At 57.0% G+C, this 113,552-nt stretch carries 107 protein-coding genes, 1 other RNA gene, 1 pseudogene and 1 other annotated feature (1 of these 110 only partly in view); of the genes and pseudogenes, 64 read left to right on the forward strand and 45 right to left on the reverse strand.

The window, feature by feature from the left end; all coding sequences use genetic code 11:
• A protein-coding gene (adrA, locus tag RTM13_RS06520) for a diguanylate cyclase AdrA (RefSeq protein ID WP_312211608.1) crosses the window boundary here: on the forward strand, window positions 1-311 show its 3' portion. The gene continues 805 nt to the left of window position 1, outside the view; the window shows 311 of its 1,116 coding nt (coding positions 806-1,116); its start codon lies off the left edge, out of view; its stop codon occupies window positions 309-311.
• A gap of 70 nt (window positions 312-381) precedes the next feature.
• Here the strand turns inward: adrA and proC are convergent, their stop codons facing one another.
• Complete coding sequence (gene proC, locus RTM13_RS06525) at window positions 382-1,191, reverse strand: pyrroline-5-carboxylate reductase (protein WP_312211118.1); 810 nt, start codon at window positions 1,189-1,191, stop codon at window positions 382-384.
• A 76-nt stretch (window positions 1,192-1,267) separates the two neighbouring features.
• Between proC and RTM13_RS06530 the strand changes: the two genes are divergently transcribed.
• The 5 genes from RTM13_RS06530 to ppnP all read left to right on the forward strand — a co-directional run bounded on the left by RTM13_RS06530 (window position 1,268) and on the right by ppnP (window position 3,865).
• Window positions 1,268-1,747 (forward strand): YaiI/YqxD family protein, encoded by a 480-nt coding sequence (locus RTM13_RS06530; RefSeq protein WP_312211119.1) that lies wholly within the window; start codon window positions 1,268-1,270, stop codon window positions 1,745-1,747.
• A 171-nt stretch (window positions 1,748-1,918) separates the two neighbouring features.
• On the forward strand, window positions 1,919-2,443 hold the full coding sequence (gene aroL / locus RTM13_RS06535; RefSeq protein WP_312211121.1) for a shikimate kinase AroL: 525 nt from the start codon (window positions 1,919-1,921) through the stop codon (window positions 2,441-2,443).
• A 57-nt stretch (window positions 2,444-2,500) separates the two neighbouring features.
• Window positions 2,501-2,692, forward strand: coding sequence for a protein YaiA (gene yaiA, locus RTM13_RS06540; protein ID WP_312211123.1), 192 nt, complete (start codon window positions 2,501-2,503; stop codon window positions 2,690-2,692).
• Window positions 2,693-2,830: 138 nt separating this feature from the next.
• Entirely contained in the window at window positions 2,831-3,508 is a 678-nt protein-coding gene (locus tag RTM13_RS06545) for an AroM family protein (protein ID WP_312211124.1), read from the forward strand.
• 72 nt (window positions 3,509-3,580) lie between these two features.
• The gene (gene ppnP, locus RTM13_RS06550; RefSeq protein ID WP_268108926.1) at window positions 3,581-3,865 is read left to right on the forward strand and encodes a pyrimidine/purine nucleoside phosphorylase; all 285 of its coding nucleotides are present in this window, start codon (window positions 3,581-3,583) and stop codon (window positions 3,863-3,865) included.
• 45 nt (window positions 3,866-3,910) lie between these two features.
• On the opposite strand, the gene rdgC is transcribed toward ppnP, so the two are convergent.
• Window positions 3,911-4,822: a recombination-associated protein RdgC gene (gene rdgC, locus RTM13_RS06555; RefSeq protein ID WP_312211125.1), complete on the reverse strand. Its 912-nt coding sequence runs from the start codon at window positions 4,820-4,822 to the stop codon at window positions 3,911-3,913.
• Window positions 4,823-4,946: 124 nt separating this feature from the next.
• On the opposite strand from rdgC, the gene mak reads away from it, so the two are divergent.
• Window positions 4,947-5,858, forward strand: coding sequence for a fructokinase (gene mak, locus RTM13_RS06560; protein WP_312211126.1), 912 nt, complete (start codon window positions 4,947-4,949; stop codon window positions 5,856-5,858).
• A gap of 56 nt (window positions 5,859-5,914) precedes the next feature.
• Here the strand turns inward: mak and sbcC are convergent, their stop codons facing one another.
• The gene (gene sbcC / locus RTM13_RS06565) at window positions 5,915-9,052 is read right to left on the reverse strand and encodes an exonuclease subunit SbcC (protein ID WP_312211127.1); all 3,138 of its coding nucleotides are present in this window, start codon (window positions 9,050-9,052) and stop codon (window positions 5,915-5,917) included.
• Entirely contained in the window at window positions 9,049-10,251 is a 1,203-nt protein-coding gene (gene sbcD, locus RTM13_RS06570; protein ID WP_312211128.1) for an exonuclease subunit SbcD, read from the reverse strand. Before sbcD ends, sbcC begins: the two co-directional genes overlap by 4 nt.
• A 190-nt stretch (window positions 10,252-10,441) precedes the next feature.
• Here sbcD and phoB point away from each other — a divergent pair, with 190 nt between their 5' ends.
• The 5 genes from phoB (at window position 10,442) to malZ (ending at window position 17,479) form a co-directional block, all read left to right on the forward strand.
• Window positions 10,442-11,131: a phosphate response regulator transcription factor PhoB gene (gene phoB / locus RTM13_RS06575; protein WP_312211129.1), complete on the forward strand. Its 690-nt coding sequence runs from the start codon at window positions 10,442-10,444 to the stop codon at window positions 11,129-11,131.
• Between the two features lie 21 nt (window positions 11,132-11,152).
• Window positions 11,153-12,454, forward strand: a complete 1,302-nt coding sequence (gene phoR / locus RTM13_RS06580) for a phosphate regulon sensor histidine kinase PhoR (protein ID WP_312211130.1) — start codon at window positions 11,153-11,155, stop codon at window positions 12,452-12,454.
• 401 nt (window positions 12,455-12,855) lie between these two features.
• Complete coding sequence (brnQ, locus tag RTM13_RS06585; protein WP_312211131.1) at window positions 12,856-14,175, forward strand: branched-chain amino acid transporter carrier protein BrnQ; 1,320 nt, start codon at window positions 12,856-12,858, stop codon at window positions 14,173-14,175.
• A 72-nt stretch (window positions 14,176-14,247) separates the two neighbouring features.
• Complete coding sequence (gene proY, locus RTM13_RS06590; protein WP_312211132.1) at window positions 14,248-15,606, forward strand: proline-specific permease ProY; 1,359 nt, start codon at window positions 14,248-14,250, stop codon at window positions 15,604-15,606.
• A 55-nt stretch (window positions 15,607-15,661) separates the two neighbouring features.
• Window positions 15,662-17,479: a maltodextrin glucosidase gene (gene malZ, locus RTM13_RS06595; RefSeq protein ID WP_312211133.1), complete on the forward strand. Its 1,818-nt coding sequence runs from the start codon at window positions 15,662-15,664 to the stop codon at window positions 17,477-17,479.
• Window positions 17,480-17,573: 94 nt separating this feature from the next.
• On the opposite strand, the gene RTM13_RS06600 is transcribed toward malZ, so the two are convergent.
• Complete coding sequence (locus tag RTM13_RS06600) at window positions 17,574-18,176, reverse strand: peroxiredoxin C (protein WP_312211135.1); 603 nt, start codon at window positions 18,174-18,176, stop codon at window positions 17,574-17,576.
• Between the two features lie 76 nt (window positions 18,177-18,252).
• A complete protein-coding gene (gene acpH / locus RTM13_RS06605) occupies window positions 18,253-18,834 on the reverse strand; it encodes an ACP phosphodiesterase (RefSeq protein ID WP_312211137.1) in 582 nt (193 codons plus the stop codon).
• 93 nt (window positions 18,835-18,927) lie between these two features.
• Here acpH and queA point away from each other — a divergent pair, with 93 nt between their 5' ends.
• From queA to secF, 5 genes are read left to right on the forward strand one after another with little or no spacing between them, the layout of a single operon-like run.
• Window positions 18,928-19,998 (forward strand): tRNA preQ1(34) S-adenosylmethionine ribosyltransferase-isomerase QueA, encoded by a 1,071-nt coding sequence (gene queA, locus RTM13_RS06610; RefSeq protein ID WP_312211138.1) that lies wholly within the window; start codon window positions 18,928-18,930, stop codon window positions 19,996-19,998.
• A 53-nt stretch (window positions 19,999-20,051) separates the two neighbouring features.
• Window positions 20,052-21,179 (forward strand): tRNA guanosine(34) transglycosylase Tgt, encoded by a 1,128-nt coding sequence (gene tgt / locus RTM13_RS06615; protein ID WP_312211140.1) that lies wholly within the window; start codon window positions 20,052-20,054, stop codon window positions 21,177-21,179.
• 22 nt (window positions 21,180-21,201) lie between these two features.
• Window positions 21,202-21,534 (forward strand): preprotein translocase subunit YajC, encoded by a 333-nt coding sequence (gene yajC / locus RTM13_RS06620; RefSeq protein ID WP_012904809.1) that lies wholly within the window; start codon window positions 21,202-21,204, stop codon window positions 21,532-21,534.
• Between the two features lie 27 nt (window positions 21,535-21,561).
• Entirely contained in the window at window positions 21,562-23,409 is a 1,848-nt protein-coding gene (secD, locus tag RTM13_RS06625; protein ID WP_268108912.1) for a protein translocase subunit SecD, read from the forward strand.
• Between the two features lie 10 nt (window positions 23,410-23,419).
• The gene (gene secF, locus RTM13_RS06630; RefSeq protein WP_312211144.1) at window positions 23,420-24,391 is read left to right on the forward strand and encodes a protein translocase subunit SecF; all 972 of its coding nucleotides are present in this window, start codon (window positions 23,420-23,422) and stop codon (window positions 24,389-24,391) included.
• Window positions 24,392-24,505: 114 nt separating this feature from the next.
• On the opposite strand, the gene RTM13_RS06635 is transcribed toward secF, so the two are convergent.
• Window positions 24,506-25,390, reverse strand: a complete 885-nt coding sequence (locus RTM13_RS06635) for a nucleoside-specific channel-forming protein Tsx (protein WP_312211146.1) — start codon at window positions 25,388-25,390, stop codon at window positions 24,506-24,508.
• 294 nt (window positions 25,391-25,684) lie between these two features.
• Window positions 25,685-26,227, reverse strand: a complete 543-nt coding sequence (locus tag RTM13_RS06640) for a DUF3251 domain-containing protein (protein ID WP_312211148.1) — start codon at window positions 26,225-26,227, stop codon at window positions 25,685-25,687.
• 154 nt (window positions 26,228-26,381) lie between these two features.
• On the opposite strand from RTM13_RS06640, the gene nrdR reads away from it, so the two are divergent.
• The 6 genes from nrdR (at window position 26,382) to pgpA (ending at window position 30,495) form a co-directional block, all read left to right on the forward strand.
• Window positions 26,382-26,831, forward strand: coding sequence for a transcriptional regulator NrdR (nrdR, locus tag RTM13_RS06645; protein ID WP_103821628.1), 450 nt, complete (start codon window positions 26,382-26,384; stop codon window positions 26,829-26,831).
• A 4-nt stretch (window positions 26,832-26,835) separates the two neighbouring features.
• On the forward strand, window positions 26,836-27,951 hold the full coding sequence (gene ribD / locus RTM13_RS06650; protein WP_312211150.1) for a bifunctional diaminohydroxyphosphoribosylaminopyrimidine deaminase/5-amino-6-(5-phosphoribosylamino)uracil reductase RibD: 1,116 nt from the start codon (window positions 26,836-26,838) through the stop codon (window positions 27,949-27,951).
• A gap of 88 nt (window positions 27,952-28,039) precedes the next feature.
• On the forward strand, window positions 28,040-28,510 hold the full coding sequence (gene ribE, locus RTM13_RS06655) for a 6,7-dimethyl-8-ribityllumazine synthase (protein ID WP_042391577.1): 471 nt from the start codon (window positions 28,040-28,042) through the stop codon (window positions 28,508-28,510).
• 19 nt (window positions 28,511-28,529) lie between these two features.
• Window positions 28,530-28,949 (forward strand): transcription antitermination factor NusB, encoded by a 420-nt coding sequence (nusB, locus tag RTM13_RS06660; protein WP_042391578.1) that lies wholly within the window; start codon window positions 28,530-28,532, stop codon window positions 28,947-28,949.
• A gap of 75 nt (window positions 28,950-29,024) precedes the next feature.
• Window positions 29,025-30,002 carry a thiamine-phosphate kinase gene (thiL, locus tag RTM13_RS06665; RefSeq protein ID WP_312211152.1) on the forward strand — a complete coding sequence of 326 codons (978 nt, stop codon included), beginning with the start codon at window positions 29,025-29,027 and terminating at the stop codon, window positions 30,000-30,002.
• A complete protein-coding gene (gene pgpA / locus RTM13_RS06670; RefSeq protein WP_103821631.1) occupies window positions 29,980-30,495 on the forward strand; it encodes a phosphatidylglycerophosphatase A in 516 nt (171 codons plus the stop codon). Before thiL ends, pgpA begins: the two co-directional genes overlap by 23 nt.
• Window positions 30,496-30,561: 66 nt before the next feature.
• On the opposite strand, the gene RTM13_RS06675 is transcribed toward pgpA, so the two are convergent.
• The 4 genes from RTM13_RS06675 to xseB form a co-directional block, all read right to left on the reverse strand.
• Complete coding sequence (locus RTM13_RS06675; protein ID WP_312211156.1) at window positions 30,562-31,536, reverse strand: aldo/keto reductase; 975 nt, start codon at window positions 31,534-31,536, stop codon at window positions 30,562-30,564.
• Between the two features lie 61 nt (window positions 31,537-31,597).
• On the reverse strand, window positions 31,598-33,460 hold the full coding sequence (gene dxs / locus RTM13_RS06680; RefSeq protein ID WP_312211158.1) for a 1-deoxy-D-xylulose-5-phosphate synthase: 1,863 nt from the start codon (window positions 33,458-33,460) through the stop codon (window positions 31,598-31,600).
• A 17-nt stretch (window positions 33,461-33,477) separates the two neighbouring features.
• The gene (ispA, locus tag RTM13_RS06685) at window positions 33,478-34,377 is read right to left on the reverse strand and encodes a (2E,6E)-farnesyl diphosphate synthase (protein WP_312211160.1); all 900 of its coding nucleotides are present in this window, start codon (window positions 34,375-34,377) and stop codon (window positions 33,478-33,480) included.
• A gap of 1 nt (window position 34,378) precedes the next feature.
• On the reverse strand, window positions 34,379-34,621 hold the full coding sequence (xseB, locus tag RTM13_RS06690) for an exodeoxyribonuclease VII small subunit (RefSeq protein WP_042391585.1): 243 nt from the start codon (window positions 34,619-34,621) through the stop codon (window positions 34,379-34,381).
• Window positions 34,622-34,825: 204 nt separating this feature from the next.
• Here xseB and thiI point away from each other — a divergent pair, with 204 nt between their 5' ends.
• The gene (gene thiI, locus RTM13_RS06695; RefSeq protein ID WP_312211162.1) at window positions 34,826-36,274 is read left to right on the forward strand and encodes a tRNA uracil 4-sulfurtransferase ThiI; all 1,449 of its coding nucleotides are present in this window, start codon (window positions 34,826-34,828) and stop codon (window positions 36,272-36,274) included.
• Window positions 36,275-36,363: 89 nt separating this feature from the next.
• Here the strand turns inward: thiI and yajL are convergent, their stop codons facing one another.
• Both yajL and panE read right to left on the reverse strand, forming a co-directional pair.
• Window positions 36,364-36,957 carry a protein deglycase YajL gene (gene yajL, locus RTM13_RS06700; RefSeq protein ID WP_312211164.1) on the reverse strand — a complete coding sequence of 198 codons (594 nt, stop codon included), beginning with the start codon at window positions 36,955-36,957 and terminating at the stop codon, window positions 36,364-36,366.
• A complete protein-coding gene (gene panE, locus RTM13_RS06705) occupies window positions 36,920-37,831 on the reverse strand; it encodes a 2-dehydropantoate 2-reductase (protein ID WP_312211165.1) in 912 nt (303 codons plus the stop codon). The genes yajL and panE overlap by 38 nt, the downstream gene beginning before the upstream one ends.
• 125 nt (window positions 37,832-37,956) lie before the next feature.
• Between panE and RTM13_RS06710 the strand changes: the two genes are divergently transcribed.
• Window positions 37,957-38,448, forward strand: coding sequence for a YajQ family cyclic di-GMP-binding protein (locus RTM13_RS06710; protein WP_312211167.1), 492 nt, complete (start codon window positions 37,957-37,959; stop codon window positions 38,446-38,448).
• Between the two features lie 88 nt (window positions 38,449-38,536).
• Here RTM13_RS06710 and RTM13_RS06715 read toward each other — a convergent pair whose 3' ends face one another.
• The 8 genes from RTM13_RS06715 to RTM13_RS06750 all read right to left on the reverse strand — a co-directional run bounded on the left by RTM13_RS06715 (window position 38,537) and on the right by RTM13_RS06750 (window position 47,414).
• Window positions 38,537-39,898, reverse strand: coding sequence for an MFS transporter (locus RTM13_RS06715; RefSeq protein ID WP_312211169.1), 1,362 nt, complete (start codon window positions 39,896-39,898; stop codon window positions 38,537-38,539).
• Window positions 39,899-40,058: 160 nt separating this feature from the next.
• Entirely contained in the window at window positions 40,059-40,949 is an 891-nt protein-coding gene (gene cyoE, locus RTM13_RS06720) for a heme o synthase (protein WP_103821551.1), read from the reverse strand.
• 11 nt (window positions 40,950-40,960) lie between these two features.
• Entirely contained in the window at window positions 40,961-41,290 is a 330-nt protein-coding gene (locus tag RTM13_RS06725; RefSeq protein WP_312211171.1) for a cytochrome o ubiquinol oxidase subunit IV, read from the reverse strand.
• Window positions 41,290-41,907 (reverse strand): cytochrome o ubiquinol oxidase subunit III, encoded by a 618-nt coding sequence (locus RTM13_RS06730; RefSeq protein WP_312211172.1) that lies wholly within the window; start codon window positions 41,905-41,907, stop codon window positions 41,290-41,292. Before RTM13_RS06730 ends, RTM13_RS06725 begins: the two co-directional genes overlap by 1 nt.
• Window positions 41,897-43,888, reverse strand: a complete 1,992-nt coding sequence (gene cyoB / locus RTM13_RS06735) for a cytochrome o ubiquinol oxidase subunit I (protein ID WP_312211174.1) — start codon at window positions 43,886-43,888, stop codon at window positions 41,897-41,899. Before cyoB ends, RTM13_RS06730 begins: the two co-directional genes overlap by 11 nt.
• Window positions 43,889-43,907: 19 nt before the next feature.
• Window positions 43,908-44,855, reverse strand: coding sequence for a cytochrome o ubiquinol oxidase subunit II (cyoA, locus tag RTM13_RS06740; RefSeq protein ID WP_312211176.1), 948 nt, complete (start codon window positions 44,853-44,855; stop codon window positions 43,908-43,910).
• A gap of 458 nt (window positions 44,856-45,313) precedes the next feature.
• A complete protein-coding gene (gene ampG, locus RTM13_RS06745; protein WP_312211178.1) occupies window positions 45,314-46,792 on the reverse strand; it encodes a muropeptide MFS transporter AmpG in 1,479 nt (492 codons plus the stop codon).
• A 43-nt stretch (window positions 46,793-46,835) separates the two neighbouring features.
• Entirely contained in the window at window positions 46,836-47,414 is a 579-nt protein-coding gene (locus RTM13_RS06750; RefSeq protein ID WP_042391597.1) for a lipoprotein, read from the reverse strand.
• A gap of 304 nt (window positions 47,415-47,718) precedes the next feature.
• Here RTM13_RS06750 and bolA point away from each other — a divergent pair, with 304 nt between their 5' ends.
• The 9 genes from bolA to RTM13_RS06795 all read left to right on the forward strand — a co-directional run bounded on the left by bolA (window position 47,719) and on the right by RTM13_RS06795 (window position 58,129).
• Window positions 47,719-48,036 (forward strand): transcriptional regulator BolA, encoded by a 318-nt coding sequence (gene bolA, locus RTM13_RS06755; RefSeq protein WP_042391598.1) that lies wholly within the window; start codon window positions 47,719-47,721, stop codon window positions 48,034-48,036.
• A gap of 349 nt (window positions 48,037-48,385) precedes the next feature.
• The gene (gene tig, locus RTM13_RS06760) at window positions 48,386-49,684 is read left to right on the forward strand and encodes a trigger factor (RefSeq protein WP_312211181.1); all 1,299 of its coding nucleotides are present in this window, start codon (window positions 48,386-48,388) and stop codon (window positions 49,682-49,684) included.
• A 285-nt stretch (window positions 49,685-49,969) separates the two neighbouring features.
• On the forward strand, window positions 49,970-50,593 hold the full coding sequence (gene clpP, locus RTM13_RS06765; RefSeq protein WP_042391600.1) for an ATP-dependent Clp endopeptidase proteolytic subunit ClpP: 624 nt from the start codon (window positions 49,970-49,972) through the stop codon (window positions 50,591-50,593).
• Between the two features lie 125 nt (window positions 50,594-50,718).
• Window positions 50,719-51,993 carry an ATP-dependent protease ATP-binding subunit ClpX gene (clpX, locus tag RTM13_RS06770; protein ID WP_042391601.1) on the forward strand — a complete coding sequence of 425 codons (1,275 nt, stop codon included), beginning with the start codon at window positions 50,719-50,721 and terminating at the stop codon, window positions 51,991-51,993.
• A 185-nt stretch (window positions 51,994-52,178) separates the two neighbouring features.
• Window positions 52,179-54,533, forward strand: a complete 2,355-nt coding sequence (lon, locus tag RTM13_RS06775; protein WP_312211183.1) for an endopeptidase La — start codon at window positions 52,179-52,181, stop codon at window positions 54,531-54,533.
• Window positions 54,534-54,743: 210 nt separating this feature from the next.
• Window positions 54,744-55,016, forward strand: coding sequence for a nucleoid-associated protein HU-beta (hupB, locus tag RTM13_RS06780; RefSeq protein ID WP_312211184.1), 273 nt, complete (start codon window positions 54,744-54,746; stop codon window positions 55,014-55,016).
• Window positions 55,017-55,219: 203 nt separating this feature from the next.
• The gene (gene ppiD / locus RTM13_RS06785) at window positions 55,220-57,094 is read left to right on the forward strand and encodes a peptidylprolyl isomerase (RefSeq protein ID WP_312211185.1); all 1,875 of its coding nucleotides are present in this window, start codon (window positions 55,220-55,222) and stop codon (window positions 57,092-57,094) included.
• Between the two features lie 150 nt (window positions 57,095-57,244).
• Window positions 57,245-57,631 (forward strand): helix-hairpin-helix domain-containing protein, encoded by a 387-nt coding sequence (locus RTM13_RS06790; RefSeq protein WP_312211187.1) that lies wholly within the window; start codon window positions 57,245-57,247, stop codon window positions 57,629-57,631.
• Between the two features lie 99 nt (window positions 57,632-57,730).
• Complete coding sequence (locus tag RTM13_RS06795) at window positions 57,731-58,129, forward strand: YbgC/FadM family acyl-CoA thioesterase (protein WP_312211188.1); 399 nt, start codon at window positions 57,731-57,733, stop codon at window positions 58,127-58,129.
• 97 nt (window positions 58,130-58,226) lie between these two features.
• On the opposite strand, the gene queC is transcribed toward RTM13_RS06795, so the two are convergent.
• Both queC and RTM13_RS06805 read right to left on the reverse strand, forming a co-directional pair.
• Window positions 58,227-58,922: a 7-cyano-7-deazaguanine synthase QueC gene (gene queC, locus RTM13_RS06800; RefSeq protein WP_312211190.1), complete on the reverse strand. Its 696-nt coding sequence runs from the start codon at window positions 58,920-58,922 to the stop codon at window positions 58,227-58,229.
• A gap of 77 nt (window positions 58,923-58,999) precedes the next feature.
• Window positions 59,000-60,046, reverse strand: a complete 1,047-nt coding sequence (locus tag RTM13_RS06805) for a PLP-dependent cysteine synthase family protein (protein ID WP_312211192.1) — start codon at window positions 60,044-60,046, stop codon at window positions 59,000-59,002.
• A gap of 117 nt (window positions 60,047-60,163) precedes the next feature.
• Between RTM13_RS06805 and RTM13_RS06810 the strand changes: the two genes are divergently transcribed.
• The 5 genes from RTM13_RS06810 to amtB all read left to right on the forward strand — a co-directional run bounded on the left by RTM13_RS06810 (window position 60,164) and on the right by amtB (window position 66,121).
• Window positions 60,164-60,622, forward strand: coding sequence for an Lrp/AsnC family transcriptional regulator (locus RTM13_RS06810; protein ID WP_042391610.1), 459 nt, complete (start codon window positions 60,164-60,166; stop codon window positions 60,620-60,622).
• Window positions 60,623-60,675: 53 nt separating this feature from the next.
• The gene (locus tag RTM13_RS06815) at window positions 60,676-62,439 is read left to right on the forward strand and encodes a SmdA family multidrug ABC transporter permease/ATP-binding protein (protein ID WP_312211195.1); all 1,764 of its coding nucleotides are present in this window, start codon (window positions 60,676-60,678) and stop codon (window positions 62,437-62,439) included.
• Window positions 62,432-64,210, forward strand: coding sequence for a SmdB family multidrug efflux ABC transporter permease/ATP-binding protein (locus RTM13_RS06820; protein WP_312211197.1), 1,779 nt, complete (start codon window positions 62,432-62,434; stop codon window positions 64,208-64,210). The genes RTM13_RS06815 and RTM13_RS06820 overlap by 8 nt, the downstream gene beginning before the upstream one ends.
• 254 nt (window positions 64,211-64,464) lie before the next feature.
• A complete protein-coding gene (gene glnK / locus RTM13_RS06825; protein WP_002891893.1) occupies window positions 64,465-64,803 on the forward strand; it encodes a P-II family nitrogen regulator in 339 nt (112 codons plus the stop codon).
• A gap of 31 nt (window positions 64,804-64,834) precedes the next feature.
• The gene (gene amtB, locus RTM13_RS06830) at window positions 64,835-66,121 is read left to right on the forward strand and encodes an ammonium transporter AmtB (RefSeq protein WP_312211199.1); all 1,287 of its coding nucleotides are present in this window, start codon (window positions 64,835-64,837) and stop codon (window positions 66,119-66,121) included.
• 49 nt (window positions 66,122-66,170) lie between these two features.
• Here the strand turns inward: amtB and tesB are convergent, their stop codons facing one another.
• Window positions 66,171-67,034 (reverse strand): acyl-CoA thioesterase II, encoded by an 864-nt coding sequence (tesB, locus tag RTM13_RS06835; protein WP_312211200.1) that lies wholly within the window; start codon window positions 67,032-67,034, stop codon window positions 66,171-66,173.
• 221 nt (window positions 67,035-67,255) lie between these two features.
• On the opposite strand from tesB, the gene RTM13_RS06840 reads away from it, so the two are divergent.
• The gene (locus RTM13_RS06840) at window positions 67,256-67,825 is read left to right on the forward strand and encodes a YbaY family lipoprotein (RefSeq protein WP_312211202.1); all 570 of its coding nucleotides are present in this window, start codon (window positions 67,256-67,258) and stop codon (window positions 67,823-67,825) included.
• Between the two features lie 30 nt (window positions 67,826-67,855).
• Here the strand turns inward: RTM13_RS06840 and RTM13_RS06845 are convergent, their stop codons facing one another.
• Window positions 67,856-68,167 (reverse strand): MGMT family protein, encoded by a 312-nt coding sequence (locus tag RTM13_RS06845; RefSeq protein ID WP_312211204.1) that lies wholly within the window; start codon window positions 68,165-68,167, stop codon window positions 67,856-67,858.
• A 165-nt stretch (window positions 68,168-68,332) separates the two neighbouring features.
• Here RTM13_RS06845 and ffs point away from each other — a divergent pair.
• The 3 genes from ffs to RTM13_RS06860 all read left to right on the forward strand — a co-directional run bounded on the left by ffs (window position 68,333) and on the right by RTM13_RS06860 (window position 69,146).
• An RNA gene (gene ffs / locus RTM13_RS06850) (signal recognition particle sRNA small type) lies at window positions 68,333-68,429 on the forward strand.
• Window positions 68,430-68,688: 259 nt separating this feature from the next.
• The gene (locus RTM13_RS06855; protein ID WP_312211206.1) at window positions 68,689-68,937 is read left to right on the forward strand and encodes a hypothetical protein; all 249 of its coding nucleotides are present in this window, start codon (window positions 68,689-68,691) and stop codon (window positions 68,935-68,937) included.
• Window positions 68,934-69,146, forward strand: a complete 213-nt coding sequence (locus RTM13_RS06860) for a hypothetical protein (protein ID WP_238083401.1) — start codon at window positions 68,934-68,936, stop codon at window positions 69,144-69,146. Before RTM13_RS06855 ends, RTM13_RS06860 begins: the two co-directional genes overlap by 4 nt.
• Window positions 69,147-69,180: 34 nt before the next feature.
• Here the strand turns inward: RTM13_RS06860 and RTM13_RS06865 are convergent, their stop codons facing one another.
• Window positions 69,181-70,608, reverse strand: coding sequence for a PLP-dependent aminotransferase family protein (locus RTM13_RS06865; RefSeq protein WP_312211207.1), 1,428 nt, complete (start codon window positions 70,606-70,608; stop codon window positions 69,181-69,183).
• Window positions 70,609-70,695: 87 nt separating this feature from the next.
• On the opposite strand from RTM13_RS06865, the gene RTM13_RS06870 reads away from it, so the two are divergent.
• From RTM13_RS06870 to RTM13_RS06880, 3 genes are all read left to right on the forward strand, one after another.
• Window positions 70,696-71,310 (forward strand): hypothetical protein, encoded by a 615-nt coding sequence (locus tag RTM13_RS06870; protein ID WP_312211208.1) that lies wholly within the window; start codon window positions 70,696-70,698, stop codon window positions 71,308-71,310.
• A 74-nt stretch (window positions 71,311-71,384) separates the two neighbouring features.
• A complete protein-coding gene (locus tag RTM13_RS06875; protein ID WP_312211209.1) occupies window positions 71,385-72,371 on the forward strand; it encodes a LacI family DNA-binding transcriptional regulator in 987 nt (328 codons plus the stop codon).
• A 117-nt stretch (window positions 72,372-72,488) separates the two neighbouring features.
• On the forward strand, window positions 72,489-75,563 hold the full coding sequence (locus RTM13_RS06880; RefSeq protein ID WP_312211210.1) for a beta-galactosidase: 3,075 nt from the start codon (window positions 72,489-72,491) through the stop codon (window positions 75,561-75,563).
• Here RTM13_RS06880 and RTM13_RS06885 read toward each other — a convergent pair.
• The 12 genes from RTM13_RS06885 to acrA form a co-directional block, all read right to left on the reverse strand.
• Complete coding sequence (locus tag RTM13_RS06885) at window positions 75,544-77,124, reverse strand: EAL domain-containing protein (protein ID WP_312211609.1); 1,581 nt, start codon at window positions 77,122-77,124, stop codon at window positions 75,544-75,546. The two genes, RTM13_RS06880 and RTM13_RS06885, sit on opposite strands and share 20 nt — an antisense overlap.
• 144 nt (window positions 77,125-77,268) lie before the next feature.
• Window positions 77,269-77,928: a methionine ABC transporter permease gene (locus RTM13_RS06890; protein WP_312211610.1), complete on the reverse strand. Its 660-nt coding sequence runs from the start codon at window positions 77,926-77,928 to the stop codon at window positions 77,269-77,271.
• A complete protein-coding gene (locus tag RTM13_RS06895; RefSeq protein WP_312211211.1) occupies window positions 77,925-78,713 on the reverse strand; it encodes an ATP-binding cassette domain-containing protein in 789 nt (262 codons plus the stop codon). Before RTM13_RS06895 ends, RTM13_RS06890 begins: the two co-directional genes overlap by 4 nt.
• Window positions 78,710-79,516 (reverse strand): MetQ/NlpA family ABC transporter substrate-binding protein, encoded by an 807-nt coding sequence (locus tag RTM13_RS06900; RefSeq protein WP_312211611.1) that lies wholly within the window; start codon window positions 79,514-79,516, stop codon window positions 78,710-78,712. The genes RTM13_RS06895 and RTM13_RS06900 overlap by 4 nt, the downstream gene beginning before the upstream one ends.
• A 35-nt stretch (window positions 79,517-79,551) precedes the next feature.
• The gene (locus RTM13_RS06905) at window positions 79,552-80,580 is read right to left on the reverse strand and encodes an isopenicillin N synthase family oxygenase (RefSeq protein ID WP_312211213.1); all 1,029 of its coding nucleotides are present in this window, start codon (window positions 80,578-80,580) and stop codon (window positions 79,552-79,554) included.
• A gap of 664 nt (window positions 80,581-81,244) precedes the next feature.
• Window positions 81,245-81,946, reverse strand: coding sequence for a GNAT family protein (locus RTM13_RS06910; RefSeq protein ID WP_312211214.1), 702 nt, complete (start codon window positions 81,944-81,946; stop codon window positions 81,245-81,247).
• Window positions 81,943-82,437 (reverse strand): YlaC family protein, encoded by a 495-nt coding sequence (locus tag RTM13_RS06915; protein WP_312211215.1) that lies wholly within the window; start codon window positions 82,435-82,437, stop codon window positions 81,943-81,945. The genes RTM13_RS06910 and RTM13_RS06915 overlap by 4 nt, the downstream gene beginning before the upstream one ends.
• A 103-nt stretch (window positions 82,438-82,540) precedes the next feature.
• On the reverse strand, window positions 82,541-83,107 hold the full coding sequence (maa, locus tag RTM13_RS06920; RefSeq protein ID WP_312211216.1) for a maltose O-acetyltransferase: 567 nt from the start codon (window positions 83,105-83,107) through the stop codon (window positions 82,541-82,543).
• 181 nt (window positions 83,108-83,288) lie between these two features.
• A complete protein-coding gene (locus RTM13_RS06925; RefSeq protein ID WP_042391642.1) occupies window positions 83,289-83,507 on the reverse strand; it encodes an HHA domain-containing protein in 219 nt (72 codons plus the stop codon).
• Window positions 83,508-83,534: 27 nt separating this feature from the next.
• Complete coding sequence (tomB, locus tag RTM13_RS06930) at window positions 83,535-83,909, reverse strand: Hha toxicity modulator TomB (protein ID WP_042391644.1); 375 nt, start codon at window positions 83,907-83,909, stop codon at window positions 83,535-83,537.
• A gap of 435 nt (window positions 83,910-84,344) precedes the next feature.
• On the reverse strand, window positions 84,345-87,494 hold the full coding sequence (acrB, locus tag RTM13_RS06935; RefSeq protein ID WP_312211218.1) for a multidrug efflux RND transporter permease subunit AcrB: 3,150 nt from the start codon (window positions 87,492-87,494) through the stop codon (window positions 84,345-84,347).
• Between the two features lie 22 nt (window positions 87,495-87,516).
• Window positions 87,517-88,722: a multidrug efflux RND transporter periplasmic adaptor subunit AcrA gene (gene acrA / locus RTM13_RS06940; protein ID WP_312211219.1), complete on the reverse strand. Its 1,206-nt coding sequence runs from the start codon at window positions 88,720-88,722 to the stop codon at window positions 87,517-87,519.
• Window positions 88,723-88,864: 142 nt separating this feature from the next.
• Here acrA and acrR point away from each other — a divergent pair, with 142 nt between their 5' ends.
• Entirely contained in the window at window positions 88,865-89,518 is a 654-nt protein-coding gene (gene acrR, locus RTM13_RS06945) for a multidrug efflux transporter transcriptional repressor AcrR (protein WP_312211221.1), read from the forward strand.
• A gap of 133 nt (window positions 89,519-89,651) precedes the next feature.
• Window positions 89,652-93,002, forward strand: a complete 3,351-nt coding sequence (mscK, locus tag RTM13_RS06950) for a mechanosensitive channel MscK (RefSeq protein WP_312211223.1) — start codon at window positions 89,652-89,654, stop codon at window positions 93,000-93,002.
• Window positions 93,003-93,009: 7 nt separating this feature from the next.
• Here the strand turns inward: mscK and rsmS are convergent, their stop codons facing one another.
• Complete coding sequence (gene rsmS, locus RTM13_RS06955; RefSeq protein ID WP_312211225.1) at window positions 93,010-93,168, reverse strand: pleiotropic regulatory protein RsmS; 159 nt, start codon at window positions 93,166-93,168, stop codon at window positions 93,010-93,012.
• An 18-nt stretch (window positions 93,169-93,186) separates the two neighbouring features.
• The gene (priC, locus tag RTM13_RS06960) at window positions 93,187-93,714 is read right to left on the reverse strand and encodes a primosomal replication protein N'' (protein WP_312211227.1); all 528 of its coding nucleotides are present in this window, start codon (window positions 93,712-93,714) and stop codon (window positions 93,187-93,189) included.
• Between the two features lie 66 nt (window positions 93,715-93,780).
• On the opposite strand from priC, the gene RTM13_RS06965 reads away from it, so the two are divergent.
• From RTM13_RS06965 to RTM13_RS07030, 14 genes and pseudogenes are all read left to right on the forward strand, one after another.
• Window positions 93,781-94,170, forward strand: a complete 390-nt coding sequence (locus RTM13_RS06965) for a DUF454 family protein (RefSeq protein ID WP_312211229.1) — start codon at window positions 93,781-93,783, stop codon at window positions 94,168-94,170.
• Window positions 94,171-94,318: 148 nt separating this feature from the next.
• Entirely contained in the window at window positions 94,319-94,870 is a 552-nt protein-coding gene (gene apt, locus RTM13_RS06970) for an adenine phosphoribosyltransferase (RefSeq protein ID WP_103821514.1), read from the forward strand.
• Window positions 94,871-94,964: 94 nt separating this feature from the next.
• The gene (gene dnaX, locus RTM13_RS06975; RefSeq protein WP_312211230.1) at window positions 94,965-96,896 is read left to right on the forward strand and encodes a DNA polymerase III subunit gamma/tau; all 1,932 of its coding nucleotides are present in this window, start codon (window positions 94,965-94,967) and stop codon (window positions 96,894-96,896) included.
• Window positions 96,226-96,293: a sequence feature (DnaX frameshifting element), on the forward strand. It overlaps the preceding gene by 68 nt.
• A gap of 53 nt (window positions 96,897-96,949) precedes the next feature.
• Window positions 96,950-97,282, forward strand: coding sequence for a YbaB/EbfC family nucleoid-associated protein (locus tag RTM13_RS06980; RefSeq protein WP_042391656.1), 333 nt, complete (start codon window positions 96,950-96,952; stop codon window positions 97,280-97,282).
• A gap of 219 nt (window positions 97,283-97,501) precedes the next feature.
• Window positions 97,502-97,663 (forward strand): annotated as a pseudogene (locus RTM13_RS06985) (transcriptional regulator); the annotation flags it as partial.
• Between the two features lie 82 nt (window positions 97,664-97,745).
• Entirely contained in the window at window positions 97,746-98,354 is a 609-nt protein-coding gene (recR, locus tag RTM13_RS06990) for a recombination mediator RecR (RefSeq protein ID WP_312211232.1), read from the forward strand.
• A gap of 97 nt (window positions 98,355-98,451) precedes the next feature.
• Window positions 98,452-100,326 carry a molecular chaperone HtpG gene (htpG, locus tag RTM13_RS06995; protein WP_312211234.1) on the forward strand — a complete coding sequence of 625 codons (1,875 nt, stop codon included), beginning with the start codon at window positions 98,452-98,454 and terminating at the stop codon, window positions 100,324-100,326.
• A 201-nt stretch (window positions 100,327-100,527) separates the two neighbouring features.
• Window positions 100,528-101,172 (forward strand): adenylate kinase, encoded by a 645-nt coding sequence (gene adk / locus RTM13_RS07000; RefSeq protein WP_312211235.1) that lies wholly within the window; start codon window positions 100,528-100,530, stop codon window positions 101,170-101,172.
• Between the two features lie 165 nt (window positions 101,173-101,337).
• Window positions 101,338-102,300 (forward strand): ferrochelatase, encoded by a 963-nt coding sequence (gene hemH, locus RTM13_RS07005; protein ID WP_312211237.1) that lies wholly within the window; start codon window positions 101,338-101,340, stop codon window positions 102,298-102,300.
• Window positions 102,301-102,364: 64 nt separating this feature from the next.
• Complete coding sequence (locus RTM13_RS07010) at window positions 102,365-103,669, forward strand: inosine/guanosine kinase (RefSeq protein ID WP_312211238.1); 1,305 nt, start codon at window positions 102,365-102,367, stop codon at window positions 103,667-103,669.
• Window positions 103,670-104,060: 391 nt separating this feature from the next.
• Window positions 104,061-104,411 (forward strand): multidrug/spermidine efflux SMR transporter subunit MdtJ, encoded by a 351-nt coding sequence (gene mdtJ, locus RTM13_RS07015; protein WP_409456029.1) that lies wholly within the window; start codon window positions 104,061-104,063, stop codon window positions 104,409-104,411.
• Window positions 104,398-104,727 carry a multidrug/spermidine efflux SMR transporter subunit MdtI gene (gene mdtI / locus RTM13_RS07020; RefSeq protein ID WP_312211239.1) on the forward strand — a complete coding sequence of 110 codons (330 nt, stop codon included), beginning with the start codon at window positions 104,398-104,400 and terminating at the stop codon, window positions 104,725-104,727. Before mdtJ ends, mdtI begins: the two co-directional genes overlap by 14 nt.
• A gap of 130 nt (window positions 104,728-104,857) precedes the next feature.
• Complete coding sequence (locus tag RTM13_RS07025; RefSeq protein ID WP_312211241.1) at window positions 104,858-105,841, forward strand: DUF1852 domain-containing protein; 984 nt, start codon at window positions 104,858-104,860, stop codon at window positions 105,839-105,841.
• A 27-nt stretch (window positions 105,842-105,868) separates the two neighbouring features.
• Window positions 105,869-106,900 (forward strand): methionine synthase, encoded by a 1,032-nt coding sequence (locus RTM13_RS07030; RefSeq protein ID WP_312211243.1) that lies wholly within the window; start codon window positions 105,869-105,871, stop codon window positions 106,898-106,900.
• Between the two features lie 42 nt (window positions 106,901-106,942).
• On the opposite strand, the gene RTM13_RS07035 is transcribed toward RTM13_RS07030, so the two are convergent.
• On the reverse strand, window positions 106,943-107,224 hold the full coding sequence (locus RTM13_RS07035; RefSeq protein ID WP_312211245.1) for a biofilm development regulator YmgB/AriR family protein: 282 nt from the start codon (window positions 107,222-107,224) through the stop codon (window positions 106,943-106,945).
• 387 nt (window positions 107,225-107,611) lie between these two features.
• On the opposite strand from RTM13_RS07035, the gene RTM13_RS07040 reads away from it, so the two are divergent.
• Together RTM13_RS07040 and RTM13_RS07045 are read left to right on the forward strand one after the other, a co-directional pair.
• Window positions 107,612-108,502 (forward strand): alpha/beta hydrolase, encoded by an 891-nt coding sequence (locus tag RTM13_RS07040; protein ID WP_312211247.1) that lies wholly within the window; start codon window positions 107,612-107,614, stop codon window positions 108,500-108,502.
• Window positions 108,503-108,606: 104 nt separating this feature from the next.
• Window positions 108,607-109,176 carry a DUF4142 domain-containing protein gene (locus RTM13_RS07045; protein ID WP_312211249.1) on the forward strand — a complete coding sequence of 190 codons (570 nt, stop codon included), beginning with the start codon at window positions 108,607-108,609 and terminating at the stop codon, window positions 109,174-109,176.
• 137 nt (window positions 109,177-109,313) lie between these two features.
• On the opposite strand, the gene mmuM is transcribed toward RTM13_RS07045, so the two are convergent.
• From mmuM to ybaL, 3 genes are all read right to left on the reverse strand, one after another.
• Entirely contained in the window at window positions 109,314-110,246 is a 933-nt protein-coding gene (gene mmuM / locus RTM13_RS07050; protein WP_312211251.1) for a homocysteine S-methyltransferase, read from the reverse strand.
• On the reverse strand, window positions 110,233-111,633 hold the full coding sequence (gene mmuP / locus RTM13_RS07055; protein ID WP_312211252.1) for an S-methylmethionine permease: 1,401 nt from the start codon (window positions 111,631-111,633) through the stop codon (window positions 110,233-110,235). Before mmuP ends, mmuM begins: the two co-directional genes overlap by 14 nt.
• Before the next feature lie 181 nt (window positions 111,634-111,814).
• Entirely contained in the window at window positions 111,815-113,491 is a 1,677-nt protein-coding gene (gene ybaL / locus RTM13_RS07060) for a YbaL family putative K(+) efflux transporter (RefSeq protein WP_312211254.1), read from the reverse strand.
• Window positions 113,492-113,552 lie beyond the last annotated feature (61 nt).

Below are 113,552 nucleotides of genomic sequence, written 5' to 3' on the forward strand. Positions count from 1 at the left end.
TCGCCATTAGCCGCCATCTACAGCTGACCCTGCGCGGGAGTGATATTATTGGGCGCTTTGGCGGCGACGAGTTTGCGGTAATCATGAGCGGTACGCCGGTCGACAGCGCGCTTGCGGCGATGAGCCGGGTCCACGATACCCTGGGGGAGATCCGGTTACCCTGCGCGCCGCATCTGACGCTGCAAATCAGCGTGGGTCTCGCGCCGCTTACCCCAGGCACGGAGCACTATCGCGACTGGCTTAAGGCCGCTGATATGGCGCTCTATAAGGCAAAAAAAGGCGGCCGCAACCGCACGGAGGTGGCCGCCTGAGTTCTGCCATTACATACCGCACCGTGCCCAACGTAGGCCGGGCAAACGCAGAGCCGCCCGGCGTAGGCACTCAAAGCTTGCTCAGCGCGTCAGATTTCTCCATGCACTTGCTCATGGCTTCAATCACCGCGGCGCGGAACCCGCGCTCTTCCAGCACCCGCACCGCCTCAATGGTGGTGCCGCCCGGTGAGCAGACCATATCTTTCAGCTCGCCGGGGTGTTTACCGGTCTCCAGCACCATCTTCGCCGATCCCATTACCGCCTGAGCAGCAAACTTGTAGGCCTGCGCGCGCGGCATACCGCCCAGCACGGCAGCGTCAGCCATCGCTTCGATAAACATAAAGACATAGGCTGGGGCGGAGCCGCTGACGCCTACTACCGGGTGGATCATCGATTCAGCCACCACTTCCGCCTCGCCAAAGCTGCGGAAAATAGCCAGCACCTCGGCAACGTCTTCCGGCGTCACCAGCGCGTTCGGGGTGACGGAGGTCATGCCCGCATTCACCAGCGCCGGGGTGTTAGGCATGGTGCGCACGATTTTGCGATCGTGGCCGAGGGCGCGCGCCAGCTGATCCAAGGTGACGCCTGCGGCAATCGACACCACCAGCGTATCTTTGTTCAGGCTGGAGGTAATTTCGCTCAGCGTTTTGATCATCACGTTGGGCTTCACCGCGCCAAACACGATATCGGCGATCTGCGCGACTTCCTGCGCGCTCTGCGCCGGGTTAATGCCGTACTGGCTGCTAAGGGCCGCCACCTTCTCCGGCGTCGGGGTATAGACCCAAACCTGCTCTGGCTGCACCTGGCCGCTGGCAATCATCCCGCCCAGAATGGCCTGACCCATATTGCCGCAGCCGATAAATCCGATCTTTTTCTCCATCACCTTTTCCCTGAATGTGTGATTAATGGGGGAGTTATAGCTTATCATAGCGAACATAAACTATTCAGGAGCAGCTATGGCAATTTGGGTGGATGCGGATGCGTGTCCGAATGTAATTAAAGAGATCCTGTTTCGCGCAGCCGAACGTACGCAGACGCCGCTGACGCTGGTGGCGAACCAGACCCTGCGCGTACCGCCTTCAAAGTTCATTCGCTCCCTACGGGTGCCGGCGGGTTTTGACGTGGCCGATAACGAAATTGTGCGCCTGTGCGAACCGGGCGATCTGGTGATCACCGCTGATATTCCGCTGGCGGCAGAGGTGTTAGGGAAGGGGGCGGCGGCGCTTAACCCACGGGGAGAGCGCTATAGCGAGGCGACCATCCGCGAAAAACTGACGATGCGCGATTTTATGGATACCCTGCGCGCCAGCGGGGTGCAAACCGGCGGGCCGGATAGCCTCTCTCAACGCGATCGCCAGCTCTTTGCTGCCGAGCTGGACAAATGGCTGCTGGCGCGATCGCGGCAGGACTTGTCAACGGGACGCCCTTTAAAGTAAGGTGGCGCGACAGATGCCATTTTATCTTTACACGCTGTAACAGGCCATTCATCGCAGTGTCATTATAAATTCGTAACGTTTTATTTACGACTTTTTCGTACTAGTGTAATAGTATTGGCGCTTCAACTATTCGTGTTCCGCAGATCGCGGTACAAGGGAGAACACCAGGTCATGACGTTACCCATCTTTTTAATTGGCGCTCGCGGTTGTGGAAAATCCACCATCGGTGTTGAGCTGGCTCAGGTGCGAGACTGCCGGTTTATTGATACCGACTATGCGCTGCAGGAGCAGGCGCAGATGACCATTGCGGCGATCGTTGAAAAAGAGGGCTGGCCCGGTTTTCGCGCCCGTGAAACGGCAACGCTACAAGCCGTCTCTGCGCCCTCGACGGTCATTGCCACCGGCGGCGGTATCATTCTCAGCGAGGTTAACCGCCGCTTTATGCGTGAGACGGGCGTCGTCATCTATCTTTGCGCCCCCGTTGCGGTGCTGGCCGAGCGGCTGACGGCATTCCCTGAAGAGGCACAGCGTCCGACCCTCACCGGCAGGCCGATAAGCGAAGAGGTGAGCGAGGTGCTGGCCCAGCGCGATGCGCTCTACCGCGAGGCGGCGCACCACATAGTGGATGCAGCGCAGGCACCTGAGAAGGTAGTTGCTGATATTCAGGCGGCGCTGCTGCTCGCCCGGGCGAGCTGATCGCAGATCGTGACCTTTGGCTATACTCATAGCTCTACCAATAAAAAAGGAAGCGCTATGCCTACAAGACCGCCTTACCCGCGAGAAGCCCGCATTGTTACCGTCGAGAAGGGAGGCCAGCAGGAGACTGTGACCTGGTATCAGCTGCGTGCTGACCACCCGGAGCCCGATTCGCTGATTAGCGAGCACCAGACCGAGCAGGAAGCGCTGGATGCTAAACGGCGCTATGAGGATCCTGATAAAACGTAATGTATTTTCTCCCGCTTCATAAATTCAGACAGCCTTTAGGAAGCGGGAGGTTGAAGGTTACAGAATTGTTATGAGAGCATAGGTCAGTATCATAATTATAAGAACCGAAAACCGACGTAGAGAAAGGCGGAAACAAAGATGAGTGCAACCCTGGCTATCCTCACCGTGGGTGTGGTGCCTGTCGATGCTGTGATGCCGCTCCTGACCGAGCACATCGACGAGCAGCAGATCACCCAAATAAGTTTGCTGGGGAAAATGGATCCTCAGGATGTTTACGAGGATTATGCCATTGAGCCGGGGGAGAGGCCTGTCCATGCGTTGTTGAACAATGGCGAAGTGGCTCAGGTTTCACGTAAGAAAATAGAGCGCGATTTGCAGGCCGTTATCAGCGTCATCGATAAGCAGAATTACGACGTTATTTTACTGATGAGCACCGAGCACTTTATCGGTCTCTCCGCCCGTAACGCAATTTTACTTGAGCCGCAGCGCATCATTCCGCCGCTGGTCTCTTCAATTGTTGATGGCCACCAGGTTGGCGTCATTGTTCCGCTGGCCGGGCTGATCCCAGGACAGGAAGAGAAGTGGCAGATATTGGAACACGCTCCCTACTATGAAGTTGCCTGCACCCTGCACGGTAGCGACAGCGAGCTGCTCGCCGCTGGACGGGCCTTAATTGCCAAAGGCGCTGATGTATTAATGCTGGACTGCCTTGGCTATCACCAAAAACACCGCGACCTGCTGCAAAAAGCGCTGGACGTGCCAGTACTGCTCTCTAACGTGCTAGTCGCCCGTCTGGCATCAGAGCTGCTGTTATAGCAATTTCGCGTGACAGAGAGGAAGGCTGGCCCCTATAGTGATTTTCCATACACTTATTTATAAGGGCCACCTATGCTTCAGAGTAACGAATACTTTTCCGGTAAAGTGAAATCCATTGGTTTTACCAGCAGCAGCACCGGCCGCGCCAGCGTAGGCGTGATGGCCGAGGGTGAGTACACGTTTGGTACGGCCCAGCCGGAAGAGATGACGGTGGTGAGCGGCGCGCTGAACGTACTGCTGCCCGGCGAAACCGAATGGAAAACCTACTCTGCTGGTGAGGTGTTCAACGTGCCGGGCCACAGCGAATTTCATCTGCAGGTGGCTGAAGATAGCGCCTACCTCTGCCGCTACCTGTAACGCATTCTGCCTGTCCCCTGCACCGAGGGGACAGTGCCTGTTGTCTTAGCGCTGCGCTTCGCCGCCAAGGCCTTCTACCAGACTCTGCACCAGCGCTGCCAGCTCGCCGGTCATCAGAATAAAGTCCGCGTCAAAACGCTGGGCGAAATCATCCCGGTCGATGTCCTCATTCTGGTCGCGCAGCTCATCAGCAAATTTCAGCCGCTTGATTGAGCCGTCATCGCACATCACAAACTGGATACGCTGCTGCCAGTCGAGGGCCAGCTTGGTGATTAGCTTGCCTGCTTCAATGTGTACCGCGATCTCATCGCTCACCAGATCCTGCTTTTTACAGCGGATCACGCCGCCATCTTCGAGGATCGCCTTCAGCTCGGCCTCGTCCTGGATCTGGAAGCCCTGCGCCGCGCTTCCGCTGCGCACCCACTCGGTCAGGGTCAGTTCGATAGGGTTCTCAAGCGTCAGCGGTACTACCGGCAGCGAACCGAGGCTTTTACGCAGCAGGGCCAGCGTATCTTCCGCCTTCTTGGCGCTGGCGCAGTCGACCATAATCAGGCCGTTAACGGTATCGATCCACATCATGGTCTGGCTGAAGCGGCTAAAGGCGCGCGGCAGCAGAGAGTGGAGCACCTCATCCTTCAGGGAATCCTTTTCGGTCTTCTTCAGCTTGCGGCCCTGATCGGCTTCCAGCTTGGCGATCTTTGATTCCAGCGTCTGTTTGACGACCGATGACGGCAGGATCTTCTCTTCTTTCCGGGCGCAAATGATGATTTGGCCGTTGTTGGTGTGGGTCAAAGCATCACTGTGTGAACCCATCGGCGGAACCCAACCGGTTTTTGCCATATCCTGGCTACCGCAAGGGGTAAATGAGAGCGCGGATAACTGTTTTTCCATCTCCTCTGCACGCAGCGCAATATCGCGGCTGAGACGGTAAACCATTAAATTTTTGAACCACAGCATGATATTTTCCACAGCCTTGTCGTTAAATGCAGCGGGCATGATAGCGAATTGTCTTGCCGCTTGCATTGCTAATCCCCCGGCGGGGTTCTACTCTCTTGATATTGCTAAAAATAAGGAGATCGCTGTGCGTATAGGTATTGATTTGGGCGGTACCAAAACAGAGGTGATTGCGCTCGGCGACAGGGGGGAACAGCTGTTCCGTCACCGCCTGCCCACGCCGCGTGACGACTATCAGCAGACCATCGAAACCATCGCCACGCTGGTCGACATGGCGGAGAAAGAGACCGGCCAGCAGGGCACGGTGGGGATGGGTATTCCCGGCTCAATCTCGCCCTATACCGGGGTGGTCAAGAACGCCAACTCCACCTGGCTGAACGGCCAGCCGTTTGATAAAGACCTGAGCAAACGCCTGGGCCGTGAAGTGCGTCTGGCTAACGATGCCAACTGCCTGGCGGTCTCGGAGGCTATCGACGGCGCGGCGGCCGGGGCGCAGACCGTTTTCGCGGTGATTATCGGTACCGGCTGCGGGGCGGGGATCGCCTTTAACGGTCATGCCCATTCAGGTGGCAACGGCACGGCGGGAGAGTGGGGACATAATCCACTGCCGTGGATGGACGAGGATGAGCTGCGCTACCGGGAGGAGGTGCCGTGCTACTGCGGTAAGCAGGGGTGCATTGAGACCTTTATCTCCGGGACCGGTTTTGCCCGTGATTTTCATCGCCTGAGCGGCCAGCCGCTGAAGGGCAACGAGATTATTCGCCTGGTGGGCGAGCAAGATGCCGTGGCTGAACTGGCGCTGAGTCGCTACGAGCTGCGGCTGGCGAAGTCGCTGGCGCACGTGGTGAATATTCTCGATCCGGATGTGATCGTCCTCGGCGGCGGCATGAGCAACGTTGACCGACTCTATAAAACCGTGCCGCAGCTGATCAAAAACTGGGTGTTTGGCGGCGAGTGCGAAACGCCGATCCGCAAGGCGGTACACGGTGACTCCAGCGGCGTCCGTGGCGCGGCGTGGCTCTGGCCGCTGGAGAAGTAGCTCCCAGACGAGGGTATGTTTCGTAGGCCGGGTAAGCGTAGCGCCACCCGGCATATTCACGACACAGCAAATTTGCCGTCGAGCTTGCTGTAGCCCAGGCCATTGATCTTCCTGACCTTGATCTGCACCGGGATCCGCTCCTTCATCGCCTCGACGTGGCTGATCACGCCGATGGTCTTGCCGCTGGCGTTGAGCGCGTCGAGAGCGTCGAGGGCGGTATCCAGCGTTTCGCTGTCCAGCGTGCCGAACCCTTCGTCAAGGAACAGCGAGTCGATACGGGTTTTGTGGCTCACCAGATCCGAGAGCGCCAGCGCCAGTGCAAGGCTAACGAGGAAGCTCTCCCCACCGGAGAGGGTGCGCGTATCGCGTACCGCATCCGCCTGCCAGGTATCCACCACCTCCAGCTCCAGCGCCTCGCTCGCTTTTCGCTTCAGCAGATAGCGACCGTGTAGGCGAGTAAGCTGATTGTTTGCCAGCCAGACCAGATTATCCAGCGTCAGTCCCTGAGCGAACTTACGGAACTTATCCCCCTCTTTGGAGCCAATCAGCCCGTTGAGGTAGCCCCAGTCCGCCAGCTGGCGGGTGGCCTCCTCAATCTCCTGCAAAAGCGCCTGCTGGCGCTGGCGGCTCTCGGCGTCCTGTTTGAGTTGCTGGCGGATCTCCCCCTGCCGGGTGGTGTTCTCGCGCAGTTGCTGCGCCAGAGCGCTTAGCGCGGCTCGGGTTCCTTCGATGTTGGCCTTATCGCTCAGTCCGGCAGGCAGCTGGGCCTGATGGGTAGCCAACGCGGCCTGGGCCTGGGTCAGCAGGACCTGGCTCTGCTGTAGCCTGCTCTCAAGCGACTGCTGAAGCTGCTCAAGACGCTGACGTTCACCCTCGTCAAGCAGCGCGGCCAAAAACGCCTGCCGATCGGCAAAGGGACTCTGCGCCAGCTCGGCGTCAAACTGCGCCTGCTGCTGCGCCACGCGCCCGGCCTCCAGAGCCAGCTGCTGCTGTAGGGTTTGCACCTGGCCGTAGAGAGAGACGCAGTCGTGATGCACCTGCTGCCAGCCCTCAAGGCTGACGGGGTCTCCTTCGGCCGCGGCGTCAGCAGGAAGCGTCTCCAGCAGAGGCTGGAGCTGGGCCGCGCGTTCCTGTAACGTCGTGGCATGGGTCTGGCTCTGCTGCCACTGGCGAGACTCCTCTTCGCGAGCGGCAAACCAGGCTGACTCTTCCTCGCCTGCGGGCAGGGTCAGTCCGAGCTGGGCCAGACTCGCCGCCAGCGTCTGGCGGCGGGTATCAATGGCCTGCTGGGCGTGTGCCGCCTGCTGCTGTAGCTCGTTAAGCTGCTCCTCCAGCGACAGCCGCTGGCTGAACCGGTAGAGCTGCTGCTCGCGAGCCTCCTCAGCCTGCAACCAACCGCTGACGTCATCCTCAGGGGATAGCGTCATATTGAGCGCGGCGCACAGCTCGCGCCACTGCTGACGCAGGTTCAGATCGTTTTGTGCTTCGGCCTCGGCAGCAAGGCGATCCCTCTCGCTCTGCTTCACCAGCGCATCAAGCTGGCCGCGGAGGGCTGCGCCGCTCTCTGCCAGCTGTTTGACCTCACGCTCCAGGGCATCGCGCCGGGCCTGGTTAGCATCCACGGTCATTGCCTGATACTGCGCCACCGCCGGGTGGGCTGTCGATCCGCAGAGCGGGCAGGGCTCACCGGCCCGCAGGCGCTCGCGCTCGGCCTCCAGGCCTTTGATCCGCTCTTCCAGCGCGCAAATCGTTTTTATCTCGGCCAGGAGCGCATTCTTCTCTTTATACGCCTGACGGCGCTGGGTCAGGGTCTGATTGAGGTGAGTCTGCTCAGCCTCGCTCTCGGCCAACGTCTTTTGCAGCTGTTTAATACGCTGCTGGAGAGGAGCAAAGCTGGCATGCAGCACGTGCAGGCGCTGGCGCAGCGGGCGCTGTTGGGCTAGATCCGTTATCGCCTGCTGCAACACCTCGGCGCTTAGATCCAGCGCGGGAGCGTTCAACGCCGTCAGCTGCTGCTGAAGCTTCTCCCGGCGTGCGCTGAGCGTCAGGGCGTGCTTTCTCTCCTCAGCCTGCTGAGCAAAGTTGGCCCGCCAGCCGGTCAGCTCGCTCTGCCACAGCCGCCAGCGATCGTGGGCGGTAAGCCAGTCGGCCAGCGTTTTCTGCTCCTGCTGGAGCGTACCCATCTGCGCGTCGGCGGCGGCGCGGATGCGGCTACGTTTGTTCAGCTGCTGTTGTAAGCGAGTATTCACTTCCTCTGCCTGACGCTGGGTCTGGCCGTGGGTGCGGATATGCTCCTGCAAACCCTGCCACACCGGCCGCAGCAGCAGAGCGGGGCGGGCCTGCTCCAGCGCGGCCAGCTGCGGGCGGGCGTTCTCCAGCGCCTGCTGGGCGGTATTAAGCGCGGTCTGTGCCCGGCCAGTTTCGGCATTAAGCTCCTCGCCACGCGTCAGCCAGTGGAGCTGGGTCTGCTCGCGCTGCTGGGCGGCGACCAGCGTCTGCTCCTGGTCAGTAAGCACCTGCAAACTTTCATTTAGCGTCTGGGCCTGCTCTGCGCTCAGCAGCTGAATGCCTTCGGCCTGGGCCTGGCGCTGCTCCAGCGCACTGCGCGCCGCCTTGTGCTTTTCAAACACCATCGCCGAGATCTGGCCGTAGATCTCGGTGCCGGTCAGCTCCTCCAGCAGTTCGGCCCGCTCTTTCGGTTTGGCATTGAGAAAGGCGGCAAACTGCCCCTGGGAGAGCAGCATCGAGCGGGTAAAGCGGCCGTAGTCGAGCCCGGTGAGGGTGGCAGTCAGCTCCAGCTTATCCTTCACCTTATCGGCGAGAATTTTGCCGTCGGCGCAGAGCGCCAGCTCCACGCGGGGTACCTGGAGATTGCCCCCGGCCTGGTTGCGGGCGCGGTTCTGGCTCCAGAAGGCGCGGTAGGCAATGCCTTTTACCTCAAACTCCACCTCCGCCAGACACTCGGCGGTGTCGCGGGTCATCAGATCGTTCTGCGACTGCGAGACGTTGCTCAGCCGCGGTGTCTCGTGGTAGAGGGCCAGGCAGATGGCATCCAGCAGGGTCGTTTTTCCCGCCCCAGTAGGGCCGGTAATGGCGAACAGGCCGTTGCTGGCAAATGGCTCGGCGGTAAAGTCGATCTTCCACTCCCCCTTCAGGGAGTTGATATTCTTCAGGCGCAGGGTAAGAATTTTCATGCGTCCTGCTCCTGAGTCAGCTCTTCCACGGTGGCGCTAAAGAGGGTGCGGACCCGCTGGCCCTGCGCCTCGTCCGGCTCCTCCAGCGCCAGGCGGCGCTCGAATACCTCCTCCACGCGCAGCTCGCTGAGGGTTTCCCGCAGCTCGCCCGCCATCATCCGCTGGCGCTGCTCGCGGCTGCGGCGCACCAGCAGCACCTCGACCGGCAGATCCTCGGTCATCGCCTGGATACGGCGCTGCATGTCCGTCAGCCAGTCGTCGGTGGTGATTTCAATATCGAGCCACACCGGCGGCGAGGCGGGGGCGTCGCGCCACTGCTCAAGCTGCTGGCCAATGGCAGCGAGATCGCCTTTGATCACCGCCAGCTGCTGGGTAACCGGCACGGTCAGGGGGGTAATGTCTGCCAGCCTGCCGTCGGCGAAGGTGACCAGGTTAACGCTTTTCGCCTTGCCGGTTTCATCGAAGCTGAGGGCGATGGGCGAGCCGCAGTAGCGGATATGCTGCTGGCCGCCAATCACCTGTGGACGGTGAATGTGCCCGAGGGCGATGTAATCCACAGGCGGAAAGTTTTGCGCCGGGAAGGCGTCCAGGGTACCAATATAGATGTCGCGCACCGCGTCGCTTTTGCTGGCCCCGACGGTGGTCAGGTGGCCGCTGGCGATAATCGGCAGTGCGGCGTCGCCGCGCAGAGCGCAGGCCTGCTGGTACTGCTGCTGGTAGTAGTCGGTGATGGCCGCCAGCAGATGTTGCTGCTTTTCGCTGCCGGAGAGCCCCGCCTGGCTGGTAACGATGTCGCGCGGGCGTAAAAACGGCACCGGGCAGAAGACCGCTCCGGGCGAGCCGTCGCGTTGGTTAAGAATGAACGGCGCGCAGCCTGCCGCGGCTACCACGGTGGTGTGCAGAAAGGCGAGGATCTCCCGCGACTCGTTCAGGGTCGCAACCGAGTCGTGGTTACCCGCCAGCACCACCAGGTGGCAGCCGGCCTGCTGGAGCTGAACCACGAAGCGGTAGTAAAGCTCGCGGGCGTAGCTGGGGGGCGAGCCGGTATCAAAGATGTCACCCGCGACGATAATCGCATCGACCTGCTGGGCCTGTGCCGTCGCCAGCAGCCAGTCAAGAAAGGCAGCGTGTTCAGCGGCCCGGCTTTTGCTGTAGAAGTTTTGGCCGAGGTGCCAGTCAGAGGTATGAAGGATGCGCATATTCGTTCCATGGCAAAAAAGCGTAAGGCGGATTATAAACGTTTAGGCACAGCGGGAAAGCGGCGATCGTCTTCCAGGTGTCATCTGCAATTTTTCAGATTCATAATGCCTTCACGCTTTTCATAAATCTGTCATAAATCTGACGCATAATGCGACGCAACATATTGATTACAACTATATAGGGCAAACCATGGCGAGACGTATTCTGGTCGTAGAGGATGAGGCCCCCATTCGGGAGATGGTCTGCTTCGTGCTCGAGCAAAACGGCTTTCAGCCTGTTGAAGCGGAAGATTATGACAGTGCGGTGAACCAGCTCAACGAGCCGTGGCCCGATCTTATCCTGCTCGACTGGATGCTGCCCGGCGGCTCCGGCATTCAATTTATCAAACACTTAAAACGTGAAACCCTGACCCGGGATATTCCTGTTATGATGCTCACCGCGCGCGGTGAAGAGGAAGATCGCGTCCGTGGCCTGGAGACCGGGGCAGATGATTATATCACCAAACCCTTCTCGCCGAAGGAGCTGGTGGCGCGTATCAAAGCCGTAATGCGCCGTATCTCGCCGATGGCGGTAGAAGAGGTGATTGAGATGCAGGGCCTGAGCCTCGATCCCACCTCCCACCGGGTGATGACCGGCGAAAACCCGCTCGACATGGGGCCGACGGAGTTTAAGCTCCTGCACTTCTTTATGACTCACCCGGAGCGCGTCTACAGCCGTGAGCAGCTGCTGAACCACGTCTGGGGAACCAACGTCTATGTTGAAGACCGCACGGTGGACGTGCATATTCGCCGCCTGCGCAAAGCGCTGGAGCTGAGCGGCCATGACCGCATGGTGCAGACCGTTCGCGGCACGGGTTACCGTTTTTCGACCCGCTTCTAACCATTGAATGGAGTGTGACGCGTGCTGGAACGGCTGTCATGGAAAAGGCTGGTCTTAGAGCTGTTTTTAAGCTGTATTCCGGCTCTGGTGCTCGGAGCAATGTTTGGCTATCTGCCGTGGTTTCTGCTGGCCTCGGTCACCGGCTTACTGATCTGGCACTTCTGGAACTTACTCCAGCTCTCCTGGTGGCTGTGGGTAGACCGCAGCATGACCCCACCTCCGGGGCATGGCAGTTGGGAGCCGCTACTCTACGGCCTGCACCAGATGCAGCTGCGCAACAAAAAGCGCCGTCGCGAGCTGGGCAGCCTGATCAAACGCTTTCGCAGCGGCGCAGAGTCGCTGCCGGATGCGGTGGTGCTTACCACCGAAGAGGGGGTGATCTTCTGGTGCAACGGCCTTGCCCAGCAGCTGCTTGGGCTACGCTGGCCGGACGATAACGGCCAGAATATCCTCAACCTGCTGCGCTACCCCGAATTCACCCAGTATCTTAAGCAACAAGCTTTTTCTAAACCGCTCAACCTGGTGCTGAATAACGGGCGTCATCTGGAGATCCGCGTGATGCCCTACAGCGAACAGCAATTGCTAATGGTAGCGCGCGACGTGACCCAGATGCACCAGCTGGAAGGGGCGCGGCGCAACTTCTTCGCCAACGTTAGCCACGAGCTGCGCACCCCGTTGACGGTATTGCAGGGCTACCTGGAGATGATGCAGGAGCAGACCCTGGCCGGCGCGACGCGTGAGAAGGCGCTGCACACCATGCGTGAGCAGACCTCCCGTATGGAGGGCTTAGTGAAGCAGCTGCTGACGCTGTCAAAAATTGAGGCCTCGCCGATTCAGGTGCTTGATGAAATCATCGACGTACCGATGATGCTGCGGGTAGTCGAGCGGGAGGCGCTGACCCTGAGTCAGCAGAAGCACACTCTTGAGTTTCATGTCGACAATTCTCTGAAGGTATTGGGCAGCGATGAGCAGATGCGCAGCGCTATCTCTAACCTGGTCTATAACGCGGTGAACCATACCCCGGCCGGGACGCATATTACGGTGAACTGGCAGCGGGTAGAGGGTGGCGCAGAGTTTAGCGTTGAGGATAACGGCCCGGGCATTACCGCCGAGCACATCCCACGTCTGACCGAGCGTTTCTACCGCGTCGATAAGGCGCGATCCCGCCAGACCGGCGGCAGCGGGCTGGGGCTGGCAATCGTTAAGCATGCGGTCAACCACCACGACAGCCGACTGGAGATCGCCAGCGAGCCAGGCAAAGGCACCCGATTTAGCTTCACGCTGCCGGAAAGATTGGTTGCCAAAGCCGCACAGTCCGCATAACGCTGTCAGTATTCCTTTCCACAGGCCGCCAAAAGCGGCCTGTTAGCTTTGCACCTTTCAGCACAGCACCTCTTTTTCTGCGGTTGCTGCTTTTTTGTTCGCATGATTAGCCATGTGTTTTTCTTATAATTAGCGTTTTATGCTGGTTATTCACTTCGGTCTACGATAACCATCTGGTTTTGCGATCCCATCTTGCCTTTAAACGTTATAAGCGTTTAAATTGCGCCCCTGTCGATGACAGACAGGCTGGATTTGCGTGGTAAATCGAAAAACTATTCTTCGCCACGCCCGGTGGGAAGCATATCCCGCTGGAATCTAATGATATTACCGCTGTATTGTCCCGTAGGGACTGGCGAAAAAGTCAACACGTTCAACACCACATCCACAGGCAGTTAATACATATGACCCATCGTTTAAAACCACGAGATATTGTTGCTCTGGGCTTTATGACATTCGCGCTGTTCGTCGGCGCGGGTAACATCATTTTTCCGCCAATGGTCGGTTTGCAGGCGGGTGAACACGTCTGGACGGCGGCCTTTGGTTTTCTGATCACCGCGGTTGGTCTGCCGGTGCTAACGGTTATCGCCCTGGCGAAAGTGGGTGGTGGTGTGGATAGCCTCAGCACCCCGATTGGCAAAGTGGCTGGCGTGCTGCTGGCGACCGTTTGCTATCTGGCCGTAGGCCCGCTGTTCGCGACCCCGCGTACCGCTACCGTCTCGTTCGAAGTGGGGATTGCCCCGCTGACCGGCGACGGCGCGATGCCGCTGTTTATCTACAGCCTGGTCTACTTTGCGATTGTTATTCTGGTCTCGCTCTATCCGGGCAAGCTGCTGGATACGGTAGGTAACTTCCTTGCACCGATGAAGATCGTCGCGCTGGTGGTGCTCTCGGTTGCCGCTATTGTCTGGCCGGCTGGCCCGATCAGCCATGCGATGGAGGCCTACGAGCACGCCTCGTTCTCCAACGGCTTCGTGAACGGCTACCTGACTATGGATACCCTGGGTGCGATGGTGTTCGGTATCGTGATCGTCAACGCGGCACGCTCTCGCGGCGTGAGCGATGCACGTCTGCTGACCCGTTATACCGTGCTGGCTGGCGTGATGGCGGGCGTAGGCCTGACGCTGCTCTACCTGGCGCTGTTCCGCCTCGGCTCCGACAGCGCTTCGCTGGTCGATCAGTCGGCAAACGGCGCGGCTATCCTGCACGCCTACGTTCAGCACACCTTCGGCGGCGCGGGCAGCATGATGCTGGCAGTGCTGATCTTCCTGGCGTGCCTGGTCACCGCTGTCGGCCTGACCTGTGCTTGCGCCGAGTTCTTTGCCCAGTACGTGCCGCTCTCTTACCGCACGCTGGTGTTTATTCTCGGTGGCTTCTCGATGGTGGTTTCTAACCTCGGCCTGAGCCATCTTATTCAGCTCTCTATCCCGGTGCTGACGGCGATCTATCCGCCTTGTATCGCACTGGTTGTATTAAGCTTTACCCGCAACTGGTGGCATAATTCCTCCCGCGTCATTGCGCCAGCCATGTTTATTAGCCTGGTCTTCGGCGTAATGGACGGCATTAAAGCGTCGGCGTTTGGTGGCATCTTACCGGCCTGGACGACGCGTCTGCCGCTGGCGGAGCAGGGTCTGGCATGGTTGATGCCGACCGTAGTAATGGCGGTACTGGCAATCTGCTGGGATCGCGCGGCGGGACGTCAGGAGACCTCCAGCGCACATTAATTTACGGTTGCGTCTTTAACCACGGGGCTTACAATCCCGTGGTTTTTTTATTTTTAAACGGCAGTGGAAACGATGGAAAGTACGAACAAGCTAAAGCGGGGATTAAGCACCCGGCACATCCGCTTTATGGCGCTAGGCTCGGCGATTGGTACCGGGCTGTTTTATGGATCGGCTGATGCCATCAAGATGGCGGGTCCCAGCGTGCTGCTGGCCTATATTATTGGCGGCGCGGCGGCATATATTATTATGCGCGCCCTCGGTGAGATGTCGGTGCATAACCCGTCCGCCAGTTCGTTTTCGCGCTACGCCCAGGAGAACCTCGGGCCGCTGGCGGGCTATATCACCGGCTGGACCTACTGCTTCGAAATTCTGATCGTCGCCATCGCCGACGTCACCGCCTTCGGTATCTATATGGGCGTCTGGTTCCCGACGGTGCCGCACTGGATCTGGGTTCTCAGCGTGGTGATGATCATCTGCGCCGTCAACCTGATGAGCGTTCGGGTCTTTGGCGAGCTGGAGTTCTGGTTCTCGTTTTTCAAAGTGGCCACCATCATCATCATGATTGCCGCCGGTTTCGGTATCATTATCTGGGGCATCGGCAACGGCGGGCAGCCCACCGGCATCCACAACCTGTGGAGCAACGGGGGCTTCTTCAGTAACGGCTGGCTCGGCACGGTGATGGCCCTGCAGATGGTGATGTTTGCCTATGGCGGCATTGAGATCATCGGCATCACCGCCGGTGAAGCCAAAGATCCAGAGAAGTCGATTCCGCGCGCCATCAACTCCGTTCCGCTGCGTATCCTGGTGTTCTATGTGGGCACCCTGTTTGTCATCATGTCGATCTACCCGTGGAACCAGGTCGGCACCCAGGGCAGTCCGTTCGTGCTGACCTTCCAGCATTTGGGGATCACCTTTGCCGCCAGCATCCTGAACTTTGTGGTGCTGACCGCCTCGCTTTCGGCGATCAACAGCGACGTGTTTGGCGTCGGGCGTATGCTGCACGGCATGGCGGAGCAGGGCAGCGCCCCGAAAATGTTCGCTAAAACCTCCCGCCGCGGCATCCCGTGGGTGACGGTGCTGGTGATGACCGTGGCGCTGCTGTTTGCCGCCTGGCTGAACTACATCATGCCGGAGAATATCTTCCTGGTGATCGCCTCGCTGGCAACCTTCGCCACGGTCTGGGTATGGATTATGATCCTGCTGTCGCAGATCGCTTTCCGCCGTCGTCTGTCGCCGGAAGAGATCAAAGCGCTGAAGTTCAAGGTGCCGGGCGGGGTCGCGACGACCATGGTCGGCGTGCTGTTCCTGGCCTTTATCATCGCCCTGATTGGCTACCATCCCGAGACCCGCATCTCGCTCTACGTGGGCTTTGCATGGATTGCCCTGTTGCTGGTGGGCTGGATGTTTAAACGTCGAAAAGCAGTGGCGTAAACCAGCGCACATCGCATACTGTTCTCTGGCAGGATCAACCTAAAGGAGAGCAGTTATGCTGAATGCCTGGCATCTTCCGGTCGCGCCGTTTGTAAAACAGAACAAAGACAAGCTGCAGGTTGTCCTGTGGCTGACCGGAGACGCGCTGCCGCTGCGGGTGACCCTGCGAGCGGAAAATGACAACGAAGAGACTTCGATCCGCATGCATCCGCTGCGCAGTGCGCCCAAGCCTGGCGTCACGGCCTGGCGGGCAGAGATCGACTTAGCCAGCGGTCAGCCGCGCCGCCGCTATAGCTTCAAGCTGCTGTGGGACGACCGCCAGATCTGGTTTACCCCGCAGGGCTTTAGCCGCTTTCCACCTGCCCGGCTGGAGCAGTTTGCCATCGACGCGCCGGATAGCGGGCCGCAGTGGGTGGCCGATCAGGTCTTCTATCAGATCCTTACCGACCGCTTTGCCCGCAGCCTGCCGCGCGAGTCCAGTCAGGATAACCTCTACTATCACCACGCCGCCGGGCAGAACATTGAGCTACGCGACTGGGATGAGCCGGTTACCGCCCACGGCGGCGGCTCGACCTTCTACGGCGGAGATCTCGACGGCATCAGTGAAAAGCTGCCGTACCTGAAAAAGCTGGGCGTCACGGCGCTCTACCTGAACCCGGTCTTTACCGCCCCCAGCGTGCATAAATACGATACCGAAGACTACCGTCACGTTGACCCGCAGTTCGGCGGCGATGGCGCACTGCTGCGCCTGCGGGAGAATACCCGTCGGGAAGGATTCCGCCTGCTGCTGGACGGCGTCTTCAACCACAGCGGCGACTCTCACGCCTGGTTTGACCGCCACAATCGCGGCACTACCGGGGCGTGCCATAATCCTACCTCGCCCTGGCGGTCGTGGTACAGCTTCTCCGCCGACGGGCGGGCGCTGGACTGGCTGGGCTACCCGAGCCTGCCGAAGCTGGACTATCAGGATCCCTCTCTGGTGGAAGAGATCTACCGGGGCGAGGACAGCATCGTGCGCCACTGGCTGAAAGCGCCGTGGAGCATGGATGGCTGGCGGCTCGACGTAGTGCATATGCTGGGGGAGGCAGGCGGGGCGCGCAATAACCTCCTGCACGTCACCGGCATCAGCCAGGCGGCAAAAGAGACCAATCCAGACGCCTACATTGTCGGAGAGCACTTTGGCGACGCCCGCCAGTGGTTGCAAGCCGATGCCGAAGACGCGGCTATGAACTACCGCGGCTTTACCTTGCCGCTGTGGGGTTTTCTGGCCAACACCGATATCTCCTACGATCCGCAGCAGCTTGATGCCCAGACCTGCGCGGCGTGGATGAACAACTACCGCGCCGGTCTGTCGCATCAGCAGCAGCTGCGCATGTTTAATCAGCTCGACAGCCATGACACCGCCCGCTTTATCTCCCTGCTGGGTAAACAGGTGGATCGCATGCCGCTGGGCGTCGTCTGGCTCTTTACCTGGCCGGGCGTGCCCTGCATCTACTACGGCGATGAGGTGGGGCTGGACGGCAACAACGATCCCTTCTGCCGTAAGCCCTTCCCGTGGGATAAAAAGCGGCAGGATCTTACCCTGCAGGCGCTCTATCAGCGCATGGCAAAACTGAGGCATAAAACCAACGCGCTGCGCTACGGCGGTTGCCAGGTGATCCACGCTGAAGGGGACGTTTTTGTCTTTATGCGGGTCTATCAGCAGCAGCGGCTGCTGGTGGCGATCAACCGGGGAGAGGCGTGCGATGTCGTCATGCCGGCGTCACCATTACTGAACGTGAAGCAGTGGCAGATCAAAGAGGGGAAGGGGGAGATTATGTCAGACACCCTGCACCTACCGGCGATCTCTGCGTCGGTCTGGCTGGGAAATTAAGGTGTTAACGCCCGGTGGCGCTATGCTTACCGGGCCTACACCTCGCTGGAGTATCGTAGGCCGGGCAAACGCAGTGCCGCCCGGCGTTAAAACGCTACAGATTAGTTAGATGCTCGCTCAAATATTTCGCGACGCCGTCCGGAGAGGCGTTCATTCCCTCTTTACCTTTTTCCCACTGGGCCGGGCACACTTCGCCATGCTCTTCATGGAACTGCAATGCGTCAACCATGCGCAGCATTTCGTCGACGTTACGTCCCAGAGGCAGATCGTTCACTACCTGATGGCGCACGATGCCTGCTTTGTCGATCAGGAAGGAGCCGCGCAGGGCCACGCCCTCGTCCGGATGCTCAATGCCGTAAGCTTTCTGCACTTCGCGTTTGATATCCGCCACCATCGCATACTTCACCGGCCCGATGCCGCCTTTCTCCACCGGGGTATTACGCCAGGCGTTATGGACAAACTCAGAGTCAAACGAGACGCCGACCACTTCGACGCCGCGCTGCTGGAACTCTTCGTAGCGTTTATCGAAGGCGATCAGCTCAGACGGGCAGACGAAGGTGAAGTCCATCGGCCAGAAGAAGAGAACGGTAGCTTTGCCTGCGGTGTGCTGTTTGAAGTTAAACTTCTCAACGATCTCACCGCTGCCTAATACCGCCGCAGCGGTGAAGTCCGGGGCCGGACGCGTGACCAGAACCATATTAAATCTCCTTTTAATAATGAGGTTATTTAGCGCAACGCGGCCAGTATAGGAGGGCGAAAAGAGAACGCAATGCTTAAAGCTGCTTATTTTGCGCCTGATCCATCATGCGCGGATAGAACTGCCAGAACTGCTGCTCCAGCGCCGGGTAGTGGGCGTCCAGATCGTGCCAGGAGTCGCGCAGGGCGTCGAGGCGAGGACGACGGTTGGCCATGCCGTTCAGCACCTGCTGAATAAACGCCATCTCGCGGTAGCGCTCCAGCCAGTTTTCCGACCACAGGTAGCTATTAAGATTGACGAACTGCGGCGGCGATACCGGCAGAATGGTGGCCACCTGGGCGCGGGCGTAGCGGACAAACTCCGTCAGCGGCCGATCGGGAGAGATCTTTGCCCAGTGGCGGGAGAGAAAGTGATCCCACATTACATCCAGCGTAATGGGCGCGACGCGGCGGGTCTCCGGGCGGAACCAGGCCTTGGCCTCACGCACCTCCGGCAGGGCGTCGGTCAGGGCATCCACGCGCCGGTGCATACGAATACCCTCTACGACCTCGTCAGGGTAGGTGCCGTCGGGATTGCCGCGCACGAAATCGGCGAGCAAATTACCCGAGAGGGAGCTTTGGGCAAGATGCGCCAAATGTAAATGAGCAAGAAAATTCATCGTCTATTCTTTATCCACAGGCGGGTAACGGTTGCAGGGAGCACGCCCCGGCACTAGACTACCCGCCTCTTAATTATGTCTTGAGTTAGCGTCATGCGTGTTGCCGATTTTTCCTTTGAACTACCTGAATCCCTGATTGCCCACTATCCGCAGCCTGAGCGTAGCAGCTGTCGTTTGCTGTCGCTTGACGGGCCGACGGGGGCGCTGACGCATGGTACTTTCACCGATCTGCTCGATAAGCTCAACCCGGGCGATCTGCTGGTGTTTAACAATACCCGCGTCATCCCGGCACGCCTGTTTGGCCGTAAAGCCAGCGGCGGCAAGATTGAAGTGCTCGTCGAACGTATGCTCGATGATAAACGTATTCTGGCACATATTCGCGCCTCTAAAGCGCCGAAGCCGGGCGCCGAGTTGCTGCTTGGCGACGATGAAAGCATTCAGGCCACCATGGTCGCACGTCACGATGCGCTGTTTGAGGTGGAGTTTAACGATGCGCGTCCGGTACTGGATATCCTCAACGCCATCGGTCATATGCCGCTGCCGCCCTATATCGACCGTCCGGATGAAGACGCCGATCGCGAGCTGTATCAGACCGTCTACAGTGAGAAGCCAGGTGCGGTTGCTGCCCCGACGGCGGGCCTGCACTTCGACGAGCCGCTGCTGGCCGCGCTGCGTGAGAAGGGCATTGAGCAGGCCTTCGTCACCTTGCATGTGGGGGCGGGTACCTTCCAGCCGGTGCGCGTCGACAGTATTGAAGACCACATCATGCACTCCGAGTATGCCGAAGTACCGCAGGAGGTGGTTGACGCCGTGCTGGCAGCGAAAGCGCGCGGTAACCGGGTGATAGCGGTAGGCACCACCTCCGTACGCTCGCTGGAGAGCGCAGCCCAGGCGGCAAAAAACGATCTCATCGAACCCTTCTTTGGCGATACGCAGATCTTTATCTACCCAGGCTATCAGTACAAGGTGATTGACGCGCTGGTGACGAACTTCCACCTGCCGGAGTCGACGCTGATTATGCTGGTGTCGGCCTTTGCCGGTTATCAGCACACCATGAACGCCTATCACGCTGCCGTAGAAGAGAAATATCGCTTTTTTAGCTACGGGGATGCGATGTTTATCACGTACAATCCTTCCGCTATTGATGAGCGTGTCGGGGAATAAGTCCGCGACACCGGTTTAAACGTCAGACTGTTTTTCTGATGCTGGAGAGTTAAGTGAAATTTGAACTTGATACCACCGACGGTCGCGCGCGTCGCGGCCGCCTGGTGTTCGATCGTGGCGTAGTTGAAACGCCTGCTTTTATGCCCGTGGGAACCTACGGCACGGTAAAAGGGATGACCCCGGAAGAGGTTGAAGCCACCGGCGCGCAGATCATCCTCGGTAACACCTTCCACCTCTGGCTGCGTCCTGGCCAGGAGATTATGAAGCTGCACGGCGATCTGCACGACTTTATGCAGTGGAAAGGGCCGATTCTCACTGACTCCGGCGGCTTCCAGGTCTTTAGCCTTGGTGATATCCGTAAAATCACCGAAGCGGGGGTGCACTTCCGCAACCCGATCAACGGCGATCCGATCTTCCTCGATCCGGAAAAATCGATGGAGATCCAGTACGATCTCGGATCCGACATCGTAATGATCTTTGACGAGTGCACGCCGTACCCTGCCGACTGGGACTACGCCAAGCGCTCAATGGAGATGTCCCTGCGCTGGGCGCAGCGCAGCCGCGATCGCTTTGACTCGCTGGAGAACAAAAACGCGCTGTTCGGTATCATTCAGGGCAGCGTTTACGAAGATTTACGCGATATCTCAGTCAAGGGTCTGGTAGAGATTGGCTTTGATGGCTACGCTGTCGGCGGTTTGGCTGTCGGTGAGCCGAAGGAAGATATGCACCGTATTCTGGAGCATGTCTGCCCGCAGATCCCGGCGGATAAACCACGTTACCTGATGGGCGTAGGGAAACCGGAAGATCTGGTCGAGGGCGTGCGTCGCGGCATCGATATGTTCGACTGCGTCATGCCGACGCGTAACGCGCGTAACGGGCATCTGTTCGTGACTGATGGCGTAGTGAAAATCCGCAACGCGAAGCACAAAAGCGACACCTCGCCGCTGGATCCTGAGTGTGATTGCTATACATGTCGCAATTATTCACGTGCTTACTTGCATCATCTTGACCGTTGCAACGAAATATTGGGCGCGCGCCTCAATACCATTCATAACCTGCGTCACTACCAGCGCTTAATGGCTGGTTTACGTAAGGCTATCGAAGAGGGTAAATTAGAGAGCTTCGTGACCGATTTCTACCAACGTCAGGGTCGACCGGTTCCACCTTTGAACGTTGATTAATTTTAATAATGAGGGAATTTAAATGAGCTTTTTTATTTCTGATGCTGTAGCGGCAACAGGTGCACCGGCGCAGGGTAGCCCGATGTCTCTGATCCTGATGCTGGTCGTATTCGGTCTGATCTTCTACTTCATGATCCTGCGCCCGCAGCAGAAACGCACTAAAGAGCACAAAAAGCTGATGGACTCCATCGCTAAAGGTGATGAAGTGCTGACCAACGGTGGTCTGGTTGGCCGCGTAACCAAAGTAGCGGAAACTGGCTACATTGCTATCGCGCTGAACGACACCACTGAAGTGGTTATCAAACGTGACTTCGTAGCTGCCGTTCTGCCGAAAGGCACCATGAAGGCGCTGTAATCTACTGTTTTCCCAAAGGGAACTGCCGTGTTAAACCGTTATCCTTTGTGGAAGTACATTATGCTGGTCGTCGTCATTGTCGTCGGCCTGCTTTACGCACTTCCCAACCTCTATGGTGAGGATCCGGCTGTTCAAATCACTGGTGCGCGCGGCGTCGCCGCCAGTGAGCAAACGCTGATCCAGGTCCAGAACACTTTACAAGAACAAAAAATCACCGCTAAGTCTGTGGCACTGGAAGAGGGCGCGATTCTTGCCCGCTTTGACTCCACCGATACGCAGCTGCGCGCCCGTGAGGCGATGATGAGCGTATTGGGCGATAAGTACGTTGTCGCACTGAACCTTGCGCCGGCCACTCCGCGCTGGCTCTCCATGCTGAAAGCGGAGCCGATGAAGCTCGGCCTCGACCTGCGTGGTGGCGTGCACTTCCTGATGGAAGTGGATATGGACACCGCGCTGGGCAAGCTCCAGGAGCAGAACATGGACAGCCTGCGCAGCGATCTGCGCGAGAAGGGCATTGCCTACACCAACGTGCGTAAAGAAGATAACTACGGCATGAGTATCGTGTTCCGCGACAGCGCGGCACGTGACGACGCCATCTCTTATCTGACCCCGCGCCACCGCGATCTGGTTATCAACACCCAGGGCGGCAACGCGCTGCGTGCGGTGATGACCGACGCGCGTCTGAGCGAAGCCCGCGAGTATGCGGTACAGCAGAACATCAACATTCTGCGTAACCGTGTTAACCAGCTGGGCGTTGCTGAGCCGCTGGTGCAGCGCCAGGGCGCTGACCGTATCGTCGTCGAGCTGCCGGGTATTCAGGATACCGCTCGCGCGAAAGAGATTCTGGGCGCGACCGCCACGCTGGAGTTCCGTCTGGTCAACACCAACGTTGACAGCTCCGCTGCTGCCTCAGGCCGCGTGCCGGGCGACTCGGAAGTGAAGCAGATGCGCGAAGGGCAGCCGGTTGTGCTGTACAAACGCGTTATTTTGACCGGGGATCACATCACCGACTCTACCTCCAGCCAGGATGAGTACAACCAGCCGCAGGTTAACATCTCGCTCGACAGCGCCGGTGGTAACATCATGTCTAACTTCACTAAGGACAACATCGGCAAGCCGATGGCGACCCTGTTCGTGGAGTACAAGGACAGCGGTAAGAAAGATGCCAACGGCCGCGCCGTGCTGGTGAAGCAGGAAGAGGTGATCAACATCGCCAATATCCAGTCTCGCCTCGGCAACAGCTTCCGCATCACCGGCATCAACAATCCGAACGAAGCGCGTCAGCTCTCGCTGCTGCTGCGTGCGGGTGCGCTGATTGCCCCAATCCAGATCGTTGAAGAGCGGACCATCGGCCCAACCCTTGGGATGCAGAACATTCAGCAGGGTCTGGAAGCCTGTCTGGCGGGCCTCGCTGCCTCCATCATCTTCATGGTCTTCTTCTATAAGAAGTTCGGCCTGATCGCGACCTCTGCGCTCATTGCCAACCTGGTGCTGATCGTCGGCGTGATGTCCCTGCTGCCAGGGGCAACCCTGACCATGCCGGGTATTGCGGGGATCGTCTTAACCCTTGCGGTAGCAGTGGATGCGAACGTACTGATTAACGAACGTATCAAAGAAGAGTTGAGCAACGGCCGTTCGGTACAGCAGGCGATCGACGAAGGTTACAAAGGTGCGTTTAGCTCCATCTTTGATGCCAACGTCACGACGCTTATCAAGGTCATCATCCTGTATGCCGTAGGCACCGGGGCAATTAAAGGCTTTGCGATTACTACCGGTATCGGTGTGGCGACGTCAATGTTTACCGCCATCGTCGGTACACGTGCCATCGTAAACCTGTTGTACGGCGGCAAACGCATCAACAAGCTGTCTATCTGAGGAGTGCGTTGTGGCACAGGAATATACTGTTGAACAATTGAACCACGGGCGTAAAGTCTATGACTTTATGCGCTGGGATTACTGGGCTTTCGGCATCTCCGGTTTTCTGCTGATCCTGTCGATTATCATCATCGGCGTGCGCGGCTTTAACTGGGGTCTCGACTTCACCGGCGGTACGGTCATTGAAATCTCGCTGGAAAAACCGGCCGATATGGACATGATGCGTGATGCGCTGCAGAAAGCAGGTTTTGAAGATCCGCTCCTGCAGAACTTTGGCAGCAGCCGTGACATCATGGTGCGCATGCCGCCAGCCGAAGGGGCCACCGGCGGCCAGGCGCTGGGCAGCAAAGTGGTGAGCGTCATTAACGAGGCCACCAGCCAGAACGCAGCGGTAAAACGCATTGAGTTCGTGGGGCCAAGCGTCGGTGCCGATCTGGCACAGAACGGGGCGATGGCGCTGCTGGTGGCGCTGATCTCTATCCTTGTCTACGTAGGCTTCCGCTTCGAGTGGCGTCTGGCGGCAGGGGTGGTTATCTCTCTGGCGCACGACGTGATCATTACCATGGGCGTGCTGTCGCTGTTCCAGATCGAAGTGGATCTGACCATCGTCGCATCGCTGATGTCGGTTATCGGCTACTCGCTGAACGACAGCATCGTGGTTTCCGACCGTATTCGTGAGAACTTCCGCAAAATCCGTCGCGGGACGCCTTACGAGATCTTTAACGTGTCGCTGACCCAGACGCTGCACCGTACCTTGATCACCTCAGGCACCACCTTAGTCGTGATCCTGATGCTCTACCTCTTCGGTGGCGCAATGTTGCAAGGCTTCTCGCTGACCATGCTGATCGGTGTTTCCATCGGTACGGCATCGTCCATCTACGTGGCCTCGGCGCTGGCGCTGAAGCTTGGGATGAAGCGTGAGCATCTGCTGCAGCAGAAGGTAGAGAAGGAAGGGGCGGATCAGCCGTCGATTCTGCCGTAATCAGGCTCTGCCAACAAAAAAGCCAGCAATTAAGCTGGCTTTTTTTATGCCTGACGCCGGATGGCGCTGCGCTTATCCGGCCTACGTTTCGTGCTGTCCGTAGGCCCGGCAAGTTTAGAAGTTGTAACCTGCGACCAGGTAACCACCCCAGCCGGTAGAGCGGACGTTGAAGTTGCCGCTGCCGAAGTTCAGGCTGGCGTCGTCGTTCCACTGGCCGCCGTTGTGCCAGTAACGCGCCACCACCGAGTAGTGCCAGTGATCGTAGTTCAGGGCCAGAATGTGGCTGGAGGCGATAGAGTCGTTGGTACGTGCCTGCTTGCCGTTCAGATCGCGGAAATCTTTGTCGCCCAGATCGGAGCCCCAGTCAAAGTTGGTGAAGCCGATATAGCTCAGCTGGCCGCCCCACAGCTGGGTGATCGGTACAAAGTATTTCACCTTGAAGCGGTAGCCATCCCACTCGTTCTCGTTCGCTGCTTCGTAGTTCTGCCACTGGTATTTGGCATAGACGTTCAGAGAGAGGCTCATCGGCAGGCCGGTATCGATATCCGTACCCAGACCCATGTACCAGGTGCTCTGGCGGCCCGCTTTGTTGCGGCCCATGTCGTAGATGTAGTTGTTCGCGAAGTACCACTCTTTGAACGGACCAAATGCCAGGCTGGTGTCGGTCAGCTTGTCGATAGAGAAGCGCGGTTCAATCTCCATAAACAGCGGAGAGCCGTGGTTCCAGATACCCTGCGCGGTGCTGTTACCGCCGAAGAATACCGGCGCATCCATATAGCCATAGAAGTCAAACCACTCTTTCTTGGCGAACGCTTCGTACTCCAGATAGGTATCGTTACGGATGGTCGGTCCGAAACGGGTGTGGTAGCTGCCTACGACGTTAACGCTCTGATGCCACCAGTCGGAGACGAACTCGCTGTTGCTGGTTTCAGCCGCATTCACGGCGAAGGTGGAGGAGAGCGCGAGTGCCGCACCGGCGATGAGTAATGTTTTTTTCATATGTATGCCACTGTTTAAAGTCCCTTACGGGATCGAAAGGACGCGATTAACGCGTTTCTAAATGTTTCGTGTTTCTGCGGGCCTATTATAAGTTCCGTTGCTCACAAAAATCTGTCTTGTTTCACATATCTATCATTCACGTAATCGATTGCGTTCACGTTTGCGTAGATAAAACGGGGCGATTGTACTGGCATTCCGGGTTATTGCCAATATTTGGGGTTTGTAAGCGGCGGTAAAAAGGCGTGATAAAAGTGAAGGGCGGCAAAGCGCCCTTAACGAGAGGTAAGCGAAGCGCTACTGCACATTGGCAGGCTGAATATCATGGATACGGATAAAACCAAGCTGCTCAGGCGTGATGCCGTTGAGCTGTAACGGGACGCTGACGTCGCTCGGCGCAAGGGTGCTGGCCGGAGCGCTGATCAGCTGGTTCTGCACGTTAACTTCCTGGTAGTTCTCCGTCGTCCCCTGAATCTGTCCCCACTCGACCGTGCCGCTAAAGGCTGGCAGCGGCGTATTCGACTCACCCTGAATAAGCAGCGTCAGGCGCGTTCCGCCTGCGTTAGGGGCGATATCCTTCAGCGACATGCGCAGCATACCGAGCTGGCTGTTTAACCGCGCCGGAGTATTCGCCCCTGGCAGTAGATAGACGCCGCTATCAGACTTGGCGTTCAGGCTGTTCTGCTGGGTGATTTTCACCGTCTCCTGGTTGAGCTTGCTCATCTCTTTATTGAGCGTACTCACGCTCTGGTGCAGCTGGCGTACTTCGCTCTGCTGGGCGCAGGCGCTAAGGGTAAACAGGCTCCCCAGCAGGGCGAGCTTCAGATAACGTCTTGTCATGATAACGGTTTCCTTAAACGTTTTATTGCCTGTAAGGGTAGATCGTTCAGACACGCTTGCCATCGATCCTTTATCCCAAAAGTGCTGATGCCTTTGTTGTCGCGGCATATCGGGTTAAAATAGATTTCAGTTAATATTATCTTCAGGACGCCGTATGCATTGCCCATTCTGTTTCGCCGTGGATACCAAAGTAATTGACTCTCGCCTGGTGGGCGAAGGCTCCTCCGTTCGCCGCCGCCGCCAGTGCCTGGTGTGCAACGAGCGCTTTACAACCTTCGAAGTGGCAGAGCTGGTGATGCCGCGCGTAGTGAAGAGCAACGAAGTCCGCGAGCCGTTTAACGAAGACAAACTACGCAGCGGCATGCTCAAAGCGCTGGAGAAACGCCCGGTCAGCGCTGACGACGTCGAGATGGCGCTTAACCATATTAAATCCCAGCTGCGGGCCACCGGTGAACGCGAGATCCCCAGCAAAATGATTGGCAACCTGGTGATGGAGCAGCTCAAGAAGCTCGATAAAGTGGCCTATATCCGCTTTGCCTCCGTCTACCGCAGCTTTGAAGATATCCGCGAATTCGGCGAAGAGATCGCCCGCTTACAGGACTAGGCTCATGCAGGACGACAAGCAGGACGAGATCTACATGGCCCGCGCGCTGAAGCTGGCGCAGCGGGGGCGTTACACCACCCATCCTAATCCAAACGTGGGCTGCGTCATTGTGAAAAATGGCGAAATCGTCGGGGAGGGGTTCCACTTCCGCGCCGGGGAGCCGCATGCCGAGGTGCACGCCCTGCGCATGGCGGGGGATCGCGCTCGTGGTGCCACTGCCTACGTGACGCTGGAGCCGTGCAGCCACCACGGCCGCACGCCTCCCTGCTGCGAAGCATTAATTGATGCCGGCGTTGCCCGCGTGGTTGCGTCGATGCAGGATCCCAACCCGCAGGTGGCGGGGCGGGGGCTGTACCGTCTCTCTCAGGAGGGGATCGAGGTCAGCCACGGCATGATGATGAGCGAAGCGGAGCGGCTTAACCGCGGCTTTCTCAAGCGCATGCGCACCGGCTTCCCGTATATTCAGCTTAAGCTTGGCGCATCGCTGGACGGGCGTACGGCGATGGCGAACGGCGAGAGCCAATGGATCACCTCGCCTGAGGCGCGCCGGGACGTTCAGCGCCTGCGCGCCCAGAGCCACGCGATATTAACCAGCAGCGCCACGGTGCTGGCGGACGATCCGGCCCTGACCGTACGCTGGGATGAGCTGGGTGCCGATACCCAGGCGCGCTATTCCGAGGCCGATTTGCGTCAGCCGGTGCGTATCGTCGTCGACAGCCAGAATCGCGTGACGCCGGAGCAGCGCCTTGTTCAGCAGCCAGGCGAAACCTGGTTTGCCCGTACCCGCGCTGACGATCGCCCCTGGCCGGACGGGGTGCGCCAGATTCTGGTTCCCGAACACAACGGCCATCTCGATCTGGTCTCGCTGATGATGCTGCTGGGACGCGAGCAGATTAACAGCATCTGGGTAGAGGCGGGCGCGCAGATGGCCGGCGCGCTGCTGCAGGCCGGGCTGGTGGACGAGCTGATCGTCTATCTGGCACCGAAGCTGTTAGGCAGCGAGGCGCGTGGTCTCTGCGTTCTGCCGGGGCTTGAGAGCCTGGCGGCCGCGCCGCAGCTAAAATTCACTGAAATACGTCAGGTAGGCCCGGATCTGTGCCTGCATCTGACCCCCGCGTAGTGCGCTCGTAAAAGGGAAGCAGTGCGTAAAATAGTATGATAAAATCCGCCCCCCTGCGGGGGCTATATGAGAACCCTAAGGTAAGTTTATGAACATTATTGAAGCTACTGTTGCTGCCCCGGACGCTCGCGTCGCCATCACCATTGCGCGTTTCAACAACTTCATCAACGACAGCCTGCTGGAAGGTGCTATCGACGCCCTGAAGCGTATCGGCCAGGTTAAAGATGAAAACATCACCGTTGTTTGGGTTCCAGGTGCTTATGAGCTGCCTCTGGCGGCGGGCGCGCTGGCAAAAGCCGGTAAATACGATGCGATTATTGCGCTCGGCACGGTGATCCGTGGCGGTACGGCACACTTCGAATACGTGGCGGGCGGCGCAAGCAACGGCCTGGCGCACGTTGCCCAGGAGAGCGCCATTCCGGTAGCCTTTGGTGTGCTCACCACTGAAAGTATTGAACAAGCCATCGAACGCGCTGGCACGAAAGCGGGTAACAAGGGTGCTGAAGCAGCACTGACCGCGCTTGAAATGATTAATGTATTGAAAGCCATCCAAGGCTGATTTTTGTAAGGGGAATTCCGTGAAACCTGCTGCTCGTCGCCGCGCCCGTGAGTGTGCCGTTCAGGCGCTTTACTCCTGGCAGTTGTCCCAGAACGACATCGCCGATGTTGAATACCAGTTCCTGGCGGAACAGGATGTCAAAGACGTTGACATCGCTTACTTCCGCGAGCTGCTGTCCGGGGTGGCGACTAACAGCGCATATCTCGACGGCCTGATGAAGCCCTATCTGTCCCGCCTGCTTGAAGAGCTGGGCCAGGTTGAGAAAGCGGTACTGCGTATCGCGCTGTTCGAACTCTCCAAACGTGATGACGTGCCGTACAAGGTTGCCATCAACGAAGCCATTGAACTGGCGAAGACGTTTGGCGCAGAGGACAGCCACAAGTTTGTGAATGGCGTGCTGGATAAAGCCGCACCCGCGATCCGCCCCCACAAAAAGTAATCTCAAGGCCGGTACGGCGGAGCGCAGTTGCCGCTTCGCCCGGCCTTACACATCTATTCTGCTGAGGCATAGCGTATGGCATGCGGCGAATTCTCCCTTATTGCCCGTTATTTTAACCGTGTCAGACGCGCGCGCCTGGATGTCGAAACCGGCATCGGCGATGACTGCGCGCTGCTGAACATTCCGGAAAAACAGACGCTGGCAATCAGTACCGATACGCTGGTATCGGGCATTCACTTTCTGCCGGATATCGATCCTGCCGACCTGGCTTATAAAGCGCTGGCGGTTAACCTAAGCGATCTGGCAGCAATGGGCGCTGACCCGGCGTGGCTGACCCTTGCATTGACCCTGCCGGAGGTCGATGAACCCTGGCTGAAAGCGTTTAGCGACAGCCTGTTCGAGCAGCTTAGCTACTATGATATGCAGCTCATCGGCGGGGACACAACCCGCGGGCCGCTCTCTATGACGCTGGGTATTCATGGCTACGTTCCCGTGGGCCGGGCGCTGAAGCGTTCAGGTGCGAAGCCGGGAGACTGGATCTACGTCACCGGCACGCCAGGGGACAGCGCTGCCGGGCTGGCGATCCTCCAGGATCGTTTGCAGGTAAAGGATCCTAAAGACGCCGACTGGCTGGTCAAACGCCACCTGCGCCCGACGCCGCGTATTTTACATGGTCAGGCGCTGCGCGATCTGGCTAACGCAGCTATCGATCTCTCTGACGGGCTGATCTCCGATCTGGGACACATTTTGCAGGCCAGCGAGTGCGGGGCGATTATCGACGTTGATGCATTGCCATACTCTGAGGCGCTGCGTCGCCACGTGGAGCCGGAGCAGGCCATGCGCTGGGCGCTGGGCGGCGGCGAGGATTACGAACTCTGCTTCACCGTGCCCGAGCTTAACCGCGGCGCGCTGGAGGTGGCGATTGGTCAGCTTGGTATTCCCTATACCTGCATCGGGCAGATGAGCGCCGATGTCGACGGCATCAGCTTTACCCGCGAGGGCAGGGAAGTGACTTTTGACTGGAAAGGATATGACCATTTTGCCGCGCACTAAAGATATCGCCAAAAGTCGCCTGAATTTGCGCAACCCGTGGCACCTGCTGGCTACCGGGTTTGGCAGCGGCCTGAGTCCCGTGGTTCCTGGAACCATGGGCTCACTGGCGGCGATCCCGTTCTGGTATCTGATGACCTTCCTGCCGTGGCAGCTCTACTCCATGGTGGTGATGCTCTCTATCTGTATTGGCGTCTATCTGTGTCACCAGACGGCAAAAGATATGGGCGTGCACGATCATGGCAGCATCGTCTGGGATGAGTTTATCGGCATGTGGATCACCCTGATGGCGCTGCCCACCAACGACTGGCAGTGGGTGGCCGCCGGGTTTGTGCTGTTCCGCATCTTTGATATGTGGAAGCCCTGGCCGATCCGCTGGTTTGACCGCAACGTGCATGGTGGAATGGGTATCATCGTCGATGATATCGTCGCCGGGATCGTGGCGGCGGGGATCCTCTACGTTCTCGGCCATCACTGGCCCATTGGTATCCTTTAGCCTCGTAAAATGCCGGATGGCGGCGGCAACGCCTTATCCGGCCTACGTGTTCCAGACTAACCGAACCTATTTGAATCCGACGACTGGATGCTGCTTGTATGGCGTCTCCAGCTCGGCAATCTGCTCTGGCGTCAGGGTGAGCTCTACCGCCTGGATCAGGTCTTCAAGCTGCTCTTCCCGCGAGGCGCCGATAATCGGGGCGGCCACGCCGGGCTTGCTCAGCAGCCAGGCAATCGCCACCTGCGCCCGGGTCGCGCCGGTCTCTTCCGCTATTGCCGCCAGCCGCTCGGCAATCTGTGTATCCCCAGCGTCGCTCTCGTTATAGAGGGTTTTACCGAACTCATCCGACACCGAGCGGGCGGTGGTTTCCCCCCACGGGCGGGTCAGGCGGCCGCGCGCCAGCGGGCTCCACGGGATCACCGCCACGCCTTCCCGGTAGCAGAGCGGCAGCATTTCGCGCTCCTCTTCACGGTAGATAAGGTTATAGTGGTTCTGCATAGTGACGAAGCGCGCCCAGCCGTTTTGATCCTGAAGCGCCAGCGCCTGGGCGAACTGTGAGGCGTGCATAGACGATGCGCCGATGTAGCGCGCCTTACCAGCTTTCACGACCTCGTCCAGCGCCGCCAGCGTCTCTTCGATAGGGGTGTTATAGTCCCAGCGGTGGATCTGCAGCAGGTCAACATACTCCATGCCAAGGCGGCGCAGGCTGTCATCAATGGAGCGCAGAATTTGCGGACGGGAGAGTCCTTCCGGCAGATCGCCAACCTGATGGTAGACCTTGGTTGCTACCACCACCTCTTCACGACGAGCAAAATCCTTTAGCGCCCGGCCGACTATCTCTTCGCTGCTGCCGTCGGAGTAGCTGTTTGCGGTATCGAAAAAGTTGATGCCGCCTTCAAGGGCGTGCTTGATGATGAGGCGGCTGCTCTCTTCTGGCAGGGTCCAGGCGTGATTGCCCCGGTCCGGTTCGCCAAAGGTCATGCAGCCAAGACAAAGACGGGAAACCTTAAGATCCGTTGTTCCTAACGTGTTGTATTGCATGGTTCCACTCCTGCATAAGGGTACAAGTACCCTTAAGCATAGCAGGAGCGGAACCGGAGGCTCAGGCCAGCCAGGTCTGAATTTTTGCGGTAATACCGGCGGCGTCGAGACCCAGCTCGATCCGCGCCTCCTCCTGGGTGCCCTGCGGAATAAAGTAGTCCGGCAGGCCGAGGTTGAGAACCGGAACCGGTTTGCGGTTAGCCATCAGCACTTCATTTACGCCGCTGCCCGCGCCGCCAATAATGGCGTTCTCCTCCAGGGTGACCAGCGACGCGTGGGTCGCAGCCAGCTCGAGGATCAGCGCCTCATCGAGGGGCTTCACAAAACGCATATCCACCAGCGTGGCGTTCAGCGTCTCGGCGGCTTTTTCCGCCTCTGGCAGCAGAGTGCCGAAGTTGAGGATCGCAACCTCTTCACCCTGGCGTTTCACCACCCCTTTACCAATAGGCAGCTCGGCCAGCGGCTCAAGGGCGACGCCCACGGCGTTGCCGCGCGGGTAGCGGACGGCGCTCGGGCCTTCGCTGTAGTGGTAGCCGGTGTAGAGCATCTGGCGGCACTCGTTTTCGTCACTCGGGGTCATGATCACCATCTCCGGCACGCAGCGCAGGAAGGAGATATCAAATGCTCCCTGGTGCGTCTGCCCGTCGGCGCCGACAATTCCCGCCCGGTCGATAGCAAACAGCACCGGCAGCTTCTGGATCGCCACGTCGTGGATCACCTGATCGTAGGCACGCTGCAGGAAGGTGGAGTAGATCGCCACCACCGGCTTGTAGCCGCCGATCGCCAGCCCGGCGGCGAAGGTCACCGCGTGCTGCTCAGCAATCGCTACGTCAAAGTACTGCTGCGGATATTTGCGGGAGAACTCCACCATGCCGGAGCCTTCGCGCATAGCAGGCGTAACCGCCATCAGCTTGTTATCTTTCGCCGCCGTCTCGCACAGCCAGTCGCCGAAAATTTTTGAGTAGGAGGGCATACCGCCGCTGCTTTTTGGCAGCGTGCCCTTGGCCGGATCGAATTTCGGTACGGCGTGGAAGGTGATTGGATCCTTTTCGGCTGGCTCGTAGCCGCGCCCTTTCTTGGTCATGATGTGCAGGAACTGCGGACCTTTCAGGCCGCGCATATTCTTCAGCGTCGTGACCAGGCCCAGCACGTCATGGCCATCAACCGGCCCGATGTAGTTAAAGCCCAGCTCTTCAAACAGCGTGCCGGGTACGACCATGCCCTTGATATGCTCTTCGGTGCGTTTCAGCAGCTCTTTGATCGGCGGCACATTAGAGAAGACCCGCTTTCCGCCCTCGCGCAGGGTCGAGTAGAGCTTGCCCGAGAGCAGCTGCGCCAGGTGGTTATTCAGCGCGCCGACGTTCTCGGAGATCGACATTTCGTTGTCGTTAAGGATCACCAGCATATCCGGCTTGATGTCACCGGCGTGGTTCATCGCCTCGAACGCCATACCGGCGGTGATCGCGCCGTCACCGATTACGCAGACGGTGCGGCGCTGTTTACCCTCTTTCTCCGCTGCCACCGCGATGCCGATCCCGGCGCTGATAGAGGTAGAGGAGTGGCCGACGCTCAGTACGTCATACTCGCTCTCGCCGCGCCACGGGAAGGGGTGCAGGCCGCCTTTCTGACGAATGGTATCGATGCGATCCCGACGGCCGGTCAGGATTTTGTGCGGATAAGCCTGATGACCTACGTCCCAGATAAGCTGATCGAACGGCGTATTGTAGACATAGTGCAGTGCCACGGTCAGCTCAACCGTGCCAAGCCCGGAGGCGAAGTGGCCGCTGGAGCGGCTCACGCTGTCGAGAAGATAGCGGCGCAGCTCGTCGCAAAGCTTCGGCAGGCTCTCTTTGGGCAGCAGGCGCAGATCCTGGGTGGCGTTAACCAGCGCCAGGGTCGGGTATTTGGCAGTATCAAAACTCATCAGAGACTCATTGTTGTTTATTTATCACGCTGAATTATAAAGTCGGCCAGCGCTTCAAGGGTCGAGGTGTCCAGAGAGTAGGCGGCCAGCTGCGCTAACGCGCTGCGGGCGTCGTCAATCAGGTCACGGGCTTTCGTCTGGGCTTGCTCAAGGCCCAGCAGTGCAGGATAGGTGCTTTTACCCAGTTGCTGATCGGCCCCCTGACGTTTGCCGAGAGTTGCAGTATCACCCACCACATCCAGAATGTCATCCTGTACCTGGAAGGCCAGACCGATAGATTCAGCATATCGATCGAGAATGGGCAGCACCTCGCGTCCTTTCTCGCCTGCGCTTAATGCGCCAATGCGTACCGCCGCGCGGATCAGCGCGCCGGTTTTATGGCGGTGGATACGCTCCAGCTCGACAAGCTGAACCTGTTTGCCTTCGGCTTCCAGATCCAGCGCCTGTCCGCCGCACATGCCTGCAACGCCGCTGGCCTGTGCCAGCTCGGCAACCATCGCCAGCCGATCGCGATCGGCGACTTCCGGCATCGGCGCATCGGCGAGAATAGAGAACGCCAGCGTTTGCAGAGCGTCCCCGGCCAGAATCGCGCTGGCCTCGCCATATTTAATATGGCAGGTGGGCTGGCCCCGGCGCAGATCGTCATCGTCCATCGCCGGCAGATCGTCATGGATCAGGGAGTAGGCGTGAATGCACTCCACGGCGGCGGCAGGCGCATCCAGGGTTTGGGCGCTGACGCCAAACATGCTGCCCGTCGCATAGACCAGAAACGGCCGCAGGCGTTTGCCACCTAATAGTGCGCCATAGTTCATAGCCTCAACCAGAGGAGTGTTCTGAAAGGGCAGGGGGGCGATGAAACGCCGCAGGGCAGCGTTGGCCTGTTCGACGCAGATCTCTAATTGTTCTGTAAAATCCATATTACTCGGCGTCCGGGGTAAAGGGGGTGAGCGGGGCCTCTTCCTGTTCTGAGAGCAGGATCTGCACGCGCTGCTCCGCCTGCTGTAGCTTGGTCTGCCCCTGACGTGCCAGCTGCACGCCGCGTTCGAATTCGCTCAGGGCCTCTTCAAGAGGCAGATCGCCACTCTCAAGACGGGTCACTATCTGTTCCAGCTCGGTAAGCGCCGTTTCAAAGCTGGCCGGTGCGTCGTTTTTCTTTGCCATAAGGATGTCTGACTCTCGTTTTATTCATCTGCGCTATGGTAGCGAAGTCGTGCCGCGTATTAAATAACGCGCAATGGTCATGCGGTGTGCAAGGTCGACCTCGATGGTGGTATACTTGCGCGCCTGGATGCAGCCGCGGTTAGGGGCTGCTGTATTAATCCCCCACAAGTCCACTATGCGACTTGCCAAAGAACCTTTGCCGCCATGAAGTTTATCATTAAATTGTTCCCGGAAATCACCATCAAAAGCCAATCCGTGCGTTTGCGCTTTATTAAAATTTTAACCGGAAACATTCGTAACGTTCTGAAGTACCATGACGAAGAGATTAAAGTTGTTCGTCACTGGGACCACGTGGAAGTCCGAACCAAAGACGAGACCCTGCGTCCTGCAATCCGCGATGCGCTGACCCGTATTCCCGGTATCCACCATATTCTGGAGGTAGAAGATGTCCCTTATACCTCCCTGCATGACATCTTCGAGAAAGCGCTGGCGCAGTATCGCGAGCAGTTAGAGGGTAAAACCTTCTGCGTGCGCGTGAAACGTCGCGGTAAACATGAGTTTAGCTCTATTGAGGTAGAACGCTACGTCGGTGGTGGCCTGAATCAGCATATTGAGAGCGCCCGCGTAAAATTGACCCATCCGGATTACACGGTACATCTGGAGATTGAAGACGATCGCCTGCTGCTGATCACCAACCGCTCGGAAGGCATCGGCGGTTTCCCTATCGGTACCCAGGAGGACGTCCTGTCGCTGATCTCCGGTGGCTTTGACTCCAGCGTCTCCAGCTATATGCTGATGCGCCGCGGCTGCCGCGTGCACTACTGCTTCTTTAACCTCGGCGGCGCGGCTCATGAGATCGGCGTGCGTCAGGTAGCCCACTACCTGTGGAACCGCTTCGGCAGCTCGCACCGGGTACGCTTTGTGGCGATCAACTTTGAGCCGGTGGTTGGCGAGATCCTCGAAAAAGTAGACGACGGCCAGATGGGCGTGGTGCTGAAGCGCATGATGGTGCGTGCCGCCTCGAAGGTCGCCGAGCGCTACGGCGTGCAGGCCCTGGTCACCGGCGAAGCGCTGGGCCAGGTCTCCAGCCAGACCCTGACCAACCTGCGCCTGATCGATAACGTCTCCGATACGCTGATCCTGCGTCCGCTGATCTCCCACGATAAAGAGCACATTATCGACGTGGCTCGGGCGATCGGTACGGAAGACTTCTCCCGTACCATGCCAGAGTACTGCGGCGTGATCTCCAAAAGCCCGACGGTAAAAGCGGTGAAGGCGAAGATCGAAGCCGAAGAGCAGAATTTCGACTTTGCGATCCTCGATCGGGTAGTGGAAGAGGCGACTAACGTCGACATCCGCGAGATCGCTCAGCAGGCCGAGCAGGAGGTGGTTGAGGTTGAGACCGTGACCGGCTTTGGGCCGAACGACGTCCTGCTGGATATTCGTTCCCCGGACGATCAGGAGAGCAATCCGCTGGTGGTCGAGGGAATCGATGTGGTGACGCTGCCGTTCTACAAGCTGAGCACCAAGTTTGGCGATCTCGATCGGAACAAAACCTGGCTGCTGTGGTGCGAGCGTGGGGTGATGAGCCGCCTGCAGGCGCTCTACCTGCACGAGCAGGGCTTCACCAACGTGAAGGTGTACCGCCCATAAGAAAACGCCCGGCGGCGCAGGCTTGCCGGGCCTACAAAGTGCATAATGTAGGCCGGGTCAGGCGAAGCCGCCACCCGGCGTTTTATTGCTTACGCTTCGTAAAAGTTATAGATCCCCGCCGCCATCACCAGCTGCGACGCTACCTCATGCGCTTTTTCGCGCCCGACCAGCAGGTCAATAATCTTCAGTGCAAAATCGATCGACGTTCCCGGCCCCTGGCTGGTGAGCAGATTCACCCGTGGATCCCAGACCACGCGCTTATCCTGCCACTGCTCCTCGGGAATGCGATCCTTCAGCGCCGGAAAGCCGGTCATGTTGCCGATAGGGAAGATATTGTGCGGTACCAGCACGGTGCCTGCCGCCGCGCAGATAGCCGCCACGATCCGGCCCGAGCGGTGAAACTGTTTTACCGTCTCGACCAGCAGGGGACTGTCACGAAAGCACTCTGCGCCCTTAACGCCGCCGGGCAGAACAATCACGTCATAGTCGCCGTCGGCAACCTCTACCAGCGGGGCGTCGGCCAGCAGCTTAACGCCCCGGGAGCAGGTCACGGTCAGATTGCCATCGCTGGCGACGCTGGCGGTGGTGACCTTAATGCCGCCGCGGACCAGCAGGTCAATGGTGGTGACCGCTTCGGTCTCTTCGCTACCAGGGGCGAGGCATATCAGTGCCGATGCGCTCATACTCACTCTCCTTACGTTTAATCTGTTCATAGAGCCGGGTATTTTCCGGTACCGCAATGCCGTGAGCGCGGGCGCGCCGGAGCAGATAGCCGGTAATGTAATCCGCTTCGGTACGGCGCTGGGCGCGGACATCCTGTAGCATAGATGAGATGTTTTCTGCTGTATTTTCAATAACCTGATTAACATAATACAGCAGGTCATCCGCCGAGGTATGGTGTCCTTCACGCTCCATCACCGCGGCAACCTCATTACAGATGGTCTCTGTCAGAGCCGGGTGCGCCAGAAGCTCGCCGTTAGGGCAGTTCCACAGGGCCGTCAGCGGGTTAATCACGCAGTTCACCGCCAGCTTGCGCCACAGCTGTGGACGGATGGTGTTGTGCCAGGCAACGTCCGGCAACACCTCCTGCAATGTATCTGCCAGATAGCTGTAGTCGCCGTCCTGCTGCCGGGCAGGGCCAATATGCGTGGTGCCGCTGGCAACGTGAATGATGATGTTACCGTCCCGGCGGGCAGCGTGGGTAGTGATGCCCATTAGCAGCGGATGAGGGATGGTTTTTAGCTCCTCCACCGTGCCCATGCCATTGTGAATCAGCAGCACTGGTGTGGTAACAGGTAAAACTGAGGTCAGGCTTTTTACTGCATCAGAGACCTGCCACGCCTTGAGCGTCACCAACAGCAGATCGCTCTGGGCCAGGAAGTCGGGATCGTTTGCCGTCAGGGATTCGTTGAACACGCTGCCGTCTTCGTCGATGACGTTAACGCTGCAGTAGGGCTGGGGCACTCGTAGCCAGCCCTGCACCTCATGGCCACGCTTGCACAGTGCAGCCAGCCACAGTTGCCCCAATGCTCCGCATCCAAGCACGGTTATTTTCATTGTTCCTCCTCACCTGCAACAGCGCCAGGTGGCGATGCGTTAATTATAGCGCTGTCAGCTAAGCTTCTCGTTATGTCCGGTTGCGGGTATTATGCATCGCAACAAAAGTGAAAGGAGAAGAAAAGATGCCATCTTTCGATATTGTTTCTGAAGTTGACCTTCAGGAAGTGCGTAACGGCGTAGACAATGCCAGCCGTGAAGTGGAATCACGCTTCGATTTTCGTGGCGTAGAGGCAACGTTTGAGCTGAACGATGCCAATAAGACCATCAAGGTACTGAGCGAATCTGATTTCCAGGTTAATCAGCTGCTGGATATCCTTCGTGCCAAGCTGCTGAAGCGCGGCATTGAGGGCACCTCTCTCGATGTGCCGGAAGAGTTTGTACACAGCGGTAAAACCTGGTTTGTGGAAGCCAAGCTGAAGCAGGGGATTGAGAGCGCGGTACAGAAGAAGATTGTTAAGCTCATCAAGGACAGCAAGCTGAAAGTGCAGGCGCAGATTCAGGGTGAGGAGATCCGCGTAACCGGTAAATCCCGCGACGATCTGCAGTCGGTAATGGCGCTGGTGCGCGGCGGTGACCTGGGGCAGCCGTTCCAGTTCAAAAACTTCCGTGACTAAGTAGCCTGATGCCGGGTGGCGCTAGCGCTTACCCGGCCTACGGTTCGTGCCCTTGTAGGCCCGGCAAGCAGAGCGCCGCCGGGCTTTTTTATGCTCTGAGTGCCTGCTCAACCTCAAAGCGATTTGTCACTTTGCTGTCGATTTTCACGTAGGCGCTGCGCTCTTCCGGGATGATCAGCACCTCGCTAACGCCTGCTTTGCTCTCCAGCTGCTGCTTAAGCGTATCGGTAATCACCACATCGTCCGGGATCTCCACGCGCAGGCTGCTGACGTAGGGCGGCTCCTGCATGGTGCTGGCCACCAGCAGCCAGACGGTGGCCAGTAGCGCTCCCGCCAGGAATACTGTCTGGGAGTCGAACAGTCCGTCAACCCAGCCCCCCAGCGAGCCACCGATGGCTACGCCGATAAACTGGCTGGTGGAGTAGATACCCATCGCCGTGCCCTTATAGCCAGCCGGCGCCTCTTTGCTGATCAGCGAGGGGAGGAGGGCCTCCATCAGGTTAAACGCCAGGAAGAAGAGCTGCACGCCGGCCACCAGCTCCCAGAAGTGCGGCCCGGCACCCCAGAGCACAATTTCGGCAATCAGCAGGACGATAACGCAGAAGATGAAGACCCGCTTCATATGGCGCTTCACTTCGGCGTAGATAATAAACGGCACCACGCTGACGAAGGAGATAAGCATCGTAGCGAGGTAAATTTTCCAGTGCTCCGCCGCCGGGAAGCCGGCGGCTTCCATCTGCCCCGGCAGGGCAACGAAGGTGGACATCAGCAGGATATGCAGGCACATGATACCGAAGTTAAGTTTCAGCAGCGGCGGGCTGGCGATCACTTTGCTAAAGCAGCCTTTTACCATCCCCGATTCACGATTCAGCACGTGATTTTTACTGTCAGGAACCACCCACAGCGTCAGAATGATGCCCGCCGTGGCCAGGCCAGCAATCATCCAGAACAGAGCATGCAGGCCCAGGCGATGGGTAATGATGGGACCAAGCACCATGGCAATAGCAAAGGTGATGCCGAAGCTGACGCCAATAAAGGCCATCGCCTTGGTGCGGTTCTGTTCGCGGGTTAAATCTGAGAGCAGGGCCATAACCGCGGCAGCGATCGCCCCCGAGCCTTGCAGGGCGCGACCAAGAATAATGCCCCAGATCGAATCCGAGAGGGCGGCAATGATGCTGCCAATGACAAAAATCACGAGCCCGCCGACGATCAGCGGCTTACGGCCGATGCGATCCGACAGCAGGCCGAAGGGGATCTGGAATATTGCCTGTGCCAGGCCGTAAATACCAATGGCGAAGCCGATCAGCGCTTCGCTTGCCCCCTGTAGCGCCATGCCATAGGTGGTCAGAACGGGCAGGACCATAAACATGCCGAGCATACGCAGCGAGAATACTGTCCCTAAACCCCAGGTGGCGCGTAGCTCGCCCGGCGTCATTTTATAGTCGTTCATTACTACCTCAATCAAAAAACCGGACACAGTATAGTGCAGGGGAGGGCGGGGCGGATTATCCCGTGATGCGCAAAGCGTGGAATATAGTACATCAATGAGTTATTGATTTAATAAATAAAAAAGGGCGCCTAAGCACCCTTTTTGTAACATCTTTTTTAAATTACCAGACGTAGGTCAACAGGTTATGCGAGTCGGGAACCATAAAGTCCACGGACATCATCACCGAGAGGGAAGTGATCGCGACGATAGAGAACACGAACAGCTTACGCGCCCATACTCTGTCATCTTCGACCTTATAACCCTTCAGCGCCATACCCAGCCACCAGACGCTAACTGCGGCAGCCACCACCAGATATTTGTATCCGGCGTAGCCGCCCAGCGAGAGCATCAGAGTCGCTACGGCAAAGGCGATGATGTAGAGCGTAATGTGGTTCTTCGCAACCGAGATCCCTTTCACCACCGGCAGTACCGGGATGTTCGCCGCCTGATAATCCTTGAAGCGGAAAATCGCGATGGCATAGGAGTGCGGCATCTGCCACAGGCTAAAGATAGCCAGCAGGATCAGTGCACCGCTGTCGAAATCACCGGTTACTGCGCAGTAGCCAATCACCGGCGGCGCAGCGCCGGAGAGAGAGCCAATCAGCGTGCCATAGACGGAGTGGCGTTTCATGTACAGGCTATAGACGCCGACATAAACCACAAACCCCATCACCCCCAGCCAGCAGGCCAGTGGGTTAGCACCAAACCACAGCAGCATAAAGCCAGCAATACCCAACAAGGTGGCGTACACCAGCGAAATTTTCGGGGAAATCAGGCCTTTGACCAGCACCCGGTTCTTCGTACGCTCCATTTTACGGTCAATGTCACGGTCGATGTAGTTGTTAAATACACAACCCGATGCCACCACCAGCGACACCCCGATCAGCGTATAGGCGAAGAGGGGATAGTCGATGCTGCCCTTGGAGGCCAGCAGGAACCCCCCGATCACGGAGATCAGGTTGCCGAAAATGATGCCTGGTTTCGTTACTTGCAGGTATTGCTTAAACATCATACTCGCCGCTCTTAGTGAACCATCATGTTGTAATTCAGGTTCCACATAATCCAGATTGAGCCTACCACCAGAATGGCGATGATCAGCACGGTAAAGACAAAGGCCACCAGGTTCCAACGCTCTTCAGAGGAGTTGTTCATGTGCAGGAAGCACACCAGGTGAACCAGAATCTGTACCACTGCTGTCACCAGCACGACGCCAAGAATGGTGCCGTGCGAGGCGGAGCCGTTCATCACCATCCAGAACGGGATAGCCGTCAGGATGATCGACAGGATAAAGCCTGTCATGTAGGTTTTTACGCTGCCGTGAGCGGCGCCGCTATGATCGGTAGAATGACTCATTACATCGCCCCCATCAGGTAGACTACAGAGAACACACAGATCCAGACCACGTCCAGGAAGTGCCAGAACATGCTCAGGCACATCAGACGGGTGCGGTTAGTGCTGGTCAGCCCGCGACGGGTAACCTGGAACATCAGGATCGCCATCCACACCAGACCAGAGGTCACGTGCAGACCGTGGGTACCAACCAGGGCAAAGAAGCCTGACAGGAAGCCGCTACGATCCGGACCGAAGCCTTCAGCGATCAGGTGATGGAACTCATAGATTTCCATCCCGATAAAGCCCGCACCGAACAGGAAGGTCAGCGCCAGCCAGGAGAGAACCTGGCTTTGACGACCGTTGTTCATGGCGATAATCGCCATGCCGTAGGTGATGGAGCTGAAGAGCAGCAGGGCAGTTTCAACCAGCACAAACGGCAGTTCGAAAATATCTTTCCCGCTCGGGCCACCTGCCGTGCCGTTCACCAGAACGGCATAGGTAGCAAACAGACATGCAAAGAGAATGCAGTCGCTCATCAGGTAGATCCAGAAGCCGAACACTTTGTTCGACCCTGCATCGTGGTGATGCTCATGCTCGTGGGCATGAGCGTTAGCGTGAGTTAGAGTCTCAGTTGACATTTTTCAGTCCTGCCTTGCTAATTTCGTCGAAGTGCTGGTTTTCCAGTTTTTCAACGGTGGCAACCGGTACGTAGTAATCCACGTCCTCATCAAAGCTTTTCACAATCCAGCTCACGATCATGCCGGCAAAGCCGAGGATCGCCATCCACCAGATATGCCAGATCATGGCAAAGCCGAAGATAAGGCTGAAAGCAGAGATAATCACACCTGCGCCGCTGTTTTTCGGCATATGAATCTCTTCATAGTGCGTAGGCTGGATGTACGCTTCGCCTTTATCTTTCATTTCCCAGAATGCATCACGTTCATGAATGTGCGGCACGACGGCAAAGTTATAGAACGGCGGCGGAGAGGAGGTTGACCACTCCAGCGTACGCGCACCCCACGGGTCACCCGTCAGGTCGCGGTTCTGGTCACGATCGCGCACGGAGGTGTAGATCTGCATGATGATGGAGAAGATACCGAGCGCAATCAGCAGCGCACCGATTTCGGCCACAATCATCAGCGGCTGGAACATCGGATCGATGTTCTGGCTCACGCGACGAGTCATACCCATGAAGCCCATAGCGTACAGCGGCATAAAGGTCACGAAGAAGCCGATGATCCAGAACCAGAAGGCGCGTTTGCCCCAGGTCTCGTTCATGGTGTAACCAAAGGCTTTCGGCCACCAGTAGGTCAGGCCCGCGAAGCAACCGAATACCACACCACCGATGATAACGTTATGGAAGTGTGCAATCAGGAACAGGCTGTTGTGCAGAACAAAGTCCGCGCCCGGCACGGCCAGCAGTACCCCGGTCATCCCACCGATAGAGAAGGTGATGATGAAGCCGATGCTCCACAGCATTGCTGAGTGGAACACGATACGACCCTGGTACATGGTAAACAGCCAGTTGAAGATCTTCACCCCGGTCGGGATGGCGATAATCATCGTGGTGATACCAAAGAAGGCGTTAACGTTCGCGCCGCTGCCCATGGTGAAGAAGTGGTGCAGCCATACGATAAACGACAGAACGGTGATCGCAATGGTAGCCCATACCAGGGAGGTGTAACCAAACAGACGCTTTTTAGAGAACGTTGCAACCACTTCTGAGAACACGCCGAACACTGGCAGAACAAGAATGTACACTTCCGGATGGCCCCAGGCCCAAATCAGGTTGATGTACATCATCATGTTGCCGCCCATATCGTTGGTAAAGAAATGGGTGCCCAGATAACGGTCAAGCGTCAGCAGCGCGATGGTTACCGTCAGGATAGGGAACGAGACGATAATCAGCACGTTAGTACAGAGTGACGCCCAGGTGAACACTGGCATTTTGAACATGGTCATGCCAGGGGCACGCATGCGCAGAATGGTCACAAAGAAGTTAATACCGGTCAGGGTTGTACCAATACCGGAGAGCTGGAGGCTCCAGATCCAGTAGTCAACGCCTACGCCAGGACTGTACTCAATGCCCGAGAGTGGCGGATAGGCCACCCAACCGGTCTGAGCAAACTCGCCCACGCCCAGGGAGATGTTAACCAGCACCACGCCCACAACGGTGAACCAGAAGCTCAGGTTGTTCAGGAATGGGAAGGCAACGTCACGAGCGCCGATTTGCAGCGGCACGACCAGGTTCATCAGGCCTACCACGAACGGCATCGCCACGAAGAAGATCATGATAACGCCGTGGGCGGTAAAGATCTGGTCGTAGTGGTGCGGCGGCAGGAACCCGGCTTCGCCCGACGAGACGAGCAGCTGCTGGGTACGCATCATGATGGCGTCAGCAAAACCACGCACCAGCATCACGATAGCAACGAGGATATACATAATCCCCAGGCGTTTGTGGTCCACGGAGGTGAGCCACTCATTCCACAGATATGACCACTTACCGAAGTAAGTGAGCGCTGCAACTAACGCCAGACCTCCGACGAGAATTGCTGCCACCGTAACCATGATAATCGGCTCATGGTACGGCACTGCATCCAGTGTAAGTTTTCCGAACATCGTATTATTCCTCGGCCCCTTAGTGAGAGGTTTCCGCGTGATTCATGTTCATGCCTTCCATGCCTTCATGCGAGTTCTGTTCGCCTTCAGCCTGAGTCACGTCCATGCTCTTCCCAGGTCCCATAAATTTGTTGATAACATCAACAAACAGATTGGGTTTAACGCTGGAGAAGTATTCGACTTTATTGTATTCGCTTGGTTTAGCCAGCAGGTTGTACGCGTCCATGTCATTCATGACTTTCGACGACTGCTTCGCTTTCGCCACCCACTGGTCGAAGGTCGCGGCATCCGGCGTTGCGATTGCTTTGAACTTCATGCCGGAGAAACCAGCACCACTGTAGTTAGCAGAAATACCATCGTAGGTACCAGCTTCGTTGGCGATCAGGTGCAGTTTGGTCTGCATCCCGGCCATCGCGTAGATCTGGCTACCCAGTCGCGGAATAAAGAAGGAGTTCATCACCGAGTTCGAGGTGATTTTGAATTCCACAGGCGTATTCGCCGGGAATGCAATCTCATTGACCGTTGCGATGCCCTGCTCCGGGTAAATAAAGAACCACTTCCAGTCCATTGCAATAACTTCGATGGTCACCGGCTTCGCATCGTGATCCAGCGGACGGGCTGGTTCGAGCGAGTGCGTGGTTTTCCATGTCAGTACCGCAAGGAAAATGATGATAAGGATGGGAATCGTCCAAACCACAGCTTCAACTTTGTTCGAGTGCGACCAGTTGGGGCTGTATTTGGCTTCCTTGTTCGACGCCCGGTACTTCCAGGCAAAACCGATAGCCATCACGATGGCGGGAATAACGACAATCAACATCAGCCCAAGAGCCGTCAGTATCAGTGAACGCTGTTCCAGTCCAATCTGTCCTTTTGGATCGAGAAGTGCAGAATCACAGCCGCTCAGTAACGCCGCGCCTGTGATTAATGACAACATTCCCAAAGTTTTATTGTATTTCCTGAGTCTCATTTAACGACCTCAATTCCACGGGGGTCTGGTGGCGTTTAAAGTGTGCGGGCATTTTACGGGAAGGTTACATTACTGTAAACATGCATGGCGCGCTGTCAGTAGGGTGTTACTGGGTTCTGCCGCGTATGTCACACACAATGCAACAATCTGTAAAATCTCACAATCGCCGCATTCGGCCCCAAGGTTATAACCAAAACCGGCTCTGGTACTTATAGACCAGGGGAAATGGTATAACCAATCCTTTTTGTGAACATTTAATTAACATTAATTCAGCAATTATCAAACATTGCACGAAGCTTAATTTGATAACTATGCTGAATCATTAAAGCGTAGTCGCAAACCTATACCGCACAAAATAATTAAACAAAAAGAGAGATTAAGCCAGAATTAAACAAATATATCCTGAAATTAAATTCTTTAATTATTTTGCGCGATTATTACCTGTAGTAACTAACGGGTTATTTTCCCTGCGCCGTTTTGCGCAGGGCAAGGTAGTCCAGCAGGCCGCCATAAAGGATACCTCCTACGGCCAGCAGTGCGCCCACATCCAGCAGCAGCAGCGCGAAGTTCCATGAGGTCAGGCCGAGGGCGTTAAGCGTTATGACGCCCAGCCAGGCTGCCAGCAGCAGGCAACCCACGGCCAGCGTGCGCAGCGCCATCCGGTAGGCACCGGCGTAGCGGCTACGGGGGAGAAAACCGTCCGTGCGCTGGGTATAGGCCAGCGTCTCTTTACATATCAGCAGCAGGATCAATCCCGGCACGGCAGCGATGACCGAGAAGAGGTAAAACGTTGACCATCCCCAGCTCTCAACAAACCAGCCAGCGATGGGACCCACGTAGACGCGCCCAATAGCGGAGAGGGCAGAGAGCAGGGCGAACTGAGTGGCGGAAAATGACTTATTGCACAGGGTCATCAGCAGGGCAACAAACGCCGCCGTCCCCATTCCGCCGCAGAGGTTCTCGAAGAAAACCGCGGCCGCCATGCTATAGAGATGCTTATCGGTCACCGACAGCAGCCAGTAGCCAGCGTTAGAGGCACCCTGAAGGATGCCAAAGATCAGCAGGGCGCGAAATAGCGACAGACGCTGCATCAGCACGCCACCGTACAGCGCACCGAGAATGGTCGCAATCAGCCCGAGGGTCTTATTTACTACGCCAACATCTCCGGCATCAAAGCCCACGCCGCGGATCAGGAAGGTCGTGGTGAGGCTCATGGCAAACGCGTCGCCCAGCTTATAAAGGACGATAAGCAGCAGGATCAGCCAGGCGTTGTTGCGGCCAAAGAAGTCGCGCAGCGGCGCGACCACCGCCTGCTCCAGCGATTTTGGCACCGGCACGGCATCGTCCGGTTCGGGGGCAAGGAGGGTAGCAATAATGCACGGCAGCATCAGAGCCGCCATCAGCCAGTACATTCCCTGCCAGCCCAGCCAGCGATCCGCCAGCCAGAGCGCCAGCCCGCCGGAGACCAGCATCCCGAGGCGGTAGCCCAGCACGCTGATGGCCGCCCCTGCACCGCGCTCTTCAGCGGGCAGCACGTCGGTCTTCCAGGCATCAAACACAATATCCTGCGAGGCGGAACAGAAGGCGATAATCACCGCCAGCCCGGCCATCCAGCGCAGCTGCGTTGTCGGCTCCAGGAAGCCCATCCCCGCAATGGCGACCAGCAGTAGGATCTGGGTGGTCAGCAGCCAGCCGCGACGGCGGCCAAAGAACGGCGGCGTATAGCGGTCCATTACCGGTGACCATAAAAACTTAAACACGTAGGCCTGGCCGACCAGCGAAAAGAAGCCGATGGTCTTCAGGTCGATGTTTTCGACGGTCATCCACGCCTGAAGCGTGCCGGAGGTCAGGGCAAGGGGGAGGCCAGAGGCAAAGCCAAGGATCAGCAGGATGGCTGACTTAGGCTGCTGGAAGATGCGTAGATAGCGGCTGGACATAGGAGACGGGCTGACCCGGCGCGAACCGGGTCAGCGGGCAGAATTAACGCGCGTTCTGCTTGATAAAGTCGTGGATGCTGGTGTCCTGAGACATATCAGCGATGGTATCGGTCAGCACGCTGTTAACGCTGTCGGCAATGTTTTTATTCGACGCCTGCAGTGCACCTTCAACCGAGTAGTTTGCACGGTAGTTTTTGGTCATCTTGTTGCCGTTCGGCGCGGTCGCGATGATAGCGATATCGGCCTTGGTGGCGATGTTATAGCGCACGTTGCCCTGGGAGACGTCAGCGTAGAGTTGGCTTACGATGATCTGCAGATTCACTGCGCCGTTCGGGCCAATCATGTAGCCGCGAGCGGTCATCTGTTTCTCCAGCACCTCCTGCAGCAGGAAACGCAGATCGCGGGAGGCGGTCAGGGTCACCAGCTGGTTGTCGCGGGTCACTTTTGCCAGCGCCTGGTCCTGACGCTGATCGGCACCGTTGATGCTCACGGTGACGCCCATCAGGCTTGGATCCTGCTGCGGCAGAGTAATTTTTGGTGAGACGTCAATGGTAGTAGGGGGCGTAGCACAGCCAGCCAGCATAAACAGAGCGACCAGCGGGAAAAGCACTTTTTTTAACATATAAGAGATCTCTGTGAATCTTAAGCTTATAAATGAGTAATTCGCGCCATCATAACATTGCCAACGGCCGGGGCAACCCGGCAATGCATGTAAATTCATCGCCTTGTGCATTTTGTGCTCATAAACCGTTTTTAACCGCACATAAAAGAGGCCTGAATGAGAATTTTCAAGGTCGGTTCATGCCTTTGAATGATAAAACGAGACCAACGCTAAATATTTGTTGTTTTCTTGTTATGGAAGCGGTAAAAGCGGCTAATATTTAAAGGGATGGGTTACATCTGAACGCTGTCTGAGGAGTCTTTTCATGATGATACGCGAACAAATAGAATCAAAATTAAGGGCAACGTTTGAACCCGCGTTCCTCGAAGTTGTTGATGAAAGCTACCGTCACAATGTTCCGGCCGGTTCCGAAAGCCATTTTAAGGTGGTGCTGGTAAGCGATCGCTTTGCAGGCGAACGTTTTCTTAACCGCCATCGCATGATCTACAGCACGTTGACGTCTGAACTTGCCACGACGGTACACGCGTTGGCCCTGCATACCTATACCCTGAAAGAGTGGGAAGGGTTGCAGGATACCCTCTTCGCGTCGCCGCCCTGTCGAGGTGCAGGCACCATTGCATAATAAATGAGGTTTGCAACAGCGAGAACTTTTCCAGTATGTTGCGTACAGAATATGTGAAAACGGCCTGCGGGCCGTTTTATTTTGTCTGAGTTTTGTTCGATGAGTCCAAAATTCAGACAAAAATTAGCCGTGAATTGTGAAAAAGGCCGCAACAGCGTGCAATAACCGTTCTCGACTCACAAAAGTGATGCCGCTATAATGCTGCGTCCTATTTTTTGAACGTCTTCGGGATGATTCTGGTGACAGGGAATGTGTATCTGATTCAAGAGAGCATCCCGGTTCTGCGCAGCCACCCATAGCGGTCTGCGGGTAGAGTTGACCGAGCACTCTGATTTTTTGAGGTAACAAGATGCAAGTTTCAGTTGAGACCACTCAGGGCCTTGGCCGCCGTGTAACGATCACTATCGCTGCTGACAGCATCGAGACCGCTGTAAAAAGCGAGCTGGTCAACGTAGCGAAAAAAGTTCGCATTGACGGCTTCCGTAAAGGCAAAGTACCGATGACCGTTGTTGCTCAGCGTTATGGCGCATCCGTACGCCAGGACGTGCTGGGTGAACTGATGAGCCGCAACTTCATTGATGCGATCATTCAGGAAAAAATCAATCCGGCCGGCGCACCGACCTACGTACCGGGCGAGTACAAGCTGGGTGAAGATTTCACCTACTCCGTAGACTTCGAAGTTTACCCGCAGGTTGAGCTGACCGGCCTGGAAGGTATCGAAGTTGAAAAACCGATCGTTGAAGTCACCGACGCTGACGTTGACGGCATGCTGGACACCCTGCGCAAACAGCAGGCGACCTGGAAAGACAAAGACGGCGCGGCTGATGCAGAAGATCGCGTAACCGTAGACTTCACCGGTTCCGTTGACGGCGAAGAGTTCGAAGGCGGCAAAGCCACAGACTTCGTGCTGGCGATGGGCCAGGGTCGTATGATCCCGGGCTTCGAAGATGGCATCAAAGGCCACAAAGCCGGTGAAGAGTTCACCATCGACGTGACCTTCCCGGAAGATTACCACGCTGAGAACCTGAAAGGTAAAGCGGCCAAGTTCGTCATCAACCTGAAAAAAGTTGAAGAGCGCGAGCTGCCAGAGCTGACCGAAGAGTTCATCAAACGTTTCGGCGTTGAAGATGGCTCCATCGACGGCCTGCGCGCTGAAGTGCGTAAAAACATGGATCGCGAGCTGAAAGGCGCGGTACGTAACCGTGTTAAAACGCAGGCGATCGACGGTCTGGTAAAAGCGAACGAAATCGACGTGCCGGCTGCCCTGATCGACAGCGAAATCGACGTGCTGCGCCGTCAGGCTGCTCAGCGCTTCGGTGGCAACGAGAAACAGGCTCTGGAGCTGCCGCGTGAGCTGTTCGAAGAGCAGGCTAAACGCCGCGTTGTTGTGGGTCTGCTGCTGGGCGAAGTGATCCGTACCCATGAGCTGAAAGCGGATGAAGCACGCGTGAACGAGCTGATCGAAGAGATGGCTTCTGCTTACGAAGATCCGAAAGAAGTGGTTGAGTTCTACAGCAAGAACAAAGAGCTGATGGACAACATGCGCAACGTTGCGCTGGAAGAGCAGGCTGTTGAAGCCGTTCTGGCGAAAGCGAAAGTGACTGAAAAAGCCACTTCCTTCAACGAGCTGATGAACCAGCAAGCGTAAGTTACGTTTCCCGCCTTTACGCGGAAACGAAAGCCCGTCACCTGCTGGTGGCGGGTTTTTTTTTAACAATCCGCAGCGATCGGAAGAGTGCTAAAAGCACGTTTCAGTGTTAGCGTTAAGCCAAAAGATTGTTATGCTTGAATTAAGATGATGCCATCCCCATAACAGGGAGACTATCAGGAGCAACGCTTGCTGCAGATCCGTCCACGGTGGTCGTAGTCAGACCAGTCAGAGTCAAGTAGAATCGGGACAGCAGGTTTATTCATATTTATCCAGGAGACGGACATGTCATACAGCGGCGAACGAGATAACTTTGCACCCCATATGGCCCTGGTGCCAATGGTTATTGAGCAGACTTCACGCGGTGAGCGCTCATTCGATATCTACTCTCGTCTTCTTAAAGAGCGCGTCATTTTCATGACCGGCCAGGTCGAAGACCATATGGCAAACCTGATCGTGGCGCAGATGCTGTTTCTGGAAGCAGAAAACCCGGAAAAAGATATTTACCTGTATATTAACTCGCCGGGCGGGGTAATTACCGCCGGGATGTCAATCTATGACACCATGCAGTTTATCAAGCCTGACGTCAGCACCATCTGTATGGGCCAGGCGGCGTCAATGGGCGCATTCCTGCTGACCGCAGGCGCAAAAGGCAAACGCTTCTGTCTGCCAAACTCACGCGTGATGATTCACCAGCCGCTGGGTGGCTATCAGGGCCAGGCAACGGATATCGAGATCCATGCGCGTGAAATTTTGAAAGTGAAGGGGCGCATGAATGAACTTATGGCACACCATACGGGTCAATCATTAGAGCAGATTGAGCGTGATACCGAGCGTGACCGCTTCCTCTCCGCCGCCGAAGCGGTAGAGTACGGGCTGGTTGACTCAATCTTGACCCATCGTAATTAATGCCCAGGCCGGACGAGTACCGCTATAATCATTGAGAGCGGCACGACGCTGTATAGTGTCTTGCGCCTGGAGTGGCATTTGCGTCGTCGTGTGCGGCACAAAAAACAGAAAAGAGGTTTTGACTCATGACAGATAAACGCAAAGATGGTTCGGGCAAACTGTTGTACTGCTCTTTTTGCGGCAAAAGCCAGCATGAAGTGCGTAAGCTAATTGCCGGGCCGTCCGTGTATATCTGCGACGAGTGTGTCGATCTTTGTAACGACATCATTCGCGAAGAGATTAAAGAAGTTGCACCGCATCGTGAGCGTAGTGCGCTGCCGACGCCGCACGAAATTCGCCATCACCTGGACGACTATGTTATCGGTCAGGAGCAGGCCAAAAAAGTGCTGGCCGTCGCGGTTTACAACCACTACAAACGTCTGCGTAACGGTGACAGCAGTAACGGCGTTGAGCTGGGTAAAAGTAACATTCTGCTGATCGGGCCTACCGGCTCCGGTAAAACGCTGCTGGCTGAAACGCTGGCGCGCCTGCTCGATGTGCCGTTTACCATGGCCGATGCCACCACGCTGACCGAAGCGGGCTACGTGGGCGAGGATGTTGAGAACATCATCCAGAAACTGCTGCAGAAGTGCGACTATGACGTACAGAAAGCGCAGCGCGGCATCGTCTACATTGACGAAATTGATAAAATTTCCCGCAAGTCTGATAACCCATCGATTACCCGTGACGTCTCCGGCGAAGGCGTGCAGCAGGCACTGCTGAAGCTGATCGAAGGGACCGTGGCTGCCGTACCGCCGCAGGGTGGACGTAAGCATCCGCAGCAGGAGTTTTTGCAGGTTGATACCTCCAAAATCCTCTTTATCTGCGGCGGGGCCTTTGCTGGCCTGGATAAGGTGATCTCCCATCGTGTGGAAACCGGATCCGGTATCGGCTTTGGCGCAACGGTGAAAGGCAAGTCCGAGAAGGCGAAAGAGGGCGAGCTGCTGGCGCAGGTTGAACCAGAAGATCTGATCAAGTTCGGTCTGATCCCTGAGTTTATCGGCCGTCTGCCAGTGGTGGCGACGCTCAACGAGCTGAGCGAGGAAGCGCTGATCCAGATCCTGAAAGAGCCGAAAAACGCCCTGACTAAGCAATATCAGGCGCTGTTCAATCTGGAAGGTGTCGATCTCGAGTTCCGTGACGAAGCGCTGGATGCCATCGCCAAGAAAGCGAACGCCCGCAAAACGGGTGCCCGTGGCCTGCGCTCTATCGTAGAAGCGGCCCTGCTGGATACCATGTACGATCTGCCTTCCATGGAAGATGTGGAAAAAGTGGTGATTGACGAAGCGGTTATCGCCGGTCAAACCAAGCCCCTGCTGATTTATGGTAAACCGGAAGCGCAGCAGGCTTCTGGCGAATAATTAACCTATCCATACAAGCGGTTAACCAAAAAGGGGGGATTTTATCTCCCCTTTTATTTTTCCGTACTCCCGACGTTGAATGTAAGGGAAACATCCCCATATACTGATTTACATGTTAACGGTCGCTTGACGCACAGGCCTGCGGCCGGGTTACCAGGCGGACATTAAACTTAAGAGAGAGCTCTATGACTTCTGAGCGTTCTGAACGCATTGAAATCCCCGTATTGCCGTTGCGCGATGTGGTGGTTTATCCGCACATGGTCATCCCCTTATTCGTAGGGCGGGAAAAATCGATTCGTTGTCTCGAAGCGGCCATGGACCAGGATAAAAAAATCATGCTGGTGGCGCAGAAAGAGGCGTCTACGGATGAGCCGGGTGTTAACGATCTGTTCACCGTCGGGACCGTGGCCTCTATTTTGCAGATGCTGAAGCTGCCTGACGGTACGGTTAAAGTACTGGTCGAAGGCCTGCAGCGTGCGCGTATCAGCACCCTGTCTGATGACGGCGACTTCTTCTCTGCGAAAGCCGAGTATCTGGAATCGCCCGCCATTGACGAGCGTGAGCAGGAGGTGCTGGTTCGCACCGCCATCGGTCAGTTTGAAGGCTACATCAAGCTCAACAAAAAAATTCCACCGGAAGTGCTGACGTCGCTCAATAGCATTGACGATCCAGCACGTCTGGCTGACACCATCGGCGCACATATGCCGTTGAAGCTGGCAGATAAGCAGTCCGTGCTGGAGATGTCCGACGTTAATGAACGTCTGGAGTATCTGATGGCGATGATGGAGTCGGAGATCGACCTGTTACAGGTTGAGAAACGCATCCGTAACCGCGTGAAGAAACAGATGGAAAAATCCCAGCGCGAGTACTATCTGAATGAGCAGATGAAAGCCATTCAGAAAGAGCTGGGCGAGATGGACGATGCGCCGGACGAAAACGAAGCGCTGAAGCGCAAGATCGACGCGGCGAAGATGCCGAAAGAGGCAAAAGAGAAAGCGGAAGCTGAGCTGCAGAAGCTGAAGATGATGTCTCCGATGTCGGCAGAAGCGACCGTAGTGCGCGGCTATATCGAGTGGATGATTCAGGTTCCGTGGAACGCCCGTAGCAAGGTGAAGAAAGATCTGCGCCAGGCACAGGAGATTCTGGATACCGATCACTACGGTCTGGAACGCGTTAAGGATCGCATCCTTGAGTATCTTGCGGTTCAGAGCCGGGTTAACAAGCTGAAGGGGCCGATCCTCTGCCTGGTGGGACCGCCGGGGGTAGGTAAAACCTCTCTGGGGCAGTCCATTGCCAAAGCGACCGGACGTAAATACATCCGTATGGCGCTGGGCGGCGTGCGTGACGAAGCGGAAATTCGCGGTCACCGTCGGACCTACATCGGCTCCATGCCGGGCAAACTGATCCAGAAGATGGCGAAAGTTGGGGTGAAAAACCCTCTGTTCTTGCTGGATGAGATCGACAAGATGTCTTCAGACATGCGCGGCGATCCGGCTTCGGCACTGCTGGAAGTGCTTGATCCAGAACAGAACGTGGCCTTTAGCGATCACTATCTTGAGGTCGACTACGATCTCAGCGACGTGATGTTTGTTGCGACGTCAAACTCGATGAACATCCCTGCGCCACTGCTGGACCGTATGGAAGTGATCCGTCTGTCGGGCTATACCGAAGATGAGAAGCTGAACATCGCCAAACGCCACCTGCTGCCGAAGCAGATTGAACGTAACGCCCTGAAAAAGGGTGAAATTACGGTAGACGATAGCGCCATTATTGGCATTATCCGCTACTACACCCGTGAAGCGGGCGTGCGTAGCCTGGAGCGTGAAATCTCCAAGCTGTGCCGTAAGGCAGTGAAACAGCTGCTGCTCGATCCGTCGCTGAAGCAGATCACCATCACCGGTGATAACCTCAACGAGTATCTGGGCGTTCAACGCTTCGACTATGGCCGTGCGGACGATGAAAACCGCGTGGGTCAGGTAACGGGTCTGGCGTGGACCGAAGTGGGCGGCGATCTGCTGACCATCGAAACCGCCTGCGTGCCGGGTAAAGGCAAGCTGACCTACACCGGCTCGCTGGGTGAGGTGATGCAGGAGTCCATCCAGGCGGCGCTGACCGTGGTGCGTGCACGTGCAGAGAAGCTGGGCATTAACGGCGACTTCTATGAAAAACGCGATATCCACGTTCACGTTCCGGAAGGGGCGACGCCGAAAGATGGTCCGAGTGCCGGTATTGCGATGTGTACGGCGCTGGTCTCCTGTCTGACGGGTAACCCGGTGCGTGCCGACGTGGCGATGACCGGTGAGATCACCCTGCGCGGCCAGGTGCTGCCGATTGGCGGCCTGAAAGAGAAGCTGCTGGCAGCGCACCGCGGCGGTATTAAGACCGTGCTGATCCCGTACGAGAACAAGCGTGACCTCGAAGAGATCCCGGAGAACGTGATTGCCGATCTCGACATTCACCCGGTGAAACGCATTGAGGAAGTGCTGACGCTGGCGCTGCAAAACGAGCCTTCAGGCATGCAGGTCGTTAGCGCAAAATAGTGACACCGCGCAAAGAGCGTCGATAAAAACAGGGCTGGCAGCGCATTTCGGGCTTGCCAGCCTTTTTTTGTATAGCTAATTTAGATGGCTGGTTTGCTGTATCATCAACAACGGGTGTTGTAAGGGCATGACAGGCCTGATATAACTGCTGCGCGGTCGCACTTCGATGGATTAAGGTGCGATATAAATTATAAAGAGAGGAAGAGAAGAGTGAATAAATCTCAACTGATAGACAAAATTGCTGCAGGGGCTGATATCTCTAAAGCTGCGGCTGGACGTGCGTTAGATGCTTTAATTGCTTCTGTGACTGAATCTCTGCAATCCGGAGACGAGGTAGCGCTGGTAGGTTTTGGTACTTTCGCGGTTAAAGAGCGTGCTGCCCGTACTGGTCGCAACCCGCAAACCGGCAAAGAGATCACCATTGCTGCCGCTAAAGTTCCGGGTTTCCGCGCAGGTAAAGCGCTGAAAGACGCGGTAAACTAATAGCGATCCCTCTCAGGATTGTGACAAAGTACAAGGGCGCATCACCAGATGTGCCTTTTTTATTTGCGATGCCGGAATTAATCGGGCCTGCGGGCTGACAACGCCCCCGGTTTCTTGTCACAATACGGCTTTACGCGCAGCGGCCCTGCCTTAATGGCGCTGCGTGAGACAGACAGTCACCTACAGCGGAGTGTTGTTACACCATGATGGACAATTTACGCGCGGCGGCAAACCACGTCGTGCTCAAGATCATTCTGGGTTTGATTATCGTGTCATTCATTCTGACTGGCGTTGGTAACTACCTGATTGGCGGTAACAATAATTATGCCGCAAAAGTAAATGGCCAGGAGATCGGCCGCAGCCAGTTCGAAAATGCGGTAGCGGCTGAACGTAACCGTATGCAGCAGCAGCTGGGTGAGCAGTTCTCCGAGCTGGCCGGTAACGAAGCCTATATGAAGAGCATGCGTCAGCAGGTGCTGAGCCGCCTGATTGATGAAGCGCTGCTGGACCAGTACGCTCAGCATCTGGGCCTTGGCATTAGCGACGAGCAGGTAAAGAAAGCAATCTTCTCTACCCAGGCCTTCCAGAATAACGGCAAATTCGACAACGCACGCTATAACGCGCTGGTCAATCAGATGGGCATGACCCCCGATCAGTATGCTCAGGCGCTGCGTAACCAGCTCACCTCCCAGCAGCTGATCAACGCCGTTGCCGGGACTGATTTTATGCTGAAAGGTGAAACCGACGAGCTGGCAGCGCTGGTCGCCCAGCAGCGTCTGGTACGCACCGCGACCATCGACGTTAACGCCCTGGCGCAGCAGCAGACCGCCTCCGATCAGGAGATCGCCAGCTACTACGAGCAGAACAAAAACAGCTTTATCGCACCGGAGCAGTTCCGCGTTAGCTACATCAAGCTGGATGCAGCCAGCATGCAGCAGAACGCCAGCGATGAAGAGATCCAGGCCTACTACGACCAGCATCAGGATCAGTTCACCCAGCCGCAGCGTAATCGTTACAGCGTGATCCAGACCAAAACCGAAGACGAAGCGAAAGCGGTGCTGGATCAGTTAAGCAAAGGTGCTGATTTTGCGACGCTGGCAAAAGAGAAGTCTGCCGACATTATCTCTGCCCGTAACGGCGGCGACATGGGCTGGCTGGAAGACTCCACCACCCCTGAAGAGCTGAAAAATGCCGGTCTGAAAGAGAAGGGCCAGCTCTCCGGCGTGATCAAGTCTTCCGTTGGTTTCCTGGTGGCGCGTCTCGACGACGTTCAGCCTGCTCAGGTTAAGCCGTTTAACGACGTGCGTGATGAGCTGGCGGCGAAGGTGAAGCAGGAGAAGGGCCTTGATGCTTACTACGCTCTGCAGCAGAAGGTGAGCGATGCCGCAAGCAACGACAACGAGTCGCTGGCGGGTGCAGAGCAGGCTGCGGGTGTGAAAGCGGTAGAAACCGGCTGGTTTGGCCGTGACAACCTGCCGGAAGAGCTGAATTTCAAACCGGTTTCTGACGCTATCTTCGGTGGCGCGCTGGTGGGTGAAAACGGTACACCGGGCAGCAACTCTGACATTATTACGGTTGATGGCGATCGTGCGTTTGTGCTGCGCGTGAGCGAGCATAAAGCCGAAGCCGTGAAGCCGCTGGAAGAGGTCAAAACCCAGGTTGCCGATATCGTTAAGCACAACAAAGCTGAGCAAAAAGCGAAGCTGGATGCCGATAAGCTGCTGGCCGACCTGAAAGCCGGTAAAGGCGACGACGCGTTGAAAGCCGCAGGCCTGAGCTTTGGTGAGTCTAAAACGCTGTCGCGTACCGGTCAGGATCCGCTGAGCCAGGCGGCCTTTACGCTGGCCCTGCCAGCGAAGGATAAGCCTGTCTATGGCGTGGCTAACGATATGCAGGGCAACGTAGTGCTGCTGGCGCTGGACGAAGTGAAAGCGGGCACCATGCCGGACGCGCAGAAAAAGGCGATGGTTCAGGGGATCACCCAGAACAATGCCCAGATCTCTTTCGAAGCGCTGATGAGCAACCTGCGTAAAGAAGCCAAAATCAAAACGGGCGACATCGTCGATCCGCAGCAGTAATTTCTCCGGGCGTCTCGCAGACTTTTGCAACGCCCTGCAACAATCAAAGGCCGCTTTCGCGGCCTTTTCCATTTCTGCAATCTGCCGTTTGTCTCCTGTTACCGCTCTGTTTATTGTGTGGGGGCTGTCAACAAACAAGGAGAAAGCAGCATGAAACGTGGAATCAAAATAGCAGTAGTGACCCTGACACTTGCCTGTGCCGCCATGGGCCAGCGTGCGCTTGCCGCTGATGCGCCGGTGAAGTCCCCTCAGGCCCAGACGGTACAAAATAAATCAGCCCCCGCAGCCGCGCCAGTGGCCAAAGCGAAAGCGCCGGAAGCGGCAAAGGGCGATGAGGAGACGACCCGGGTAAGCATCAACGCCGCGTCGGCAGAGGCACTGGCGCAGGCCATGAACGGCGTGGGGCTGAAGAAAGCGCAGGCGATCGTCAGCTACCGCGAGGAGTATGGGCCGTTTAAGATGCTGGAAGATCTGCAGCAGGTACCGGGGATGGGGGCCTCGCTGGTGGAGCGTAACCTGGATCGTTTAACCCTGTAACTTTTGCTTGCGTCGTAGCCATTCTTTGCCATGATAAAGAGGTCATACCAGTTATGGCCTCTGTACCATCCTACAACATAAAAAGAAGGTTATTGCGCTATGCAGACTCAGATTAAGGTTCGTGGTTACCACATCGACGTCTACCAGCACGTAAACAATGCTCGTTATCTGGAGTTCCTTGAGGAAGCACGTTGGGAAGGGCTGGAGAGCAGCGAAGGCTTCCAGTGGATGACGGCCAACCACATCGCGTTTGTGGTGGTGAATATCAATATTAACTATCGCCGTCCGGCGGTGTTGGGCGATCTGCTGACAATTAGCAGCAAAATAGAGCAGCTGAACGGCAAAAGCGGCGTGCTGAGCCAGGTTGTCACCCTGACGCCGGAGGGGGAGGTGGTGGCCGACGCACTGATCACCTTTGTCTGCATCGATCTACGCAGTAAAAAAGCGCTGGCGCTGGAAGGGGATCTGCGGGAGAAGCTGGAGTTGATGATGGAGTAAGCGTTCACGCCCGGCGGCGCTGGCGCTTGCCGGGCCTACAAACTGCACTGTGCTACCGTAGGCCAGGTAAGCGTAGCGCCACCCGACGTCACGTAACCTACTTCAGGCCGGTCTTCTGCTTCATTGCCGCCATCACCGCAGGCTTCTCTGCCAGGTAGTGATTGAGACCGTTGGCGCGCAGGTTACAGGCGGCGCACTGGCCGCAGCCGTCGCCCTTAATGCCGTTGTAGCAGGTTAGCGTCTCTTCGCGTACCAGCTCCAGCTTCTGCCAGTAGTCGGCTAGCGCCCAGGTTTCCGCCTTATCGAGCCACATCAGCGGCGTTTCAAAGCGGATATCTTTTGCCATGCCGAGGCTCACCGCGTGGTTGAGCGCCTTCACAAACTCGTCGCGGCAGTCTGGGTAACCGGAGAAGTCAGTTTCGCAGACGCCGGTGATCACTGCCTCGGCCTGCACCTGGTAGGCGTAGATTGCTGCAAGGGTCAAAAACAGAATGTTACGGCCCGGCACGAAGGTATTGGGGATGCCGCTGGCATCCGGCTCGTAGTCAGGGACCGGGATGCTGTCGCGAGTCAGGCTACTGACCGCCAGCTCGTTAAGCAGGGTGACGTCCAGCACTTTATGCGCCCGTGCACCCAGCTTTAGCGCCAGCTCGCGCGCGACGTCAATCTCTGCCCGATGACGCTGACCGTAATCGAAGGTGACGCAGTGGACCTCATCATAGTGATGCAGCGCCTGCACCAGGCAGGTGGTGGAGTCCTGGCCTCCGCTAAAGACGACAACGGCACGTTTCATAATTTTTCCTGACAGTTTCAATAGCAATAAAGCCGCTATGGTAGCGCCTGACGGCGAGCACGACCAGTATGCATTTGCTATCGCAGCAGCTGGGCAATCTCTGCGCTCCATGGCGCAGTGTCGCCGATATTGGCTCTGACCCACTCCAGGTTGTAGTAGGTGTCGAGATAGCGCTCGCCGCTGTCGCACAGCAGGGTGACAATTGAGCCGGTACGCCCCTCGTCACGCATCCGGGCGGCAAGCTGCAATGCGCCCCACATATTGGTGCCGGTGGAGGCCCCGACCTTGCGGCCTAGCTGCGTCTCCAGCCAGTGAGCGGTAGCGACGCTGGCGGCGTCCGGGACGCGCAGCATCTCATCCACTACGTCCGGAATAAACGACGGCTCCACGCGGGGGCGGCCAATACCCTCAATTTTACTGCCGATCGGGCTGCGCAGGTTGGTATCCCGCTGCTGCCAGTAGTCGAGAAAGACGGAGTTTTGCGGATCGACTACCGTGAGACGAGTATCGTAACCCTGGTAGCGAATATAACGCCCGATAGTTGCCGAGGTGCCGCCGGTTCCGGCACTCATCACGATATGGTCAGGGATCGGGTGCGGCTCATGACGCATCTGGCGGTAGATGCTGTCGGCAATATTGTTGTTGCCGCGCCAGTCGGTGGCGCGCTCGGCGTAGGTGAACTGATCCATATAGTGGCCGTGCAGCTCCTGCGCCAGCGTCTCCGAGGCGGCGTAGATCTCGCAGGCGCTCTCGACGAAATGGCAGCGGCCGCCGTAAAACGCGATCTGTTCAATTTTACGCTTTGCGGTGCAGGCGGGCATCACCGCGATAAACGGCAGTCCCAGTAGGCGGGCAAACCACGCCTCGGATACTGCCGTCGAGCCTGACGATGCCTCGATAATAGGCATACCTTCGCGGATCCAACCGTTGCACAGCCCGTAAAGGAATAGCGATCGCGCCAGGCGATGCTTCAGGCTGCCGGTTGGATGCGTGCTCTCATCCTTCAGGTAGAGATTGATCCCTGGAAAGGCGGGCAGGGAGAGGCGAATCAGGTGCGTATCCGCCGAGCGCTGAGCATCGGCATTAATTTCACTGATGGCATGTTTAGTCCAGGCGTTGTTCATCCGGGCGATCCTGTTTGTCAATTTGTGCCTAGCTTAACGGAAAGCGCCTAAAATATTGTTGCCATTCCGCCTTTGAAATAGAATCAGGAGAGAAAAAATTTCTCCCGGAGTCCGCTAATGCTAGATAAAATTGATAAAAAGCTGCTTACTCTGCTGCAACGAGACAGTACCCTCTCTTTGCAGGCGTTAGCCGATGCCGTTAATCTGACTACTACCCCCTGCTGGAAGCGGCTCAAGCGGCTGGAGGATGAAGGGATCCTGCTGGCACGCGTGGCGCTGCTGGATGCCGAAAAGCTGGGCCTCGGCCTGACGGCGTTTGTACTCATCAAAACCCAGCAGCACTGCAGCGAGTGGTATCATCAGTTTGTCAGCGTCGTCTCCGCCATGCCGGAGGTGCTGGGCTTTTGGCGCATGGCCGGTGAATATGACTACTTAATGCGCGTTCAGGTCGCTGACATGAAGCGCTACGACGATTTTTATAAACGTCTGGTCAATAGCGTGCCAGGCTTGTCCGATGTGACATCGAGTTTTGCGATGGAACAGATAAAATATACGACAGAGTTACCCATTGAATAACGCTTCTGGCCCCGGCGTCAGAGGCCGAATAAAGACCTTCAGGATATAACCGCGTGCGATTATTTGCTCAACTAGGCTGGTACTTTCGCCGGGAGTGGCGACGCTATCTCGGTGCCGTAGCCCTGCTCATCATCATTGCTCTTCTGCAGCTGATCCCACCGAAAGTGGTGGGATACGTGGTCGACGGCGTGACCGAAGGTCATTATCGTCCGCAGGATGTCATGATGTGGGTCGGCCTGCTGGTGCTGGTAGCCATCGTCATCTACCTGCTGCGCTACGTCTGGCGCGTGCTGCTGTTTGGCGCGTCTTACCAGCTGGCCGTCGAACTGCGGGAAGATTTCTACCGTCAGCTTAGCCGCCAGCATCCAGAATTTTACCTGCGCCACCGCACCGGTGACCTGATGGCCCGCGCCACTAACGACGTCGATCGCGTGGTCTTTGCTGCAGGGGAGGGGGTACTGACCCTGGTGGATTCGCTGGTGATGGGCTGTGTGGTGCTGATCGTCATGTCGACCCAGATTAGCTGGCAGCTTACCCTGCTGGCGCTGCTGCCGATGCCGATTATGGCCCTGGTGATCAAACGCTATGGCGATCAGTTGCATAATCGATTCAAGCTAGCGCAGGCGGCATTCTCTTCTCTCAACGACCGTACCCAGGAGAGCCTGACCAGCATCCGCATGATCAAAGCCTTTGGCCTTGAGGATCGCCAGTCCGGACTGTTTGCTGAAGATGCCGCCGATACCGGCAGAAAAAACATGAAGGTGGCGCGGGTAGATGCCCGTTTCGATCCAACGATCTATATCGCCATCGGGATGGCAAACCTGCTGGCAATTGGCGGCGGCAGCTGGATGGTGGTTAACGGTAGCCTGACGCTGGGCGAACTCACCAGCTTTACCATGTATCTGGGGCTGATGATCTGGCCAATGCTGGCCCTCGCCTGGATGTTTAATATCGTTGAGCGCGGCAGCGCCGCCTACAGCCGTATCCGTGACATGCTGGCGGAAGCGCCGGTGGTGGACGACGGCAGCGAGCCGCTGCCGGAAGGACGCGGCAACCTGAACGTGGCGATCCGCGAGTTCCGCTATCCGCAGGCATCGCATCCGACTCTGGAAAACGTTAACTTTACGCTGACGCCAGGACAGATGCTGGGTATCTGCGGGCCGACCGGGGCGGGCAAAAGCACGCTGCTGTCGCTGATTCAGCGCCACTTTGACGTCACCCAAGGTGAAATCTGCTTTCACGACCGGCCTCTGCCGAGCCTGAAGCTGGACGCATGGCGCGGGCGGCTGGCGGTAGTCAACCAGACGCCGTTCCTCTTCTCTGACACCGTAGGCAATAACATCGCCCTCGGCCACCCAGGCGCAACCCAGCAGGAGATTGAGCACGTCGCCCGGCTGGCCAGCGTACATGAAGATATCCTGCGCCTGCCACAGGGGTACGATACCGAGGTGGGCGAGCGCGGGGTGATGCTCTCCGGCGGGCAGAAGCAGCGTATCTCGATTGCGCGGGCGCTGCTGCTCAACGCCGAGATCCTGATCCTCGACGATGCTCTGTCGGCGGTGGATGGCCGTACCGAGCACCAGATCCTGCATAACCTGCGCCAGTGGGGCGAAGGGCGGACGGTAATTATTAGCGCGCACCGGCTCTCGGCGCTCGCCGAAGCGAGCGAGATCCTGGTGATGCAGCATGGGCACATTGTTCAGCGTGGGCAGCACGAAACCTTAGCCCATCAGCCGGGCTGGTATCGCGATATGCACCGCTACCAGCAGCTGGAAGCCGCGCTGGATGACGAAGAGAAGGAGAGTGCTGATGCGTAGTTTTGGACAGCTTTGGCCAACCCTTAAACGCCTGTTAGCCTACGGTAAGCCGTGGAAAAAACCGCTGACCAGAGCGGTAGTCATGCTGTGGGTCGCGGCGGCGGCTGAGGTCGCTGGTCCGGCGCTGATCAGCTATTTCATCGATAACATGGTGGCGAAAAGCTATCTGCCGCTCGGCCTGCTGGTGGGACTGGCGGTGGCCTATATTGGGCTACAGCTGTTGGCCGCCGGGCTGCACTACGCCCAGTCGCTGCTGTTTAACGAGGCCGCCGTCGGCGTGGTGCAGCAGCTGCGTACTGACGTGATGGACGCCGCTCTGCGCCAGCCGCTGAACGCCTTTGATACTCAGCCGGTAGGTCAGCTTATCTCCCGCGTCACTAACGATACCGAAGTGATCCGCGATCTCTACGTAATGGTGGTCTCTACGGTACTGCGCAGCGCGGCGCTGGTGGGTGCAATGCTGGTGGCGATGTTCAGCCTCGACTGGCGCATGGCGCTGGTAGCGCTGGCAATCTTCCCGGCGGTGCTGTGTGTGATGGCGCTCTACCAGCGCTACAGCACGCCCATCGTGCGCCGCGTCCGCACCTACCTGGCGGATATCAACGACGGCTTTAACGAAGTGATCAACGGCATGAACGTGATCCAGCAGTTTCGTCAGCAGGCACGCTTCGGCGAGCGGATGGGCGAGGCCAGCCGCTCCCACTACTCGGCGCGGATGCAGACGCTGCGGCTCGACGGTTTTCTGCTGCGTCCGCTGCTGAGCCTCTTCTCGGCGCTAGTGCTCTGTGGGCTGCTGATGCTGTTTGGCTTTACCTCGGTGGGGACCATTGAGGTGGGTGTGCTCTATGCCTTTATCAGCTACCTTGGCCGTCTTAACGAACCCTTGATTGAGCTGACAACCCAGCAGTCGATGCTGCAGCAGGCGGTGGTCGCAGGGGAGCGCGTATTTGAGCTGATGGATCGGCCGCGTCAGACCTATGGTGACGACAAGCGTCCGTTGTCCAGCGGCGCTATCGACATTGAGAATCTCTCTTTCGCCTACCGCGACGATAACCTCGTATTACAGGATATCGACCTCGCCGTACCGCCGCGCAGCTTTATTGCGCTGGTGGGCCATACCGGTAGCGGCAAAAGCACTCTCGCCAGCCTGCTGATGGGCTACTATCCACTGACGAAAGGGGAGATCCGCCTTGACGGTCGGCCGCTCTCCACTCTCAGCCACGACGTGCTGCGCCAGGGGGTGGCGATGGTTCAGCAGGATCCGGTGGTGCTGGCGGACTCCTTCTTTGCTAACGTTACCCTCGGGCGCAATATCAGCGAGGCACAGGTGTGGCAGGCGCTGGAGACCGTTCAGTTAGCGGATCTGGCCCGGGCAATGCCCGACGGTATCCACACCACTCTGGGGGAGCAGGGGAATAACCTCTCGGTCGGACAGAAGCAGCTGCTGGCACTGGCTCGCGTGCTGGTGGCTACTCCGCAGATCCTGATCCTTGATGAGGCCACCGCGAATATCGACTCCGGCACCGAGCAGGCCATTCAGCAGGCGTTGGCGGCGGTACGCCAGCATACAACCCTGGTGGTGATTGCCCATCGTCTCTCTACTATTGTGGAGGCTGATACCATTCTGGTTCTGCATCGTGGGCAGGCGGTCGAGCGTGGTAACCATCAGGAACTGCTGGCCGCTGAAGGGCGCTACTGGCAGATGTATCAGCTGCAGCTGGCAGGCGAAGAGCTGGCCGCCAGCACCCAAGAAGAGTCGCTAATCGCCTGATGCACCATAATCAGGCAAGCTACTGACAGGATCGCCTGTTGGTGCAAAAACGTCACGCACCATGCACTGCCATGGTGCGTTTTTCTTTCCCAGGAACAATCTGAATCCCCATCACACTTTTCTGCGAATCTTGCTGCCCTGTTCTGACGGCTTAAGCCGCTGAATTTTTCCCTTTTTCCAAATCTGGCACACCGCTTGCAATACTTCCTGCGTGTTAGCTGCGGCCATTACCGATTTTCGACTGAGGGGGATTTATGAAGCTGGTTACCGTGGTCATTAAGCCATTTAAACTTGAGGACGTCCGTGAAGCGCTGTCGTCTATTGGTATTCAGGGGCTGACCGTTACCGAAGTGAAAGGCTTTGGTCGTCAGAAGGGCCATGCTGAACTCTACCGCGGGGCTGAATACAGCGTTAACTTCCTGCCGAAGGTGAAGATTGATGTGGCCATTGCTGACGATCAGCTTGATGAAGTGATTGATGTCATTAGCAAAGCGGCCTACACCGGGAAAATTGGCGACGGCAAAATTTTCGTTGCCGAACTGCAACGCGTTATCCGCATTCGTACCGGCGAAGCCGACGAAGCGGCACTGTAACGTCAGACACACAGTGATTGGGATGGTAAAAATGAAAAAAGTAACCTTAAAAACGGCGATGGCCGCACTGGCAGCGTTACCGGGTCTGGCGATGGCGGCTCCGGCCGTGGCCGACAAGGCCGATAACGCCTTTATGATGATCTGCACCGCGCTGGTGCTGTTTATGACCATTCCGGGTATTGCGCTGTTCTACGGCGGCCTGATCCGTGGCAAAAACGTGCTCTCGATGCTGACTCAGGTCACCGTGACCTTTGCGCTGGTCTGCGTGCTGTGGGTGGTCTACGGCTACTCGCTGGCGTTCGGCACGGGCAACAACTTCTTCGGTGACTTCAACTGGGCGATGCTGAAAAACATCGAGCTGACCGCCGTGATGGGCAGCTTCTACCAGTATATTCACGTTGCGTTCCAGGGCTCATTCGCCTGCATCACCGTCGGCCTGATCGTCGGCGCGCTGGCCGAGCGTATCCGCTTCTCTGCGGTACTGATCTTCGTGGTGGTGTGGATGACCCTCTCCTATGTGCCGATTGCACATATGGTCTGGGGCGGCGGCCTGCTGGCTTCCCACGGCGCGCTGGACTTTGCTGGCGGCACGGTGGTGCACATCAACGCCGCGATTGCGGGCCTGGTGGGGGCCTACCTGATTGGCAAACGCGTTGGTTTCGGTAAAGAGGCGTTCAAACCGCACAACCTGCCGATGGTCTTTATCGGTACGGCGATCCTCTATATCGGCTGGTTTGGCTTTAACGCAGGCTCTGCCGGTGCCGCCAACGAAATCGCTGCCCTGGCGTTCGTCAACACCGTTGTTGCCACCGCTGCCGCTATCCTCGCCTGGGTATTCGGCGAATGGGCAACCCGCGGCAAGCCGTCGCTGCTGGGCGCATGCTCCGGGGCCATTGCCGGTCTGGTTGCCGTGACGCCAGCCTGTGGCTACATCGGCGTGGGCGGTTCACTGATTGTTGGTATCGTGGCGGGCCTGGCCGGTCTGTGGGGCGTGACCATGCTGAAACGCTGGCTGCGCGTTGACGACCCGTGTGACGTGTTCGGTGTGCACGGCGTCTGCGGCATCGTAGGCTGTATCCTGACCGGCGTGTTTGCCTCTACCTCCCTGGGTGGCGTTGGCTACGCGGAAGGTGTGACCATGGGGCACCAGGTGCTGGTGCAGCTGGAAAGTATCGCTATTACCATCGTCTGGTCAGGCGTCGTCGCTTTCATCGGCTACAAGCTGGCAGACATGATTGTTGGCCTGCGCGTACCGGAAGAGCAGGAGCGCGAAGGCCTGGATGTGAACAGCCACGGCGAAAACGCTTACAACGCGTAATCTGGCTTAACCCTCTGGAAAACCTCCCGCCTGCGGGAGGTTTTTTTGTTTATTCGTTGCGGTTGCGCATCACCCCTTCCTGCACGCTGGAGGCCACCAGCACACCCTCCTGGGTATAGAATTCGCCACGCACAAACCCACGCGCGCTGGAGGCAGAGGTGCTCTCCACGCTATAGAGCAGCCACTCGTTCATATCGAACGGACGGTGGAACCACATCGAGTGATCGATGGTGGCAACCTGCATGCCCCGCTCCAGAAAACCGACCCCGTGCGGCTGCAGCGCCACCGGCAGGAAGTTGAAGTCAGAGGCGTAGCCCAGCAGGTACTGATGGGTACGAAAATCCGCTGGCATCGTACCGTTGGCACGGATCCACACCTGGCGGGTCGGCTCAGCCACGTGGCCCTTCATCGGGTTATGAAACTCAACCGGGCGGATCTCCAGCGGCTTATCACAGAGAAACTTCTCCTTTACCTGCGGCGGCAGGAGGTGCGCCAGCGAGCGGGCAATGTCCGTTTCCGACGGCAAATTATCCGGGGCAGGGGCGGCGGGCATCGTTTTCTGGTGCTCATAGCCCGGCTCAGGAGCCTGGAACGAGGCTGTCATATAGAAAATGGGTTTGCCGTTCTGGATGGCGGCTACCCGGCGAGCGCTAAAGCTGTTACCGTCGCGCAGCACCTCTACGTCATAGATGATCGGTTTTTGGCTATCGCCGGGGCGTAAAAAATAGCTGTGGAACGAGTGGACGAGGCGATCTGCCGGGACGGTCTCTTTTGCGGCATAGAGTGCCTGACCGACAACCTGGCCGCCAAAGACCTGGCGCAGGCCTAAATCTTCGCTTTGACCGCGAAACAGACCCTCTTCAATTTTTTCCAGATTAAGCAACGTCAGCAGATTATTCAGCGCTTGACTCATAGGTGTCCTCAATAAAATAAAAGCGACCGAGCGGATACAGGCAGAGTATAACCCAGAAATGCAAGTGGTCCGATGGGTGCAAAAATCTGAATACATGGCTGTTTCCAGGCAAAAATCAGTGATGTGTGCCACACTTACTGGCGTTCGATACGATTTAAGTATTAACCACTGATTCTGGCGGGCGTCATACCTGCTGGTGCATTGAAGATAAGGAGAACTCAATGAAACTCGTGCACATGTTAAGTGGTTTAGCGGTTGCCGTTTCTCTGGCTGCCTGTGCCGACAAAAGCGCAGATATCCAGACGCCCGCACCAAACCCGAATACCTCCATTGCCTCAACGCAGTCCGTGATTAAGCAGCCTAACGTCTCGGGTACGATCTGGATCCGTCAGAAGGTGGCTCTGCCGCCGGATGCGGTACTGACCGTGACTCTGGCCGATGCGTCCCAGGCTGACGTGCCGTCTAAAGTCATCGCCCAGCGTGCCGTTCGTACCGAAGGTAAACAGGCTCCGTTCAGCTATGAACTGCCGTTTGACCCGGCGCAGGTACAGCCGGACGCGCGTATTCTGCTAAGCGCCGCGATTACGATTGATAACAAACTGGTGTTTATTACTGATGGCATCAAGCCAGCGGTTAATCAGGGCGGTACCCGTATCGACCTGACGCTGGTACCGGTTCAGCAGACTGCTGTGCCGATGCAGCAGAGCGGTGGGGCAGCAACCACCGTGCCGTCTACCTCGCCAACGCAGGTTAACCCTTCGTCAGCGACTCCCGCACCGACGCAGCTGTAATGAGAAAACCCTCTCCCCGGAGAGGGTTTTTTAATAGTTCCAGCGATAGCGCGCTAAATCAATTATACCGCTACCTGATACCTGAACGCCGTCGGCGAGCAGAGCCTGACGCTGGCGCTGTAGATCTGGCCCGGTGAGAGAAATGTGCCCCTGACGATTCACTACCCGATGCCACGGCAGCGTACTGCCCTCCGGCAGGCGTCTGAGTACGCCGCCAACCTGGCGTGCCGCACGCGGTGAACCCGCCAGCCGGGCAACCTCTCCGTAGGTTGTGACCGAGCCGGGCGGTATGGCGGCGACGATTTGCCACACCCGCTGGGGAAAAGAGTCGTTGTCTGCCATAGCGGTTTCCTTAAAAGTCTCTCACCAGCATAATCAGCGCACGCTGGCCTGTGAAGAGGCGCTTGCGCAATAAACCAGCATCCAGCAGGCTGCGGCTTGCAATTGCCGGGCCATACGGTAATAATGCGTCCGCGCGTTGGTTAACAACGCTCTCAATGGGGGCCCTGTTGGTTCTCCCGCAACGCTACTCTGTTTACCAGGTCAGATCCGGAAGGAAGCAGCCAGAGCAGATGACGTGTGTGCCGGGATGTAGCTGGCAGGGCCCCCACCCATTTTTAGCACTCGCTATGCCAATCTCTTCTCATGCAATTTGCTTCCTGCTTAAGATCACTCCTCTGTCGTATTGCCTGACATCTATTTGTCATTAAACTGAAATACTAATGTCATTTTTATGTCATATATTCCTGCCACAGTAATATTACAGTAATGTGATCGACGGCGTTTTAAGAAAACTATTTCTGGATCAACGCGAAAAGCTGGTGTATTAATTACTCGTCTCATTTATACCGAAAGGGATAATCATGGTCAGCGCAGTGTTAAACGTAAAAATCGACGAAGCAGTAAAAGAGAAGCTCCGCCATTACGCAGAAGCAAATAATGAGAATTTAAGCACCGCAACTGAAAAGCTTCTCCAGCTGGCCTTTGAGTCACACGGCGACGCCATCTCAGAGGAAGATATCGATAGCCAGCATACGGAAGAAGAGAGTTCATCGGCCTTGAGTGTCAAAGAGATCAAGGCGTTACGTAAACTGCTTAAGAAGAAAAAATGAAGCCGCTACAGTCAACCGCCAGCAACTATGCTGAAGCCTGCGAGCAGCTGCGCTCCGGCTACGTAAAACAGGTTCGTCTGAACTGGAATGTCGGAACAGATGAGTTTTTTCGTATCGCATCAGAGTGGTGTGATGCCGGCGCAAAAATAAAAAAACAGGGCGAAAGTTTTATTATTGCGCTGAAAGGTTTTCCTATTCCCCGACAGTAACAATACTGCGATCGGTTAACCGATCGCAGTCACATTAAATATATTTCCGCTGCCGTATAATCGGCGACTGGTTAATTAATGAAGCCCATATTGGCTGTAGGGCCATAAACGCATCCTGCAATACTCTCTCCGGCTGGGTAAAGGGCATGCGCAGATAGCGTTCAAATGCGCCAGCCAAACCAAAGCGCGTTCCTGCTCCCAGGTGAATACCTGCACTTTCTGCGCCAGTGGCAAATCGCGTTGCCAGCGCTTCCGGCAGCTCTACCCAGAAAGAGAGCCCACCCTGAGGGATCTGCGTCTGCCATTGCGGAAAAAAGGTCTGCATCAGACGCAGGCAGTCGTCCCGGCGCGTAGCCAGCATCCGCCGATGGGCGGGCAAAAAGGTCTCTCCATTTTCAATTAGCCAGCGGGCAGCGAGCTGCTCCAGCACCGGCGTACCCAGATCGATTGTGTCACGCATCTGAACCAGCGAGGCGATAGTGCGGGCCGGAGCGCGGATCCAGCCCAGCCGCAGCCCGCCCCAGAAGCTCTTGGCGGCGGAGCCGATCGAGATCACCGACGCATCCGGGCTGAAAGCGGCCAGCGGGGGAGGAGGCGGGGCGTCATACCAGAGATCGACCATGGTTTCGTCCACCACCAGCGTTGTGCGCGTGCGGGCGGCAATCTCCGCCACGGTTTGCCGGGTAGCGGCGTCCATACAGCGGCCGGTGGGATTATGAAAGTCCGGCATCAGGTAGGCGAGCCTCGGCGAGGTCTGGCCGATCGTTGCCGCCAGCCCGTCGCTATCCCAGCCCTGCTGCGGCAGCGCCACGCCAACCGGGCGGCAGGATGCCCCCTCAATCGCCGCTATCGCCAGTGGGTAGGTAGGGTGATCGACCACAACCCGATCCCCCGGTCCGGTCAGCAGGCGCAGGATCAGCGCAAATCCGCTGAGCGCCCCGTTAACAATCATGATTTCATCAGGCCGGGTCGGCAGGCCACGCGCGCCGTAGCGGGCCGCAATGGCTTCCCGTAATGCCAGCAATCCCTGCTGATCGTAGCCGGTAGAGCCAAAGTGCTGCGGCATGGCGATCAGCGCCTGCTGGTAGGCCTGATGGATCTCCGGGCTGGCCCCCAGCGAGGCGGTAGAGAGATCCAACGCGCTGCCTGCGTTGGTACGGGTAGGCACCGTGCGGCTGCTTTCGGGCAGCATCACGACCGAGCCGCTGCCGTGGCGGCTCAGGAGAAAGCCCTCATCCCGCAGCTGCGCCAGCGCGCTGGCTACGGTGGTGCGGCTGATGCCGAGGGCCGCGGCCAGCTCGCGCTCACCCGGCAGGCGGGTCTCCAGCGCCAGCCGACCATCGAGGATCAGCATTCGCAGCGCCTGGGCAAGCTGCTGCCACAGTGGCGTACGCGATGCGGGATGTTGCCACTGGCCCAGCAGCCGCACCAGCGACTGGCTTCCAAATCGACGTGATGACATAGGCAGTCCACTTTTTCAAAACTGGTCATTAATGATAATGCCAGTAAGAGCGAGGATGTCACTCTCTTTGATTGAATGAGGTGAACTATGCTGCGGCGACTCCTGCAACTCTATATCGGCCTGACGCTCTACGGCGTCTCTACCGCCATGTTTGTTCGGGCGGATCTCGGAGCCGATCCGTGGAACGTCTTTCATCTCGGCGTGGCGCAGCTCCTGTCGCTCAATATTGGCCTCGTGATAATCGCCGTGGGCGCACTGGTGTTGCTGCTGTGGATCCCTCTGCGTCAGCGTCCAGGCCTGGGCACCATCAGTAACGTGGTGGCGATTGGCTTAGCGGCGGACGCTGCGCTGGTGCTGATGCCTCCCCTGGAGTCGCTGCTGGCCCGCAGCCTGCTACTGGCTGCCGCCGTGGTGGTCAACGCGCTGGCAACGGGCATGTATATTGGTGCCGGGTTTGGTGCCGGGCCGCGCGATGGCCTGATGACCGGCATCAACGCCCGCACAGGCTGGTCGGTGCGCATGGTGCGTACCGCCATTGAGTTAAGCGTCCTGCTGCTGGGCTGCGCGATGGGCGGCACCTTTGGCGTCGGAACGGTGCTCTACGCGCTGGCGATTGGCCCGCTGATCCAGCTCTGTCTGCCGTGGTTTCGCCAGCCGTCCCGTGTTGCACTGGTCACCCAGCCGCAGAAGAGTGCGTTGTAAACCCGCGAAGCGCTCACAACAACGCCAGGCGGTTTGGGTTACACTGGCGACACCCCAGTTGCCAGGGTAACACTATGAAACCCATTACGCTTTATGATGTCGCCCGTTACGCGGGCGTCTCCTATCAGACCGTTTCCCGCGTTATTAACCAGGCGGAGCACGTCTCAGCGCGTACCCGCGAGAAAGTGCTCTTCGCCATGCGCGAGCTGAACTACGTGCCCAACCGTGGCGCGCAGCAGCTGGCGGGCAAGCGTAGCCGTACCCTCGGGCTGCTCACCAGCGATCTGGCTCTCCATGCGCCGTCCCAGATCGCCTCGGCGGTAAAAAACCGCGCCGCACAGTCCGGGGCTGGCGTGATTATCGCCATGCCCGAGCAGGCGAGCCAGGCGGCCTGCCTGCTGGCGTTACAGGAGCTGCTGGCCCAGCGGGTTACCGGGCTGCTGATCAACCTGCCGCTGGAAGATGATCAGGCCGAGGAGCTGGCGGCGCTGGCTCACCCGACGCCAACGCTGTTTCTCGACGTTAGCCCGACGGCGAGGGTCAATAGCCTGGTGTTTGACGCCGCACAGGGGGCAAGGCTGGGAGCCGGGCACGTTTTGACCCTGGGCCATCGCGTTATTGTCCTGCTCGGTGGGCCACCGAGCTCGGTATCAGCGCGAGCGCGTCTTGCGGGCTGGCTGGAGACGCTGACAAACGCCAACGTCACCCCAGCGGCCAGCGTGCACGGCGACTGGAGCGCAGCCTCGGGATATGAACAGGCCAGCCAGCTAATGGCCTCCCGGCCGTTGCCTGACGCCATTCTGGTGGCGAACGATCAGATGGCGCTTGGCGTGCTGCGCGCCTGTGCGGAAATGGGCATCGCCGTACCCGACCAGATCTCGGTTGTGGGCTATGACGATACCGCCGACAGCGCATGGTATACGCCGCCGCTGACGACGGTACGTCAGGCCTTTAAAGAGGCAGGTGAGCGCAGCGTGGACTGGCTGCTCCAGCCGCCCGCGGATGCTGAGCTTAGCCAGACGCTGCTGCCGGTCACGCTGGTCATCCGCAGCTCGGCCTGAAAACCCTTCGCTTTTGTGATCGACCCCGCTTCTGGCGATGGCGGGCCTTTACCTTTATTCCTTGTCCGGGCATCGTACAGAAAATTGTGAGCGCTTCGCAAAAATCATGAGGTCGACATGTCCGCTGCTGCACTGAACACCCTGCTTGCCCGCCGCGACTGGGAAAACCCGGTTGTGACCCACTGGAACCGTCTGCCGATGCACGTCCCTCTGCGCAGCTGGCGTAACGCCGAAGCAGCGGCCCAGGAGAGCGACTCTCCGTCATGGCGGCTGCTCAACGGCGAATGGCGGTTTAGCTTCTATCCCGCTCCGGAAGCCGTGCCAGCGTCGTGGATAGAAGAGGATTGCGCTAGCGCCGTTGCCATGCCGGTTCCCTCCAACTGGCAGATGCAGGGGTTCGATACGCCGATCTACACCAACGTCACCTACCCGATCCCGGTCACGCCGCCGTTTGTTCCTGCGGAGAACCCTACCGGCTGCTACTCGCTGACCTTTGACGTAGATGCAGCGTGGCTGGCGAGCGGCCAGACGCGGATTATTTTTGAGGGGGTCAACTCGGCCTTCTATCTCTGGTGCAACGGAGAGTGGATTGGCTATTCGCAGGATAGCCGCCTGCCCGCGGAGTTCGACCTCAGCGCGGTGCTGCGACCCGGCGCAAACCGGCTGGCGGTGATGGTTCTGCGCTGGTGCGACGGCAGCTATCTGGAAGATCAGGATATGTGGCGCATGAGCGGTATCTTCCGTGACGTGGTGCTGCTGCATAAGCCTGCAACGCACATCAGCGATTTCCAGGTCGAGACCGCGCTTAACGCGGATTTTAACCATGCCCGGATAAGTACCACCGTACAGCTTGCCGGTGAGCTAGCCGACTGCCGGGTGGCCATCACCCTGTGGCGCGGCGAGGAGCAGATCGCCAGCGCGGAGCAGCGTCCCGGCAGCGCAATTGTGGACGAGCGCGGCGCTTGGGCCGAGCGGCTGAGCGTCGAGCTTGCTGTCGATAAGCCGGATCTCTGGAGCGCCGAGACGCCGCATCTCTACCGGCTGACCGTCGCGCTACTCGACGCGCAGGGCCAGTTGCTGGAGGCTGAGGCCTGCGACGTGGGCGTGCGTAAGGTGGAGATTAGCAACGGCCAGCTGAAGGTCAATGGCAAGGCGCTGTTAATCCGCGGGGTTAACCGTCATGAGCACCACCCGGAAAACGGCCAGGCGGTGGACGAGGCTACCATGCGCCGGGATATCGAGCTGATGAAGCAGCATAACTTTAACGCCGTGCGCTGCTCCCACTACCCAAATCATCCCCTCTGGTACCGGCTGTGCGATCGCTACGGCCTCTACGTAGTTGATGAGGCCAACATTGAGACCCACGGCATGGTGCCGATGAGCCGCCTGGCGGACGATCCGCAGTGGTTCCCTGCGATGAGCGAGCGCGTCACCCGCATGGTGCAGCGCGACCGCAACCATCCCTCCATCATTATCTGGTCGCTGGGGAACGAATCTGGCCACGGCGCAAGCCATGACGCGCTCTACCGCTGGGTGAAGTCCAGCGATCCCACCCGCCCGGTGCAGTACGAGGGCGGCGGGGCGAACACGGCGGCGACCGATATTATCTGCCCGATGTATGCCCGCGTGGATATGGACCAGCCTTTCCCCGCCGTGCCGAAGTGGTCGATTAAGAAGTGGATCGCCCTCCCGGATGAGACGCGCCCGCTGATCCTCTGCGAATACGCCCATGCGATGGGCAATAGCTTCGGCGGCTTTGCCAAATACTGGCAGGCGTTTCGTGATAATCCTCGTCTGCAGGGCGGCTTTGTCTGGGACTGGGTCGACCAGGCGTTGACGAAGCGTGATGAAAACGGTAACGCCTTCTGGGCCTACGGCGGCGATTTTGGTGATACCCCAAACGATCGCCAGTTCTGCATGAACGGGCTGGTCTTCCCGGATCGCACCCCGCATCCGGCCCTCTATGAGGCCCAGCGCGCGCAGCAGTTTTTCCAGTTCCGTCTGCTTAGCACCACGCCGCTGGTGGTTGAGATCCACAGCGAGTATCTGTTCCGCCAGGCGGATAATGAGGTGCTGCGCTGGCACATTGCTCGCGACGGCGACGTGCTGGCCGAGGGCGAACAGCGGCTAGAGATCCTGCCCCAGGGCGTACAGCGGCTGGAGATCGATGCCCCCGCGCTGTCTACCGGGCCGGGGGAGGTGTGGCTTAGCGTCGAGATTTATCAGCAGCGGGCCACCGCGTGGTCCCCGGAGAACCATCGTTGCGCATGGGATCAGTGGCGGCTGCCTGCGCCGCTGGCTATTGCCCTACAGGAGGATGCAGGTTCAGGCGCAACGCTGGCAACCCGCGACGAGGCGTTTAACGTCAGCTGGCAGGATCGGCGCTGGCTCTTCTCACGCCGCAGCGGCGATCTGGAGCAGTGGTGGTGCGGGAAGACGCCGACGCTACTGACGCCGATTCGGGATCAGTTTACCCGCGCGCCGCTTGATAACGATATTGGTGTTAGCGAGGTGACGCGAATCGATCCCAACGCATGGGTCGAACGCTGGAAAGCGGCGGGCATGTACGCCATGACGCCGCGTCTGCTGCACTGCGCGGCGCAGGAGAGTGCCGGAGAGGTCGTGGTTACGACCCGCCACGTCTGGGAGCATGGAGATAACGTGCTGTTTATCAGCGATAAGCGCTGGCGCATCGACAGCCACGGCGTGCTACATGGTGAGGTTGAGGTGCAGAGCGCCACTGACGCGCCGCCACCGGCAAGGGTAGGTCTCTGCTGCCAGCTGGCAGCGGTGGAGGAGTCCGCGAGCTGGCTGGGTCTGGGGCCGCATGAGAACTACCCGGATCGCAGGCTGGCGGCAAGCCAGGGATGCTGGACGCTGCCGCTAAGCGCGCTGCACACGCCCTATATCTTCCCCAGTGATAACGGCCTGCGCTGTGATACGCGGCAACTCGAGTACGGCGCGCACCGGCTGAACGGGCATTTTCATTTCTCTCTCAGCCGCTACGGCCAGCGTCAGCTCCATGACACGACCCATCACCATCTGCTGCGCGAAGAGGAGGGCTGCTGGCTTAACCTCGACGCGTTTCATATGGGGGTAGGCGGCGACGACTCGTGGAGTCCGAGTGTGTCGCCGGAGTTTATTTTGGCTGAGGAGCGGGTGCGCTACGCCTTCAGCTGGCGTCAGGCGTAGCCTGGTTGGGCCGGAGGTTCTCTTCGGCCCATGCCATAAACGCCTCCTTCGGCAGCGCCTTGCTGTAGAACCAGCCCTGAGCGAACTGCACCCCGTGATTGCGCAGCCACTCAAGCTGGCCATCGGTCTCAACCCCCTCCGCGACCATCGCCAGCCCCAGCGCTTTTGCCATTTCGATAATGTGCGGGGTGACGTTTTTGTACTCCAGCGCATCAACGAAAGATTTATCGATCTTCAGAATATCGACCTCCAGATCTTGCAGATAACTCAGGCTGGAGTAGCCGGTGCCGAAGTCGTCAATATAGATCGCGTGCCCGGCACGGCGAAGCTCGGCAATGGCCGGGGAGCTGACTTTTGGATCGGCAAAGCCGCGCTCGGTGATCTCAAGGGCAATTTGCGAGGCGCTGAGCTGCCAGCGGGTCAGCAGCGTGCTGAGCAGAGGGGGGAGGCGCTTCGACACCAGATCGCCGGGATCGAGATTGATCGAGACGTGTTGATCCGGATGACGCTGTAACCATGGCCCCAGATCGCTGAATACCGTCTCAATAATTAGCTGCGTGAGCTGCGGCATCAGGCCAGACTGCTCCGCCAGCGGAATAAAGATATCCGGTGTGAGAAAGCGGCCGTCGGCCTGCCGCCAGCGGGCCAGCGCCTCGGCCCCGACCACTTTTCCGCTGCCCAGAGCGACAATCGGCTGGTAGTAGACCTCGATTTCGCGGGCGTTAATGGCATCCAGAATGCGATAGTGGGGCGACTGGAGACGGCGAAGCATCCGCAGCAGGAAGAACGCGATCAGCAGGCTCATCAGCACGCCGATCGGAAGCCAAATCAGCAGCTGCCGGTGCAGGTTTTTCCCCAGTGGATCGAGGGAGGCAGCGGTAATAATGGCTAACCCCAGCTCGGGGAAGCGGCGTACATCATACAGGATGCCTTTCTGCTGGAAACGTGTCAGCGTACTTTGCCGCGCCTGCTGCCAGATCGCAGGATTGAACCCGCCGCTGCTGGCAATCAGTCGGTTGGTCGTCATGCTCACCAGCGACACGTCAATGGGCCATGCCCCAAAGGGCAGGACGTCAATAAACGACAGGGGATCGATCATTACTACATGGCGCTCGCTGCCCAGCGCAGCCATGATGCGGTTTAAGCCGATATCGTTTTGGGTGGTGAGCCAGGCCTGGTAACCGTCCGGGGTGATCCTCTCTGGCGGCGGGAGCATACCTTCCCGGCTGTGGTTTTCCAGCGACGAGCAGACGGGTTGCAGATGGTCAACGTAGATCATCTCCTGCACGTAGTGGTTAGCAAAGGCAACCCTGCGCATTGCCAGCAGATGGGCGGGGCTACAGGGCGTGCCCGTAAACTGGTCAATCTCGTTGAGGGCTAATTTGGCTTGCTGAACCACTTTTTGGGTGCGCATCACAACCCGGGTGGCGTAAGCGTCCAGCTCTTTTATAAAGGTCTCCTGTGCCTGGCGGTGCGCCAGCCAGATGCTCAGTCCCACCGGGACGAGCACCGCAAGGATCAGGACAACGGTAACAACGCTTACCAGCCGTCGGCTTGTCATCATCAAACGTTCCTTTTTGATATATGGCGAAAGAGAGTCAGCAGCAGATGTGTATAATCTTTATACCATTCTCTGCGGCGATCCTCTGCTATTTCACGCCAAAATTCCTTGATGCAAAAAGCGTTTAATGAAAAAAGCGTAGCGCTAGCGGCGGTGGGCCAGCCGACGTACCAGACGATCGCCGGTCATCTGCACCCCCTGAACCAGCGCCACTAAAATGACTACCGTGCCCACCATCACCTGGTCGTTAAAGCGCTGGTAGCCGTAGCGAATGGCCAGATCCCCCAGCCCGCCGCCGCCAATGACCCCAGCCATTGAAGAGAAACCAATCAGCATCACTACGGTGAGCGTGGTCCCCGCCAGCAGCGTCGGCAGCGCTTCCGGCAACAGCGCTTTAGCAATGACGTGCCAGACGCTGCCCCCCATCGACAGAATGGCTTCGATTCGCCCATAGTTCACCTCGTCCAGCGCGTTCTCCGTCAGCCGGGCAAAGAAGGGGAACGCGCCGATGGTGATGGGGACCACCGCGGCGGTGCTGCCCAGCGTGGTGCCAATCAGCAGCCGTGTAAAAGGGATCAGCGCAATCAGCAGCACGATAAACGGCAGCGAGCGGCCAAGGTTAATAATGGCCCCCAGCACGGCGTTGGTTTTAGGCATCGGCAGCAGGCCGTTTGCCCGGGAAATATAGAGTAATACGCCGATGGGCAGACCAATCAGCACGGTAAACAGGGCGGCCAGCGCCACCATGTAGATGGTCTCCAGGGTGCCGTTCAGCAGCATCGGCCACAGCTCATCCCAGCTCATGCTACGCATAGCGGTCTCCCGTTTAAGCCATGTCGTTCCAGGAAGAGGCGTTCCGCCTGCGGATCGGGCAGCAGCGCCTGGCGCAGGCGCGACCACGGCGTCACCAGCAGATCGGCAATCTTCCCGCTCTCAATCAGCTCGCCGTTCTCCAACAGCGCCGCATGATCGCAGAGGCTTTTTACCACCTCCAGCTGATGGGTAATCAGCACAATCGTCAGGCCGAGCTGGCGGTTGATATCCGCCAGCAGGCTGAGCACCGACTGTGTGGTCTCTGGATCCAGCGCGCTGGTGGCCTCGTCGCAGAGTAGCACCTGCGGGCGCGCCGCCAGCGCCCGGGCGATGCCGACGCGCTGCTTCTGCCCGCCGGAGAGCTGAGAGGGGAAGGCCTGCGCCTTATCACTCAGTCCCACCAGGTGCAGCAGCTCCTCGACTCGCGCCCGGCGCTGCGCTTTGGCGACGCCCGCGATCTCCAGCGGCACGGCGACGTTATCTGCCACGCTGCGGGCATGCAGCAGATTGAAGTGCTGAAAAATCATGCCGGTTTGCAGACGGTGCGCGCGCAGCGCCGCTTTATCGAAGCCGGTGATGTCGCGTCCGCTGACCAGAATGCGGCCGCGGGTCGGCCGCTCCAGCAGGTTCAGGCAGCGGATCAGCGTGCTCTTACCCGCACCGCTGCGCCCGAGAATGCCGTAAATGGCACCTTCGGGAACGGTTAACGAGATGTCGTTCAGCGCCGGTCGGCCTGCTCCGGCATAGGTTTTACTCAGCCCTTCAATCACAATCATGACTGTGGCACGACCGGAATAACCGAGCCGTTGTAGTTTTTGCGGATAAATTCCGCCACCTGCGGCGAGGTGAGATCCTTCGCCAGCTCCTTGATGCGCGGGTCGTTGGCCAACGCCGGATTGGTCACCAGAATATTGGCGTAGGGGTTATGCTCGGCACTCTCCAGCCCCAGCGCATCTTTAGCCGGCGTCAGGCCTGCCTCCAGGGCGTAGTTGCCGTTGATCACAGCCAGATCGACGTCGTCCAGCGAGCGGGGGATCTGCGGGGATTCGATCTCAAGAATTTTAATATGTTTCGGATTCTCGGCAATGTCCTTCGGCGTGGCGAGGGTGGTGGCCGGATCGGTAAACTTCGCGTTGAGCTTAATTAGCCCCTGGCTTTGCAGCAGGAACAGGGCGCGGCTCAGGTTGGTGGTGTTGTTCGGGACCGCCACCGTGGCGTTGTCAGGAACCGACTTGAAATCTTTATACTTACGCGAGTAGATGCCCAGTGGTTCAATGTGTACCGTCGCCGCCACGGCAAAGGTTTTGCCCAGCGCCTTCTCCTGATCTTTAAGGTACGGAACGTGCTGGAAATAGTTGGCATCGACGTCGCCGTTAGCCAGTAACTCGTTGGCGTTGACGCCACTGGTCAGCTCCACCACCTTGATATCCAGTTTGGGATCAAACGTTTTGATATAGTTGAGAATTTCCGCGTGCGGTACGGCGTCCGCAGCGATGCGCAACGCTTCCGCGTGGGCGGAACCCCATGCCAGAGACAGAGAGAGTGCCAGCCCGGCCAGTTTAAATGCTGCAGGTTTCATCATTTTTATCCTTTATCGTTATATCAGTGGGTTTATCAGGCAATCAGCTGTTCGCTGCGCTCGCGCAGCACGTCCCGGTAGTAACGCTCGGCCACGTCTGGATGGGATCGCAGCCGGCCTTTCAGGTAGTTCCAGCCCACGTCGCGCAGCAGTGGATTGTCCGGATCGCTCTCTGGCCCCTGCGCCTCCTGCGCCAGCCGCTCGGGCAGGGCGTAAACCGGCACCACCGCGTCCAGCTGCGCGCCGAGGAAGAAGGCGATCGACAGTCGCTCCTGCCCGGCAGCAGGGGAGACCACCCGGTGCACCGTGGCGCGCAGATAGCCGTTGGTCGCCAGCTCCAGCAGCTCACCAATGTTCACGACGAAGCTCCCGGCCAGCGGGGCCGCATCCAGCCAGCGGCCCGGGGCCACCTCCACCTGCAAGCCTCTCTGCTCATCCTGTAGCAGAAAGCTAAGGAAGCCGGAGTCCTTGTGCGCGCCGACGCCTTGCTGGCTCTCGGTTGCTGGCTGGCCTGGATAGCGGATCAGCTTGATGTGCTCATTAGGCTTATCGCCATACAGCGCATCAAAAGCGTTCGGGGGGAGATCCAGTGCCAGGGCGAAGGCGCGCAGCAGGTTGAGTGCCATGCTGGTCATCGCTCTCTGCCAGGCGAGCAGGGCAGGCTTCAGCGTCGGCTGCGCCTCTGGCCACAGGTTCGGTCCCTGCAGACGCCGCCAGCGAGGATCGTCCCCGGCAACGTGCAGAGCCGGACGCTCAGCGCCAATATCAAACTGTTCGCGCCAGTCCGGCTGGCCACGCGTCAGCTCAGAGGCCGCCCGGTTATAGCCACGAAAATGGGGAGAGTGGATCATCGCCACCTGCTGCTTCTCGGCGTCGGAGAGGGCAAAGAAGCGACGGGTCTCCTGCTGGACGGCGCGTTGCAGATCGTCATCCACACCGTGATTAACTAAATAGAAGAAGCCGATGTCCCGTGCGGCATGGCGCAGCTGTTCCAGAAAGGCGGGACGATTGACCGGGTCGGCAAAGTGCGACAGGTCAAGAATAGGCAGGCGGGTAGCGGTCATGGCTGGCTCCTTATATTGGCTTTCTGGCAGAGTGCCTTAAAGCCATATATTCAACCAATAACCTTCTTTTCTAATTTATGACCGGGTGGGATCAAGTGCTTTTGCGAAAAATGGATAAGGCAGGGGGCGTGGTTTGCGGCAGGCCAAAATGATAAGAGCCCTGACCGGAAAAGTCAGGGCTCTTAGGGTACTGCTGATATTGCATTTAACATTAAGGAACTTAACTACATGATACTGCTAATGATACTGCTTTAAATGTACACGTTTAAGGTTTTAAACCTCGGTACTCAAGTACACACCCTTCGCGATATAGACTTTTTGATGCGTGGCCTTACTTCCATTGCGTTTTAAAACAGGACGTTCTAACGCGCAACCCAAACAACATACAACGGGGCCTTACATCATCGCGATTACGTTCACACCCTGCGATTGTAGAGACTGACTACGTGGCCTTAAAGCGTCATCGGGTAGGCTTGCAACATATTTACGCTACGCCGACTCTCCCATACAACAATACTTCGTGGCCTTTATCGCATTCATATCTTACTGCCTAACAGCGCTCTCAATAAGCAACGCTGTTATCTATAAATGTAATACTTTTTTTTGGAATGTCAATTCAGATTGAAAACGCGGTTTGGTAGCCGTTTCGTTGATAATCAACGCGCTACGTCCGCAGTGAGGCCAGGGATTGGCGCTGCTTGCCATCGGAATTGAAATTGTCCGGGGCGAGCCAGCGCTGCATGGCGGCGTCAACCTCTGGCCACTCACCGTCAATGATGGAGAACCAGTCGGTATCGCGGTTGTGGCCCTTTACGACTAACGCCTGACGAAAGCGGCCCTCATACTGGAAGCCCAGGCGCAGCGCGGCCTGGCGAGAGGGTTCATTAAGGCTGTTACATTTCCACTCGTAGCGGCGGTAGCCGAGCGTCGCAAAGGCGTAGCGCATCAACAGCCACTGGGCCTCGGTCGAGGCGGGGGTACGGCTCAGCAAGGGAGAGAAGTGGACGTGGCCGACTTCGATGACGCCGTTGCTGGCGTCAATTCGCATCAGCGCAAGGGTGCCTACCGGCCTGTCGGTTTGCGTATCAATGACTGCAAAGTGGAGCGGATCCGACAGTGTCTCTACGCTCTCAACCCATGCCGCATACTGTTCTATGCTCTCTTCCGGCTCGCGCGCCAGCCAGGTCCAGCTGCGCCCATCGCCGCTTAGCTGATACGCGGCAAAGAGCGCATCGGCATGGGAGCGCGTCAGCGGTTCAAGGCGGCAGTAGCGTCCGTGCAGAACAACACGCTGCGGCAGCGGGCGAGGTTGCCAGCCGGGAAGGGCATCGCCAACCGGCTGTCCGTAGTGATTATAGTGGCTCAAGAAGCGACTTGTGGCTGGGCGTGCGGCCCGGCTTTAGGCTTTGTCAGCGAGTAGACGTCGTAGAACGAAAGCTCGCCTTTTTTCTGCACCATCTGCTGCAGCTGGCTCTTCTGTGCTGCCTCTACCTCTGGCGACTGCATTATGGCGTCGATCAGCTCCTGCGGCACAAAGCGCGTGTTGTACCACTCACCGTTATAGCAGACGCGGAAATCGAGCACGTCGATATCCTCATAGCGGTAGCGCGGATAGACGTCAAAGAAGAAGAAGCCGTTCAGCAGGGCGAAAAGCACTACCAGCAGCCAGACAGAGCCGGCCAACGTTTCAGACTGGAGCATCACCGCCAGGGTAGCAAACCAGCCAACGTACATGCCGATAAAGAGCCAGGGATGGTTGCGGATAAAGCTAATGCTGAAGCGTGGCCGATTGTCACGCTTCTCGCGAATATTTAGCTCATTAATAGTTTGGGTAAGCAGTCGCTCTATTTCTGTCATTTTTTACCTTTGGGGATCGGACAAAACGCAGGTGAAACAGCCTATTTTACGATCCGCAGCGGTGAGAGAAAAGTAACAGCCTGGCGACAAAAAAGCATAACAGTTATGCCGAGGCCGACGGCAGCTTTTTAATGATCCGCGCCGGATTACCCGCTACGACGACGTCGTCGGGAATATCCCGAATAACCACGCTGCCGGAGCCAATCACCACGTTGTTACCAATGGTCACGCCCGGGTTTATCACTGCCCGACCACCGATCCAGACGTTATGGCCAATAGTCACGGGGGCGCCAAACTCTAATCCGCTATTCCGTTCGGTCGCATCAAGCGGATGGGTGGCGGTGTAGATATGCACACCAGGAGCAAGCATGCAGTTATCGCCAATATGTATCGGGCAAACATCCAGCATCACGCAGTCAAAGTTGGCATAAAAATCGTTGCCGAGAAAAATATTGTAGCCGTAGTCGCAGCGAAAGCTTGGCTCAATGTAGGCATTGCCGCTTTTGCCCAGCAGCTCCGCAAGCAGGGCGCGCCGTTCGCTCTTCTCGGTCGGGCCAGAGTGATTATACGTATGCAGCAGCTCCCTGGCACGCAGGCGATCTGCCCGTAATGTTTCATCGCCAGATCGGTAGAGTTGACCGGCAATCATTTTCTGCTTTTCTGTACTCATGGCTATCTCACTGTTAAACATAACAGGAGCATCCTGGAGTGAGATAGCCTGAAAGAGTATAGCGTTGGCTATAGTATGTGAAATAGATCACACTACTTCAAGAGACAAAAGCCCAACCTTGAGATTCATCAAAACGTGTCTGATAAAGGCGGCGGGGAATCGCTATAAAACCGTGGGTGGACTAGCGAACAAATTTCCACACGGAGGAGGGGATTTTGTCATAAAGCTTATTCATTGTCAGTTCAGCCAGACGGTGATCCGCTGCGGAATAAAAGACGGTCAGCTCATTGTCAGAAAGTTCGTATTTATTTTTTTCAATCACGCGTTCCAGCGTGTCAATTGTCTGACAGCGCCGCAAGCGCATCAAATAATCTACTTTTGTTAATGGTTTATCAGACATAAATTCACCTATGTATTTGTAATAATTTTAACAGGACAAGCTAACAGGGTTAGCCTTGCTCACATTAACGAAACAGCGAAACAGTCGGTTGCCGGATTTGCGCCATTTCTGCAAGTCTTCTGTACTAATGCCATAGCTACTGAACAGCATAAACGTGTCGTCCAAGTATTCGTCAATCTGGGCAATCAGTTTATTATCTTCATTGTACTTAATTTTATAATTAAGTGCGAAGGTCGCAATATGCTCAATCAGCTCGTTCAACTGCAAATTGATTGCTGACGTGGGATCGTTAACCCAGCCATGATGGCTTTCTTCAAGGTTGGAGAGGCAATCATGGTACAACGTTTCGCAAAGAAATTTCAGTTGCGCGACATCATGCCTTTTTGGCGAGTATTCGTCCATAACGTATCCCCTTCTAAGTGGCTTTTTTTTCACATGGAACACCGTTTCGGGATGGATACCTCCTTGAGGTCGGCGTGTAAGCTGCTCTTGCGCCTCAATTTAACTATAAGTCACTCTGAAAAAGATTTCCTTGAGCGATTACGAAAAATTACAATTATCATGTTTTGCTTTCGTTCACCCTCGGCTAAAGGGGTGAGCCTTAACTCTCTTTCTGCTGCTTACTAAGAATATTCTTACATAAAAGTCTGTTTACTATTAATTAAGAATATCTTCACTTCTTAAGATAATCCTTTAAGCCTTAAGAATTATGCGACTTATATTTGTTACAGAAAATAACCAAATAAACAATAAGCCGTCGTGATGATTTTCCGGCGAGAAATGAAAAAGGCCGCTTACGCGGCCTTTGATTCATAACTCTCTGAGATTCAGAGCAGATTAGTGATGTTCAACGGCATGGCTGTGTTCAACATCTTCTGATTTGCGGCTAAAGCGGCGGCGTACCACCACAAAGAACACCGGAACAAAGAAGACGGCCAGCACGGTTGCAGTCACCATCCCGCCCATAACGCCCGTACCTACGGCGTTCTGAGCACCGGAGCCTGCGCCAGTACTGATAACCAGCGGCATAACACCGAGGATGAATGCCAGCGAGGTCATCAGAATTGGACGCAGACGCATACGTACCGCCTCCAGCGTCGCTTCGATCAGCCCTTTGCCCTCTTTCTCCATCAGGTCCTTGGCGAATTCGACGATAAGTATCGCGTTCTTCGCCGACAGGCCAATGGTGGTCAGCAGGCCCACCTGGAAGTAAACGTCGTTACCCAGCCCGCGGAAGGTCGCTGCCAGCAGCGCACCGATGACCCCCAGCGGAACAACCAGCATGACCGAGAACGGAATCGACCAGCTCTCGTACAGCGCCGCCAGACAGAGGAAGACCACGATCAGCGAGATAGCGTACAGGGCAGGGGCCTGGTTACCAGAGAGACGTTCCTGATAGGACATGCCCGTCCAGTCGTAGCCCACACCCGCAGGCAGCGTGCCCGCCAGCTGCTCCATCAGATCCATCGCTTCACCGGTACTCTTGCCTGCACCCGCTTCACCCAGGATCTCCATCGATGGCAGACCGTTATAGCGCTCCAGACGCGGAGAGCCATACTCCCAGTGCGACGTAGAGAACGCCGAGAACGGCACCATCTGGCCATCGCTGCCGCGCACGTACCAGTTATTGATATCGTTTGGCAGCATACGGTACTTAGCCTGTGACATCACGTATACCTTCTTCACGCGACCGCGGTCGATGAAGTCGTTTACGTAGCTACCGCCCCAGGCCGTACCCAGCGTGGTATTGATGTCGCTGATGGAGACACCCAGCGCCTGCGCTTTCTCCTGATCGATATCGATCTTGAACTGCGGCGTATCTTCCAGGCCGTTAGGACGTACGCCCACCAGCATGTCAGGGTGTTTCGCCACCTCGCCGAGCAGCTGGTTACGCGCCTGCATTAGCTTGTCATGGCCAAGGTTGCCCTGGTCAATCAACTGGAAGTCGAAGCCGGTTGCCGTACCCAGTTCAACGATCGCCGGCAGGTTAAAGGCGAAGACCATCGCATCTTTAATCTGCGAGAAGTGTCCGCTGGCGCGGCCCGTAATGGCCGGAACCTTGTTCTCTTCCCCTGCACGCTCATCCCAGTTTTTCAGGGAGACGAATGCAATACCGGTGTTCTGCCCACGACCTGAGAAGCCAAAGCCGTTAACGCTAAACACGGAGTTGACGTTCGCTTTCTCTTCTTTCAGGTAGTAGTCCGTTACCTCATCGAGCACCTTCTGCGTACGCTCCTGGGTTGCCCCCGCAGGCAGCTGCGCCATGGTGAGGAATACGCCCTGATCTTCATCTGGCAGGAACGAGGTTGGCAGACGGACAAACAGGAACGCCATGCCCGCAACGATAATGATATAGAGCAGCAGATAACGACCGGTGCTGCGCAGAATATTCCCTACGCTGTCGGTGTAGTGGTGCGTGCTCTTATCAAACATGCGGTTAAACCAGCCGAAGAAGCCTTTTTTGCCTTCGCCGTGGTCGCCTTTAGCGATCGGCTTCAGCATGGTGGCACAGAGGGCTGGCGTCAGGATCAGCGCCACGATCACCGACAGCACCATCGCCGAAACGATAGTAATCGAGAACTGGCGATAGATCGCACCGGTGGAGCCGCCGAAGAAGGCCATCGGGATAAATACCGCTGACAGCACCAGGGCAATACCCACCAGCGCGCCCTGAATCTGGTCCATCGATTTCCGCGTCGCCTCTTTGGGCGGCAGCCCCTCTTCAGCCATGACACGTTCGACGTTCTCTACTACCACGATGGCGTCATCCACCAGCAGGCCGATGGCCAGCACCATACCAAACATGGTAAGGGTGTTTATCGAGTAGCCGAAAGCATTAAGGATCGCGAAGGTCCCCAGCAGTACCACCGGAACGGCAATCGTTGGGATCAGCGTTGCACGGAAGTTTTGCAGGAACAGGTACATCACCAGGAACACCAGCACGATCGCTTCGACCAGCGTTTTCACCACTTCGTTAATCGAGATTTTAACAAACGGAGTCGTATCGTACGGATAAACCACCTCAAGACCCGCCGGGAAGGTCGGCTTCAGGGACTCAATGGTCGCGCGTACTGCCTCTGCGGTATCCAGGGCGTTTGCGCCGGTTGCCAGCTTGATCCCGAGACCCGACGCCGGCTGACCGTTGTACTTAGCGATAACGTCATAGTTCTCACCGCCCAGCTCAATCTCTGCCACGTCGCGCAGGCGAACCTGGGAGCCGTCCTGGTTCACTTTCAGCAGAATTTTACCGAACTCTTCCGTGGAGGTGAGACGGGTCTGGGCAATGATCGAGGCGTTAAGCTGCTGACCTTTCACCGGTGGCGTACCGCCGAGCTGGCCCGCAGCGACCTGGGCGTTCTGCGCTTTAATCGCATTAATCACGTCAACCGGAGTAAGCTGGAAGTTGTTCAGCTTGTTCGGATCCATCCAGATACGCATCGCATACTGAGCACCGAACAGCTGTACGTCACCCACGCCCGCGGTACGGCTAACCGGATCTTTCACCGTCGCGCCCACGTAGTCGGCGATATCTTCCTGGGTCATCGAGCCATCGGTGTTGATCATCCCCAGCACCATCAGGAAGCTGCTGGAGGATTTCTCAACGCTGACGCCCTGCTGCTGTACTTCCTGCGGCAGCAGCGGCATGGCCAGCTGCAGTTTGTTCTGCACCTGAACCTGCGCGATGTCCGCATCGGTACCGGAGTTAAAGGTCAGCGTGATCTGCACCGTGCCCGACGAGTCGCTGGTGGAGGACATGTAGAGCAGGCCATCGATACCGTTCATATTCTGTTCGATAACCTGCGTCACGGTATCCTGCACCGTTTTCGCATCTGCGCCAGGGTAGGTAGCTGAGACCGTCACTGCCGGTGGCGCAATCGAAGGATACTGCGCTATCGGCAAGTTGAGGATCGAGAGCGCCCCCGCCAGCATGATAATGATCGCGATAACCCAAGCAAAAATGGGGCGATCGATAAAAAACTTAGACATGTCTTAACGGCTCCTGTTTAAGTTAAGACTTCGTTTGTTCTGACTGCGCGCCGGCTGCAGCTTGCTCTTTATTGTCAGAAGCCTGATCGGTATTCACTTCCTGCACTTTTACCTGCGCGCCTGGTCGGACTTTCTGCAGGCCGGTGACAATCACGCGATCGCCATCTTTCAGACCGCCGGTAACCAGCCACTTATCGCCAATCGCCTGTGAAGTCTGTACCTGGCGGGTTTCAACCTTGTCGCCTTCGCCTACAACCATGGCGGAAGCTTCACCGCGCGGTGTGCGGGTGATGCCCTGCTGCGGAACCAGCAGCGCGTTCGGGTTCAGACCCTCTTCCAGACGGGCGCGCACGAACATGCCCGGCAGCAGAGTCTGATCCGGGTTAGGGACGATAGCACGCAGGGTAATGGAGCCGGTGGTCTCATCAACCGTGACGTCAGAGAACTCCAGCGTACCGGTCTGCGGGAAAGTTGCGCCGTCGTTGGTAAGCAGCTCGACTTTCGCTTTACCGTTCTCCTGCTTCAGGGTGCCTTTCTCCAGCTCCTGCTTCAGACGCAGGTAATCATTGCTGGACTGGGTCACATCCACATAGATCGGATCGAGCTGCTGCACGGTCGCCAGAGCATTAGTCTGGCCGGTCTGCACCAGGGCACCCTCGGTTACCGACGATTTACCAATGCGGCCGCTGATAGGGGAAATCACTTTGGTATAGGCCAGGTTGATGCGTGCGGTCTCAACGGCGGCTTTGGCGGCCACGACTGAGGCATTCGCCTGCTGCGCTTCGGCCTGAGCGTTATCGAAATCCTGCTGGCTGATGTACTTGGTGCCAATCAGACTCTGGTAGCGTTTGAGGGTTACCTGAGCAATATTTGCGGCAGCCTGGGCGCGGGCTAAATCGCCTTTCGCGCTCTCATAAGAGGCTTGATAGGTCGCTGGATCGATCTGATAAAGCGAGACACCCGCTTCGACATCGCTGCCCTCGGTGAAGTTACGTTTTAAGATGATACCGCTGACCTGCGGTCTGACTTCAGCAACGCGATAGGCGCTGGTGCGGCCTGGCAGTTCAGTGGTCATCTGCAGAGGTTCGGATTTAAGTGTCACAATCCCAACTTCTGGCGCTTGCTGTGCTCCTTGTTGAGCCGGTTTATCATCACATCCTGTTAGCGCTAAGCTGCCCGAAAGCATCAGAACGGCCGCCAGAGGGGTAAATCCTCTGTTTTTGTTCATAGGTAAACCTCGAGTGTCCGATTTCAAATTGTTCAGTGGATCAAGCGCCCACAAACCCATTGCTGCGTTTATATTATCGTCATGCTATGGTACATACATTCATAAATGTATGTAAATCTGACTACCATAAAATCACCAACATATGGCACGAAAAACCAAACAACAGGCCCAGGAGACGCGTCAGCATATTTTAGATGTTGCTATGCGGCTGTTTTCAGCGCACGGCGTATCCAAAACGTCTCTTGCAGACATTGCGCAGGCAGCGGGTGTCACGCGTGGCGCAATTTATTGGCACTTCAAAAATAAGTCAGATTTATTTGGTGAAATTTGGCAGCTGTCAGAGTCCAGTATTGGCGATCTCGAGCTTGAGTATCAGGCAAAATTTCCTGATGATCCACTCTCCGTGTTGCGCGAAATTTTGGTCTATATCCTTGAAGCAACGGTAGTCGAAGAGCGCCGCCGTTTAATGATGGAAATTATTTTCCACAAGTGTGAGTTTGTCGGCGAAATGACCATTGTGCAACAGGCACAGCGTAATTTATGCCTCGAAAGTTACGATCGTATTGAACAGACGCTCAGCCACTGCATCAAAGCAAAAATGCTGCCCGCGAATCTGCTCACCCGCCGGGCGGCTATTCTGATGCGCAGCTATATTTCCGGCATTATGGAGAACTGGCTCTTCTCGCCACAAACGTTTGATCTTAAAAAAGAAGCCCGCGACTACGTTGCCATCCTGCTGGAGATGTTCCAGCTCTGCCCAACCATGCGCGCAAAGTCTGACGCGCTCTGCGCCTAATTTACCTTTACTGTGCCAGGAAATATCCTGGAGGCTATGCGCATTGCTATGTTGTCCCAGACGGGCGTGATATTCTCTGCGCGTGGCCAGTCCCGGCCCGCTTTCCCGTAAAGAAACCATTCATCTAAAAATTATGCTGCACTTCATACGCTCGCAAAATCCGCTATCCGCTTTTGCTCTGATGCTGGTGCTTGTCGCAAGCCTGTTTTCGACGGCTTCGCATGCCCGTGCCAGTACCGATCTGCCCGGCCGGGCAGAGGTGCAAAGCCAGCTTGATGCGCTAAATAAGCAAAAAGATCACACCCCACAGGATAAGCTCGTCATTGACGATCTGACGCAAACCCTGGACACCCTCGACAAGCTCGAGCGGGTCAAACAGGAGACCACCCAGCTTCGTCAAAAGGTTGCCCAGGCACCGGATAAGATGCGCGAGGCGACGGACGGGCTAAATGCGCTGAGCGATAAAGACAACGATGACGAAACGCGCAAAACGCTGGCAACGCTGTCGCTGCGCCAGCTGGAGTCGCGAGTCTCGCAGTTGTTGGACGATCTCCAGACCGCGCAGAACGATCTGGCGACCTATAACAGCCAGCTGGTGGCGCTGCAAACTCAGCCAGAGCGGGTACAGAATGCCATGTACACCGCCTCGCAGCAGCTGCAGCAGATCCGTAACCGCCTGAACGGCACCGGAGCAGGGGAGGGTGCCTTGCGTCCAACCCAGCAGACGCTGCTGCTGGCCCAGCAGGCGCTGCTGAATGCCGAGATTGACCAGCTGCGTAAAAGCCTTGAGGGCAACACCACCCTGCAGGATACGCTACAAAAGCAGCGCGACTACGTGACGGCCAACAGCAACCGTCTGGAGCATCAGCTTCAGCTCTTGCAGGAGGCGGTCAACAGCAAACGCCTCACGCTGACCGAAAAAACGGCCCAGGAGGCAGTTACGCCGGATGAGACCGCGCGTATCCAGGCCAATCCGCTGGTGAAACAGGAGCTGGATCTCAACCACCAGCTCAGCCAGCGGCTGATTGATGCCACGGAAAACGGCAACGCGCTAGTACAGCAGAATATCAAAGTTAAAAACTGGCTCGATCGCGCCCTGCAGTCCGAACGCAATATCAAAGAGCAGATCTCGGTGCTGAAGGGGAGCCTGCTGCTGTCGCGCATTCTCTATCAGCAGCAGCAGACGTTGCCCTCCGCCGACGAGCTGGCGGATATGACCAACCGCATCGCCGACCTGCGTCTTGAGCAGTTTGAGATCAACCAGCAGCGCGATGCCCTGTTCCAGAGCGACGCCTTTGTTGGCAAGCTGGAAGAGGGGCACGAGAGTGAGGTGAACGGTGAGGTGCACGATGCGCTGCTGCAGGTAGTCGATATGCGCCGAGAGCTGCTCGATCAGCTCAACAAGCAGCTCGGCAACCAGCTGATGATGGCGATTAACCTACAGGTTAACCAGCAGCAGCTGATGAGCGTCTCTAAAAGCCTGCAAGAGGTGCTGACCCAGCAGATCTTCTGGGTAAACAGCAATAAACCGATGGACTGGGAGTGGGTGAAAGCCTTCCCGCAGGCGGTTAAAGAGCAGTTCCGTACCATGAAGATCACCGTGAACTGGGAGAAAGCCTGGCCTGCGGTGGCGATTGCGTTTCTGGCCGGGCTGCCGCTGCTGCTGATTGCGGGCCTGATCCGCTGGCGTCTACGTTGGCTGAAGCAGTACCAGGCCCGGCTGGCGGACGAGGTGGGCCAGCTGCGTAACGACAGCCAGGGGCACACGCCGAAGGCGATCCTTATCGACCTGATCCGCGCTCTGCCGGTCTGCCTGCTGATCCTCGCGGTGGGGCTGATCCTGCTTACCATGCAGCTTAACATTAGCGAGCTGCTGTGGGCCTTCAGTAAAAAGCTGGCGCTCTTCTGGCTGGTATTCGGCCTGTGCTGGAAGGTGCTGGAGAAAGACGGCGTCGCGGTGACCCACTTCTCTATGCCTGCGGAGCTGACCAGCCACTGGCGTCGCCAGATTGTGCGCGTCAGCCTGGCATTGCTGCCGCTGCACTTCTGGTCGGTGGTCTCCGAGCTGTCGCCGCTGCATCTGATGGACGATGTCACCGGGCAGATTGTGATCTTCCTGAACCTGCTGGTGATTGGCGCCCTGATGTGGCCGATGTGCCGCGACAGCTGGCGCGATAAGGAGTCACATGCTCTGCGCCTGCTGACCGTCACTGTGCTCTCCATCGTGCCGCTGGCGCTGATGGTGCTGACCGCTACAGGCTACTTCTACACCACGCTGCGCCTCTCCGGCCGCTGGATTGAGACCGTCTATCTGGTGATTATCTGGAACCTGCTCTACCAGACGGTGCTGCGCGGACTGAGCGTGGCGGCGCGGCGCATCGCCTACCGCCGTGCGCTCGCCCGTCGGCAGAACCTGGTGAAAGAGGGGGCTGAAGGCGCGGAGCCGCAGGAGGAGCCGACCATCGCTCTTGAGCAGGTTAACCAGCAGACGCTGCGTATTACCATGCTGGTGATGGTGGCGCTGTTTGGTGTTGTCTTCTGGGCAATCTGGTCGGATCTGATCACCGTCTTTGCCTACCTCGACAGCATTACGCTCTGGCACTACAACGGTATGGAAGCGGGGGCCAGCGTGGTGAAAAGCGTCACCATGGGTAGCCTGCTGTTTGCGATTATCGCGGCGATGGTGGCCTGGGCGCTGATCCGCAACCTGCCGGGTCTGCTGGAGGTGCTGGTGCTCTCGCGCCTGAAGATGCGCCAGGGTGCCTCCTACGCCATTACCACCATTCTCAACTATGTGATTATCGCCGCCGGGGCGATGACGGTATTCGGTTCGCTGGGTGTATCGTGGGATAAACTTCAGTGGCTGGCGGCTGCGCTGTCGGTCGGTCTCGGTTTCGGCTTACAGGAGATTTTCGGTAACTTTGTTGCCGGTATTATCATCCTGTTCGAACGCCCGGTACGCATCGGCGATACGGTAACCATCGGTACCTTCTCCGGGACGGTCAACAAGATCCGCATCCGTGCCACTACCATTACCGACTTTGACCGCAAAGAGGTGATCATTCCGAACAAGGCCTTCGTAACCGAGCGCCTGATCAACTGGTCGCTCTCCGATACTATCACCCGCGTGGTGGTACGGCTCGGGGTGGCCTACGGCTCCGATCTCGATAAGGTGAAGGAGGTGCTGCTGAAGGCTGCGATGGATCATCCGAAGGTGATGCACGATCCGGAACCGGCGGTCTTCTTTACGACCTTTGGCCCGAGCACGCTGGATCACGAGCTGCGCCTTTACGTGCGCGAGCTGCGGGATCGCAGCTATACCGTGGATGAATTGAACCGCACCATTGACCGACTGTGTCGGGAAAATGGCATCGACATTGCGTTTAACCAGCTGGAAGTGCACCTGCGCAATGCGAAAGGTGAGGAGCTGACCGAAGTGAAGCGCGACCTGAACGGCGACGATCCAATACCTTCCATCGCCTGATGCAGTTCTAAGAACGTCTATCCTGAAGCGGGACTTTTTTCTCAAAGTCCCGCTTTACTATCTCCAGCGCCTTCAGCACCGTCTCCGGCGCGATAGCGTGCTCCTCCAGCAGCATAATCAGATCTACCGCCAGCTTGACCTCTTCCGGCGCATTTTCCAGCGACATATTTACTCCTGTTATTCTCTAGCGCGTTAATCGGGCCAGTACGTTCTCAATTCGCGCCAGCGCATGGCGGCAGCGTGCCAGCCTACCCTCCAGCGCCACCACTTCTCGCTGTAAATTTTGCTGCTCCTCAAAACCGGTGGCCCTGGCGAGCAGCAGCTCGCGAGCCTGTTTCATCTCCTGCAGGCGACGCTCATACTGCTGATGCTGTAGCCGCTGGCGCTGCCACTTGGTCACCGTCGGCGAGGCGCTATCCCACTGCCGTAGCGACCATGTGGCCGTCTCCCGGTTAAGGGCGGCGAGCTGCGACGAGAGATGCTCCGCCAGCCAGGCCACCTGCGGCAGCTGCCCGGCATTAACCGCGTGGCGCAGCGCGGCCAGATTATGGTCGGCCTCGTCAAGGCAGGCACGCATTAATGTGCTGCGAGTCTGGAACAGATGGCGGTCAAAGCGTGCGCTAACGGTGGCGTGGTGGGCCAGCGGCGCGGCCCGCTCGCGCAGGGAGGCGAGCTGTTTCTCCAGCGAATCTAAAAGCAAAACCGTTTTCAACAATCTTTCCCCTGTATTCATCGGGGCTATGTTACATTAGCCAAAAAGCCCGATAACGATCCCATTATGCAACGTACTCTGTTAATTATCACCGGCTGGCTGGCGGTTGCGCTCGGCACGCTCGGCGTGGTGTTGCCGGTACTGCCTACAACGCCCTTTATTCTGTTAGCCGCCTGGTGCTTTGCCCGCTCCTCACCGCGATTTCACGCCTGGCTGCTCTATCGCTCCTGGTTTGGTAGCTATCTTCGCCACTGGCAGCAGTATCGCGCCATGCCCCCCGGCGCAAAACCTCGAGCAATCGCGGTTATCTTATTGACGTTCGCGATCTCATTATGGCTGGTTAAGCTGATGTGGGTACGTTTTCTGCTGCTGGCGATCCTCGCCTGCCTGCTAATATTTATGTGGCGCATTCCGGTAGTGGATGAGGTTGTTGATGAAAAGCAACAAAAGCAGTGAAGCGCACTCAAGCTTATTGCATTTGTCCCGTTCTGCCAGTACATTCGACCGTTTTCGAGCACGGGCACGTTTGGTTAAATGTTAAACAGTAGTTACATGACCCGCAAAGCGTGCAGTGAGTATGACCGTTTCTAGCAGGCAAAAATCCATGACAGCAACTGCGCAGCAGCTTGAGTATTTAAAAGACAGCATTAAAAGCATTCAGGACTATCCGAAACCGGGGATCCTGTTCCGGGATGTCACCAGTTTGCTGGAAGATCCGAAAGCGTATGCTCTTAGCATTGAACTGCTGGTCGCGCGTTTCAAAGACGCAGGCATTACCAAAGTGGTCGGTACCGAAGCCCGTGGCTTCCTGTTTGGCGCGCCGGTAGCCCTGGCGCTGGGCGTCGGCTTTGTGCCGGTGCGTAAGCCGCGTAAGCTGCCGCGTGAAACCATTGCCGAGAGCTACGAGCTGGAGTACGGCACCGACCAGTTAGAGATCCACGTCGATGCCATCAAGCCGGGCGATAAAGTGCTGGTGGTGGACGATCTGCTGGCGACCGGCGGCACCATCGAAGCGACCGTTAAGCTGATCCGCCGCCTGGGTGGTGAAGTCACCGACGCTGCCTTTATTATCAACCTGTTTGATATCGGCGGCGAAGAGCGTCTCGCGAAGCAGGGTATCACCTGCTACAGCCTGGTCCCGTTCCCGGGCCACTGATCGCCATCCGTCAGTACATAGTCTCGCTGTTAGGGCGAGGCTGTGGTAGCATTGCCCCTCGTATATCCACCTTCCAGCGTTCCAGAGCCTGCCCATGAGTTATCAGGTCTTAGCCCGTAAGTGGCGACCACAAACTTTTGCTGACGTCGTCGGTCAGGAGCATGTGCTGACTGCACTGGCGAACGGCTTATCGTTAGGACGCATTCACCATGCGTATCTCTTTTCCGGCACCCGCGGCGTCGGAAAGACCTCTATTGCCCGTTTGCTGGCGAAGGGGCTGAACTGCGAGACCGGCATCACCGCAACGCCGTGCGGCGTGTGCGACAACTGTCGCGAAATCGAGCAGGGGCGCTTTGTTGATCTCATTGAGATCGACGCCGCCTCGCGTACCAAAGTTGAGGATACCCGCGACCTGCTGGATAACGTCCAGTACGCCCCGGCCCGTGGCCGCTTCAAAGTCTACCTGATAGACGAAGTGCATATGCTGTCGCGCCACAGCTTCAACGCCCTGCTGAAGACGCTCGAAGAGCCGCCAGCGCATGTGAAGTTCCTGCTGGCTACTACCGATCCGCAGAAGCTGCCGGTGACCATCCTCTCCCGCTGCTTACAGTTTCATCTCAAGGCGCTGGACGTGGAGCAGATCCGCCAGCAGCTTGAGCATATCCTCGACGAAGAGAAGATCCATCACGAGCCGCGCGCATTGCAGCTGCTGGCGCGTGCCGCCGATGGTAGCCTGCGTGACGCCCTCAGCCTGACCGATCAGGCGATAGCCAGCGGCGACGGCCAGCTTACCGCCCAGGCGGTGAGCCAGATGCTCGGCACGCTGGACGACGATCAGGCGCTGTCGCTGATTGAGGCGCTGGTGGAGGCCAACGGCGAGCGCGTAATGTCGCTGGTCAATGAGGCCGCTGCCCGTGGCGTGGAGTGGGAGGCGCTGCTGGTTGAGATGCAGACTCTGCTGCACCGTATTGCGATGGTGCAGCTCTCGCCCTCCGCGCTCGGCAGCGATATGGCGGCTATTGAGCAGCGCCTGCGCGAGCTGGCGCGCACCGTGCCGCCGGGCGACGTCCAGCTCTACTACCAGACCATGCTGATTGGCCGCAAAGAGCTGCCGTTCGCACCTGACAGGCGGATGGGTATCGAGATGACCCTGCTGCGTGCGCTGGCGTTCCATCCGCGTATGCCGTTGCCGGAGCCGAGCGTGCCGACCCAGGACTTCTCTCCTGTGGCACCCACGGCGGTGTTAACCCCGGAGCAGGTGCCGCCATCACCGCCCCCCGCGCCGCCGCGTAGCGATGCGCCGCTGTCGGACACCACCAGCCAGGTGCTGGCCGCCCGCAGCCAGCTGCAGCGTGCCCAGGGAGCGACCAAAGCAAAAAAGAGTGAACCGGCAGCGGCAACAACCCGCACGCGGCCGGTGAATAACGCTGCGCTTGAGCGGCTGGCATCGGTTACCGAGCGCGTCCAGGCGCGTCCGGCCGCCGCCACCCAGCAGCAAGCGCCGGTAAAAAAAGAGGCCTACCGCTGGAAGACCACCCTGGTTACCGAAGAGGTGAAAGAGGTAGTCGCCACGCCGAAGGCGCTGAAGAAAGCCCTTGAGCATGAGCGGACGCCGGAGCTGGCGCAAAAGCTGGCCGAAGAGGCCATCACCCGCGATCCGTGGGCGGCAGAGGTGAGTCGGCTTAGTTTGCCTAAACTGGTTGAACAGGTGGCGCTTAACGCGTGGAGAGAGCAGGAGGGGAGCCGGATCTGCCTGCACCTGCGCACCACCCAGCGGCACCTTAACTCCCCCGGTACGCTAAAAGTTTTAGGTGAGGCACTTAACACCCTGTACGGTTCAGCGGTTGAAGTGTCTATCATTGAAGATGATAATCCCGCGATGCGCACTCCGCTGGAGTGGCGTCAGGCGATTTACGAAGAGATGCTTGCGCAGGCGCGCGAGTCGATTATTGCGGATAGCAACATCCAGACCCTGCAACGATTCTTCGATGCGGATCTGGATGAAGAGAGCATTCGCCCTATTTGATCGTGAGTTTGACTTACGATTGTCATTTTTAACGTGAATGAAGAGAGAAGCCTATGTTTGGTGGTAAAGGCGGTCTGGGTAACCTGATGAAACAGGCCCAGCAGATGCAAGAGAAGATGCAGCAGATGCAGGAAGAGATTGCGAAGCTGGAAGTGACCGGTGAATCCGGTGCCGGTCTGGTGAAGGTCACCATCAACGGTGCGCACAACTGCCGTCGCGTGGAGATCGACCCAAGCCTGCTGGAAGACGACAAAGATATGCTGGAAGATCTCGTTGCTGCGGCCTTCAACGATGCGGCGCGCCGTATCGAAGAGACCCAGAAAGAGAAGATGGCAGGCGTATCCTCCGGTATGCAGCTGCCGCCGGGCTTTAAGATGCCATTCTAATGGCTTTGCGCAGCTAGCCATTATCAGCGCTACGCGATCTCAAACGATCCTGTCAGCAAGGCAGATCTTGAGAGTGAGCGTAGCGCATCATAAGTGAATCAAAATTAGCTCGTTTTAACTACTTTCATCAACTCTGCCCATTCCCTGCGTTGTCTTTATAAACAGCCTGAATAAATATGATGTGATCGACGCGAAAGCAGCTGAACCAGGGAAAGCATTATGCAAATTAAATTAATCGAAACCGAGCAGGATTATGAGGCAGCTTTAAGTGTTGTTGCCCCGATGTTTGATCAGGAACCTTCCATAAATACACCTGAAGGTGATTTCTTTGAGGCCATATGTCTGCTCATAGAAGAGTATGAAAAAAAACATTATCCTTTAAACATCTAATTCATACCTTTGAAATTAACTTAATTTAAGTGATTGATATGTTTAATTTTAAATACTGTAAGGGGCCGTTCTAATGCAGACCAGTCCGCTGCTGACGCAGCTTATGGAAGCCCTGCGCTGCCTGCCGGGCGTTGGCCCGAAATCGGCGCAGCGCATGGCCTTTACGCTTCTGCAGCGCGATCGCAGCGGCGGGATGCGCCTTGCCCAGGCCCTGACGCGGGCGATGTCGGAGATTGGCCACTGCGCCGACTGCCGTACCTTCACCGAGCAGGAGGTGTGTAACATCTGCTCGAACCCGCGTCGCCAGGAGAACGGTCAGATCTGCGTGGTGGAGAGTCCAGCGGACATCTACGCCATTGAGCAGACCGGGCAGTTCTCCGGCCGCTACTTCGTGCTGATGGGGCACCTGTCACCCCTCGACGGTATCGGCCCGAACGATATCGGTCTTGACCGGCTGGAGCAGCGGCTGGAGCGTGAGCAGTTAAAAGAGGTGATCCTCGCCACCAACCCCACGGTGGAAGGGGAGGCGACCGCCAACTACATCGCCGAGCTGTGCGGGCAGTATGGCGTTGATGCCAGCCGCATCGCCCACGGTGTGCCGATGGGCGGCGAGCTGGAGATGGTCGACGGCACGACGCTCTCCCATTCGCTGGCCGGACGCCACAAGATCCGCATTTCGTGAAAAAAACGGGGGCATTTTTCTGCCCCCGCTTGAAATCCTTTCGCCATATCCCCATCTTCCCCTCAACACCAAATGGCATTGTTGAGGTATTTTTTCGATGAAAGGACAAGAAACACGCGGCTTCCAGTCAGAAGTAAAACAGCTTCTGCATCTGATGATCCATTCTCTCTACTCCAACAAAGAGATCTTCCTGCGTGAGCTTATCTCTAACGCCTCGGATGCGGCAGACAAGCTGCGTTTCCGTGCGTTGTCAAAACCCGAGCTGTACGAGGGTGACGGTGAGCTACGCGTGCGCGTCTCCTTTGATAAAGAGAAGCGTACTCTGACCATTGCCGACAACGGTATTGGTATGAACCGCGACGAAGTGATTGACCATCTGGGTACGATTGCTAAATCCGGTACTAAAGCATTTTTACAGTCGATGGGCTCCGACCAGGCGAAAGATAGCCAGCTGATCGGCCAGTTCGGCGTCGGCTTCTATTCGGCTTTTATCGTTGCCGATAAAGTCACCGTGCGCACCCGAGCCGCGGGCGACAGCGCTGAGAACGGCGTGTTCTGGGAATCCGCAGGCGAGGGTGACTACACCGTTGCCGATATCACCAAAGAGGACCGCGGGACTGAGATCACCCTGTACCTGCGCGAAGGCGAGGATGACTTCCTCAACGACTGGCGCGTGCGCTCGATCATCAGCAAATACTCCGACCATATCGCGCTGCCGGTAGAGATCGAGAAGCACGAAGAGCAGGATGGCGAAACCGTCATCAGCTGGGAGAAGATCAACAAGGCCCAGGCGCTGTGGACACGCAGCAAGTCCGAAATCAGCGACGACGAATACAAAGAGTTTTACAAGCATATCGCCCACGACTTTACCGATCCGCTGGCCTGGAGCCACAACCGCGTAGAGGGCAAGCAGGAGTACACCAGCCTGCTCTACATTCCGGCCCAGGCACCGTGGGATATGTGGAACCGCGATCACAAGCATGGCCTGAAGCTCTACGTGCAGCGCGTCTTCATCATGGACGAGGCCGAGCAGTTCATGCCGAACTACCTGCGCTTTGTGCGCGGCCTGATTGATTCCAACGATCTGCCGCTGAACGTCTCCCGTGAGATCCTGCAGGACAGCTCCGTCACCCGCAACCTGCGTAGTGCCCTGACCAAGCGCGCATTGCAGATGCTCGATAAGCTGGCGAAGGATGATGCCGAGAAGTACCAGGGCTTCTGGAAACAGTTTGGCCTGGCGCTGAAAGAGGGTCCGGCGGAAGATAGCGCCAACATGGAAGCGATCGCCAAACTGCTGCGCTTCGCCTCTACCCACACCGACTCTTCCGAGCAGACGGTGGCGCTGGCGGACTACGTCTCCCGCATGAAAGAGGGCCAGGAGAAGATCTACTACATCACCGCCGACAGCTACGCCGCCGCGAAGAGCAGCCCGCATCTTGAACTGCTGCGTAAGAAAGGCATTGAAGTGCTGCTGCTCTCCGATCGCATCGACGAGTGGATGATGAGCTATCTCACCGAGTTCGACGGCAAATCCTTCCAGTCCGTGGCGAAAGCCGATGAGTCGCTGGATAAGCTGAACGACGAGGTAGACGAGAGCGCGAAAGAGGCCGAAAAAGCCCTGGAGCCGTTCGTTGAACGCGTGAAAACCCTGCTGGGCGAGCGCGTAAAAGAGGTACGCTTTACCCACCGCTTGACCGATACGCCGGCGATCGTCACTACCGACAACGACGAGATGAGCACCCAGATGGCGAAGCTGTTTGCCGCTGCGGGCCAGGCCGTGCCAGAAGTGAAGTACATCTTTGAGCTTAACCCGGACCACGTTCTGGTGAAACGCACTGCGGATATCCAGGACGAGGCGCAGTTTAAAGCATGGGTTGAGCTGCTGCTGGATCAGGCCCTGTTTGCCGAGCGCGGCACGCTGGAGGATCCTAACCAGTTTATCCGCCGCATGAACCAGCTGCTGGTTTCTTAACCTCTCTGTGCACCGTTCCCTCTTACCCCCCTGGTAGGAGGGAACGATTCAGCTGCTCAACTTCCCGCCGAACCCGCCTGCATAAGCCTCGCTTCCTTGTGGTGATACTGACTTTAGTGGTATGGTTTTCGCTTCAAACAACGTTGTATACCTGTCATTAATCATCTGGGTATAAAAATTTAAACGTAGAGGAATTACGCAATGCGTATCATTTTGCTCGGCGCTCCGGGCGCAGGTAAAGGCACTCAGGCTCAGTTCATCATGGAGAAATACGGTATTCCGCAGATCTCCACCGGTGACATGCTGCGCGCCGCGGTTAAATCTGGCAGCGAGCTGGGCAAACAGGCAAAAGACATCATGGATGCTGGCAAGCTGGTGACTGACGAGCTGGTTATCGCGCTGGTAAAAGAGCGTATCGCCCAGGAAGATTGCCGCAACGGCTTTCTGCTGGACGGTTTCCCGCGCACCATTCCTCAGGCTGATGCGATGAAGGAAGCGGGTATCAACGTTGACTACGTGCTGGAGTTCGATGTGCCGGACGATCTGATCGTCGATCGCATTGTGGGCCGTCGCGTGCACGCTGCCTCTGGCCGCGTCTACCACATCAAATACAATCCGCCGAAGGTGGAAGGTAAAGACGACGTGACCGGCGAAGAGCTGAGCACCCGTAAAGACGATCAGGAAGAGACCGTGCGTAAGCGCCTGGTGGAGTACCATCAGCTGACCGCGCCGCTGATCGGCTACTATCAGAAAGAGGCCGAAGCCGGCAACACTAAATACGCGAAGGTTGATGGCACCCAAGCCGTCAGCGCCGTTCGCGCCGAGTTGGAAACCATTCTCGGTTAAGAAATCCCGGTTAAGCCTGCTCTTCCCCGGTGCCTGCGCCGGGGATGTTCTTCCCCCGTTTTTCCCCAAGCTTTTCCCTTTCGCAGCAATGGGTTTCGTTTACGCCCGTTTCAGTTACAATTCTCACAGGTAACTTTCTCAGGCTTAAATGAATATGAGGCGCGAATGAGTCACGCGAAAACCGGCATTCTGCTGGCGAATCTGGGCACACCCGATGCTCCTACCCCCGCAGCGGTCAAACGCTATCTCCGCCAGTTTTTAAGCGATCGTCGCGTAGTGGATACCCCGCGTCTGCTGTGGTGGCCGCTGCTGCGCGGTGTGATCCTGCCGATTCGTTCTCCACGCGTGGCCAAGCTTTACCAATCCGTCTGGATGGAGGAAGGCTCACCGCTGATGGTCTACAGCCGTCGCCAACAGCAGGCGCTGGCCGCCCGGCTGGACGACGTGCCGGTATCGTTGGGCATGAGCTATGGCTCACCCTCGCTGGAGAGCGCGGTCGACGATCTGCTCTCTCAGGGCGTAGAGCACATTGTGGTTCTGCCCCTCTACCCGCAATACTCCTGCTCGACCGTGGCCGCGGTCTGGGACGAGCTAGGGCGCATTCTGCAACGCAAACGCAGCATCCCCGGCATCTCGCTGATCCGCGACTATGCCGATAACCCGGCCTACATTGAGGCGCTGGCTAACAGCGTACGCGCCTCCTTTGCCCGCCACGGCGAGCCGGATCTGCTTCTGCTCTCCTATCACGGCATTCCCCAGCGCTATGCGGAAGAGGGGGATGTCTATCCCCAGCGCTGCCGCGATACCACCCGTGAGCTGGTTTCCGCTCTTGGCGTGTCGCCGGAGAAGGTGATGATGACCTTCCAGTCGCGCTTTGGCCGCGAGCCGTGGCTGACGCCTTACACCGATGAGACGCTGAAGATGCTTGGTGAGAAGGGCGTAAAGCATATTCAGGTCATCTGTCCGGGCTTTTCCGCTGACTGTCTGGAGACCCTGGAGGAGATTGCGGTGCAGAACCGGGAATTTTTCCTCGAAGCGGGCGGTGAGAAATATGAATATATTCCAGCGCTTAATGATTCCGCCGATCATATCAATATGATGCTGGACTTGACGGCCCCCTACCGCTAATCGCGCCCGGTGCCGGGAGTGTGCTACCATTCCCGGCCCAATTGGTAATTCGTAATATACGCGCATGAAATTTCCCGGTAAACGCAAATCCAAACACTATTTCCCTGTTAACGCCCGCGATCCGCTGTTGCAGCAAATCCAGCCGGAGAGCGATACCAGCCCCTCCTGGGTGGTCGGCATCGATCAGACGCTGGTGGATATTGAAGCGAAGGTGGACGATGCGTTTATCGAGCGCTATGCCCTCAGCGCCGGACACTCGCTGATCATCAGCGACGAGGCTGCTGACGCCCTTTACAAAGAGCTGGTTCGCGACAATCTCATCACCCACCAGTTTGCCGGCGGCACCATCGGCAACACTATGCACAACTACTCCGTGCTGGCGGATGACCGCTCGGTGCTGCTGGGCGTCATGTGCAGCAACGTGGAGATCGGCAGCTACGCCTACCGCTACCTCTGCAACACCTCCAGCCGTACCGATCTTAACTACCTTCAGGGCGTTGACGGCCCGATTGGCCGCTGCTTTACGCTGATCGGCGAGGCGGGGGAGCGTACCTTCGCCATTAGCCCCGGCTATATGAACCAGCTGCGTCCGGAGAGCATTCCCGAGTCGGTGATTGCCGGAGCCTCCGCGATAGTGCTCTCTTCCTATCTGGTGCGCTGCAAGCCCGGCGAGCCGATGCGTGAGGCGACCATGAAGGCGGTGGAGTATGCTAAAAAGCACAACGTACCGGTGGTACTGACCCTCGGCACTAAATATGTCATAGCCGATAACCCGGCGTGGTGGCGCGACTTCCTGAAAGAGAACGTCTCTATCCTGGCAATGAACGAGGAGGAGGCCGAGGCGCTGACCGGGCTGAGCGATCCGCTGCTGGCCTGCGACAGGGCGCTGGACTGGGTTGACCTTGTCCTCTGCACCGCCGGTCCGGTGGGGCTGTACATGGCAGGCTTTACCGAGGAGTCGGCGAAGCGTAAGACGCAGCATCCGCTGCTGCCGGGGGCCATTGCCGAGTTTAACCAGTATGAGTTTAGCCGGGCGATGCGTCACCAGGACTGTGAACAGCCGCTGCGTATCTTCTCCCATATTGCACCGTACATGGGCGGGCCGGAGAAGATCATGAATACCAACGGCGCGGGCGATGGCGCACTGGCCGCGCTACTGCACGATATCACGGCCAATAATTTCCACCGCAGCAACGTCCCCAACTCCAGCAAGCACAACTATGCCTGGCTGACCTACTCGTCGCTGGCTCAGGTGTGTAAATATGCTAACCGCGTTAGCTACCAGGTACTAAACCAGCACTCGCCGCGCCTGACGCGCGGCCTGCCGGAGCGGGAAGATAGCCTGGAAGAGGCCTACTGGGAGCGCTAATCGTTAATAAATAGCCCGCCGATGGCGGGCTAGAATTTTTCGGCTGAAGTACAAAATCTTATTAAGAGAAAACGTAAAGAAATGAAAAAGCGCCAAAAATAAAACATAAGTTATGCCACAATAAGTAAGTGTTTAACTACCGAGGACAATTTTTCATCCACACTGAGGAAAAGCAACAACGTGGATAAGTTGTAAAACTATGAACAAGATGTTCGCACCCATGACTATTAACCGCCTCTGCCTTCACACCTTATCCCACTGTTCGATCTGCGACCAGCATTGGCGCTCTGCGCTATAGATCCGTTCTCTCCTTTACTCACAATTTAATTTTACTCTGCTGACACGCTTATTTTTGCGTGGCGGACACCTGTTTCTCATTAGGAGAGAAATAATGCGTTATTGGATTTTATTAGTTCTGGCTATTGCGGCTGAAATAACCGGCACCCTTTCGATGAAATGGGCGAGCGTCAATAATGACAAAGCGGGTTTCATTTTCATGCTGATGATGATCGCGCTCTCGTACATTTTTTTATCGTTTGCTGTAAAACGTATTGCCCTGGGCGTCGCTTATGCTCTCTGGGAAGGCCTGGGTATTCTGTTTATTACCCTGTTCAGCGTAATGCTGTTCGATGAAACCCTATCGGCGATGAAAATCGCAGGCTTAGTCACCCTTGTTACGGGCGTTGCGCTGATCAAATCCGGTACGCAGGCACGTAAGGAGCAGCAGCATGACTACGTTTAATGCAGTGCATATTGCCTGGCTGGCACTGGCGATTGGCCTTGAAATCGTCGCTAACATCTTTCTCAAATATTCCAACGGTTTTCGTCGGCCAATACACGGTGTGCTGTCGCTGGTCGCCGTGCTGGGGGCGTTCAGCGCCTTATCACAGGCGGTAAAAGGGATTGATTTGTCAGTAGCCTACGCGCTGTGGGGCAGCTTCGGTCTGATTGCTACCGTCGCGGCAGGCTGGATGCTGTTTGGTCAAAAACTAAATCGTATTGGCTGGCTGGGCGTGGCCCTGCTGACGACAGGCGTGGTGCTTATTAAGCTTGCCTGATGAAAGCCAGGCTGGGCTTCATCCCGATCATGAAGGTTCTTCATGTTGAATGAAATTAAATCACTTTTACTCACGCGATGACTCAGGCATAAAGTGATCATGCTATTAACAATTGATCATACAGATTACGATGAATAAAGCGATTACATTTAACGTGAAGAGTCTCTGCTTCGACGAGAATTATAACCCCTCCGAGAGCACGCGTATCACCACCAACTTTGCTAATTTAGCCAGAGGTGAAAAGCGCCAGGAGAACCTGCGCAATGCCTTAACGATGATCGACAACCGGTTCAATTCGCTGGCGTATTGGGATAATCCTAAAGGCGATCGCTACGCAGTGGAGCTGGAAATCATCTCCGTTGAGTTGAATATTGCTACCGAAGGCAAGAGCAATGCTTTCCCGGTGATTGAAGTATTGAAAACTAATATTGTCGATCGTAAAACTGACGAGCGCATTGAGGGCATCGTCGGCAATAACTTCTCCTCCTACGTTCGTGACTATGACTTTAGCGTGCTGCTGTCAGAGTATAATAAAGATCAAACCGAATTTGGCACGCCTGATGACTTTGGCGATCTGCACGGCAACATATTTAAGCGTTTTGTTGAGTCGGGCTGCTATAAAGAGAAGTTTAATAAAGCCCCGGTTATCTGCCTGAGCGTATCAAGTAAAAACGTCTATCAGCGGACGGGCAATGAGCATCCTGTATTGGGCATCGAATATCAGCAGGATAGCGCCTCCCTGACGGATCGCTATTTTGCGAAAATGGGATTGCAGGTGCGCTACTTTATGCCGCAAGGCAGCGTTGCGCCGTTGGCCTTCTATTTTGCAGGCGATCTGCTGCGTGATTACAGCGATCTGGAGCTTATCAGCACCATCAGTACGATGGAGACATTCCAGAAGATCTACCGGCCGGAGATCTATAACGCTAACTCAGCGGCAGGACATATCTATCAGCCCAGCCTGAACTACCGGGACTACTCGTTAACGCAAATTGTTTACGATCGAGAAGAGCGCAGCAGGTTAGCGATTGAGCAGGGACGGTTTACCGAAGAGCACTTTATCAAACCTTACCAGATCCTGCTTGAGCAATGGTCTGCTCATCCTGCTCTTTGATTAACTAAAAATATAAGGTCACCTGCTATGAAAAAATTATTACCAACGTCTACCGCGGGCAGCTTGCCTAAACCGGCCTGGCTTGCACAACCTGAGACCCTGTGGTCCCCCTGGAAATTACAGGGCGACGAGCTGATCGAGGGCAAGCAGGATGCGCTGCGGTTGGGACTACAAGAGCAAGAGCAGGCGGGGATTGATATCGTCAGCGACGGCGAACAAACTCGACAGCACTTCGTCACAACGTTTATTGAGCACCTTAGCGGCGTTGATTTTGAGAAACGTGAGATCGTTAAAATCCGCAATCGTTATGATGCCAGCGTACCGTCGGTAGTGGGTGAGGTAAGCCGTCAAAAGCCGGTGTTTGTAGAGGATGCCAAATTCTTACGTCAGCAAACCGATCGACCGATTAAATGGGCCTTGCCAGGGCCGATGACCATGATCGATACGCTGTATGACGGCCACTACAAAAGCCGTGAAAAACTGGCCTGGGAATTTGCCAAAATTCTTAATCAGGAAGCGAAAGAGTTGGAGGCTGCCGGGGTTGATATCATTCAGTTTGATGAGCCCGCGTTTAATGTCTTTTTTGATGAGGTCAATGACTGGGGCATTGCTGCGTTAGAAAGAGCTATTGAAGGACTCCAGTGCGAAACCGCCGTGCATATCTGCTATGGCTATGGCATCAAAGCCAATACCGACTGGAAAAAGACGCTGGGCTCCGAGTGGCGTCAATATGAAGAGATCTTCCCTAAGCTGCAAAAATCTAACATCGATATCGTCTCTCTGGAGTGTCAAAACTCTCATGTGCCAATGGATCTCATTGAGTTGATTCGCGGCAAAAAAGTGATGATTGGGGCGATTGATGTGGCAACCAATACCATTGAGACACCGGAAGAGGTCGCCGATACGCTGCGCAAGGCACTTCAGTTTGTCGATGCCGATAAGCTCTATCCCTGCACCAACTGCGGCATGACGCCGCTGTCACGCCGGGTAGCCAGAGGCAAGCTCAATGCGTTAAGCGCAGGCGCAGAAATTGTCCGCAGAGAGCTACTGGCTAAATAACCTCGTCACAAAGTGAAGACGCCCTGGTCAAGGTGACCAGGGTTAAAATAACGACTTGTTCGTTACCAGCATCAAAGCCTCACGTAAAATAGTCTGCTGCGCCTCTCCAGAAGACAGCTTCATTCTGACAATCAGCACCAGCTGAATTTCTTTAAATGTCAGACTTTTACCAGACTTAAGCAACTCCACCGATATGGCTCCGATAGCTTCTTCCGGGCTGGCATACTCTGGCTGTAAAACAATCGCTGAGGCGCTATGTTCCGCTTCAACCAGGATTTGGCAAGTGGTCATGCCCACATAATTTCCATGGGTTATTTTATTCATGATGTGCCTTAACTGCATTGGCAAGCGGGCCATTCGTCCTCGAATAACGCTGCTTATATTTGATATCTGTGTTGCCAATGCTGTGAGAAATCCTTGCGAACTATCGCACACCAGCGCTATCGAGCGCGCCGCATTTGGCTAGATGAGAACATGTGGGAGCTGCTTAATCAGCTCATTGGGATGAGGTGCACCCGCATCGATTCAGGGGCATCAAACCTGCAAGAGGATGTGGTCTGGACGATCACCAGACATGCTTATCCTACCACCTTTCCTGACCCGCAGTGAACTCTTTACATATTGTTTAAAATCGATGCTATCGATGCAGGGCAAATGTCGATCTGACGCTCCGCCGCTATATTTTTACTAACCAACGGGTGGAGGAAACCTATGTTTGAGGGATTTACGCACACAACAATACGCGTTTCAGAAGCAGAGCTTAATGTACGCTATGGCGGAAATGGGCCTCCCGTTTTGCTGCTGCACGGGCATCCCCGAACCCACGCGACCTGGTCAAAATTGGCTCCGGAGCTTGCTAAATCATTTACCGTTGTCTGCCCTGATTTGCGGGGTTTTGGCCGCTCATCCAAACCTGTCGATCAGCCTGACCATGGGGGTTCTTCTAAAAGAGCGAAGGCAAAAGATTGTGTCGAGTTGATGAGCCAGCTGGGTTTCGAACAGTTTGCCCTGGTTGGACATGACAGAGGAAGTTACACAGCCTACCGTGCTGCTCTTGATTACCCGCAGCGAATCACTCACCTTGCCGTCCTGGACTGCATCCCCATACTTGAAGCGCTCAACCGGTGTAATGAGAAGTTTGCCAGACAGTGGTACCACTGGTTCTTCTTTGCTCAACCAGAAAAACCCGAGCGGGCAATTCTGGCCGATCCGGACAAGTGGTATGGAGGGCAGCCGAAATCAATGGGTGATGAAGAGTATGTTGAGTTCAGGCGAGCCATACACGATCCCGAAACGGTACATGGGATGATCGAAGACTACCGGGCGGGTTTATCTATAGATAAGGAGCATGAGCTTGAGGACCGTCAGCACGGACGGATGATTACATGTCCGACGCTCTGCTTATGGTCGAAATATGATGATCTGGAAGAGATATATGGCGACGTAGTCGGTATCTGGAAAAGCTGGGCAAACGATGTCCGGGGCAAAGCGATAAGCAGCGGCCACCATATGGCTGAAGAGGCTCCAGAAGAGGTTGCAGCCGAACTCCGGCATTTCCTGCTGTCCTCCATTGAGGATCCTAGCGTAAACCGCTGTCGCTAATCGATCATCCACTATACTGACCATTGAGGCTGTAACTTACATACGAGGTTGCGCACGGTTAATTACCTGTCGCCAACCTTACCCATGACCATCAGGAGAACAAAATGCAAAAGAGTCAAACCTTGAAAAAGCTGCTAGCCGTATCAGCAGTAGCAGCTATGTTCATCTCTGTCGGCGTGCAAGCCCAGACGCAGACCAGCGCCACGCAGAGTGACGCCACAGGCCAAACAGCATCGAACACTAAGCTTAGCGCCGGTGACGAAAAAGCCTTGAAGGACATGGCGCAGGCCAATATCAACGAAATCGCCGCTGCAAAGATCGCGCTTAACAAGGCCCAAAGCAGCGAAGTTAAAGCGTTCGCTCAGAAGATGGTCGACGATCACGGCGCTGCCCTGACCAAAGTACAGACCACCGCCCAGCAAAAAGGCGTGACGCTGCCCACTGAGCCAGACGCCATGCACAAGACTATGGCCGCCCAACTAGAGAAGCAGAGCGGCGACGCGTTTGACAAAATGTATATGGAAAACGCCGGCACCAAGGACCATGAGATGGTGCTAGCGAAGCTGAAAAGTGACGCCAGTATGATCAAGGATGCGGATGTGAAGGCTCTGGCCGACGCGCATACGCCGGTCGTTGAGCAGCACCTGAAATCCGCCCAGCAGATAAACAAATAGGATATTCGATAGCTCGAAAGTTAGGGCAGGGTAGAGAAAGCCGTTAGTTATACCAGCGCCTGCATAGTCATCTGCAGGCGCTATAGGTTACGAAGTTTTCTAAATTTTCTGGCTTGAGAGAAATGATGAATAGCCTGTTAACCGTGTTCACTCAGCGCTGCGATATCTTTTGGGGTAGTCCGGCAGCATCCGCCGATAAGCCGCGCACCGGCCTCTAACCACTGTGGTAAATATCCTACTAAGGAGCCACATGAATCGCCGTGCGTATGCCACTCCTTCGTTGTCGCGTCGTAGGTTTCCCCGGAGTTAGGGTAGACAACCAACGGTAGCGCAGTCAGGCTGTGCAGCTGTGTTAGCGCTGCGGTCGTTTTTTCCAGCGCAATACAGTTAATTCCCAGCGCAACGATTTGCGGATATTTTGCCAGCGTCTCCACTACCTCGACGAGAGGGGTGCCGTCACTCAAGTGGCTCTCGTCACGTAGGGTAAATGAGAACCACGCCTGCGCCTGCGGATAGTCCAGCAGCAGATCGGCTAATGCCTCTATCTCTGCAAACGAGGGTAAGGTTTCACAGGCCAGCAGATCTGCGCCTGCATTGAGCAACGCTTCAATCCGCGGACGATGAAACGCCTGAAACTCTTCGGCGCTACGGACGTAGTCACCGCGATACTCAGAGCCATCGGCCAGATACGCACCGTATGGCCCGACAGAGCCAGCCACAAGCAGCGGACCTGCGCTGGTGTTTTCTGCCTGGTAAATTTCACGTGCCTCTTGCGCCAGCGCCACACTGTGCTCAATAAGCGATCTCGATTGTGACTCGGTCAGCCCGCGAGCAGAAAAGCCAGCAGGCGTGGCCTGGTAACTGGCAGTAATCGCTACCTGCGCGCCCGCACGGAAGTAATCCAGATGTACGTCGCGAATGAGCTGAGGATTTTCCATTAATACTTTGGCGGACCAGAGATTATCGGCAAGGTTGCATCCGCGCACCTCCAGCTCGGTGGCCAGAGCGCCATCAAGGACAATAAAGGGATGGCTTTCAAGCAGAGCGGTAAGGGGATTAATCTGCGGCATAGTCAGCCTCCTTTGATTTTGTTCTGTGGGTAAGAAAATAGGTCGCGTAGCAAAGGGCAACAAAAGGCACTCCGCAGTAAAGCGCAATGCGCTGATCCGGGTCGAATGCAAGGCCAACGCAGGCCAGCAGACAGAGCACGAATCCCAGGACGGGAACCAGCGGGTACCAGGGCGCCCTGTATTGCAGATCGGTCAACGGCTTGCCCGACTGGAGATGACGGCGACGAAAAATAAAGTGTGCCGCGCAGATACTGAGCCATACGGCCACAACGGCGAAACCAGAGATGGCGCTAAGGGCAACGAACACAGTATCGGGCGCGACCACGCTCGATAAAAGCGCCAGCAGACCGCCAAGCATTGAGACAGAAAGCGCGACCAGCGGCACGCCGTTCTTATTGACGCGGGCAAAACAGCTCGGCAGCGTTTTTTCATTGGACAGCGACCACAGCATGCGTCCCGATGCATAAAGTCCGGAATTCGCCGCAGAGAGAATTGCGGTAAGAATGACGAAGTTAAAAATATCCGCCGCATAGGGAATACCTATTTTCTCAAAGACCAGCACAAACGGACTCTTCTCGACGCCTGCCACCTGCATCGGAATAAGTGCCGCCAGGACAAAAACGGTGCCGATAAAGAATATAATCAGCCGGGCAATGGTGGTACGGATCGCGACCGGGATAGCGTGGTGTGAATTTTCCGTTTCGCCTGCCGCGATACCAATAAGCTCAGTGCCAGAAAATGCAAAATTGACTGCTACCATCGTCATCAAAATGGGTAAGCCACCGTGTGGGAACCAGCCTTCACGGGTGAGGTTGGATAGCCCCGGCGAAGGTGAGCCGTCTTTCATCGCGATAAAACCAAAAATCGCCCCGCAGCCTAAGATGATGAAAACGATGATGGTCGCGACTTTAACCAGGGAGAACCAGAATTCGCCCTCGGCAAAAAAGCGCGTTGAAATCGCGTTAAGAGAAAAAATCACGACACAAAACAGGGCGCTCCATATCCAGACGGGAATATGCGGGAACCAGTACTGCATACAGAACCCGGCAGCGGTAAAGCTGGACCCCAATGCGACTGTCCAGGTGAGCCAGTAGAGCCATGCCACGGTATATCCCGTTGCCGGGCCAATATAGCGCGCCGCATAGACATGAAAAGCACCTGTTACCGGCATCGCCACGGAAAGCTCACCAAGGCACTGCATCACCAGCCAGACAACCAGCGCCCCAATAAGATAAGCCAGCAGCGTTCCCGCTGCGCCTGTCGTAGAGATGATGTATCCCGTATTAAAAAATAACCCTGTGCCAATCACGCCGCCCAATGAAAGCATAATCAAATGGCGGGTTTTCATGGTGCGCTTAAGCTGCCCATTCTCTTGCTGCGTGTGCATATCACCTTCTAAACGTATAGATGTCTAAATGTCCGCGTAGGGTCTCTTTATAACGTGATTGTTAACAAAATGCCAGCAGCAGGATAGATGCGCTTACGTAAGCAGGGAGGGGGTAATGATGGGAAAAAGCACGCTTCTACGAAAACGCCCCGGCGGGTGAGTGTCTGCCGGGGCTGGGGGATTATCCGGTAACCGCCTCTTCAACCGGCCGCTTCTCAATCAACGTCAGCATGGTGTTGGCAATCTCACGTTCGCCCATCACCACCTGGTTTGCACCGCGTTCGGTGATGTAATCCACCTCGTCGTCATAGTGCGCCCGGGCAATGATCTCAATGTTCGGGCACTTCTGGCGAGCGGTAGCCACCACTTCACCGGCCTCGTAACCGTTGGGGATGGTAAGCAGCAGCCAGCGGGCGCAGTCGAGGTGCGCGAGGTTCATGATCTCTTCGTTGGCCGCGTTGCCCAGCACCGCGCGAATACCGCGCTCACGCAGCTCGTCCACCCGGGTACGCGACGTTTCGATCACCACCAGCGGAATACCCTGAGCCATTAGCTTCTCGCCCAGCAGGCTGCCTACGCGGCCAAAACCCACCAGCAGAGCATGGTTGCAGATATCCACCGGGATCTGTTTCTCATCTTCGGTAGCCTCTTCCAGCGTTTGCTCTTCCAGGGTTTCGGTCTTGTCGAGGTACTTCTCCAGCAGGGCAAAGAGGATCGGGTTAAGCATAATCGAGAGGATCGCCCCGGCCAGAACCAGGTTCTGCCCGGTCTGCGGCAGCAGATCCAGCGCCATACCGAGACCCGCCAGAATAAAGGCGAACTCACCAATCTGCGCCAAACTAGCGGCGATGGTTAACGCAGTGCGCGGCGAGTGGCCGAACATGCGTACCAGGAAGAAGGCGGCAATGGATTTCCCAAAGATAATGATCGCCAGCGTTCCGGCGACGGCCAGCGGCTCATCGATTAAAATTTTAGGGTCAAACAGCATCCCGACGGAGACAAAGAAAAGAACCGCAAAGGCGTCGCGCAGGGGCAGGGTGTCGTGCGCGGCACGGTGGCTCAGCTCGGACTCGTTCAGCACCATACCGGCAAAGAACGCGCCGAGGGCAAAGGAGACGTCAAACAGCTCGACCGCACCAAAGGCGATGCCCAGCGCGAGGGCCAGCACCGAGAGGGTAAATAGCTCCCGCGAACCGGTGGCCGCGCTGCGGGCCATGATCCACGGGACAAGACGACGGCCTACCAGCATCATGATGGCGATAAACGCCACCACCTTGCCAATGGTGATCCCCATATCCAGCGACAGCGTCGCCAGCCCAACGTTACCTTTTTCAATCATGCCGGCGACGGCAGGCAGCAGGACCAGCGTTAACACCATCACCAGATCTTCTACAATCAGCCAGCCAATGGCGATCTGCCCGCGCTGGCTGTCGATAAGCTGTCGCTCCTCAAGAGCGCGCAGCAGCACCACGGTACTGGCGGTAGAGAGACAGAGTCCAAAGACGATACCGGTCATTAATGACCAGTCCATCACGGCGGAGAGCGCCATACCCAGCAGCGTCGCGACAGCAATCTGTGCGATGGCACCGGGAATGGCGATGGACTTTACCGCCATCAAATCCTTAAGCGAAAAGTGGAGACCCACGCCAAACATCAGCAGGATCACCCCCAGCTCAGCCAGCTCGGGGGCCAGCTTGGTATCGGCCACGAAGCCGGGTGTAAAAGGACCGGAGAGCACGCCCGCTAACAGGTAACCCACCAGCGGAGAGATTCGCAGCTTGTTGGCAATCATGCCGAGGATAAAGGCGAGCACAAGGCCGCCAACAATGGTGGTGATAAGCGGTGTGGCGTGATGCATTCCGTCTCCTTTCGCGGTAGTGGATCCATTTCTGGTCAAAAAACCAGAAGCCCGAGTTACA

This window comes from Pseudescherichia sp., from assembly GCF_031979925.1.
In the GTDB taxonomy this organism is placed as follows: domain Bacteria; phylum Pseudomonadota; class Gammaproteobacteria; order Enterobacterales; family Enterobacteriaceae; genus Pseudescherichia.

Excerpts from the sequence above, each read along its gene's own strand:
- proC (WP_312211118.1), bottom strand. The coding sequence starts at position 1,191 with ATGGAGAAAAAGATCGGATTTATCGGCTGCGGCAATATGGGTCAGGCC.
- RTM13_RS06530 (WP_312211119.1), top strand. The coding sequence starts at position 1,268 with ATGGCAATTTGGGTGGATGCGGATGCGTGTCCGAATGTAATTAAAGAG.
- aroL (WP_312211121.1), top strand. The coding sequence starts at position 1,919 with ATGACGTTACCCATCTTTTTAATTGGCGCTCGCGGTTGTGGAAAATCC.
- yaiA (WP_312211123.1), top strand. The coding sequence starts at position 2,501 with ATGCCTACAAGACCGCCTTACCCGCGAGAAGCCCGCATTGTTACCGTC.
- RTM13_RS06545 (WP_312211124.1), top strand. The coding sequence starts at position 2,831 with ATGAGTGCAACCCTGGCTATCCTCACCGTGGGTGTGGTGCCTGTCGAT.
- ppnP (WP_268108926.1), top strand. The coding sequence starts at position 3,581 with ATGCTTCAGAGTAACGAATACTTTTCCGGTAAAGTGAAATCCATTGGT.
- rdgC (WP_312211125.1), bottom strand. The coding sequence starts at position 4,822 with ATGCTGTGGTTCAAAAATTTAATGGTTTACCGTCTCAGCCGCGATATT.
- sbcC (WP_312211127.1), bottom strand. The coding sequence starts at position 9,052 with ATGAAAATTCTTACCCTGCGCCTGAAGAATATCAACTCCCTGAAGGGG.
- sbcD (WP_312211128.1), bottom strand. The coding sequence starts at position 10,251 with ATGCGCATCCTTCATACCTCTGACTGGCACCTCGGCCAAAACTTCTAC.
- phoB (WP_312211129.1), top strand. The coding sequence starts at position 10,442 with ATGGCGAGACGTATTCTGGTCGTAGAGGATGAGGCCCCCATTCGGGAG.
- brnQ (WP_312211131.1), top strand. The coding sequence starts at position 12,856 with ATGACCCATCGTTTAAAACCACGAGATATTGTTGCTCTGGGCTTTATG.
- proY (WP_312211132.1), top strand. The coding sequence starts at position 14,248 with ATGGAAAGTACGAACAAGCTAAAGCGGGGATTAAGCACCCGGCACATC.
- malZ (WP_312211133.1), top strand. The coding sequence starts at position 15,662 with ATGCTGAATGCCTGGCATCTTCCGGTCGCGCCGTTTGTAAAACAGAAC.
- RTM13_RS06600 (WP_312211135.1), bottom strand. The coding sequence starts at position 18,176 with ATGGTTCTGGTCACGCGTCCGGCCCCGGACTTCACCGCTGCGGCGGTA.
- acpH (WP_312211137.1), bottom strand. The coding sequence starts at position 18,834 with ATGAATTTTCTTGCTCATTTACATTTGGCGCATCTTGCCCAAAGCTCC.
- queA (WP_312211138.1), top strand. The coding sequence starts at position 18,928 with ATGCGTGTTGCCGATTTTTCCTTTGAACTACCTGAATCCCTGATTGCC.
- yajC (WP_012904809.1), top strand. The coding sequence starts at position 21,202 with ATGAGCTTTTTTATTTCTGATGCTGTAGCGGCAACAGGTGCACCGGCG.
- RTM13_RS06635 (WP_312211146.1), bottom strand. The coding sequence starts at position 25,390 with ATGAAAAAAACATTACTCATCGCCGGTGCGGCACTCGCGCTCTCCTCC.
- RTM13_RS06640 (WP_312211148.1), bottom strand. The coding sequence starts at position 26,227 with ATGACAAGACGTTATCTGAAGCTCGCCCTGCTGGGGAGCCTGTTTACC.
- nrdR (WP_103821628.1), top strand. The coding sequence starts at position 26,382 with ATGCATTGCCCATTCTGTTTCGCCGTGGATACCAAAGTAATTGACTCT.
- ribD (WP_312211150.1), top strand. The coding sequence starts at position 26,836 with ATGCAGGACGACAAGCAGGACGAGATCTACATGGCCCGCGCGCTGAAG.
- ribE (WP_042391577.1), top strand. The coding sequence starts at position 28,040 with ATGAACATTATTGAAGCTACTGTTGCTGCCCCGGACGCTCGCGTCGCC.
- thiL (WP_312211152.1), top strand. The coding sequence starts at position 29,025 with ATGGCATGCGGCGAATTCTCCCTTATTGCCCGTTATTTTAACCGTGTC.
- pgpA (WP_103821631.1), top strand. The coding sequence starts at position 29,980 with ATGACCATTTTGCCGCGCACTAAAGATATCGCCAAAAGTCGCCTGAAT.
- RTM13_RS06675 (WP_312211156.1), bottom strand. The coding sequence starts at position 31,536 with ATGCAATACAACACGTTAGGAACAACGGATCTTAAGGTTTCCCGTCTT.
- dxs (WP_312211158.1), bottom strand. The coding sequence starts at position 33,460 with ATGAGTTTTGATACTGCCAAATACCCGACCCTGGCGCTGGTTAACGCC.
- ispA (WP_312211160.1), bottom strand. The coding sequence starts at position 34,377 with ATGGATTTTACAGAACAATTAGAGATCTGCGTCGAACAGGCCAACGCT.
- xseB (WP_042391585.1), bottom strand. The coding sequence starts at position 34,621 with ATGGCAAAGAAAAACGACGCACCGGCCAGCTTTGAAACGGCGCTTACC.
- thiI (WP_312211162.1), top strand. The coding sequence starts at position 34,826 with ATGAAGTTTATCATTAAATTGTTCCCGGAAATCACCATCAAAAGCCAA.
- yajL (WP_312211164.1), bottom strand. The coding sequence starts at position 36,957 with ATGAGCGCATCGGCACTGATATGCCTCGCCCCTGGTAGCGAAGAGACC.
- panE (WP_312211165.1), bottom strand. The coding sequence starts at position 37,831 with ATGAAAATAACCGTGCTTGGATGCGGAGCATTGGGGCAACTGTGGCTG.
- RTM13_RS06710 (WP_312211167.1), top strand. The coding sequence starts at position 37,957 with ATGCCATCTTTCGATATTGTTTCTGAAGTTGACCTTCAGGAAGTGCGT.
- RTM13_RS06715 (WP_312211169.1), bottom strand. The coding sequence starts at position 39,898 with ATGAACGACTATAAAATGACGCCGGGCGAGCTACGCGCCACCTGGGGT.
- cyoE (WP_103821551.1), bottom strand. The coding sequence starts at position 40,949 with ATGATGTTTAAGCAATACCTGCAAGTAACGAAACCAGGCATCATTTTC.
- RTM13_RS06725 (WP_312211171.1), bottom strand. The coding sequence starts at position 41,290 with ATGAGTCATTCTACCGATCATAGCGGCGCCGCTCACGGCAGCGTAAAA.
- RTM13_RS06730 (WP_312211172.1), bottom strand. The coding sequence starts at position 41,907 with ATGTCAACTGAGACTCTAACTCACGCTAACGCTCATGCCCACGAGCAT.
- cyoB (WP_312211174.1), bottom strand. The coding sequence starts at position 43,888 with ATGTTCGGAAAACTTACACTGGATGCAGTGCCGTACCATGAGCCGATT.
- cyoA (WP_312211176.1), bottom strand. The coding sequence starts at position 44,855 with ATGAGACTCAGGAAATACAATAAAACTTTGGGAATGTTGTCATTAATC.
- ampG (WP_312211178.1), bottom strand. The coding sequence starts at position 46,792 with ATGTCCAGCCGCTATCTACGCATCTTCCAGCAGCCTAAGTCAGCCATC.
- RTM13_RS06750 (WP_042391597.1), bottom strand. The coding sequence starts at position 47,414 with ATGTTAAAAAAAGTGCTTTTCCCGCTGGTCGCTCTGTTTATGCTGGCT.
- bolA (WP_042391598.1), top strand. The coding sequence starts at position 47,719 with ATGATGATACGCGAACAAATAGAATCAAAATTAAGGGCAACGTTTGAA.
- tig (WP_312211181.1), top strand. The coding sequence starts at position 48,386 with ATGCAAGTTTCAGTTGAGACCACTCAGGGCCTTGGCCGCCGTGTAACG.
- clpP (WP_042391600.1), top strand. The coding sequence starts at position 49,970 with ATGTCATACAGCGGCGAACGAGATAACTTTGCACCCCATATGGCCCTG.
- clpX (WP_042391601.1), top strand. The coding sequence starts at position 50,719 with ATGACAGATAAACGCAAAGATGGTTCGGGCAAACTGTTGTACTGCTCT.
- lon (WP_312211183.1), top strand. The coding sequence starts at position 52,179 with ATGACTTCTGAGCGTTCTGAACGCATTGAAATCCCCGTATTGCCGTTG.
- ppiD (WP_312211185.1), top strand. The coding sequence starts at position 55,220 with ATGATGGACAATTTACGCGCGGCGGCAAACCACGTCGTGCTCAAGATC.
- RTM13_RS06790 (WP_312211187.1), top strand. The coding sequence starts at position 57,245 with ATGAAACGTGGAATCAAAATAGCAGTAGTGACCCTGACACTTGCCTGT.
- RTM13_RS06795 (WP_312211188.1), top strand. The coding sequence starts at position 57,731 with ATGCAGACTCAGATTAAGGTTCGTGGTTACCACATCGACGTCTACCAG.
- queC (WP_312211190.1), bottom strand. The coding sequence starts at position 58,922 with ATGAAACGTGCCGTTGTCGTCTTTAGCGGAGGCCAGGACTCCACCACC.
- RTM13_RS06805 (WP_312211192.1), bottom strand. The coding sequence starts at position 60,046 with ATGAACAACGCCTGGACTAAACATGCCATCAGTGAAATTAATGCCGAT.
- RTM13_RS06810 (WP_042391610.1), top strand. The coding sequence starts at position 60,164 with ATGCTAGATAAAATTGATAAAAAGCTGCTTACTCTGCTGCAACGAGAC.
- RTM13_RS06820 (WP_312211197.1), top strand. The coding sequence starts at position 62,432 with ATGCGTAGTTTTGGACAGCTTTGGCCAACCCTTAAACGCCTGTTAGCC.
- glnK (WP_002891893.1), top strand. The coding sequence starts at position 64,465 with ATGAAGCTGGTTACCGTGGTCATTAAGCCATTTAAACTTGAGGACGTC.
- amtB (WP_312211199.1), top strand. The coding sequence starts at position 64,835 with ATGAAAAAAGTAACCTTAAAAACGGCGATGGCCGCACTGGCAGCGTTA.
- tesB (WP_312211200.1), bottom strand. The coding sequence starts at position 67,034 with ATGAGTCAAGCGCTGAATAATCTGCTGACGTTGCTTAATCTGGAAAAA.
- RTM13_RS06840 (WP_312211202.1), top strand. The coding sequence starts at position 67,256 with ATGAAACTCGTGCACATGTTAAGTGGTTTAGCGGTTGCCGTTTCTCTG.
- RTM13_RS06845 (WP_312211204.1), bottom strand. The coding sequence starts at position 68,167 with ATGGCAGACAACGACTCTTTTCCCCAGCGGGTGTGGCAAATCGTCGCC.
- RTM13_RS06855 (WP_312211206.1), top strand. The coding sequence starts at position 68,689 with ATGGTCAGCGCAGTGTTAAACGTAAAAATCGACGAAGCAGTAAAAGAG.
- RTM13_RS06860 (WP_238083401.1), top strand. The coding sequence starts at position 68,934 with ATGAAGCCGCTACAGTCAACCGCCAGCAACTATGCTGAAGCCTGCGAG.
- RTM13_RS06865 (WP_312211207.1), bottom strand. The coding sequence starts at position 70,608 with ATGTCATCACGTCGATTTGGAAGCCAGTCGCTGGTGCGGCTGCTGGGC.
- RTM13_RS06870 (WP_312211208.1), top strand. The coding sequence starts at position 70,696 with ATGCTGCGGCGACTCCTGCAACTCTATATCGGCCTGACGCTCTACGGC.
- RTM13_RS06875 (WP_312211209.1), top strand. The coding sequence starts at position 71,385 with ATGAAACCCATTACGCTTTATGATGTCGCCCGTTACGCGGGCGTCTCC.
- RTM13_RS06880 (WP_312211210.1), top strand. The coding sequence starts at position 72,489 with ATGTCCGCTGCTGCACTGAACACCCTGCTTGCCCGCCGCGACTGGGAA.
- RTM13_RS06885 (WP_312211609.1), bottom strand. The coding sequence starts at position 77,124 with ATGACAAGCCGACGGCTGGTAAGCGTTGTTACCGTTGTCCTGATCCTT.
- RTM13_RS06890 (WP_312211610.1), bottom strand. The coding sequence starts at position 77,928 with ATGAGCTGGGATGAGCTGTGGCCGATGCTGCTGAACGGCACCCTGGAG.
- RTM13_RS06895 (WP_312211211.1), bottom strand. The coding sequence starts at position 78,713 with ATGATTGTGATTGAAGGGCTGAGTAAAACCTATGCCGGAGCAGGCCGA.
- RTM13_RS06900 (WP_312211611.1), bottom strand. The coding sequence starts at position 79,516 with ATGAAACCTGCAGCATTTAAACTGGCCGGGCTGGCACTCTCTCTGTCT.
- RTM13_RS06905 (WP_312211213.1), bottom strand. The coding sequence starts at position 80,580 with ATGACCGCTACCCGCCTGCCTATTCTTGACCTGTCGCACTTTGCCGAC.
- RTM13_RS06915 (WP_312211215.1), bottom strand. The coding sequence starts at position 82,437 with ATGACAGAAATAGAGCGACTGCTTACCCAAACTATTAATGAGCTAAAT.
- maa (WP_312211216.1), bottom strand. The coding sequence starts at position 83,107 with ATGAGTACAGAAAAGCAGAAAATGATTGCCGGTCAACTCTACCGATCT.
- RTM13_RS06925 (WP_042391642.1), bottom strand. The coding sequence starts at position 83,507 with ATGTCTGATAAACCATTAACAAAAGTAGATTATTTGATGCGCTTGCGG.
- tomB (WP_042391644.1), bottom strand. The coding sequence starts at position 83,909 with ATGGACGAATACTCGCCAAAAAGGCATGATGTCGCGCAACTGAAATTT.
- acrB (WP_312211218.1), bottom strand. The coding sequence starts at position 87,494 with ATGTCTAAGTTTTTTATCGATCGCCCCATTTTTGCTTGGGTTATCGCG.
- acrA (WP_312211219.1), bottom strand. The coding sequence starts at position 88,722 with ATGAACAAAAACAGAGGATTTACCCCTCTGGCGGCCGTTCTGATGCTT.
- acrR (WP_312211221.1), top strand. The coding sequence starts at position 88,865 with ATGGCACGAAAAACCAAACAACAGGCCCAGGAGACGCGTCAGCATATT.
- mscK (WP_312211223.1), top strand. The coding sequence starts at position 89,652 with ATGCTGCACTTCATACGCTCGCAAAATCCGCTATCCGCTTTTGCTCTG.
- rsmS (WP_312211225.1), bottom strand. The coding sequence starts at position 93,168 with ATGTCGCTGGAAAATGCGCCGGAAGAGGTCAAGCTGGCGGTAGATCTG.
- RTM13_RS06965 (WP_312211229.1), top strand. The coding sequence starts at position 93,781 with ATGCAACGTACTCTGTTAATTATCACCGGCTGGCTGGCGGTTGCGCTC.
- apt (WP_103821514.1), top strand. The coding sequence starts at position 94,319 with ATGACAGCAACTGCGCAGCAGCTTGAGTATTTAAAAGACAGCATTAAA.
- dnaX (WP_312211230.1), top strand. The coding sequence starts at position 94,965 with ATGAGTTATCAGGTCTTAGCCCGTAAGTGGCGACCACAAACTTTTGCT.
- RTM13_RS06980 (WP_042391656.1), top strand. The coding sequence starts at position 96,950 with ATGTTTGGTGGTAAAGGCGGTCTGGGTAACCTGATGAAACAGGCCCAG.
- recR (WP_312211232.1), top strand. The coding sequence starts at position 97,746 with ATGCAGACCAGTCCGCTGCTGACGCAGCTTATGGAAGCCCTGCGCTGC.
- htpG (WP_312211234.1), top strand. The coding sequence starts at position 98,452 with ATGAAAGGACAAGAAACACGCGGCTTCCAGTCAGAAGTAAAACAGCTT.
- adk (WP_312211235.1), top strand. The coding sequence starts at position 100,528 with ATGCGTATCATTTTGCTCGGCGCTCCGGGCGCAGGTAAAGGCACTCAG.
- hemH (WP_312211237.1), top strand. The coding sequence starts at position 101,338 with ATGAGTCACGCGAAAACCGGCATTCTGCTGGCGAATCTGGGCACACCC.
- RTM13_RS07010 (WP_312211238.1), top strand. The coding sequence starts at position 102,365 with ATGAAATTTCCCGGTAAACGCAAATCCAAACACTATTTCCCTGTTAAC.
- mdtJ (WP_409456029.1), top strand. The coding sequence starts at position 104,061 with ATGCGTTATTGGATTTTATTAGTTCTGGCTATTGCGGCTGAAATAACC.
- mdtI (WP_312211239.1), top strand. The coding sequence starts at position 104,398 with ATGACTACGTTTAATGCAGTGCATATTGCCTGGCTGGCACTGGCGATT.
- RTM13_RS07025 (WP_312211241.1), top strand. The coding sequence starts at position 104,858 with ATGAATAAAGCGATTACATTTAACGTGAAGAGTCTCTGCTTCGACGAG.
- RTM13_RS07030 (WP_312211243.1), top strand. The coding sequence starts at position 105,869 with ATGAAAAAATTATTACCAACGTCTACCGCGGGCAGCTTGCCTAAACCG.
- RTM13_RS07035 (WP_312211245.1), bottom strand. The coding sequence starts at position 107,224 with ATGAATAAAATAACCCATGGAAATTATGTGGGCATGACCACTTGCCAA.
- RTM13_RS07040 (WP_312211247.1), top strand. The coding sequence starts at position 107,612 with ATGTTTGAGGGATTTACGCACACAACAATACGCGTTTCAGAAGCAGAG.
- RTM13_RS07045 (WP_312211249.1), top strand. The coding sequence starts at position 108,607 with ATGCAAAAGAGTCAAACCTTGAAAAAGCTGCTAGCCGTATCAGCAGTA.
- mmuM (WP_312211251.1), bottom strand. The coding sequence starts at position 110,246 with ATGCCGCAGATTAATCCCCTTACCGCTCTGCTTGAAAGCCATCCCTTT.
- mmuP (WP_312211252.1), bottom strand. The coding sequence starts at position 111,633 with ATGCACACGCAGCAAGAGAATGGGCAGCTTAAGCGCACCATGAAAACC.
- ybaL (WP_312211254.1), bottom strand. The coding sequence starts at position 113,491 with ATGCATCACGCCACACCGCTTATCACCACCATTGTTGGCGGCCTTGTG.